This is a genomic window from Bacillus siamensis, from assembly GCF_051628075.1.
Lineage (GTDB): Bacteria > Bacillota > Bacilli > Bacillales > Bacillaceae > Bacillus > Bacillus siamensis.
Genome location: NZ_CP155579.1, coordinates 172,501 through 287,843, shown reverse-complemented (window position 1 = coordinate 287,843; position 115,343 = coordinate 172,501). Strand labels below are relative to the sequence as shown.

At 46.9% G+C, this 115,343-nt stretch carries 111 protein-coding genes, 5 tRNA genes, 1 rRNA gene, 1 pseudogene and 1 other annotated feature (2 of these 119 only partly in view); of the genes and pseudogenes, 38 read left to right on the top strand and 80 right to left on the bottom strand.

The window, feature by feature from the left end; translation table 11 throughout:
- A protein-coding gene (locus ABDB98_RS01585) for a M20 peptidase aminoacylase family protein (protein ID WP_049627850.1) crosses the window boundary here: on the top strand, positions 1-990 show its 3' portion. Its footprint begins 132 nt before the window's first position; the window shows 990 of its 1,122 coding nt (coding positions 133-1,122); its start codon lies beyond the left edge, outside the window; it ends in the stop codon at positions 988-990.
- A 34-nt stretch (positions 991-1,024) separates the two neighbouring features.
- On the opposite strand, the gene ABDB98_RS01580 is transcribed toward ABDB98_RS01585, so the two are convergent.
- The 10 genes from ABDB98_RS01580 to ABDB98_RS01535 form a co-directional block, all read right to left on the bottom strand.
- Entirely contained in the window at positions 1,025-1,906 is an 882-nt protein-coding gene (locus ABDB98_RS01580) for a glycine betaine ABC transporter substrate-binding protein (protein ID WP_099744967.1), read from the bottom strand.
- Entirely contained in the window at positions 1,906-2,754 is an 849-nt protein-coding gene (gene opuAB, locus ABDB98_RS01575) for a glycine/proline betaine ABC transporter permease subunit OpuAB (RefSeq protein WP_003156639.1), read from the bottom strand. Before opuAB ends, ABDB98_RS01580 begins: the two co-directional genes overlap by 1 nt.
- Positions 2,755-4,011, bottom strand: a complete 1,257-nt coding sequence (opuAA, locus tag ABDB98_RS01570; RefSeq protein ID WP_060963659.1) for a glycine/proline betaine ABC transporter ATP-binding protein OpuAA — start codon at positions 4,009-4,011, stop codon at positions 2,755-2,757.
- Between the two features lie 365 nt (positions 4,012-4,376).
- Positions 4,377-5,579, bottom strand: a complete 1,203-nt coding sequence (locus ABDB98_RS01565) for an MFS transporter (protein ID WP_438421155.1) — start codon at positions 5,577-5,579, stop codon at positions 4,377-4,379.
- 114 nt (positions 5,580-5,693) lie between these two features.
- Complete coding sequence (locus tag ABDB98_RS01560; RefSeq protein WP_064777966.1) at positions 5,694-6,782, bottom strand: toxic anion resistance protein; 1,089 nt, start codon at positions 6,780-6,782, stop codon at positions 5,694-5,696.
- Positions 6,783-6,788: 6 nt separating this feature from the next.
- On the bottom strand, positions 6,789-8,411 hold the full coding sequence (locus ABDB98_RS01555; protein WP_438421154.1) for a YceG family protein: 1,623 nt from the start codon (positions 8,409-8,411) through the stop codon (positions 6,789-6,791).
- 73 nt (positions 8,412-8,484) lie between these two features.
- The gene (locus tag ABDB98_RS01550) at positions 8,485-9,258 is read right to left on the bottom strand and encodes a TerC family protein (RefSeq protein ID WP_003156644.1); all 774 of its coding nucleotides are present in this window, start codon (positions 9,256-9,258) and stop codon (positions 8,485-8,487) included.
- A gap of 38 nt (positions 9,259-9,296) precedes the next feature.
- Positions 9,297-9,875 carry a TerD family protein gene (locus ABDB98_RS01545; RefSeq protein WP_038456899.1) on the bottom strand — a complete coding sequence of 193 codons (579 nt, stop codon included), beginning with the start codon at positions 9,873-9,875 and terminating at the stop codon, positions 9,297-9,299.
- 32 nt (positions 9,876-9,907) lie between these two features.
- A complete protein-coding gene (locus ABDB98_RS01540; protein WP_007409047.1) occupies positions 9,908-10,489 on the bottom strand; it encodes a TerD family protein in 582 nt (193 codons plus the stop codon).
- A gap of 23 nt (positions 10,490-10,512) precedes the next feature.
- Entirely contained in the window at positions 10,513-11,109 is a 597-nt protein-coding gene (locus tag ABDB98_RS01535; protein ID WP_011996286.1) for a TerD family protein, read from the bottom strand.
- Positions 11,110-11,384: 275 nt separating this feature from the next.
- Here ABDB98_RS01535 and ABDB98_RS01530 point away from each other — a divergent pair, with 275 nt between their 5' ends.
- The gene (locus tag ABDB98_RS01530; protein WP_438421153.1) at positions 11,385-12,380 is read left to right on the top strand and encodes an LLM class flavin-dependent oxidoreductase; all 996 of its coding nucleotides are present in this window, start codon (positions 11,385-11,387) and stop codon (positions 12,378-12,380) included.
- Positions 12,381-12,424: 44 nt separating this feature from the next.
- Here ABDB98_RS01530 and ABDB98_RS01525 read toward each other — a convergent pair whose 3' ends face one another.
- The 6 genes from ABDB98_RS01525 to ABDB98_RS01500 all read right to left on the bottom strand — a co-directional run bounded on the left by ABDB98_RS01525 (position 12,425) and on the right by ABDB98_RS01500 (position 18,881).
- Positions 12,425-13,264 (bottom strand): metal ABC transporter permease, encoded by an 840-nt coding sequence (locus ABDB98_RS01525; RefSeq protein ID WP_016936837.1) that lies wholly within the window; start codon positions 13,262-13,264, stop codon positions 12,425-12,427.
- Positions 13,222-13,917: a metal ABC transporter ATP-binding protein gene (locus ABDB98_RS01520; RefSeq protein WP_438421152.1), complete on the bottom strand. Its 696-nt coding sequence runs from the start codon at positions 13,915-13,917 to the stop codon at positions 13,222-13,224. The genes ABDB98_RS01525 and ABDB98_RS01520 overlap by 43 nt, the downstream gene beginning before the upstream one ends.
- A gap of 54 nt (positions 13,918-13,971) precedes the next feature.
- Positions 13,972-14,925, bottom strand: a complete 954-nt coding sequence (locus ABDB98_RS01515; protein ID WP_438421151.1) for a metal ABC transporter substrate-binding protein — start codon at positions 14,923-14,925, stop codon at positions 13,972-13,974.
- Between the two features lie 179 nt (positions 14,926-15,104).
- Positions 15,105-16,784 (bottom strand): glycoside hydrolase family 13 protein, encoded by a 1,680-nt coding sequence (locus ABDB98_RS01510; RefSeq protein ID WP_438421150.1) that lies wholly within the window; start codon positions 16,782-16,784, stop codon positions 15,105-15,107.
- Positions 16,785-16,865: 81 nt separating this feature from the next.
- Complete coding sequence (locus tag ABDB98_RS01505) at positions 16,866-17,645, bottom strand: glucose 1-dehydrogenase (RefSeq protein WP_438421149.1); 780 nt, start codon at positions 17,643-17,645, stop codon at positions 16,866-16,868.
- Between the two features lie 114 nt (positions 17,646-17,759).
- Positions 17,760-18,881 carry a tetratricopeptide repeat protein gene (locus tag ABDB98_RS01500; protein WP_438421148.1) on the bottom strand — a complete coding sequence of 374 codons (1,122 nt, stop codon included), beginning with the start codon at positions 18,879-18,881 and terminating at the stop codon, positions 17,760-17,762.
- A 110-nt stretch (positions 18,882-18,991) separates the two neighbouring features.
- Between ABDB98_RS01500 and ABDB98_RS01495 the strand changes: the two genes are divergently transcribed.
- Entirely contained in the window at positions 18,992-19,495 is a 504-nt protein-coding gene (locus ABDB98_RS01495) for a M15 family metallopeptidase (protein ID WP_438421147.1), read from the top strand.
- Here ABDB98_RS01495 and ABDB98_RS01490 read toward each other — a convergent pair.
- Complete coding sequence (locus ABDB98_RS01490) at positions 19,492-20,850, bottom strand: YcdB/YcdC domain-containing protein (RefSeq protein ID WP_438421146.1); 1,359 nt, start codon at positions 20,848-20,850, stop codon at positions 19,492-19,494. The two genes, ABDB98_RS01495 and ABDB98_RS01490, sit on opposite strands and share 4 nt — an antisense overlap.
- 200 nt (positions 20,851-21,050) lie before the next feature.
- The gene (locus ABDB98_RS01485; RefSeq protein ID WP_438421145.1) at positions 21,051-22,454 is read right to left on the bottom strand and encodes a YcdB/YcdC domain-containing protein; all 1,404 of its coding nucleotides are present in this window, start codon (positions 22,452-22,454) and stop codon (positions 21,051-21,053) included.
- Between the two features lie 128 nt (positions 22,455-22,582).
- On the opposite strand from ABDB98_RS01485, the gene ABDB98_RS01480 reads away from it, so the two are divergent.
- A complete protein-coding gene (locus tag ABDB98_RS01480; protein ID WP_438421144.1) occupies positions 22,583-23,578 on the top strand; it encodes a DUF5105 domain-containing protein in 996 nt (331 codons plus the stop codon).
- Positions 23,579-23,621: 43 nt separating this feature from the next.
- On the opposite strand, the gene ABDB98_RS01475 is transcribed toward ABDB98_RS01480, so the two are convergent.
- The 4 genes from ABDB98_RS01475 to ABDB98_RS01460 form a co-directional block, all read right to left on the bottom strand.
- Entirely contained in the window at positions 23,622-24,554 is a 933-nt protein-coding gene (locus ABDB98_RS01475) for an aldo/keto reductase (protein WP_438421143.1), read from the bottom strand.
- A 129-nt stretch (positions 24,555-24,683) separates the two neighbouring features.
- Complete coding sequence (locus ABDB98_RS01470; protein ID WP_016936850.1) at positions 24,684-25,754, bottom strand: helix-turn-helix domain-containing protein; 1,071 nt, start codon at positions 25,752-25,754, stop codon at positions 24,684-24,686.
- A 136-nt stretch (positions 25,755-25,890) separates the two neighbouring features.
- Positions 25,891-26,535 (bottom strand): esterase/lipase family protein, encoded by a 645-nt coding sequence (locus ABDB98_RS01465; RefSeq protein ID WP_007409033.1) that lies wholly within the window; start codon positions 26,533-26,535, stop codon positions 25,891-25,893.
- Positions 26,536-26,730: 195 nt separating this feature from the next.
- A complete protein-coding gene (locus ABDB98_RS01460; protein ID WP_438421142.1) occupies positions 26,731-27,846 on the bottom strand; it encodes a type II asparaginase in 1,116 nt (371 codons plus the stop codon).
- 176 nt (positions 27,847-28,022) lie between these two features.
- Between ABDB98_RS01460 and ABDB98_RS01455 the strand changes: the two genes are divergently transcribed.
- Positions 28,023-28,589, top strand: coding sequence for a TetR/AcrR family transcriptional regulator (locus tag ABDB98_RS01455; RefSeq protein WP_016936853.1), 567 nt, complete (start codon positions 28,023-28,025; stop codon positions 28,587-28,589).
- Positions 28,590-28,626: 37 nt separating this feature from the next.
- On the top strand, positions 28,627-30,066 hold the full coding sequence (lmr(B), locus tag ABDB98_RS01450; RefSeq protein WP_438421141.1) for a lincomycin efflux MFS transporter Lmr(B): 1,440 nt from the start codon (positions 28,627-28,629) through the stop codon (positions 30,064-30,066).
- Between the two features lie 34 nt (positions 30,067-30,100).
- Here lmr(B) and ABDB98_RS01445 read toward each other — a convergent pair whose 3' ends face one another.
- Positions 30,101-31,228: an aminotransferase class V-fold PLP-dependent enzyme gene (locus ABDB98_RS01445; protein WP_438421140.1), complete on the bottom strand. Its 1,128-nt coding sequence runs from the start codon at positions 31,226-31,228 to the stop codon at positions 30,101-30,103.
- A gap of 71 nt (positions 31,229-31,299) precedes the next feature.
- Here ABDB98_RS01445 and pcp point away from each other — a divergent pair, with 71 nt between their 5' ends.
- Positions 31,300-31,947, top strand: coding sequence for a pyroglutamyl-peptidase I (pcp, locus tag ABDB98_RS01440; RefSeq protein ID WP_438421139.1), 648 nt, complete (start codon positions 31,300-31,302; stop codon positions 31,945-31,947).
- Here the strand turns inward: pcp and tatC are convergent.
- The 4 genes from tatC to ABDB98_RS01420 all read right to left on the bottom strand — a co-directional run bounded on the left by tatC (position 31,944) and on the right by ABDB98_RS01420 (position 35,386).
- Positions 31,944-32,672 carry a twin-arginine translocase subunit TatC gene (gene tatC, locus ABDB98_RS01435; RefSeq protein WP_438421138.1) on the bottom strand — a complete coding sequence of 243 codons (729 nt, stop codon included), beginning with the start codon at positions 32,670-32,672 and terminating at the stop codon, positions 31,944-31,946. The two genes, pcp and tatC, sit on opposite strands and share 4 nt — an antisense overlap.
- A gap of 61 nt (positions 32,673-32,733) precedes the next feature.
- Entirely contained in the window at positions 32,734-32,931 is a 198-nt protein-coding gene (locus tag ABDB98_RS01430; protein WP_438421137.1) for a twin-arginine translocase TatA/TatE family subunit, read from the bottom strand.
- A gap of 12 nt (positions 32,932-32,943) precedes the next feature.
- On the bottom strand, positions 32,944-34,695 hold the full coding sequence (locus ABDB98_RS01425; RefSeq protein WP_326352098.1) for an alkaline phosphatase D family protein: 1,752 nt from the start codon (positions 34,693-34,695) through the stop codon (positions 32,944-32,946).
- Positions 34,696-34,957: 262 nt separating this feature from the next.
- Positions 34,958-35,386: a cell wall hydrolase gene (locus ABDB98_RS01420; protein WP_003156683.1), complete on the bottom strand. Its 429-nt coding sequence runs from the start codon at positions 35,384-35,386 to the stop codon at positions 34,958-34,960.
- Positions 35,387-35,537: 151 nt separating this feature from the next.
- On the opposite strand from ABDB98_RS01420, the gene ABDB98_RS01415 reads away from it, so the two are divergent.
- Entirely contained in the window at positions 35,538-35,921 is a 384-nt protein-coding gene (locus tag ABDB98_RS01415; protein ID WP_016936861.1) for a DUF2512 family protein, read from the top strand.
- 63 nt (positions 35,922-35,984) lie between these two features.
- Here ABDB98_RS01415 and ABDB98_RS01410 read toward each other — a convergent pair whose 3' ends face one another.
- The 4 genes from ABDB98_RS01410 to ABDB98_RS01395 form a co-directional block, all read right to left on the bottom strand.
- Positions 35,985-36,323 (bottom strand): thioredoxin family protein, encoded by a 339-nt coding sequence (locus ABDB98_RS01410; protein ID WP_060963680.1) that lies wholly within the window; start codon positions 36,321-36,323, stop codon positions 35,985-35,987.
- Positions 36,324-36,496: 173 nt separating this feature from the next.
- Complete coding sequence (locus ABDB98_RS01405; protein WP_007609195.1) at positions 36,497-36,886, bottom strand: DoxX family protein; 390 nt, start codon at positions 36,884-36,886, stop codon at positions 36,497-36,499.
- A 132-nt stretch (positions 36,887-37,018) separates the two neighbouring features.
- Positions 37,019-37,957, bottom strand: coding sequence for a ring-cleaving dioxygenase (locus ABDB98_RS01400; RefSeq protein WP_438421136.1), 939 nt, complete (start codon positions 37,955-37,957; stop codon positions 37,019-37,021).
- 24 nt (positions 37,958-37,981) lie between these two features.
- On the bottom strand, positions 37,982-38,602 hold the full coding sequence (locus tag ABDB98_RS01395) for a nitroreductase family protein (protein ID WP_060963682.1): 621 nt from the start codon (positions 38,600-38,602) through the stop codon (positions 37,982-37,984).
- Positions 38,603-39,031: 429 nt separating this feature from the next.
- Here ABDB98_RS01395 and ABDB98_RS01390 point away from each other — a divergent pair, with 429 nt between their 5' ends.
- Positions 39,032-39,925, top strand: a complete 894-nt coding sequence (locus tag ABDB98_RS01390; protein ID WP_060963683.1) for a cation diffusion facilitator family transporter — start codon at positions 39,032-39,034, stop codon at positions 39,923-39,925.
- Between the two features lie 313 nt (positions 39,926-40,238).
- Here ABDB98_RS01390 and ABDB98_RS01385 read toward each other — a convergent pair whose 3' ends face one another.
- The 3 genes from ABDB98_RS01385 to ABDB98_RS01375 form a co-directional block, all read right to left on the bottom strand.
- The gene (locus ABDB98_RS01385; RefSeq protein ID WP_045926313.1) at positions 40,239-40,403 is read right to left on the bottom strand and encodes a tryptophan RNA-binding attenuator protein inhibitory protein; all 165 of its coding nucleotides are present in this window, start codon (positions 40,401-40,403) and stop codon (positions 40,239-40,241) included.
- Positions 40,404-40,491: 88 nt separating this feature from the next.
- Positions 40,492-40,741 (bottom strand) — a binding site (T-box leader).
- 125 nt (positions 40,742-40,866) lie between these two features.
- Positions 40,867-41,814 (bottom strand): DNA-binding domain-containing protein, encoded by a 948-nt coding sequence (locus ABDB98_RS01380; RefSeq protein ID WP_438421135.1) that lies wholly within the window; start codon positions 41,812-41,814, stop codon positions 40,867-40,869.
- On the bottom strand, positions 41,814-43,106 hold the full coding sequence (locus ABDB98_RS01375; protein ID WP_438421134.1) for an ATP-binding protein: 1,293 nt from the start codon (positions 43,104-43,106) through the stop codon (positions 41,814-41,816). The genes ABDB98_RS01380 and ABDB98_RS01375 overlap by 1 nt, the downstream gene beginning before the upstream one ends.
- A 244-nt stretch (positions 43,107-43,350) precedes the next feature.
- Between ABDB98_RS01375 and ABDB98_RS01370 the strand changes: the two genes are divergently transcribed.
- From ABDB98_RS01370 to ABDB98_RS01355, 4 genes are all read left to right on the top strand, one after another.
- Positions 43,351-44,334 (top strand): glutaminase, encoded by a 984-nt coding sequence (locus ABDB98_RS01370; RefSeq protein WP_064777987.1) that lies wholly within the window; start codon positions 43,351-43,353, stop codon positions 44,332-44,334.
- A 24-nt stretch (positions 44,335-44,358) separates the two neighbouring features.
- A complete protein-coding gene (locus ABDB98_RS01365) occupies positions 44,359-45,795 on the top strand; it encodes an alanine/glycine:cation symporter family protein (RefSeq protein ID WP_188154713.1) in 1,437 nt (478 codons plus the stop codon).
- A gap of 116 nt (positions 45,796-45,911) precedes the next feature.
- Positions 45,912-46,859, top strand: a complete 948-nt coding sequence (gene mmuM / locus ABDB98_RS01360; protein WP_438421133.1) for a homocysteine S-methyltransferase — start codon at positions 45,912-45,914, stop codon at positions 46,857-46,859.
- A 113-nt stretch (positions 46,860-46,972) separates the two neighbouring features.
- Positions 46,973-48,376, top strand: a complete 1,404-nt coding sequence (locus ABDB98_RS01355; RefSeq protein WP_438421132.1) for an amino acid permease — start codon at positions 46,973-46,975, stop codon at positions 48,374-48,376.
- A gap of 40 nt (positions 48,377-48,416) precedes the next feature.
- Here the strand turns inward: ABDB98_RS01355 and ABDB98_RS01350 are convergent, their stop codons facing one another.
- Positions 48,417-49,484, bottom strand: coding sequence for a branched-chain amino acid aminotransferase (locus tag ABDB98_RS01350; RefSeq protein WP_016936875.1), 1,068 nt, complete (start codon positions 49,482-49,484; stop codon positions 48,417-48,419).
- A 369-nt stretch (positions 49,485-49,853) separates the two neighbouring features.
- Here ABDB98_RS01350 and gltP point away from each other — a divergent pair, with 369 nt between their 5' ends.
- Positions 49,854-51,104 carry a glutamate-aspartate/proton symporter GltP gene (gltP, locus tag ABDB98_RS01345; RefSeq protein ID WP_049627826.1) on the top strand — a complete coding sequence of 417 codons (1,251 nt, stop codon included), beginning with the start codon at positions 49,854-49,856 and terminating at the stop codon, positions 51,102-51,104.
- Positions 51,105-51,140: 36 nt separating this feature from the next.
- On the opposite strand, the gene trhO is transcribed toward gltP, so the two are convergent.
- The 8 genes from trhO to ABDB98_RS01305 form a co-directional block, all read right to left on the bottom strand.
- The gene (trhO, locus tag ABDB98_RS01340; RefSeq protein ID WP_438421131.1) at positions 51,141-52,109 is read right to left on the bottom strand and encodes an oxygen-dependent tRNA uridine(34) hydroxylase TrhO; all 969 of its coding nucleotides are present in this window, start codon (positions 52,107-52,109) and stop codon (positions 51,141-51,143) included.
- Positions 52,110-52,213: 104 nt separating this feature from the next.
- Positions 52,214-52,489: a hypothetical protein gene (locus tag ABDB98_RS01335; protein ID WP_060963691.1), complete on the bottom strand. Its 276-nt coding sequence runs from the start codon at positions 52,487-52,489 to the stop codon at positions 52,214-52,216.
- A 42-nt stretch (positions 52,490-52,531) separates the two neighbouring features.
- On the bottom strand, positions 52,532-53,347 hold the full coding sequence (locus ABDB98_RS01330; protein ID WP_438421130.1) for a phosphatidylserine decarboxylase: 816 nt from the start codon (positions 53,345-53,347) through the stop codon (positions 52,532-52,534).
- Complete coding sequence (locus ABDB98_RS01325) at positions 53,340-53,828, bottom strand: DedA family protein (RefSeq protein WP_060963693.1); 489 nt, start codon at positions 53,826-53,828, stop codon at positions 53,340-53,342. Before ABDB98_RS01325 ends, ABDB98_RS01330 begins: the two co-directional genes overlap by 8 nt.
- The gene (gene pssA, locus ABDB98_RS01320) at positions 53,819-54,352 is read right to left on the bottom strand and encodes a CDP-diacylglycerol--serine O-phosphatidyltransferase (protein ID WP_060963694.1); all 534 of its coding nucleotides are present in this window, start codon (positions 54,350-54,352) and stop codon (positions 53,819-53,821) included. The genes ABDB98_RS01325 and pssA overlap by 10 nt, the downstream gene beginning before the upstream one ends.
- Positions 54,353-54,830: 478 nt before the next feature.
- Positions 54,831-55,985, bottom strand: a complete 1,155-nt coding sequence (gene purT / locus ABDB98_RS01315; RefSeq protein WP_060963695.1) for a phosphoribosylglycinamide formyltransferase 2 — start codon at positions 55,983-55,985, stop codon at positions 54,831-54,833.
- An 82-nt stretch (positions 55,986-56,067) separates the two neighbouring features.
- On the bottom strand, positions 56,068-57,135 hold the full coding sequence (locus ABDB98_RS01310; RefSeq protein ID WP_438421129.1) for an iron-containing alcohol dehydrogenase family protein: 1,068 nt from the start codon (positions 57,133-57,135) through the stop codon (positions 56,068-56,070).
- A 72-nt stretch (positions 57,136-57,207) separates the two neighbouring features.
- Positions 57,208-57,678, bottom strand: a complete 471-nt coding sequence (locus ABDB98_RS01305) for a helix-turn-helix transcriptional regulator (protein WP_016936884.1) — start codon at positions 57,676-57,678, stop codon at positions 57,208-57,210.
- 249 nt (positions 57,679-57,927) lie between these two features.
- On the opposite strand from ABDB98_RS01305, the gene ABDB98_RS01300 reads away from it, so the two are divergent.
- The 4 genes from ABDB98_RS01300 (at position 57,928) to hpaB (ending at position 62,879) form a co-directional block, all read left to right on the top strand.
- The gene (locus ABDB98_RS01300) at positions 57,928-58,278 is read left to right on the top strand and encodes a contact-dependent growth inhibition system immunity protein (protein ID WP_438421128.1); all 351 of its coding nucleotides are present in this window, start codon (positions 57,928-57,930) and stop codon (positions 58,276-58,278) included.
- 333 nt (positions 58,279-58,611) lie between these two features.
- Positions 58,612-60,786 carry a glycoside hydrolase domain-containing protein gene (locus ABDB98_RS01295; protein ID WP_438421127.1) on the top strand — a complete coding sequence of 725 codons (2,175 nt, stop codon included), beginning with the start codon at positions 58,612-58,614 and terminating at the stop codon, positions 60,784-60,786.
- A 72-nt stretch (positions 60,787-60,858) separates the two neighbouring features.
- Complete coding sequence (locus ABDB98_RS01290) at positions 60,859-61,284, top strand: hypothetical protein (protein ID WP_045926326.1); 426 nt, start codon at positions 60,859-60,861, stop codon at positions 61,282-61,284.
- A gap of 149 nt (positions 61,285-61,433) precedes the next feature.
- A complete protein-coding gene (gene hpaB / locus ABDB98_RS01285; RefSeq protein ID WP_326352079.1) occupies positions 61,434-62,879 on the top strand; it encodes a 4-hydroxyphenylacetate 3-monooxygenase, oxygenase component in 1,446 nt (481 codons plus the stop codon).
- Positions 62,880-62,933: 54 nt separating this feature from the next.
- On the opposite strand, the gene ABDB98_RS01280 is transcribed toward hpaB, so the two are convergent.
- Entirely contained in the window at positions 62,934-63,176 is a 243-nt protein-coding gene (locus ABDB98_RS01280; RefSeq protein ID WP_438421125.1) for a DUF2651 family protein, read from the bottom strand.
- A 335-nt stretch (positions 63,177-63,511) separates the two neighbouring features.
- On the opposite strand from ABDB98_RS01280, the gene glpT reads away from it, so the two are divergent.
- Positions 63,512-64,846: a glycerol-3-phosphate transporter gene (gene glpT / locus ABDB98_RS01275; RefSeq protein ID WP_016936892.1), complete on the top strand. Its 1,335-nt coding sequence runs from the start codon at positions 63,512-63,514 to the stop codon at positions 64,844-64,846.
- 96 nt (positions 64,847-64,942) lie between these two features.
- A complete protein-coding gene (locus ABDB98_RS01270; protein WP_438421124.1) occupies positions 64,943-65,830 on the top strand; it encodes a glycerophosphodiester phosphodiesterase in 888 nt (295 codons plus the stop codon).
- Between the two features lie 179 nt (positions 65,831-66,009).
- Here the strand turns inward: ABDB98_RS01270 and ABDB98_RS01265 are convergent, their stop codons facing one another.
- The 4 genes from ABDB98_RS01265 to ABDB98_RS01250 form a co-directional block, all read right to left on the bottom strand.
- Positions 66,010-66,258, bottom strand: a complete 249-nt coding sequence (locus ABDB98_RS01265; RefSeq protein ID WP_438421123.1) for a DUF2651 family protein — start codon at positions 66,256-66,258, stop codon at positions 66,010-66,012.
- A 67-nt stretch (positions 66,259-66,325) separates the two neighbouring features.
- On the bottom strand, positions 66,326-67,528 hold the full coding sequence (locus ABDB98_RS01260; protein WP_438421122.1) for a hypothetical protein: 1,203 nt from the start codon (positions 67,526-67,528) through the stop codon (positions 66,326-66,328).
- A 64-nt stretch (positions 67,529-67,592) separates the two neighbouring features.
- Positions 67,593-68,333 (bottom strand): hypothetical protein, encoded by a 741-nt coding sequence (locus tag ABDB98_RS01255; RefSeq protein WP_438421121.1) that lies wholly within the window; start codon positions 68,331-68,333, stop codon positions 67,593-67,595.
- Between the two features lie 424 nt (positions 68,334-68,757).
- Positions 68,758-70,377 (bottom strand): APC family permease, encoded by a 1,620-nt coding sequence (locus tag ABDB98_RS01250; protein WP_438421120.1) that lies wholly within the window; start codon positions 70,375-70,377, stop codon positions 68,758-68,760.
- 184 nt (positions 70,378-70,561) lie between these two features.
- Here ABDB98_RS01250 and ABDB98_RS01245 point away from each other — a divergent pair, with 184 nt between their 5' ends.
- A complete protein-coding gene (locus ABDB98_RS01245; RefSeq protein ID WP_016936895.1) occupies positions 70,562-70,822 on the top strand; it encodes a hypothetical protein in 261 nt (86 codons plus the stop codon).
- A 43-nt stretch (positions 70,823-70,865) separates the two neighbouring features.
- Here the strand turns inward: ABDB98_RS01245 and ABDB98_RS01240 are convergent, their stop codons facing one another.
- The 12 genes from ABDB98_RS01240 to ABDB98_RS01185 form a co-directional block, all read right to left on the bottom strand.
- Positions 70,866-71,564, bottom strand: coding sequence for a YqeB family protein (locus ABDB98_RS01240; RefSeq protein WP_438421119.1), 699 nt, complete (start codon positions 71,562-71,564; stop codon positions 70,866-70,868).
- Between the two features lie 107 nt (positions 71,565-71,671).
- A complete protein-coding gene (locus tag ABDB98_RS01235; RefSeq protein ID WP_438422091.1) occupies positions 71,672-71,920 on the bottom strand; it encodes a sigma-G-dependent sporulation-specific acid-soluble spore protein CsgA in 249 nt (82 codons plus the stop codon).
- A gap of 75 nt (positions 71,921-71,995) precedes the next feature.
- Complete coding sequence (locus ABDB98_RS01230) at positions 71,996-72,472, bottom strand: DUF4879 domain-containing protein (protein ID WP_438421118.1); 477 nt, start codon at positions 72,470-72,472, stop codon at positions 71,996-71,998.
- Between the two features lie 105 nt (positions 72,473-72,577).
- Entirely contained in the window at positions 72,578-72,757 is a 180-nt protein-coding gene (locus ABDB98_RS01225) for a hypothetical protein (RefSeq protein WP_060963708.1), read from the bottom strand.
- 13 nt (positions 72,758-72,770) lie between these two features.
- Positions 72,771-73,913: an ABC transporter permease gene (locus ABDB98_RS01220; protein ID WP_438421117.1), complete on the bottom strand. Its 1,143-nt coding sequence runs from the start codon at positions 73,911-73,913 to the stop codon at positions 72,771-72,773.
- Positions 73,910-75,097 carry an ABC transporter permease gene (locus ABDB98_RS01215; RefSeq protein ID WP_438421116.1) on the bottom strand — a complete coding sequence of 396 codons (1,188 nt, stop codon included), beginning with the start codon at positions 75,095-75,097 and terminating at the stop codon, positions 73,910-73,912. Before ABDB98_RS01215 ends, ABDB98_RS01220 begins: the two co-directional genes overlap by 4 nt.
- A complete protein-coding gene (locus ABDB98_RS01210) occupies positions 75,094-76,041 on the bottom strand; it encodes an ABC transporter ATP-binding protein (protein ID WP_438421115.1) in 948 nt (315 codons plus the stop codon). Before ABDB98_RS01210 ends, ABDB98_RS01215 begins: the two co-directional genes overlap by 4 nt.
- A gap of 138 nt (positions 76,042-76,179) precedes the next feature.
- The gene (locus ABDB98_RS01205) at positions 76,180-76,824 is read right to left on the bottom strand and encodes a response regulator transcription factor (RefSeq protein WP_438421114.1); all 645 of its coding nucleotides are present in this window, start codon (positions 76,822-76,824) and stop codon (positions 76,180-76,182) included.
- Positions 76,825-76,828: 4 nt separating this feature from the next.
- Entirely contained in the window at positions 76,829-77,959 is a 1,131-nt protein-coding gene (locus ABDB98_RS01200) for a sensor histidine kinase (RefSeq protein WP_438421113.1), read from the bottom strand.
- Between the two features lie 10 nt (positions 77,960-77,969).
- Positions 77,970-78,683, bottom strand: coding sequence for a YjjG family noncanonical pyrimidine nucleotidase (locus ABDB98_RS01195; RefSeq protein ID WP_438421112.1), 714 nt, complete (start codon positions 78,681-78,683; stop codon positions 77,970-77,972).
- A gap of 92 nt (positions 78,684-78,775) precedes the next feature.
- Positions 78,776-80,161, bottom strand: a complete 1,386-nt coding sequence (locus ABDB98_RS01190) for an amino acid permease (protein ID WP_047476089.1) — start codon at positions 80,159-80,161, stop codon at positions 78,776-78,778.
- 423 nt (positions 80,162-80,584) lie between these two features.
- Positions 80,585-81,016 carry a MarR family winged helix-turn-helix transcriptional regulator gene (locus tag ABDB98_RS01185; RefSeq protein WP_016936907.1) on the bottom strand — a complete coding sequence of 144 codons (432 nt, stop codon included), beginning with the start codon at positions 81,014-81,016 and terminating at the stop codon, positions 80,585-80,587.
- Positions 81,017-81,210: 194 nt separating this feature from the next.
- Here ABDB98_RS01185 and ABDB98_RS01180 point away from each other — a divergent pair, with 194 nt between their 5' ends.
- The 3 genes from ABDB98_RS01180 to ABDB98_RS01170 all read left to right on the top strand — a co-directional run bounded on the left by ABDB98_RS01180 (position 81,211) and on the right by ABDB98_RS01170 (position 83,232).
- The gene (locus ABDB98_RS01180; RefSeq protein ID WP_438421111.1) at positions 81,211-81,615 is read left to right on the top strand and encodes a CidA/LrgA family holin-like protein; all 405 of its coding nucleotides are present in this window, start codon (positions 81,211-81,213) and stop codon (positions 81,613-81,615) included.
- Positions 81,585-82,277: an LrgB family protein gene (locus tag ABDB98_RS01175; RefSeq protein ID WP_438421110.1), complete on the top strand. Its 693-nt coding sequence runs from the start codon at positions 81,585-81,587 to the stop codon at positions 82,275-82,277. The genes ABDB98_RS01180 and ABDB98_RS01175 overlap by 31 nt, the downstream gene beginning before the upstream one ends.
- Positions 82,278-82,389: 112 nt before the next feature.
- Positions 82,390-83,232, top strand: a complete 843-nt coding sequence (locus ABDB98_RS01170) for an aldo/keto reductase (RefSeq protein WP_438421109.1) — start codon at positions 82,390-82,392, stop codon at positions 83,230-83,232.
- Between the two features lie 51 nt (positions 83,233-83,283).
- On the opposite strand, the gene ABDB98_RS01165 is transcribed toward ABDB98_RS01170, so the two are convergent.
- Positions 83,284-84,450, bottom strand: a complete 1,167-nt coding sequence (locus ABDB98_RS01165; RefSeq protein WP_438421108.1) for a DUF4885 family protein — start codon at positions 84,448-84,450, stop codon at positions 83,284-83,286.
- A gap of 133 nt (positions 84,451-84,583) precedes the next feature.
- On the opposite strand from ABDB98_RS01165, the gene ABDB98_RS01160 reads away from it, so the two are divergent.
- Positions 84,584-85,450 (top strand): hypothetical protein, encoded by an 867-nt coding sequence (locus ABDB98_RS01160; protein WP_438421107.1) that lies wholly within the window; start codon positions 84,584-84,586, stop codon positions 85,448-85,450.
- Positions 85,451-85,526: 76 nt separating this feature from the next.
- Here ABDB98_RS01160 and ABDB98_RS01155 read toward each other — a convergent pair whose 3' ends face one another.
- From ABDB98_RS01155 to ABDB98_RS01095, 13 genes are all read right to left on the bottom strand, one after another.
- Positions 85,527-86,189 carry an ABC-2 transporter permease gene (locus ABDB98_RS01155; RefSeq protein ID WP_438421106.1) on the bottom strand — a complete coding sequence of 221 codons (663 nt, stop codon included), beginning with the start codon at positions 86,187-86,189 and terminating at the stop codon, positions 85,527-85,529.
- Positions 86,167-87,039, bottom strand: a complete 873-nt coding sequence (locus tag ABDB98_RS01150) for an ABC transporter ATP-binding protein (RefSeq protein ID WP_438421105.1) — start codon at positions 87,037-87,039, stop codon at positions 86,167-86,169. The genes ABDB98_RS01155 and ABDB98_RS01150 overlap by 23 nt, the downstream gene beginning before the upstream one ends.
- Positions 87,040-87,458: 419 nt before the next feature.
- Complete coding sequence (gene glmS / locus ABDB98_RS01145; RefSeq protein WP_438421104.1) at positions 87,459-89,261, bottom strand: glutamine--fructose-6-phosphate transaminase (isomerizing); 1,803 nt, start codon at positions 89,259-89,261, stop codon at positions 87,459-87,461.
- A gap of 431 nt (positions 89,262-89,692) precedes the next feature.
- Positions 89,693-91,039, bottom strand: a complete 1,347-nt coding sequence (glmM, locus tag ABDB98_RS01140; protein ID WP_016936920.1) for a phosphoglucosamine mutase — start codon at positions 91,037-91,039, stop codon at positions 89,693-89,695.
- A gap of 17 nt (positions 91,040-91,056) precedes the next feature.
- Entirely contained in the window at positions 91,057-92,496 is a 1,440-nt protein-coding gene (locus ABDB98_RS01135; RefSeq protein WP_438421103.1) for a CdaR family protein, read from the bottom strand.
- Positions 92,489-93,310: a diadenylate cyclase CdaA gene (gene cdaA, locus ABDB98_RS01130; RefSeq protein WP_003156763.1), complete on the bottom strand. Its 822-nt coding sequence runs from the start codon at positions 93,308-93,310 to the stop codon at positions 92,489-92,491. The genes ABDB98_RS01135 and cdaA overlap by 8 nt, the downstream gene beginning before the upstream one ends.
- A gap of 168 nt (positions 93,311-93,478) precedes the next feature.
- Positions 93,479-94,096, bottom strand: coding sequence for an anti-sigma-W factor RsiW (gene rsiW / locus ABDB98_RS01125; protein WP_016936922.1), 618 nt, complete (start codon positions 94,094-94,096; stop codon positions 93,479-93,481).
- Positions 94,097-94,109: 13 nt separating this feature from the next.
- Positions 94,110-94,673: an RNA polymerase sigma factor SigW gene (gene sigW / locus ABDB98_RS01120; protein WP_003156766.1), complete on the bottom strand. Its 564-nt coding sequence runs from the start codon at positions 94,671-94,673 to the stop codon at positions 94,110-94,112.
- Positions 94,674-94,904: 231 nt separating this feature from the next.
- A tRNA-Gln gene (locus ABDB98_RS01115) sits at positions 94,905-94,976 on the bottom strand.
- Positions 94,977-94,979: 3 nt separating this feature from the next.
- Positions 94,980-95,064, bottom strand: a tRNA-Tyr gene (locus ABDB98_RS01110).
- Positions 95,065-95,082: 18 nt separating this feature from the next.
- Positions 95,083-95,155, bottom strand: a tRNA-Thr gene (locus ABDB98_RS01105).
- Between the two features lie 5 nt (positions 95,156-95,160).
- A tRNA-Val gene (locus ABDB98_RS01100) sits at positions 95,161-95,236 on the bottom strand.
- Between the two features lie 3 nt (positions 95,237-95,239).
- A tRNA-Glu gene (locus ABDB98_RS01095) sits at positions 95,240-95,311 on the bottom strand.
- A 180-nt stretch (positions 95,312-95,491) separates the two neighbouring features.
- On the opposite strand from ABDB98_RS01095, the gene ABDB98_RS01090 reads away from it, so the two are divergent.
- The 12 genes from ABDB98_RS01090 to ABDB98_RS01035 all read left to right on the top strand — a co-directional run bounded on the left by ABDB98_RS01090 (position 95,492) and on the right by ABDB98_RS01035 (position 109,032).
- Positions 95,492-95,944, top strand: coding sequence for a DUF523 domain-containing protein (locus ABDB98_RS01090; protein ID WP_060963723.1), 453 nt, complete (start codon positions 95,492-95,494; stop codon positions 95,942-95,944).
- 17 nt (positions 95,945-95,961) lie between these two features.
- Positions 95,962-96,438 carry a GNAT family N-acetyltransferase gene (locus ABDB98_RS01085; RefSeq protein WP_016936924.1) on the top strand — a complete coding sequence of 159 codons (477 nt, stop codon included), beginning with the start codon at positions 95,962-95,964 and terminating at the stop codon, positions 96,436-96,438.
- Positions 96,439-96,517: 79 nt separating this feature from the next.
- Positions 96,518-97,447 carry an N-acetylmuramic acid 6-phosphate etherase gene (gene murQ / locus ABDB98_RS01080; protein WP_060963724.1) on the top strand — a complete coding sequence of 310 codons (930 nt, stop codon included), beginning with the start codon at positions 96,518-96,520 and terminating at the stop codon, positions 97,445-97,447.
- 130 nt (positions 97,448-97,577) lie between these two features.
- Complete coding sequence (locus ABDB98_RS01075; protein ID WP_438421102.1) at positions 97,578-98,945, top strand: PTS transporter subunit EIIC; 1,368 nt, start codon at positions 97,578-97,580, stop codon at positions 98,943-98,945.
- Positions 98,946-98,963: 18 nt separating this feature from the next.
- Positions 98,964-100,247, top strand: a complete 1,284-nt coding sequence (gene pbp4b, locus ABDB98_RS01070; protein ID WP_438421101.1) for a penicillin binding protein PBP4B — start codon at positions 98,964-98,966, stop codon at positions 100,245-100,247.
- 46 nt (positions 100,248-100,293) lie between these two features.
- Positions 100,294-102,207, top strand: a complete 1,914-nt coding sequence (locus ABDB98_RS01065; protein WP_438421100.1) for a glycoside hydrolase family 3 protein — start codon at positions 100,294-100,296, stop codon at positions 102,205-102,207.
- A 15-nt stretch (positions 102,208-102,222) separates the two neighbouring features.
- Positions 102,223-103,467 (top strand): exo-beta-N-acetylmuramidase NamZ family protein, encoded by a 1,245-nt coding sequence (locus ABDB98_RS01060; RefSeq protein WP_438421099.1) that lies wholly within the window; start codon positions 102,223-102,225, stop codon positions 103,465-103,467.
- A 137-nt stretch (positions 103,468-103,604) separates the two neighbouring features.
- Positions 103,605-105,200: a bacillibactin transport transcriptional regulator Btr gene (gene btr, locus ABDB98_RS01055; RefSeq protein ID WP_438421098.1), complete on the top strand. Its 1,596-nt coding sequence runs from the start codon at positions 103,605-103,607 to the stop codon at positions 105,198-105,200.
- Positions 105,201-105,287: 87 nt separating this feature from the next.
- A complete protein-coding gene (locus tag ABDB98_RS01050; protein ID WP_045926353.1) occupies positions 105,288-106,244 on the top strand; it encodes an iron-hydroxamate ABC transporter substrate-binding protein in 957 nt (318 codons plus the stop codon).
- A gap of 19 nt (positions 106,245-106,263) precedes the next feature.
- The gene (locus ABDB98_RS01045; protein ID WP_438421097.1) at positions 106,264-107,271 is read left to right on the top strand and encodes a FecCD family ABC transporter permease; all 1,008 of its coding nucleotides are present in this window, start codon (positions 106,264-106,266) and stop codon (positions 107,269-107,271) included.
- 1 nt (position 107,272) lies between these two features.
- Positions 107,273-108,283, top strand: coding sequence for an iron ABC transporter permease FeuC (gene feuC, locus ABDB98_RS01040; protein ID WP_438422090.1), 1,011 nt, complete (start codon positions 107,273-107,275; stop codon positions 108,281-108,283).
- The gene (locus ABDB98_RS01035) at positions 108,280-109,032 is read left to right on the top strand and encodes an alpha/beta hydrolase (RefSeq protein ID WP_438421096.1); all 753 of its coding nucleotides are present in this window, start codon (positions 108,280-108,282) and stop codon (positions 109,030-109,032) included. Before feuC ends, ABDB98_RS01035 begins: the two co-directional genes overlap by 4 nt.
- Here the strand turns inward: ABDB98_RS01035 and ABDB98_RS01030 are convergent.
- The 5 genes and pseudogenes from ABDB98_RS01030 to ABDB98_RS01010 form a co-directional block, all read right to left on the bottom strand.
- Positions 109,021-109,962 (bottom strand): bile acid:sodium symporter family protein, encoded by a 942-nt coding sequence (locus ABDB98_RS01030; protein ID WP_101605622.1) that lies wholly within the window; start codon positions 109,960-109,962, stop codon positions 109,021-109,023. The genes ABDB98_RS01035 and ABDB98_RS01030 overlap by 12 nt on opposite strands.
- Before the next feature lie 150 nt (positions 109,963-110,112).
- A pseudogene (locus tag ABDB98_RS01025) lies at positions 110,113-110,349 on the bottom strand (STAS domain-containing protein); the annotation flags it as partial.
- A 110-nt stretch (positions 110,350-110,459) separates the two neighbouring features.
- Positions 110,460-111,506 carry a zinc-dependent alcohol dehydrogenase gene (locus ABDB98_RS01020; protein ID WP_016936937.1) on the bottom strand — a complete coding sequence of 349 codons (1,047 nt, stop codon included), beginning with the start codon at positions 111,504-111,506 and terminating at the stop codon, positions 110,460-110,462.
- The gene (locus ABDB98_RS01015; RefSeq protein WP_438421095.1) at positions 111,481-112,431 is read right to left on the bottom strand and encodes an inositol monophosphatase family protein; all 951 of its coding nucleotides are present in this window, start codon (positions 112,429-112,431) and stop codon (positions 111,481-111,483) included. Before ABDB98_RS01015 ends, ABDB98_RS01020 begins: the two co-directional genes overlap by 26 nt.
- On the bottom strand, positions 112,428-113,696 hold the full coding sequence (locus ABDB98_RS01010; protein ID WP_016936939.1) for an aspartate aminotransferase family protein: 1,269 nt from the start codon (positions 113,694-113,696) through the stop codon (positions 112,428-112,430). Before ABDB98_RS01010 ends, ABDB98_RS01015 begins: the two co-directional genes overlap by 4 nt.
- A gap of 228 nt (positions 113,697-113,924) precedes the next feature.
- On the opposite strand from ABDB98_RS01010, the gene ABDB98_RS01005 reads away from it, so the two are divergent.
- Complete coding sequence (locus ABDB98_RS01005) at positions 113,925-115,136, top strand: MFS transporter (RefSeq protein ID WP_438421094.1); 1,212 nt, start codon at positions 113,925-113,927, stop codon at positions 115,134-115,136.
- A gap of 93 nt (positions 115,137-115,229) precedes the next feature.
- On the opposite strand, the gene rrf is transcribed toward ABDB98_RS01005, so the two are convergent.
- Positions 115,230-115,343: ribosomal RNA gene (gene rrf / locus ABDB98_RS01000) — 5S ribosomal RNA — on the bottom strand; it runs 2 nt beyond the window's last position.

Genomic DNA, 115,343 nt, shown 5'->3' with positions numbered 1-115,343 from the left:
TGCCGGACCCGCACGTTTGATGATTGTACCGGAGTTGTCGGCGAAATCGGAGAAGGCTCCCCCGTTGTGGCTGTCCGGGCGGATATTGACGCGCTGTGGCAGGAAGTGGACGGTGTTTTTCAGGCCAACCATTCATGCGGACATGATTCACATATGACGATGGCGCTCGGCACGATGATGCTTTTAAAGAGTCAGCCGAAGCTTCCGAAGGGAACCATCCGCTTTATTTTTCAGCCGGCAGAAGAAAAAGGCGGCGGGGCGCTGAAAATGATTGAAAAAGGCGTGCTTGATGATGTTGACTACTTATACGGCGTGCACGTACGCCCCGTACAGGAAACGGCAAACGGCCGATGCGCCCCCTCCATTCTGCATGGCTCAAGCCAGCATATTGAAGGCCTGATTATCGGAGAAGAAGCCCACGGCGCGAGACCGCATCTCGGGCTTAACAGTATTGAAATCGCCGCCCTTCTCGTGCAGAAACTCAGCTTCATTCATCTCGATCCCGGCATTCCGCATTCGGTGAAGATGACAAAGCTTCAGGCAGGCGGAGAGAGTTCCAATATCATTCCGGGAAAAGCCTCCTTCAGCCTTGATCTCCGCGCGCAAACCAATGCCGCCATGGAGAAATTAACCGCCGAAACCGAAAGAGCCTGCGAGGCGGCAGCTGCCGCATTCGGCGCAAAGATCGAACTGCAAAAAGAACACAGCCTCCCGGCAGCCGAGCGAAACAAAGAAGCGGAAGCCATCATGGCGTCTGCAATAAGCGGCATTCTCGGAGAAGAACATGTGGATGAGCCTCTCGTGACAACCGGAGGAGAGGATTTTCATTTCTACGGACTGAAGGTGCCGAACTTGAAAACGACGATGCTCGGCCTTGGATGCGGACTTCAGCCGGGGCTCCACCATCCTCATATGACATTTGACCGAAGCGCCATCTTTACAGGTGTTGAGATATTAACAGCCGCCGTCCTCGCATCGTTTGAAGCATAAAAAAAGCAGCCCGTCACAGGGCTGCTTTTCTTCGTTATTTCTTCAAATCTTCAATTGAATTGACGTTTTTCATATACTGAGGAACGACCAGACCCATCTTGACGCCTGTCAGGCTCGTTCCCACATCTTCATATTTGCCTTTATATTTAGACGCATATGCTTTATGAGTGTTCGGAAGCCAAGCAGACAGTGACGCATCCGCGCTGCCTGTCGCAATCGCAGTCCACATCGGGCCTGCCTCCACTTGCGTCAGCTTCACGTCATAGCCGAGGTCTTGAAATACTTTTCCGATCACGTTCGTACTTGCGATTTCACTGTCCCACGCCACATAAGCCAGGTTGATTTTATCACCTTTTACTTTATGAGCGCCTTTTGTCCATTGAGCTACTTGATCTTTATGTTTTTTCACATATTCAGCAGCGGCTTTGGCCGGCTTTTCGCCTTCTTCAACGGCAATCATGACTTCTCCCATATCGTCCTGCGTCCAGTTGAACTGGCTGAGAACCTTGGCCGCGTTAGGCTGTTCCTTACTGAAGCCGGTTCTTGTAATCGTATGAATCTGCTCGGCAGTTCCGTACGTTTTTTTCGGATCATCAAGGAACTTCAGCTTATATCTGGAGAACATCCAGTGCGGCGTCCAGCCCGTTACGATGATCGGCTTTTTCCGGTCATATGATTTTTTTAATGTCGCCGTCATGGCGGCACTTGATGCTGTGACGACATTCCAGTCTTTCAATCCGTAATCCTTCACGGCCTCATCCGTCAGGGCCATGATTCCCGAGCCCGGATCAATACCGATAATGGTTTTGTTCACCTGATCCGCAGCCGTTGCCTGACCATCAGTCTGCGAACCGCAGGCAGCCAAAGAAAGAGCCAGCGCAGCGGTAACGCCGACACCGATGATTTTCTTAAGCATCAGGCATTCCCCCTGCTCTTTTTCTTCACTTTAATGTTCTGCGTGATACGGTCGAGTGTAATCGCTACGATGACGATCGCGATACCCGCTTCCACTCCGACACCGGTTTTCAATTGTGTCACGGCGCTGTATACTTCAGAACCGAGACCCGGCGCTCCGACCATGGCCGCGATAACGACCATTGACAAAGCAAGCATGATGCTTTGGTTAATACCGGCAAGAATGGTTTTTGTGGCAAGCGGAAGCTGAACCTTGAACAGACGCTGAGACGTCGTTGAACCGAACGCTTCAGTGGCTTCAATCAGATCAGCCGGAACTTGTTTAATACCGAGAACCGTCATGCGGATCGTCGGAGGCATCGCGAAAATAACAGATGCCACAACGCCTGGCACAACCCCGATATTAAAGAAGAAAATGGCAGGCAGCAGGTATACGAAAGCCGGCATGGTCTGCATTAAATCCAGAATCGGTGTGACAATGCGGCGGACCGTTTCTTTCTGAGACGCCCATATGCCGATCGGAACCCCGATAATAATGGAAATCAAAACAGATGTGACGACAAGCGCCAGCGTTTGCAGCATCGGCGACCAATAACCCAAATAATCAATAACAAGGAATCCGATTAACGTAAAGAGTGCAATTCCTCTCGTACTGATCCACCAAGCGAGAGCTGCAAAAATAACAGTCAATAAAATAGACGGGATGAAACCCAATCCGCTCACAATCGCGTTTACGAAAGCGGCCAAACCGTTTGAGATTCCGTCAAAGAAACCTCCGAACGTCATGGTAAGCCAGTCAACAAACCGGTCAACGATATCTGCTAACGGAATTCTAGGCAATCTGTCCATTTACTTCACCCCCTGAACAGAAGAATCCTGAGCTTGTTCAGCAGAATCTTCAACATTTATATAATCGTTATTGCCTGAAAGCGCGCCGATTAATGCGCCTTTTACGACAATGCCTTTCATGCGGTTCTTATCGTCCGTGACGGCAATCGGAATATTCGCATCAGACACGACATCGAAAATTTCCGTCAAGTAGGTGCTTTCGTGCACAGTCGTAAATTCAGTATTTAAAATATCCTGAAGCGATAAGTCGGATTCCACCGCTTTTTTCGCATCCGCCGCGTGAATGACGCCGAGAAGCTGTTTCTGTTTATCAACGGCGTAAATAGAAGAAATACCCAAGTTCTTCATCAGCTGCAGCGCTACACGAGGCCCTTTGTCAATCCGCACAGTTTCAGCGCGCTTCATGATATGGCCCGCTGTCAGAACTTTTGATAAATCAACATCTTCAACGAATTTTTCAACGTATTCATTGGACGGGCTCATCAGAATTTCTTCAGGTGTCCCGATCTGAACGATGTTACCGTCTTTCATCAGCACGATTCTGTCGCCGATGCGCAATGCTTCATCAAGGTCATGCGTGATAAAGATGATCGTTTTGCCGACAGAGTCATGAAGGTCTAAAAGCTCATCCTGCATATCTTTACGGATCAGCGGATCAAGCGCACTGAAAGCTTCATCCATCAGAAGAATGTCAGGATCATTCGTTAATGCGCGGGCAAGGCCGACACGCTGCTGCATTCCTCCGCTGAGCTGATCGGGGAATTGGTGTTCAAAGCCTTCAAGACCGACAAGCTTAAGCGAATCAAGCGCTTTTTGCTCACGCTCTTTTTTGTCAACGCCTTGGAGCTCCAAACCGTATTCCGTATTTTCAAGAATCGTTCTGTGCGGAAACAGCGCAAATTTTTGAAAGACCATGCTGATTTTTTTCCGGCGCACTTCCCGGAGCTGGTCTTTTGACATATTTGTTATCATGTCACCATCAATATAGATATTCCCGGCAGTCGGTTCAATAAGCCGGTTTAACAGCCGCACTAAAGTTGATTTACCGCTCCCCGATAGACCCATGATGACAAATATCTCCCCATCATAAACATCAAAGTTTGCTTGATTGACACCAACGGTTGATCCGGTAGCTTTCAGGATCTCTTTTTTGTTTTTTCCGCTGGACAGCATCTGAATGGCTTTTTTTGTCTGTTTTCCGAAAACTTTGGATACATTTTCGACTTTTATCTTAATTGGTTTCTCATCCGAATTCATATTTTCCCTCCATAATAAGCAATCCTTAATACCGTAACACGTTTGTAATAAGTCAAACAAACATCATAATCCCTGTTATTTTGTATCATTACTTTAAAAACATCCATGTGTTTGATTTTCCTCTGGTATGCTTCTAAATACTCTCTAATCCTCCTTAATGAGGATAAATCACAAAGGAAACCGGGCTTTTATCAGGCTTGGGAACGTTTCCATCGAATCTGCTGCAAACTGATTTCCTATCCTTTTTTTACAATTAAAAGAATTTCTTTGCGACATTGTCCTAGTTAAAGGAGTTTCCTCCTCCTAAAAATAAGGAATATTAAGGAAAAATATAGGTCCCAAAAAAAAGCACCCCTAAAGGGTGCTCATTGCGCAAGCTCTGTCTGTTTCGTTTCTTTACCGAGAATAAGAATGGTGATGACGGCAATCAGAATGGCCGCACAAAAGACGGCAAAAATAGCTGTAAACGAAACGTTCCGGGCTGCAAGCGATCCGACGAGAAGCGGGCCGAAAATACCGCCGATTCTGCCGACGGCCGCCGTTGTCCCGGAGCCGGTCGCACGGATCGCCGCAGGATACTGCTCCGGTGTATAGGCGTAAAGCACGCCCCACGCGCCGAGATTGAAGAAGGACAGCAGCATGCCGGCCGCCAATAACATACCCAATGAATCTGCGGCACCGAAGAAATAAGCGCTGCCCGCCGTTCCGAGCAAATAGATGACTAAGATGGTCTTCCGCCCCGCTTTTTCGATCAGCCACGCCGCTGAAAAATATCCGGGAAGCTGGGCAAGTGTCATCAGCAGCACGTATTCAAAGCTCTCAATCATGCTGAAGCCTTTCATCAGCATCACGCTCGGCAGCCACAAAAACATGCCGTAATAGGAAAAGACGACGCAGAACCAAACGACAGACAGCAGAACCGTCGGCCGGATATACGGTTTCACCCAGACACTTCCCGCCTGGCCGCGTATACTTTTTTTCTGCGATAAAGCCTGATGCGCCGGTGATTCCGGAAGGCTTCTCCGCAAATACAGCGCATAAAACGCCGCCAGCGCCGTTAAGAGCAGCGCGGCCTGCCACCCGAATGCCGGTATGACAAAGTAAGAAATAACCGCCGCAAGAAGCCAGCCCGCCGCCCAAAAGCTCTCAAGCAGCACGATGATCCTCCCCCGCTTTTCAGGGGCGGACGCTTCTGACACGAGCGTCGAGGCGACAGGCAGCTCCCCGCCAAGCCCCATTCCGATCAGAAAACGCAATATGAGAAAAACTGTCAATCCCGTTGCGAAAGCGGATATGCCGCTTCCGACAGAAAAGAGCAACAGCGTGATCATAAACACTTTTTTCCGTCCGATCCTGTCAGCCAGCATTCCGAATACAAAGGCGCCCGCTGCCATACCGATGGAATTGACGCTTCCGATCCATTTCATTTGATCAGGCGTTAAATTCCAATCAGCGTGAAGCGCGGCGATAATAAACGATAAAATTCCGACATCCATTGCATCAAACAGCCAGCCCATTCCGGCGATGGCCAGAAGTTTGCGCGGAGTAACGGCAGGTTGTTTGTTCATAAGCAGCACCTCAAATCGAAAATGATTACCGTATAAGTTTACATCTGTCTTTACACATTGTCATTATCTTTTTCACAAAAAAATCCCGCTTGCCGTAAGCAAGCGGGGTGTGAATTAATTCTTTAAGACTGCGTTTTTAATATTATCCTGAAGCTGTTGAATCCGTTTCGCTCCGTCTTCTCTGATACGTCTGTTCTCTTCCTCGATCTGTTTTGTTTCCTGCATACCGCTGACAATCGTATTCCAAGACGTTTCGATCGTCTCAATGTCAATGCTCGGACGGCCTGCCATACGGGCGATCTCCACGCTTTGGTTTGAAATATTTTCAGCGTTGCGCTTCAGCATTTCATTCGTGCGGCGGTCCAGTTCGCTCATTGAATCAGCCACAAGCTTTTGGCGTTTGACGGTGACAGCCTGAATGATGCCGTTTTTGAAAATCGGAATCGTAATGACGAATGCGGAATTGATTTTCCCGATGAGCTTCGTGTTCCCGCGCTGAAGGAGGCGGATCTGCGGTGCCGTTTGCAGCGCCACCATCCGAGCCATATCTAAATCATACACACGTTCCTCAAGCGCTTGAAGCCCGTCGCGCAGCGTATCGAGCTGCATTTGCGCAAGCTGGTTCCCGCCGGCCGCTTTTTCTTCATAAGAAGGGATGAGCGCCTGCATTTCCTCAAGCTTCATCTGCCCGGCAACGACATATTTTTCAAGCTCCATATAGTAGTTAATGTTGTTTTCGTACATCTCTTCAAGTGTATGGTTCGTCTTTGCCATTTCATCTTTGTATTTCGAAATTTCAACATGGATTTTTTCAATTTCTCCGCCCAGGGTGCGGTACTTCTGAAAAATCTTTTCAATCATACTGTTGCCGCGCTTGAACATTTTAGCGAGGAATCCTTTTGGTTCATCGAAATCATTCTTGTCAAAACGGTCCATGATTTTTCCGAGCTGCGTCAGCATTGTGCCTGAATCTGTGACACTTGTTGTTTTCATCATATTTAAGATGCGGTCGGAAAACTTCGAGATCTCAACTGCCGGTTCTTTTCCGTACTCCAGCAGCTCCATTTGGTTTTTCACGTCAATCTGCTGCGCAATGCGCTGCACCTCAGGGTCTTGGCGCAGCTGCACTCTGATGTCATCTGCTTTTTGTTCAGAAATCTCTTCATTTTTATCAAGAACAAGCGGATTTTGATTTTCTGTCATGTTTATTTACTCTCCCTGCTTTTGCGTAATGGTTCTAAACAGCTTTCTTACGAGTGACGGCTCTTTATATTCCTGCCGAAACACCATGTCCTCCAGCCAATGGACATCGAATTGGCTTTCTTCTATATAATGCTCGATGTCTTGATGCCCCGGCGGATTATACAAGATGATATCAACCCCGAATTTATTTAAAAACAAAAGAGCGGCTGCGTCCGAACGTGTGAGTTCGCCATTTTGTTCGGTATGATATAAAACAAGTTTCGGAACGGTTTGGGCGTAATCAAACGTCTGAATCAATTGCAGCAGCGAGGCGGGCAGGTTCGTCGCCTGGCGGAACAAATAAATTGCGGCATCCCTTGCCTGCTCCCCGGGCAAAGCCTTCAGCCCTGGGTTTCTGCACATGTCTGAAATCACATTGGCGATCGCGCTCTGCACGCCTGACGGGAGATGCTTGTACTGCCAGATGTTGCTTCTTTGCAGCCTGTCCGCGTCAATCGCTCCTTCTTCGTTTAAAACCTGACTGTAGTGATACTGGTAGTTGGCTTTCAGCTCTTCCGTAAACGGAAAACTGCGGATCATGTGTGTCTCCTGATAGTCCGCGGCGGTATGGAGTCTGTTCCAATATTCCTTCGTATCTTTGGAAACCCCCATCACTTTCGCAAAAAGGTTCGGAACGGCCACCCGCTCCCTGTCCGCTTTAAATTGCGGCCGGATAAACGCCCGCTCCTTCGCAATGAGAAATAACTCATCATACGTCGTTTTTAAGGTCACGGACTGCGGGGTGTGCTCCCTGAACTGCCAAGGCTTATACATCATGGATTCCTCATGGTTCAGCACATGCTCAATTTCTTTCGTTGACCGGTAGGCCGTCGTGGACGTTCTGTCCGGCTTTTCTTTCGGAAAAGGCTTAAGGCCGCCTGTTGCGGGAAGCTTTATCACAAAGCTGAGCTCCTCATCCGGATCAATCATGCTGAACGGATCTTCCGCTGACGGATGAAACAATAAGACATCACAGCCGATCAGCATGAGATAATAGAGAAAATAAAGCTGGCTTTTGGTCGCGTCTCCATACCACACCACCTTCGGCATCTCACGCTCTATATCGGCTTGTTCGAGCCATGGATTCAGGTGGTTCAGCGAGAACTTTGACACATCTAAGAGCACCCGTCTGAAGTCGGGATGATTCAGCCCGTTTTCATGCCGGCCTGCAAAGGTTTCCAAAAGCGTCATAAACGCGGTTCTCAGCCGGCGGTGCATAAGCGGATCGGCATGTTTGGCAAGCAGCCTGCCCCCGTCGAGAAACGCGACAAATCTGGAAACAGAAAGGCCTTTTTCCTTTTGATTGACCGAATGAATGTGCTGCAGCGCCTGAAACGTTTCCGGCGCGATGGTCTTATCCAGTGTCTCGCTCAACACATGAATGTTTTCATGAGAAGACAGCTCGAAAAGCTTATTGTAGTACTCCGTCTCATCATAAGGAGTGCCCAGAATCCGGACGGCTAGACGGGTAAACGCCAGCCCGCTTTCCCGCTCGTAACCGGGGCGTTCCGGAAGCGGCTGCATCAGAAACGTTTCCCAGTCATCGTTTTCCGGCTCGGCTTTTCGGATCACCAATTCTTCCTGCCTCATGATCTTCCTCCTTTCTCTTCATGATAATCGGTACAAAAAAGGAAGGAAATGAACTCTCCCTCCTTTTTTGGTTTTATTCTTCTTTAGATGCAGCCGTCTGCTCCTGAACCTGCTTTTGTTTGTTGAAATAGTGGATGATAAACGTCACCACAAATGCAGCGATGATGATTCCGAAGAACACCACGTGCGGCATTTCATAATCAAAGGCGCTCGCCGCCATTTTCACGGCGATAATCCCGATCAGCACAAAAGCCGTATTTTCAAGCTCAGGGATTTTATCAATTAAAACAAGGAATACTTTTGCGACTGTACGCATCATGAGAATACCGAGCATACCGCCGATCAAGAGCACCCACACTTTTTCCGATACCGCAAACGCGGCCAGAATGCTGTCAACAGAGAAGGCCAAATCCATTAACTCAACTGAAACGACAGTAGCCCAGAAAATTCCGAACGTACGGACCATCCATGAATTTTTCTTCATGCCTTCCGTATCGTCATCACCTTCTCCGATCCAGAAATGCTTAATGACGAGCCAAGCCAGGTACAGCGCGCCAAGCACTTTGATCCACCAGAACTTAATGAGCAGCATTCCGATTCCGATAAAGATAAAACGGAAAATATATGCCCCGAACAATCCGTACGTTAATGCTTTCTTCCGCTGTTTTTCAGGCAGATGCCTTACCATAACCGCAAGCACTAACGCATTGTCGGCCGACAGCAGCCCCTCCAGCAGAACCAGAGAACCGATCAGCCCCCATGATACAGGGTCAGTCAGCACCTCACCCCACATTTTCCAATCAAAAAAGGAAGCGTAGGTCGACATAATATGATGTAGAAAATCCAAGTTTTTTCCTCCTATTTAGTAAAACGGTAATTTCCTGCTTACACCTGCAAGCCGTAATTCCGGCAAAGTGATGCCAGACCGCCGGAAAATCCGCTGCCGATGGCGTTAAATTTCCACTCAGCCCCATGGCGGTAAAGCTCACAAACGACAACCGCCGTTTCAATCGAGAAGTCTTCCCCTAAATCGAAACGAAGCAGTTCATTCTGGGTGTTTTCATCGACGACGCGCACGAACGCGTTGGAAACTTGTCCGAAATTTTGGCCGCGCGCTTCCGCATCATGAATCGTGACGGTAATACCGATCTTTTCAATATTTGCGGGTATTTTTGAGAAGTCGACGATAATTTGTTCATCGTCTCCCTCACCCTCGCCCGTCCGGTTGTCTCCCGTATGGATGACGCCGCCGCTCGGGTGTTCCAGATTATTGTAGAAAACAAAATCAAGATCATTTACACAGTTGTCATGGGCATCGACCAGAAAAGCCGACGCGTCAAGGTCAAAGTCATGCCCTCCGGAGTACTTGTTCGTATCCCAGCCTAAGCCGATCACCGCTTTTGTAAGGCCGGGGTTCGTTTTTGTCAGATCAACACGCTGTCCTTTCGCTAATTGAATAGCCATGTGCCGTCTCTCCCTTCTGTGTTTGATATGGTTCAGCCGATTTGCAGACCGTAATCTGTCGCAATACGGGCCAGTCCGCCTTGATAGCCTGATCCGATCGCGGAAAATTTCCATTCGCCGTTATGTCTGTAAAGCTCCCCTGCGATAATGGCTGTTTCAATTGAGAAATCTTCAGCCAGATCGTAGCGGATCAGCTCTTCATTTGTTTCTTCATTGACAATGCGCACGAACGCGTTGGAAACTTGTCCGAAGTTTTGGCCGCGCGCTTCCGCTTCATGAATCGTGATGACGAATGAAATTTTGTCAATAGCGGCAGGCACTGCGCTCAGGTTGACTCTTACGCTTTCATCATCGCCCTCGCCCTGGCCTGTCAGGTTGTCGCCTGAATGTGCGACAGAGCCATTTCCACCTTCAAGCTGATTATAGAAAATGAAATCATCGGGCGATGCGCATTTTCCTGCTTCATTTAATAGAAAGACGCTGGAATCTAAATCAAAATCATGTCCGCCGTCGTATTTGTTTGTATCCCAACCAAGGCCGACAACGACTTTAGACAGCCCCGGATTTGTTTTAGTCAAATCTACTTTTTGTCCTTTTGCCAATGAAATTGCCATGTGTGCACTCTCCTTTTTTTCGTTTAGGCGTATCGGTTAACGATATCGCCGATTTTCGTATCGTTTGTGCCTTCACCTATCGCAGCGAATTTCCACTCGCCGTCCTCGCGGTAGATTTCAGCCGCGATCAGGCTCGTTCTGCCTGAATAGTTATCTCTTAAATTGTAAGTCACCAGTTCTTCGCGGTTAGCCTGATCAACAACGCGGATGAACGCGTTTTGAATCATGCCGAAGTCCTGTTTTCGTCTGACGCAGTCGTAAATATTGACGACAAACACAAGTTTATTAATCTGAGCGGGCACTTTCGCCAAATCGATGAGAATTTGTTCATCATCGCCGTCGCCTTCTCCCGTCAGGTTGTCACCCGTGTGTACGACACCGCCGCATCGGCTTTTCAGATTGCCGAAATAGATGACGTTTTTACTGTCTGTCATTTTATCATTTTCAAGCATCAGTACGGAAGCGTCACAGTCGATATTGGCACCGCCTCCGCCGAACAGTTTTCCGAAAAAGCCTCCGGATGATACAGGGTCCCAGCCGAGTCCGACCAGCAGTTTTGACAGGCCGGCTTTTCCTTTTGTTAAATCAATCCGCTGGCCTTTTTGTAAAGAGATCGCCATATGATTCACTCCTATTCTGTAAGGGTGCCGCTAAGCACGCCGCAAGTGCGCATTTTCACAAAAATTCGGGACATGAATCCCGGTATTTATTAAGATATACGTCTTTTATTATATCAAAGTTTCATAAAACATAAGAATTTTTGACGAAAATCGGCGAAAAATCACTTCCTATATTCTCCTTCGTTCCGGAGAGAATAGAAAAAACAAAGAAATTGACGGGGACTGAACATTTTTCCTATCCTTGTATCAATACATGTCAGGAAAGGGGCAGACGAGTGATTGATTTAAGCATACTTGATCAGGCGCCAGTATCCAAAGGAAACGGGCCGCACGAGACGCTCCGCCATTCCGCGGAGCTCGCCCGCCTCAGCGAAGGATGGGGCTATAAGCGGTACTGGTTTGCCGAGCATCACGGCACAAGAGGGCTCGCAAGCGTTTCGCCGGAAATTATGATCGCTCATACCGCCGCAGCCACAACGACTATCCGGGTCGGCTCAGGCGGCGTTCTGCTGCCGCAGTACAGCCCTTATAAAGTCGCGGAAACATTCCGCCAGCTTGAGGCGCTCCATCCGAACCGGATTGATCTGGGGGTCGGACGCTCACCGGGCGGCACGACAAAAATCCGGCTTGCCCTCACAGACGGGGTAAAAAAAAGCATGACCGAGTTCAACAGGCAGCTTCAGGATTTGTCATCCTTTTTGACAGATTCGGTTCCCTCGGACCATGCTTATGCCGGAATAAAAACAGCGCCTTTGATTGAAACAGCCCCGCAGCTTTGGGTGCTCGGCCTCGGGGAGAATAGCGCCAGGCGAGCCGCTCTTCAGGGTGCGGGCTATGTCTTCGGCCATTTCATTAATCCGGAACGCGGGGAAAAAGCTTTTCAGATCTATCGGGACCATTTCCGGGCCTCCGCCCATTTCTCCACTCCCGCCTCGCTCTGTGCCATTTTCGTCATATGCGCGGCTACGGATGAGAAAGCGGAAGAACTCGCGTTAAGCCAGGATTTATGGCTGCTTCGTGTCGGCAAAGGTGCCGACAGCCGCGTGCCGAGTGTGGAAGAAGCGAAGGCTTACCCGTATTCGCCGGAGGACCGTAAGCAGATTGAAGAAAACAGGAAGCGGATGGTGATCGGCTCTCCCGCCGCAGTCAAACGCCGTCTGCTTGAACTTTCCGAACGTTATCAGACAAAAGAAATGATGATGCTGTGCAACGTCTTTGATTTCGAAGCAAAAAAAGAGTCATATGAACGTCTCGCTGATGTATTTCTGTAAAAAAAAGCCGTCAAACGGAGCAGCAGATGAGCCTGCTGCCCCGCTTAACGGCGGTTTTTTCGTTCTTTTCCTTTTTTAAACGCATTCCAAATCCCCTGCAGCGTAAAGCCGAGCAGAAGCAGAATGATTAACAGTAAAGTGATTGACGGCCCCGGAGGCGTTCCGAGCTGGTATGAGGACGTCAGCCCCGTGAACACACTGAACAGAGAAATGGCAATGGCTGCCGTAAACACCCATTTAAATCCTTTGGCGATACGGATCGCAAAAGCCGCAGGCAATACGAGGAGCGCGGAAACGAGCAGCACGCCGATAATCGGAATAATGACCGAAATCGCAAGCCCCGTCACGATGCTGAAAGACATTGACAGAAGATTGGTGTTAATGCCGGATGTCTTCGCCGTCGCTTCATCAAAGGTAAGCAGATAGAGCGGCCTGTTTAAAATAATGAAATAAAGCAGGATCAGCAGGGTAATTCCGCCGATAATATAGACTTGCTGCTGGCTGACCGTCACAAGCGATCCAAATAAATATTGATCGATGCTCATCGACGCGCCGCCTTTTGACAGGCTGATCAGAAACATCGCAAACGACAGCCCGGCCGCCATTAAGATTGCGATGGATACCTCAGAATATGTACGGTATGCCCGCCGCATATATTCGATGCCGATGGCCCCGATCGTGACGACCACGATGCTCGCCGCCGTAATATTGGTACTGAGAAAAAAACCGATGGCGACGCCCGACAATGAAATATGAGACAGCGTATCCGCCATCAGCGCCTGTCTTCTCAGCACGAGATATACGCCCAATATCGGCGCCATAATTCCGATCATGCTTCCCGCTAGAAAAGCTCGTCGCATGAATTCCAAGTCAAACATTTCCATCCGCCTTTTTCCCCCCTCTCAAGCCGTATGACTTTATCCAAGTACTGCTGTACTTCGTTTTGTTCGTGTGTCACCATGACGACGGTGCGGTTGTGATTTTTCACCTGATGGTGCATAAATTCATAGAAACCCTGTCTGCTTTCATAGTCAACCGCTGTTGTCGGCTCATCAAGCATCAGCAGATCCGGATTGCTCGCAAGCATTCTCGCAATGCAGATTTTCTGCTTCTGTCCGCCGGATAAGTCGCCGATTTTCCGGTTGCGGAAATCCCACATTTCTACCATCTTCAGCGCGTTCTCCACTTCGTGGTGATCCGTTTCGTTCAATCGTTTAAACCATTTTCCCTTCGTATAACGGCCGGATTGCACAAGCTCAAGGACCGTGCTCGGGAACCCTGCGTTAAATGAAGAAATCTGCTGCGGAACATAGCCGATTGTCAGGCGTTTTCCGGCTGCGTTTTTTTTACTGATCTCGGCCGTTCCTTCCCAAGGTCTGAGCATGCCGAGCATGACTTTGATGAGCGTCGATTTTGACGCGCCGTTCGGCCCTGTAATGCCGACGAATTCGCCGCTTTTGATTTCCAGCGACACGCCGTCAAGCACCGGTGTATGCGAATAACCAAAAACGATATCTTTTAATGTAACGAGATTCATGCTGACCTTCCTTTCCCGCATAGAAATAGTGTGCACCCTGCGGCGCACACTATGTTATTTAACCAATAGCGAATCTTTCAGTGCATCGAGGTTTTTCTCCATAATGTCGATATATCCGATGCCTTTATCCCGTTCTTTTTGGCTTAAACCTTCCAGTGTATTGAGCACTTCCGTTTTCGCGCCGATTTCACCGGCAAGTGTATCTGCAACTTTAGGCGATGCGACTTCTTCAAAGTAGATGATCTTCACATCATGCTGTTTGGCAAACGTTTTGAGATCTGCCAGTTTGGCCGCACTCGGCTCTTCTTCAGGAGAAAGGCCTGCAATCGCAACCTGTTTCAAGCCGTACTCTTTAGCGAGATAGCTGAACGCCGCATGCTGTGTGATCAATTCTTTTTTCGCCGCTTTATTTAATGTTGTACGGTATAGTTTATCAAGATCCTTCAGTTTTGCAATATATTCTTTACTATTTTTCTCATAGTATGCCTTATTCTTAGGGTCCTGTTTTACGATCTGCTCTGTAATGGTTTTGACCTCTTTTTGCGCAAGAACCGGGCTCAGCCAGACGTGAGGGTCCATGCTGTGGTCATGACCGCCGTGTTCATGCTCCTCTTCCTCTTCATCCGAGCCTTTGAGCAGGTCAATCCCTTTTGACGCCTTTACAAACTTCGCATGATCAGAGCTCATGCTTTTTTCCGCTGACGGAACCCATGTCTCCATATATTCGCTGTTGTATACGAAAAGATCGGCGTTTTGAATGCCGGCGATATCCTTCGGCGTCGGCTCCCAATCATGGGGTTCGATCGAAGACGGGATGAGAATGTCTACATCGCCTTTGTCTTTTACAATTTGTTTTGTGAATTCGTACATAGGATAAAAGGTCGTCACGACGTGCAGTTTGCCGTTTTTCGAAGAACCTGACGAACCTTTTGAAGATGAATTGCCGCAGCCCGCCGCAATTAAAAAGCATGCCGCAATAACGATGATTCCGCTCCATTTTTTAAACAAGCCGTTTCCCCCTGTTCCAAATCAGAATGATGACGATTTCCAAATCGTACTTTCTCGCTCATTTGTTACCTTTACCATAATAAAACGAAGTAATTACGTTTTGCAAGATATTTTTTCTAAATTGATATCCGATTTACCTATAAAGCCCCCGTCAGGTAAGGACAGGGGCGGTCTAACTCTTAGCAGGCCAGCAGATAGACTCTTGTTTCATAAGGGCGGAATGTGATGCGGGATTCCGCGCCGCCATTTTCATAGTTGCTGAGAAGAAGCTCGGCGCTTTCAGGTTTGGAGCCATCAGGCCAATAAAAGACGGCTTCTTCTTTCGATACGTTGCTGATGGAGATGAGCTTTTGTCCGTTTGCCTGTCTTTCATATACAAACAGCTGCGGGTCATCAGGAAGCAGCAGCGTGTAGCTGCCTTTTATGACATCAGCATACTGTTTTCGCAGGCGGATCAGTTTTTTGTAAAAGTTCAATACAGAATCGGGATCATCCTGAGCCTCGGCCGCATTGACGGTTTTGTAATTGGGATTGACCTTCAGCCACGGTTCTCCCTTTGTAAATCCGGCATTCTTGCTGCCGTCCCACTGCATCGGTGTACGGGCATGGTCACGGCTTTTTGCCATAATGGACGCCATGACTTCTTCTCTGTCACGGCCCTTTTCAAATACCCTTTTGTGATACATATTGACGGTCTGAATATCCTGATAGTCCTCAATTCTGTCAAACGGGGCGTTTGTCATGCCGAGTTCTTCTCCCTGATAAATGTATGGCGTGCCTTTCATGAAATAAAGCAGGGCGGCAAGCATTTTGGCTGATGCCTTTCGGTATTTGCCTTCGTCTCCGAAGCGGGATACGATCCGGGGCTGGTCATGATTGCACCAATACAGCGTATTCCAGCCCTGATGTTCAAGTGTTTTCTGCCAGTCTGTGAGCACTTTCTTCAAATCGGCCAGCTCAAGCGGCTTTACATCCCAATGCTCTTGGCCCGGCTTCTGGTCAAGCTCCATATGCTGAAAATGAAAAATCATATTCAGCTCATGCTCATCGGTTCCCGTATAAACGAGCCCCTCCTCAGGCGTCACTGATCCGGCCTCGCCAACCGACATCACGTCATATTTGGAAAATACCTCTTTCGTCATTTCTTTTAAATAATCATGTATCCGTGCTCCGTTTGGCCGGAAAGGCTTCGGATCGGCCCGGCGAGCGATATAATCTTCATACGGCGGCAAGTATTCTTTTTTGGACAGAAAATGGAGCTGGTCTATACGCAAGCCGTCCACGCCTTTATCGAGCCAGAATCTCATCATCTCGTACACGGATTGCCGCATTTCGGGATTTTCCCAATTCAGATCGGCTTGTTTGACGGCGTTCATATGCAGATAATATTCGCCCGTATGTTCTTCGTACTGCCAGACGGATTGTCCGTAAGCCGACACCCAATCGGTCGGCGGGCCGTCCGCGGTGCCCGGCCGCCAAATATAATAATCGCGGTATTTGCTGTCGGGATTCATTTCCGCCTCTTTAAACCAAGGATGTTCTGTGGATGTATGATTTAAGACGAAGTCCATCACAAGCTTTAATCCACGGCTGCGGCATTCCGTAAGCAGATCGCAAAAATCCTCCATCGTTCCGTAAGATTCCATAATCGCTTGGTGATCTGTCACGTCGTAGCCGTTGTCAACGTTTGGCGACGGGTAAATCGGGCAGATCCATATCACATCGGCGCCAAGCTCTTTTATATAATCGAGACGCGCGATAATTCCCCGCAAGTCGCCTATGCCGTCACCGTTCGTGTCTTGAAAGCTCCGCGGGTAGATTTGGTAGACAACGGCGTCTTTCCACCAGTCATTCGCCATCTTGGAGTCCTCCTGTTTTTTAGAGAACCATTTCCTTTATAATCCTTACCTAAACAAAAAAGAGAAGGTTTCCCTCCTCTTTTATCTTTCCAGCTGAGACGGATAAAGCGTCATGCCTCCATCTACGAAAAGTGTCGTTCCGGTCACGTAACTTGCTTCCTCCGACACCATCCAAGCGGCGGCGGCTGCGACTTCTTCCGGTTTTCCGAAGGCGTTCATCGGAATTTTTTTCAGCTGGGCCTGTTTATGTGTTTCATCTTCCAGGTCCTTATTAGACTCCGTGGCGATCGTGCCGGGAGCGATGGCATTGACCCGGATGCCTTTGTCTGCGTAATTGAGCGCCATCGTTTCCGTCATCATTTTGATCCCGCCTTTGGATGCTGAGTACTGCACGTTTTCAGGGCGGGGTATTTGCTGATGGACGCTCGATATGTTTAAGACTGTTCCTTTTTTCCCGCGATCGAGCATATGTTTAAGGGCCGCTTTCGCCCCCAAAAAGGTGCCGGTCACGTTGACGTCGATGACCTTTTGCCAATCCTCCAGACTCATTTCGTGGGGCATCGCTTCGACACCGTTAAAGCCGGAATTGTTGACCATCACGTCCACTCCGCCGAAATGCTCCTGTGCGGCATCAAACAGCGCCTGAATCTCTTTCTCTGAGGATACATCGGCTTTTACGGTGACGGCTCTGCCTCCCGCTTTCTCAATGATGTCCGCCGTTTCATCTGCTCCGGCAGCATCACCGAGGTAGTTTACAACCACATTCATCCGCTCCTTGCCGAAGCGTTCGGCAATGGCTTTTCCGATTCCTTTCGAAGAACCTGTTACAATCGCTGTTTTTCCCTGTAAATTCTGATACATTGTCTCAATTCCTCCCTGATGTTATTACAGGGGATGTACCCGGTTTTGATCGGCTGAAAACAAAAGGGATCATAAAAAGAACGACGAAACCGAAGTTCCCCCGTTCTTTTTTCATTATGCGTAGTTGTTCATCTGCAGCCTTTTTTGCACGCCGACAAGCCGGCTGAAAAAATAAGATGCCGCTTTGTAGTTCCCCCGTTTATGAAAGAAATGGGCCGCATCCTGAAGCAGCTCCTCCGTGTCAGCCAACAGTTCCTTTGATTCCAGAATATCAAAATACTCTTTGAGCGAATCCTGCCCGCCTTCCCCCTGATAAAGCTCTTTAATCAGACGGAATTTTGTCATATAGATCTCATCTTCCCACTCCGCCGCGCTTTTCATGCCCCGCGCGTAGCTGGCGGCGGCTTCACTGTATTTTTCCATTTTAAAGTATATATGCGTGAGTGAAAAAACAGCCTGGATGATCTGTTGGAAGCTGTGCGCTTCAAAGCCGGCAGCCGCACGTTCAAAGTCATCTGCCGCCTTGCAAAAGTCACCCAGACTGTACATACAGTGCCCGATATTATAATAGGCCGCAGCAATCATATATTGATCATCAAGCCGCTCCGCGTGCTCCAAGGCGCATTCGAGGTATTCCAGCGCTTTTTTATGCTGCTGGGCGTCCATCAAATTTCCGGCAATGATAAACTTGCACTGCACCCTTCTCATTCCGTATAATTCATATTTCTTGTAAATATCAAGCGCCTGTCCCGCGTAATTCATCGAAAAAAAAGTCTGCTTGATATGATAGTACACTTCAGAAATTTTATACAAAAACTCGGCTTTCTCTATGTCATCTTCCACATATTCAAGCTTTTCCTCAGCCCGTTTGTAATGAGAAATCGCTGAGATGAAGTTTTTCTGCTTAAATTCATACATTCCTCTGAAATAGTAAAAATAGTATTCCAGTAAACCGGTCAGCTTTTGCTGGTTCATCTCAATCTCAGTGAGCATTTCAGAGAACGGAGGCCGGCCGTCGCAGTCTTTCATGGGTTTTAATTTATCCAGCATGATGCGGTGCCGAAATTCCATCAATGAAAAATACAATAATAAATCCTGGTTCTCTTCCATATCTTCGAGTTCATATTGAATCTCCCGCTTCAGCGCTTCAGCTTTATCGGCTTCAAACGCGCGGATCAGCTTATACCATTCATTCATCTTTACGGCTACTTCTTCAGATGGAATCTTGGATTTCATAGATTTGCCTCCTTCCTCCGGCTACTAATTATGTTATATTTTATCATAGCAAATTTATAACAGTGCGCAAACAAAGATTTTAACCAATTAAAGAAAGAGAGTATTCCGCCATGAGATTACCAGCCAGAATAGCGCTGATTTTCATCCTCTTCTTTTCCGCAGACCTATGTTTTTCCTATGTGCAGAAAGAACTGAGGCCGCAAACGGCATTACAGGAAAGAGACATACCAAGCGATCTTCATCCGCTCGTTAAACAGAATGCGCAATTATTGCAGACGGCCGCACTGAAAAAAGGCATCACCGTCATTATCACAGAGGGTTTCAGATCAATTGAGGAACAAAACGAATTGTATCGTCAAGGACGTTCAAAAAAAGGAAACATCGTCACCTACGCAAAAGGCGGAGAATCATACCACAATTACGGCCTTGCCATCGACTTCGCCCTGCAGAAAAAGGATGGCAGCCTGATTTGGGATATGACGTACGACGGAAACCGAAACGGCACGCCCGATTGGCTTGAGGTCGTATCGATTGCCAAAACGCTCGGTTTTGATTGGGGAGGCGATTGGAGAGGCTTTAAAGATTATCCTCATTTACAAATGATCCCTGGCTAATAAAACCTTTTCTTTTTTCGCTTTTGCGCATCAATATACGGAGGATATACAGGCCTGTACACAAGCTTATACCCTTCACTGCCGGACGGCGTAAAATCGCGCTGCCATTCCAGCTGCAGATGGAAATCAGATAAAAAAGCGGCCTTTGCTTCTTCAAGGGTAACGGCCGGCACCGGATTGATCCGCTCCAGCTGTTCCGGATCAATATCAGGCGCCATGTAAGCTTCCACAAGCCCGGTTACGGGACTGACAATGATCCTCGCAGCGCCGAACCGGAGCGGAATATCCCGATACCATACGGAAAAATGGAAGCGGAACCGGCCCCTGCCGTCCGTTTTCAGCGGATTCATTTTAAAAAACTCGTCCGCTCTCGGATACAGCTTGTATAAAAACTGAAGTGCGGCTTCCTCACACTCTTCTGCTGAATAAACGGCCGGGCCCGCATGCTCAATAAAAGACTTAAAGGCCGTCATTTTCCCTGTCTTTTTGTCCGTTTTCATCTTCATTGTATTTTTGTTGCTGCTTTCAAAATAGCTTTCTATACTCAAATCTTTCCGTTCCGGAACTGACCCTTTCCGCCATGTCGTTCCGATCTCATCTCCGAGGCCGCGGCGGCGCGTCTGAATCATATCCGCGGTAAACCCCATCAATTCATAGATGCTGGCTTCCCCTTTATGTTTAAGCGCGGGAAGCGGCTTTGCCGGTTCGTTTCTGTCTTCGCAAAGCGGCTGATCCGGAACGATTTCATCTTCTCCGGCGGGATAGCTGTAGGCCGGCAGGATCGGTTCATAGACGAGACGCGGCGTTTTCTCAAAATTGACAACGTCATAGACGAGGCTGAATGACAGCCCGCTCATATAATGCGAGATCACTTTCTCCTGATCGACGAATGTTTCCGGGACGGGCGCTTCACCCTTATCCCCATAATAGATAAACTGCACGACGAAGCCGCTCTCGGTTACATCAACGAAAAAACCCGAAGCGGGAAGCGGCCTGCCGAACACTTTTTTTGTATAGTTAAAACGGATGCACCCATTGCGTTCTTCCCTCGCCTGAAAAGTGAAGTTCATAAAAGTAAGCGGGCGGTGTCTGGCCGCAAACTGAAGAGCCGTCAGCTTTAATTCAGCATCTGACAGCTGAATGTCTGAATCCGGACGGTCATTGCGCGAATATGCAAGCAAAGATCCGTCGCCGCCCAGCTCAATCGTCACCGTTTTGTCCGGATGGTTACGATCTTTCCATATATAATAGGCTCTCGTTTTTTGTTTTTCATCAAAATCTTCTATTTCAAGCTCATAGTGCGGCGGTATGTTCCCGATCTCCAGCGCTTTTTTTCTCAGATGTTCTTTCAGCAATGGGGTCATCCTTTCAGAAGAGTGTATAAAAAAGAACTGTTTTTTATTATATAAAAACGGCCTTATCCTTTTAAAGGGAAGAAAGTGCCTTTTATGTGTCTATTTTTAGCAAAGAGGGAAAACAGCCGTATTCAAAGCGGCTGTTTTTCATACAAATGTCACACTTCCCGCAAAAGCCCCGGGACGAACGCCTATGACCTTCAGCCTATTAAACTCATAATCGCTTCTCCCGTATGAGCCTCAATAAACCGCGGGAAAACCGGCTTGTATACGAGCCGGTATACATTTCTGCCGCTGTCGTCATCGTAACAGCGATCCCAAGCAAGCTCGGCTTTGATATTCCGGCGGATCGCGTCCTTCGCCTCTTCCATTGTCAATGAAGGAACGGGATCGATATGATCAAGCTCTTTCGGATCAATTTCCGGCGGCATATATACAGTGACAAGACCCGTCTTTTTGCTGACACAGATTCTCCCCTCTCCGAATCGCAAATCAACGCCGCCCGAACAAGCCTTATATGTAAGTCCCGCGTTTTCTCCTTCATCATCCGGTTCATCATATTGAACCCGGAAATACTGATCCGCTTCCGGAAACATGGCAAATAAAAAGCGGATGGCCGTGTGATGGCATTCTTCCTCGGAAAACGCCGGTTCGCCTTCACTTTGTATAAATGACATCACCCCGGTGAGCCGGCCCGATTCTTTATCATGCATTGTTTTCAATACGTGTTCAATCCGTTCTTTGAACAGACTTTCTAAACTTTTATCTTCCCGTACGGATTTTGTTTTTTCTGGACGCCAGGCAATGCCGATGCGGCCGTCTCCAAGATCAGTTTCCCTCTCTTTATAAAAACCGTCATGCAGCCCGATCATGTCATTGATGCTCAGCTTTTCCGCTTCAGGTGCAGGGCGTGAAATCGGGAAATACGGCCGCGTGTCGTCGTCTTCCAGCTCTTCATACTCTTCTATTTCTTCATTCTCTTCCTTCAGGTCAGCCGATATCGGCCGCGTCGGAGACACGATTTCATAGACGAGATGGGGCTTGTCATCCCCCTGCACATAGACGGACTGATGCAGTACGGCGAACAATAGCTCAGCTTCTATTTGTTTGACAAAGTGATCCAATGCATCCCGCTTGTCCGCAATTGTCCCGGGTCTTAACAGCTCATCCGCCCTCCCATGATAAGAAAAGCCGGTTACTTCCCCTGTCACAGCCAGGTCAACGTAAAACCCGGTCATCGGAAGCGGCAGCCCATCAGCCATCTGAACATAGGAATATCTTACATCACCATCATTTACGGAGCTTTTTTTCTCCAATTCGAACTCAGCCAACGCCCCCGGACGATGGGTTTCTATAAACGCCCGCATCCGTTCTTCTAAGTCCGATTCCGAAAGAGGCGGCAGATCAGTCCGGAAAGCCGGACGGGATAAGGATTTCAGTTTTCCGTCCCAGTCCAATTCGACCATGATGCCGGCTTCCGGATCATTCTTGTCTTCCCACCAAAACAGAACCTCATCTTCCTGGTATTCTTCCACATTACTCTCGTAGCCTGCAGGTACGTTTCCGATTCTGAGAGCCAGCTGTTTCAATTCTTCTTTTTTCATCATAACACTTCCTTTTCTTCCAAAAAGATTCATGATTACCAAGACTCTTTTAAACAAATCTAGTATAATTAACCTGCCTTTCTTCATGACTATTGAATCAACCATTACAACAACAGGGGGTTAACCAGATGTCCATCAAAAAAATGAGCGCCGTGTTTTTCATTTTGCTTCTCACGGCATTTACCGCCGCATGCAGCAGCAAAACGAGCAGCGGCCAGGAAAGCGGCACGGCGAAAGTGAATATAAAAGATACGGCGTGGGCCGCTTCAGACGATGCCGAACATCCGGCCGCGCTTAACGTAACGGTCACCGTCAAAAATACGGGCAAAGACCCGCTTACCGTCAAAAGCAGCGACTTCTCGCTTTACCAGGATGACGCGAAAACAGCGGCGGCCGATAAGGAAGACCAGATGCAGAGCGGCACGCTTCATGCGGGCAAGACAGTGACAGGCAACCTGTACTTCACGGCTGACGAAGGCAAATCATATGAATTGGTATATCAGCCGCAGACAAAAGACGCGAAGCCTTTATCTTATAAACTGAAAGTCAAAGGCACAGCCTCAAAAGCAAAACCTGAACCGGCGGACGCATTATCCGCATACATTGATGTGATGCTGTACGGCAAGCACAATAAAGATTTCACCCGCCTGACCGGTGTAAATGAAAAAATGACGGCCGCCGCATATCAGGAATCAGCGAAAGCCAGCTTTATCGCTTCAGCAGGCATTTCACAGGAACAGGCGGATTCAAAAGCCATTTCCGCTATTATTGACGCCATGTCATCAGCCCTGCGGGATAACACAGAGCTCAAGGTGCATACCAAATCCATGTCAGGCAAAAAAGCCGTCCTTGAAGCCAATGTGACGCCGCTTGATATGTCTCCGCTTGCGGGCCGGCTGCAAGACCGCGTGCAAGACTATGCCGGAAAGCACCCCGATGCTGATGAAAACGAAATTGTCAGCCACCTGCTTTCTGTCTATCCAGAAGAGTTTATGCGCCTGAAACCGGCTTCTTCTTCAGTGACAAAAGAAATTGAAATGAAGAAAAATGCCCGCGGCCAGTGGTATCTGGATACAGATGCCGATCTGGAAGGATTGACGGAAGCGTTTTTGAAAACGTCCTGACAACAAGAAAGGAAATAGCGCAGGCTATTTCCTTTTTTTATTTTCACTTAAAGATGTCACTGATATATTGAACCTCGTCCTCGGTTAACTGCACATCAAGCGCGTCCAGATTGTGTTTCAGCTGGTCGGGGCGTTTGGCTCCGGGAATGATCGCATCCACCGCAGGCTGTGACAGAAGCCACGCGAGTGCGATATGCGCTGTCTGCACGCCTTTTTCTTCGGCAATGGCCCGCATCTTATCCACTCTCTCCAGGTTTTGGTGAAAAGCTTCTCCCTGAAACGGCGGCCTGTTCTTTCGGCTGTCCTCAAAGACTGTGTCTTTTGTAAACTTTCCCGTCAGCAAGCCGGAAGCAAGCGGGAAATAAGGAATAAAGGAAATGCCGTTCTTTTCACAGTAAGGCAGCAGATCGCGCTCCGCCTCACGCTGAATCAGTGAATATTCCGACTGAAAAACCTCTAAATAGCCGTCCGCGTTAAACTCCTGCAGTTGCCCGAAGCTGAGATTGGACGCGCCGATTGCTCTGATTTTCCCTTCGTCCTTCAGTTCTTTTAACGTGCCCGCCACCTCGGACAGCGGTGTTTTTCCGTCAGGGAAGTGAACGTAGTACAGATCAATCACATCTGTTTTCAGCCGCTTCAGGCTTTTTTCCGCCTCACTTCGAAGAAATTCACGGCTGTTGTCCAGTTCGATCTGCCCGCTGACTTCTTTGTGCGCGCCCTTTGAGGCAATGACGAGGCTGTCCCGCACGCCGCGCTCTGCGACAACTTCACCGATTAACTCTTCTGACCGCCCCAAACCGTATATAAACGCCGTATCAATAAAATTGACGCCGCCATCCAATGCTGTGCGGATGAGTTCTTTTCCCGTTTCATCATTGAGATTTGGAAACAGATTATGTCCTCCGACCGCATTTGCGCCAAAACCGATACGCTTTACCCGTAAATCCGTCCTGCCCAGCGTACGTGTTTCCTCCATTGCTCAGGTCCCCTTCCTTTTATACCTCTGTTTAGTATTAGATAGACGGTAAGAATTATCCTGCCTGAGAGCCTATCTACAGAAAAAACCTTGAAAAGCGTTTGCCCTTCAAGGTTTTTTTGCCGTGTATTAAGATGTCAGAGCTGCGGCGAAGCGTTCGGCTTCATCCGTGAGAGCACCCTCGATTTCCTTATAGCGGCTGGAAATCGTTGAGGCGCTGACGCCGTACTTCTTCGCCAGCTTCGCTTGAGAAACGGACGCGCCGTTCAGAGAAATGCTGTTTACATAATATTCGACCGCAGCCGCGAAGGCTTCCGGCTTTCTGATCGTCGGTGCTTTTTTGACACAGAACGTTTTCCACAGATCAATAACGGCCGGAACCAGCTCAGCCGGGTATTCATCCCCGCTCAGGCCTTTTTCAATGGCGTCTGCCGTTTCTTTCTCCATGTCGTTTGCCCACTCTGTCTGTTTTTCTTCAGCAGCCTGCTCAGGCTCTTCCGCAGTTCCTAAAAGAGCGGCCAGCACAGTGTCGAAGTTTTCCTCCATAAAGCGCTCAGGCGATTTTCCTTCCGCAAGGGCCGGGGCCGCCGCCTTTTTCACTTTGCTGATCAAAGCTTCGGTCCGCTTCACAGGGAAGATCGTAAATTGCATGAAGAACTCCGCTTTTTCCGCTTCGTGGATCGGATAGCCGAGAATCAGGCTTCCCTCCGGCGGAAGATCCTGCTGGCTGACGTCCATTTCCACTTTGAATTGTTTTTTCGTCATCACATCTTCAAAGTGAATCATTCCTTCTTTCACATCTTCAAGCACCATAACCGCTGGTGTCATGCTTTTCCATGATTCAACGATTTCCCGTGTTTTCGGACGGTTGATGCCGCCGGCTTTTTTCTGAAGGTATTCTTCAAAAATCGTCTTGCCGCCTGCCAGCGGTCGGAAGAAAATCCCCCAGATGCCGAGGTTGAAGACTCCGATGTCTTTTGTCTGTCTGTCCAGCTCCGCAATGAACTCGTGCTGGTTAATAAATGATGATATGCCGTCTCTATGTGCTGTAAAGGCGTACTCCATTAGGCTTTCCTGAATCTGTTTCGCTTCTTTTGCCGCGATGTCTGCCGGAATGGCTGCTGCTTTACTTCCGCAGCATTTTTTATATTTCTTCCCGCTGCCACATGGGCAAGGGGCATTTCTTTTCACTTTTCCCACAATAAACCCTCCGAATTCTGATATAACTTTATTATTTTAACAAAAATAACTTCAGAGAGCTTGGTTTACGGCTAAAAAAGAATTTGGAAGAAAAAAAGGCCCCGGGAGTTTCTCTTTCTCCGGGGCTTTGAAACAGTTAATTTGTATTTTGTCCGCCGCCGTTCAGACCTTCTTTAATCAGCCCGTTTACTTGGCTGTTCATTAAAAGTCCGATGTGCCCGACACCGTGAATCTGCACGTTTTTCCCGCCGATCAGCCGTGACAGCGGGTTCAGGACGATTAAGTCCGCTGAGCTGTAAATCGATGTATATAAAATCTTTTGGTTCGGATCAGTTCCCGGAAGCGCTCTGTTGGTCACAAGGCCGTTCGCTCCGCCGAGTGTGACGACGTTTGCGATTTTGTCCCCGCCGTCAAGATTTTTAATGTAATAAAGCGTGTTGGCGCCGCCCATGCTGTGCGCGACGATATCGACTTTTTTCGCGCCTGTTTCGCTGAGCACTTTTTTCACGTAATTTGACAGTCTCGGTGCATTGTGTCTGTTGTTTCCGGTTTTGTCCAGAAAATCAATGGCGTACATCTCATTTCTTGACCAGCCTTGGGATGCCAAGTACGTTTTGATTCCCGCGAAGTTAAAGGACGCCCCGCCGATTCCGTGGACCATGACAACCGGGTTATGCTCTGAGGAGGCTTTCGATACGGTCGGCTGGAAGGCAAATACGGAAATGACGGACAGCATGCAGACTGTAAGAATCGCTAGGATTTTGCTTTTGATTTGTTTCATGAACTTTCCCCCTGTTATGTAATTTTTTGCAATTTTCATTCTATTAGAGAAGAAAAGGAAAAAATAGAGTATTTTTTCCTGTTTTCAACAATTGAAAAAGAGGCGGAAAAATGAGAAAGACGCCCCTTTCCCGAAAGCACACTTATGCTTTAATACGGCAAACAAAAAAAGGAGAGAACACATGGTGCTCTTCTCCTAGTACTCATTGAAATAGGTTTGAATCCGCTTAGGGTCATGCGTTTTTGTCAGCGCGAGCATCAGCAGAATCCGCGCTTTTTGAGGGTTGAGAGAGTTTGAAGCTGTCAGATGGTCTTTCTCATACTCTCGATTAGGTGTTACCGCCCCGTTTCCCGTCCTTGTGGAGCGGACGACCGCCAGCCCGCTTTTGACCGACTTTACGGCGCCTTTTAGCGCCGCATCAGACATTGAGCCGTTTCCCGGACCTGCAAAAATAATGCCTTGCGCTCCTGATTTTGCGGCGGCTTCAAAGAGATAGCTTCCGTCATTTTGATAGCCGTATATAATATCGACCTGCGGCAGTTTATCAAGTTTATCGATCTGGAAATCTGTATCTTTCGTATGCTTTCGGGTCATGATGTTATTAAAATAGACGTCATCAGCAATCGTACCGATATAACCCATTTCTTCCGATTTGAATGTGTCGGCCGCGGTTGTATTGGTTTTTGTCACATATCGCGCCGAAGCGATTCTGTCATTTAATACGACAAGCGTCCCCTTGCCTTTCGCATCAGGCGCAGCCGCGGTTTTTACCGCGTTATATAAGTTGGACGGCCCGTCAGCTCCGATCGCCGTGGACGGCCTCATTGACCCGGCGACAACGACGGGTTTGTCACTTTTGACCGTCAGATTGAGAAAATAGGCGGTTTCCTCAAGTGTGTCTGTTCCATGTGTAATAACAATGCCGTCTGTATCATCAGACTTGAGCAGCTTATTTACCCGTTTTGAAAGTTTCAGCAGGGTCTCGTTATTCATATTCTGGCTGCCGATATTCACAATCTGTTCTCCGCTGACATGCGCGATTTCCTTCATCTCCGGAACGGCCTGAATCAGGGCATCAACTCCGATTGCCCCTGCGGTGTACTCCGTGGCGGACGTCTTTGAAGGAGCAGCCCCTGCAATTGTGCCGCCGGTGGCAAGAATTTTAATCTTCGGCAGTCTGTCTTTTTTTGCTGAGGTTGCGGCTGCCATCTGGTGCGGTGTTTCTTTCGCCTGAGGAGATTGGGAGCAGCCGGCCGCTATGAAGAATAGAGCCGTGATAAATGTAATGAATGGCATGAATTGTTTTTTCATTCTTTTCTCTCCTTTTCTTTATTTATGAAGATTTCCCTCTCATCGGTCAACGCGCTTGTCAGGCAATCTTCCGAAGAAAATAACTGTAAAAATCCTTGACACCGTCATGGGAAATCAAGATAATAGACCAGTCACTATATTTTAAATTTGTCATCAATCAGTAAGGTGGGAACATTATGAGTTATGGAGATTCTCGTGAAAAAATCCTCGCTGCGGCAACCAGGCTGTTTCAGCTTCAGGGGTATTACGGCACGGGACTGAATCAGATTATTAAAGAAAGCGGCGCGCCGAAAGGTTCTCTTTACTATCATTTTCCGGACGGCAAAGAGCAGCTCGCCATTGAGGCTGTCAAAGAAATGAGCCATTATATCCGTATGAAAATAAAAGAAAGCCTTGATGCCTATCCCGACCCTGCGGAAAGCATTCAAGCGTTTTTACAGGACTTATCAAGCCAATTCACATGTCCGGAGAATTTCGAAGGGTTTCCTGTCGGTTTACTGGCTGCCGAGACGGCTTTAACGAGCGAAAAGCTCCAGCAGGCCTGTCAATGTGCTTATCAGGAATGGGAGAATCTGTTCGCCGGCAAATTGAGATCAGCCGGTTTTTCCGATGAGAAAGCGGCGGAAATCAGCACTGTTTTAAATGCCATGATAGAAGGCGGCATCATTTTGTCTTTAGCAAAAAAAGACAAAATGCCGATCATCCATATTTCCAAACAAATCCCCAACCTGCTGAAGACATAAAATACAAGAGACATGTTACGTAAAGAAAGAGAGGAGAATGATTTTGGAAAACGCTCAGCCTTCCAAACAATATAAAGTTATGCCGATCATGATTTCTTTGCTGATGGCAGGATTTATCGGCATGTTCAGTGAAACGGCGCTGAATATTGCCCTGACCGACCTGATGAAGGAGCTGCATATCACTCCCGCGACCGTCCAGTGGCTGACGACGGGCTATCTGCTCGTTCTCGGTATTCTTGTCCCGGTTTCAGGTCTGCTTTTGCAATGGTTTACGACGAGACAGCTGTTTATCGTTTCACTCGCTTTTTCCATTATCGGCACGCTGATTGCAGCGCTTGCGCCGAGCTTTCCGTTTCTTTTGGCGGCAAGAATCGTGCAGGCTTTAGGAACCGGACTGCTGCTGCCGCTGATGTTTAATACGATCCTCGTCATCTTCCCGCCGCATAAGCGCGGAGCGGCGATGGGGACGATCGGGCTTGTCATCATGTTCGCTCCTGCGATCGGTCCGACATTTTCAGGGCTTGTGTTAGAGCATTTGAACTGGCATTGGATTTTCTGGATTTCCCTGCCGTTTCTCGTCTTGGCTCTTTTATTCGGCATCGCCTACATGCAGAATGTATCCGACATTACAAAGCCGAAAATTGACGTGCTTTCCATTATTCTGTCCACGATCGGATTCGGCGGCATCGTCTTCGGTTTCAGCAATGCGGGCGAAGGATCAGGCGGCTGGTCAAGCCCGACGGTTATCGGTTCGCTTACTGTCGGTGCGATCGCGCTCATTTTATTCTCCATCAGGCAGCTGAAAATGAAGCAGCCGATGATGAATCTGCGCGCTTTCCGCTATCCGATGTTTATTCTCGGTGTCGTGATTGTATTTATCTGTATGATGGTTATCTTATCAACAATGCTTCTCTTGCCTATGTATTTACAAAGCGGATTGCTGCTGACGGCGTTTACGTCCGGGCTCATCCTGCTTCCGGGCGGTATTTTAAACGGCTTTATGTCTCCGGTGACGGGACGTCTGTTTGATAAATACGGGCCGAAGTGGCTTGTCATTCCCGGGTTTGTCATCACAGCCACCGTGCTTTGTTTTTTCTCAAACATTAACGGCGCTTCAACGGCGCTTCTGATTGTCGCGCTTCATACATGCCTGATGATCGGAATTTCCATGATCATGATGCCGGCGCAAACGAACGGCTTAAATCAGCTGCCGCCGGAATTTTATCCGGACGGAACAGCCATTATGAATACGCTCCAGCAGATGGCCGGCGCAATCGGCACTGCGGTGGCGGTCAGCATCATGGCTGCCGGCCAGAAGAATTATATGAGCACCGCGAAAAACCCGAATGATCCTTCCGCATACTCTCACGCGCTGATTGCGGGCGTCCAGCACGCCTTTATCTTCGCGATGATTGTCGCCGTTATCGGTCTGATCAGCGCTTTCTTTATGAAACGGGTCAAAGTGAATCACTCATAAGAAAACAGCAGACTCCCCGCGGGTCTGCTGTTTTTTATATCATGAGCGCTTCAGCCAGTTCATCAATCGCACAGATAAGGTCATCTGCTGTGTTATAGAAATGAGGCGCCAGCCGGATGATTTGTCCGCTGGGTGCGCATACAATGTTTTTCCGCTTCAAAAGCGCAGCGGTCTCCGCCGCTTTTTCATCCCGTATAGAAATCATGCCGGGTCTGTCATCGGCAGACGGCGGGCCTGTGAGAGTCAGTCCTTTTTCAGAAGCGTATTCATACGCAAATGCGCTGAGTTTTTTTACTTCCCGATGAATGCGGTCTGTGCCGACATCGTTTAAAAGGGATAAAGCCGCCTGTGCCGCATATATGCTGATAAATGCCGGGGTTCCGGTCTCAAAGCGTTTGGCTCCGTCCGCATAAGAAAAACCGGTCAAATCCAGCATTGACTCCCGCTGCTGTCCGAACCACCCGGTGACTTTCGGCTTCATCCGTTCGGCAAGTTCCTTTCTGACATAAAGAAACGCTGTTCCCGGTATGCCGAGCATATACTTTCTCGCGCCCGCGGCGAGCATATCAACTCCCCATTCTTTTACATCAATCGGGATGTGCCCCGCCGATTGATAAGCATCGACAAAAAGAAGCGATCCCTTCTTTGCGGATATCTCGGCAATGCGCTTCATATCCTGGACAAAACCGGATGTATAGGACACATGCGGAACACAGGCGATACGCGTCTGCTCCGTGATATACGTTTCATAACGCTCTAACGGGATCATTCCTTCTTCAGACGGGATGACTGAAAGCTCCATCTCAGTCTGCGCCTTCAGAATGTGGGCGATTGCCGGAAAATCCAATTCCGTATACACCGCCTGCTTCTTTCGGCAATCCGGTAAAGCTGAGACGACGGCAGAGGCGGCAGCCGTTACTGAAGATAAAATGGCGATTTCTTCAGGCTGAGCGCCGATTAATTTCGCAAATTCACACCTTGCCTGCTCCGTGCGGCCCATGGCTTCATCCCAGTTTCCGCCGTTCTGAAGCAGGCTTTCCTGGTAGTCATTGATCGCTTTTGAAACCGGCCGGGCAAGAGCGCTTTGGGAGCAGCTGGCGAGCATCGTATGTGTGCGGAGCGCCGGAAATAAAGATCGGTATGGCACCAGAGACGAATTCAAGACATGTTTCCCCCTTCGGCAGGAATATATGTCCATTATAGAGTATGGTAAAAAGAAAAGGAGGGTTTATGATGGAGAAAAAAGTATTGCTGACAGGCTTCGACCCCTTCGGCGGAGAAACGGTCAATCCTTCATGGGAAGCGGTCAAACGGCTGGACGGTATCGCTGAAGGCCCCGCTGCTATCGTATCTGAACAAGTGCCGACCGTTTTTCATAAGTCCCTTGCCGTGCTGCGGGAGGCAATCAAGAAACATCAGCCCGACATTATCATCTGTGCCGGACAGGCAGGCGGCAGAATGCAGGTCACGCCGGAACGGGTCGCGATCAACCTGAATGAGGCGCGCATACCGGATAACGAAGGGAATCAGCCTGTCGGGGAAGACATTTCTCAAGGCGGTCCCGCGGCCTACTGGACCGGCCTTCCGATCAAACGGATCGTTGAAGAAATAAAAAAGGAAGGCATTCCCGCGGCTGTATCCTACACGGCGGGGACGTTTGTATGCAATCATCTCTTTTACGGACTGATGGATGAAATCAGCCGCCATCATCCGCACATCCGCGGCGGATTTATTCACATCCCGTACATTCCGGAACAAACCTTGCAGAAGTCCGCGCCGAGCCTCAGCCTGGATCACATCACAAAAGCGCTCAAAATCGCCGCGGTGACCGCCGCGGCGCATGAGGACGATATTGAAACCGGCGGAGGCGAGCTCCACTAAGCGGCTGACGCCGTCTCGGCCCATTTCTTCTTTCGGTAAACGATGCGGGACAGCGTCACACTGATTTCATAGAGGACGAGCAGCGGAATCATGACGAGAAAGTCAGACATAAAATCCGGCGGCGTAATCAGCACCGAGACGACGATCAGCACGAAATACGAAAGCTTCCTCGCCTTTGCCAGCCGGGATGGGTTCACGATCCCGAGCCGCGTCAGAAACATGACAGTCAGAGGCATTTCAAACAAAAACCCGAACGGCAATGTCATGTTAAGCATAAAAGTAAAATACTTGTCCGCCGTAAATACCATGTCAAAATGGCCGGCGGATAATTGTGTTAAAAATCCGAGCACAATCGGAAACAGCACAAAATACCCGAAGGAAATTCCAATAATAAACAAAAACGAAAGCCCCGGAATGTAAAGCAAAGCGGCGCGGCGCTCAAACGGGGTCAAAGCCGGCGCCGTAAAACGCCAGAGCTGAAAGGCCGCAACCGGAATCGTTGCCGTAATGGCGCATATTCCCGCAATCATCATATACACCCATAAAATCTCGCTCGGCCCTAAAACGGCCAGCCTTCCATGCAAATCCTTGATCAGCCAGTCATAAATATCCTGCACAAACCAGCATGCGCCGATAAAAAACACGAGAAAGGCGATAACGGTTTTAATGAGACGCTGCCGGACTTCCTCTAAATGCCCGATCAAGTGAGTTTCTTTTTTATCCAATCGTACATCCTCCTTATATCAAAGAAGGGGCAGAAGCGGATCTCTGCCCCCGTGTCAGGATTCAGCCTGCCGTTTTGTCTTTCTCAGCCGGCTGCTTGTCCGGCTCTTCATTTGAGACCAGTGTTTTTGCGGCACTTTTAAATTCAAGCAGCGTGCGGCCGGCGGCACGGCCGATTTCCGGAAGCTTTGAAGGCCCGAAAATGATCAGAGCGATGACAAAAATCAAGATTAACCCGGGAATGCCGATATTTGAAAACATAAGTATGCCCCCTTATTGTGAAATTTTGGCCCGTTTCTTTCTCATTTGCTTTTCATGCGCACTGTTATGGGCGAAGAAACGATCCTCTTCCACCTCATTTGACTGCTTTAAGCCGCCTGCAACCGCCGCTTGAGAGACCTTCCGAATCCCCGTCTGGTCTTTTTGATAAATGAATGAAGCCCGCGTGGATACCTCAGCCCCCGGCTCCGTAACATACGGCACCACTCTGTAATCCGCTCTCCATTGGGCAGGCGTCACCGTACAGCGGACATAGCCGCGGTAATCGTTGAAAAACTTAATATGCGGGTTTTGTTTTAAGATTTGATCCGTATCAGCCCGTTTATCCGCCCCGTTTCCTCCCGATGTGATGGAAGTCCCGACGAATTCGGCTCCGAAGATCTTTGAATTCGTTTGATTAAAATCGGTATGCAGGTTTGACGCCCAGCTTGCATGAACATCACCCGTCAGCACGATGACATTGTTCAGATTTTTGCTTTTTATAAAATTGATGACCCGCTCCCGCTGCGCCGGGTAGCCGTCCCATGAATCCATGCTGAATATCGGCTTGTCGGTTGTTCCGAAATTCCATTGCGCGAAAAAGATTTGCTGGGCCAGCACATTCCACTTCGCTTTTGAAGCGGCTAAGTTGTCGAAGAGCCATTGCTCCTGCTCTGTCCCCATCAATGTGCGCTTCGGATCTCTCCATTCATCAGAAGGCGGTTTATTCCCGTCGCCGTTGGCCTGATCATCTCTGTACTGTCTTGTATCAAGCACATTGAACGACGCTAAATTGCCATAAGAAAATTGCCTGTACAGCCGCATATCAGGGCCGTTCGGGAGCGACATGCGTCTGAGCGGCATGTGTTCATAATAAGCCTGATAAGCCGCAGCCCTTCTGAGCACAAATGCTTCAACCGATTGGCCTTTTTCGGGAATGACATTGGCATAATTGTTCTCCACCTCATGATCGTCCCAAGTTACGACCCACGGAAAAGCGGCGTGGGCGGCTTTCAGATTGGCATCAGAGCGGTATTGGGCGTGACGGTTGCGGTAATCTGACAGCGTGTATACTTCGGCGCTGCTGTGCGTCCTGACATTCCCCGTCTTTGCCACATATTCGTTCGGCCCGTATTCATAAATGTAATCTCCGAGATGGAATACGAGATCAAGCTTTTCCTTCGCCATATGTTTATACGCCGTATAATAGCCGTGTTCATACTGCTGGCAAGAGGCAAACGCAAACGTCATGGCGGATACGTCAGCACCGGGAGCGGGCAGCGTTTTCGTCCGGCCGACGGGGCTGAGCTCATGCCCGCTTTTAAATCGGTAATAGTACACTTTATTGGGCTTAAGCCCGTCCGCTTCAACATGGACGGAATGTCCGAGATTCGGTTTAGCCATTTCCGTTCCGCGTTTAACGACATGGCGGAAATGTTCATCAGTGGCGATTTCCCATTTAACCGGAACGGCCTGATTCGGCATTCCTCCCCCATTCAGCGGGTCCGGGGCAAGACGTGTCCAGAGAATGACGCTGTCAGACAGCGGATCACCGGAGGCCACGCCGAGGGTGAACGGATAGTTTGAAAATGTCGGAGCGGCATTCACTTCAAACGCGCCGATGGATTGCGCGATCGCCAGCCCGAGGGAAAGGCCTGCGATTTTCCCGGCGCCCTGTATAAATGCGCGGCGGTCAAACGTATTGTTTTGAAAGCTTTTGTTCTCCAATTCCTTGATCCATTCATCTAAACGGCCGTCATGTGTCATGTCAGTTCCCCTTTCGTCTCATTGATCGCCCCCATTATAGAAAAGAAATGTTAAACCGTTATGAAGAAGTGTGAAGGATTTGTAAGGGCGGAAAGTGAACGGCGGGAGACATTTTTCACATTGTTTCGACAAATCTTTCCCGTCCGGGAGAAATCCCCCTCTGTTTCTGTTTGGCTTTTCATCCGTCAAGCGCACTTTGTTCCTATTTTTCTTCACAAGAAATTAAAAAAACACCGTTCATTCTGAGAACGGTGCCCCGGGATTAAAATGTATTGTACACGTTTTCGCACGTTTCCCCTGTCGGCTGATAGAAGCAGTGGGATCTGAATCTGGCGACAAACGGCTGACCATACCAAGTCTGCGGGCAGTTTCCCGGCGGCTTAAAATACCACAGGCTGAATTTAGCCGGCCAAAACCGTTCTCCGTTAATATTACGGCGGGCAAGCCTCCGCTCTGATTCGCGCGGCCTTTGGTAAAAATATCCGTGAGTCACCGCTTCAAACGCGTGCGGCTGAAACACCATCTGTCTGATGGTGCGCAGGCCTTTAAAATCAGAACAATTCGCCCGCACCCTATTGATGCCCACATTGCCGACCAAAAGCATTCCCTGCTTTCCTTCGCCTTCCGCTTCCGCCCTGAGCAGCCTTGCCATTAGATCGACATCGGCGCTCGACGCTTTTACGACTGCCATCATGACACCTCCCGTTTTTCTCCCTTCATCATATTCAGCCGCGGCCCAGTGATGACAGCCAAAAGCCAGAAAACAAATGTTCACAAAAAAAGGTTTATATTTCACGTGATGAGGAAACATACTAACATGATTTCCATAAGGAGGAATTCGCATGGAACATATTAAAGCGCTTGCCATTAAAGGCATCATGACCATTATTATTCTGTATCTCGTACTCGGCTTAGGTTTTCGCTTTACATTCGGCGACGTGCTGCTGATGACCATTGTGTTGGGAGCTGTTTCCTACTTTACGGGCGACCTGTACGTGCTTCCGAGATGGAATAATATCACGGCGGCGTCCGCTGATTTCGGAATCGCGTTTCTTGTTGTCTGGCTGATGGGAATGCCGCTGTCCATGGGCATTTCAGGAGGAAGACTGGCGTTTGCCGCTCTTATTTCCGCCATCATCATCGCGGTCGGAGAATATTTTTTCCATATTTATCTGATGAGAAAAGACTTGGGCGGGTCCCGTTTTTTAGAGCCCCGGTCCGAATAACGCAAAAAAGGCCGGATAAAAGCCCCCTTAAAGGGGGCTTTTTATTGGTAAAGTATAAACACTTTATACATCTTGATATAACTGATAAACCCTTTTCAGCCTTTCCTCGAGCTGTTCAAAATGAACAAAGCGGGCTTCTCTCAGAAACTCAGTCCCATCAATGAACAAAAGAAGCACGGGAACAGTGAAGACTGAAAATCTGCCGGCCACCTCTTCTGCCTCGTCAGCATTGATATGCCCCAATTTGATATTCGGAAACTGATCCAATACTTTTCTGAGCTGCGGCAGAACAGCGTGACATACTGTACAGGCGGGTCTTGAAATGTAAATAAAACTGAATTGATGCTGCTTAATAAAATTCTCGATAGAATCTAATGAATGTAATTCTGCCATCTCTTTCATCAAATTCCTCCTTCAATTGACTCGTCTTTCATGACTTTCAATATGCATATCATTCACTATACACATTTATATTGAACATATCCGCTTTTTTGCTATTCAGAGCACCTGAACGTTGTGCTTGAAACATAAAAGAACAGTTACCGTTTTTCAGTAACTGTTCTTAGATCCTTATATTAAAAATGCAAAGCGTAAGCTCCTGAACCGATGAGTGCAACTCCGATGGAGACTGCAATCAGCACCAAGTTATATTCAAAACCGCCGGCACCGTTCGCAAACCCTTTCGCTCCATGAACTTTTACGATAGCACCTAACATAATAATCGTTATGATAGCAGCTCCGAGCGGGAGGAATACACCTAAAATAAATAAAATTCCGCTTGCGAGTTCCCCAAGACCTGATAAAGCGGCCGCGGCATTGCCTGGTTTAACTCCAATTGACTCGAACCATTGTCCGGTTCCTTTAATTCCGTATCCGCCAAACCAGCCGAATAATTTTTGTGATCCGTAAAACAGAAACACCACACCAATCATGATTCGAATAAGTAATAGTCCTGCATCTTCCATTTTTATCTCTCCTTATTTTTCATATTATAGGATGTGCTGCAAGGCAGCTTGTTTACCAACAGCCGCTTCCAGCAAACATCTGTTAAATGTATGTCTTTTTATTTTTTTTCATGCTTCACGTTCATCTATAAATCAATCTAATTCTCTCACTTCAAACGGCAGCAGCCCTTGTTCAATTTGTGCCCGGTGCGGTTCATACTGCTCAGGGAGCATCAGTTTTCCGCCCATTGTTTCTTGGGACTCATCATGGGCAAAGCCCGGCGGATCAGTTGCGATCTCAAATAAGATTTCCCCATGTTCTCTGAAGTAAACCGCATTAAAATAGTTTCTATCCTGAACAGGAGTCACACCATATCCGTGCGCAGCAATGAATCTTTGCCAATCTAATTGATCTTCGTCATCCTGAGCCCGCCAAGCGATGTGATGGACCGTGCCGACACCCATTTGTCCGCGGCCGATAGGCGTTAACTTAAGGTCAATCACATTTCCGATATCACCGGCAGAACGATAACGAACGAAGTCTCCTTCTTTACCGACTCGCTCAAGCCCCATGATGTTTTCTAGCAATTCACCTGTTTTTTCAGGCTGTGCTGATAACAGGGTCGCACCGCCAAAGCCTTTAATGGCAACATCCGGGGTTACATCTCCGAAAGTCCACATATTGGCCTCCCCTGCTTCTCTTTCCACGATTTCTAAATGCAGGCCATGCGGGTCATCAAATTCTATATATTGTTCTCCAAAACGCTCGATTTTGGTGTATGGAATGTTGAACTTTTCAAGTCTCTTTTCCCAAAACGCCATGGCACCCTTCGGCACGACGTAAGATGTCACGCCGACCTGTCCGTCTCCAATGATGCCTTGGCGGGCGCCCGCCCACGGAAAGAATGTGATGATTGTTCCCGGCTTCCCGCCTTCATCCCCAAAATAAAGGTGATACGTACCCGGATCATCAAAATTGACCGTTTGCTTGACCAATCGCAGCCCCAGCACTCCAGCGTAGAAATCAGCATTCTCTTGAGGGTGACCGACAATTGCTGTAATATGATGGATTCCCATCGTTTTTTTAGCCATTTTTATCCGCTCCTTTACAAATAGTTAAATATACTCCACAAACTCATTCACAGGCTTTCGGTAGCCGCGCGGCCTTCTGCTTTCTGTTTTTTCTTTCCCGATTGTAATCATCATGACGACCTCAAATTGATCATCTATATTCAAAATCTGTTTCACGGCTTCAGCATCAAACCCTATCATCGGACAGGTGTCCCAGCCTTTTTCCTTAGCACTCAGCATAAACATCATCGCAGAAAGTGAAGCATTTCTTATCGCCTCATCTCTCTTAAATGGTTCTCCCCTGTTTTCATAAAACGAAACGGTGTCTTGAACCATATGATCATACTCTTGTTTATTTAATACCCCCAGCATCTTCAATCCTTCATAGATGTCAGCCGCTTGCTGATATGCCTGCTTATCCCCTAAAACCAAAAGAACCGCTGATGAGCTAAACACTTTATATTGTCCGTTTGCGGCCTGCTTCAGCTTTTCTTTTACATCCGGGTCAAGAACCGTCACATATTTTGTGTGCTGCAAATTAAAAGCTGATGGAGTCAACGCAACCAATTCAAACATTTCATTGAGTTCATCTCTTGTGATTGGATGATCCGGAAGAAAGTTGCTTGCAGATCTTCTTTCATTCACTAGCTGTACAAATTCAGCCATTTCTCTCGCACTCCCTTTTATCTCGAATTCGAGATATTATCGTATAAAAAATCAAATAGCATATAATCAAAAAATGAAACGTTCTCTTCACTAATCTTTTCGTGATTCAAGCGATCGGCAGGTTCTTATCCTGCACTCTAATTAAATTATCTCGAATTAAAATATCTTGAATTCAAGATAATAATAAAGGATAAATACTTAAATGTCAACAGTTCATTTTTAAATTCAGCGCCATTTTGTCTGCGTACTGTTTAGCCCTGCTCCAACTTTTTTTCTGTCACCTTATTTATTAGTAAACAGGAAAAAACCTTGCTATAGACCCACTCGAAACTGAATTGGTATGATAAGCAAAGTGATTACACAAGAAAGGATACGGAGAGCGAATCAAAAGCGCTCCTCTTTTTTTGCGCAGTTTTATAGGAGGACAAAATGACAAGTGAAAGAGAACAAATAAGCAAAAAAGTTGCTTTGATTGCATTGATAGCCAATCTGATCTTAATGGCAGGAAAGATCTTTTTTGGACTGATAGGCGATAGTGAAGCCGTTTTTGCCGACGGTATACACTCTGCAGCAGATGTCGTGGCCTCGATTGCTGTCCTGGCCGTCATCGGCATTTCTAATAAGCCGCCCGATCAAGACCATCCTTTCGGGCATGGCAAAGCTGAGGTCATCAGCGAAGCGATTGTAGGAATAATATTAGTGCTCGTTTCCGTGTATATTCTAATAGAAGCGATTTCGTCCTTTGTTGAAGGTCCAAGCATCCCGCAATACAGCGCATTGTTTGCGGCTCTGATATCCTATGCGGCTAAGCAGATCTTATATCGTTATTCGATCAAACAAGGAGAAAAATGGAACAGTAAAGCGATTATAGCGATTGCATACGATCATAAAGGCGATATCGTTGCCTCTCTTGCCGCTTTTATCGGCGTCCTATTGGCGATTATCGGGAACGCCCGCGGGTGGTCCTATCTGTTGTACGCCGATGCAATTGCCAGTGTCATCGTGGCGTACCTCATTTTTAAGATTTCAATGGAATTAATCAGGCCGTCTGTTGACGTTCTCATGGAAAAAAGTGTTGATCCCGAACTGATAGAGGAATATAAAGCGGTTATTTTGCATTGTCCTCAAGTCAAACGGCTCGATAAAATCCGAGCGAGAGAACACGGCCACTATAAATTGCTTGATGTCCGGTTATCTTTAGATCATGATTTGACGATTAAGCAGGGACACGATATTGCCCGCGAAATCCGAAATGACATCAAAAGACACTTTTCAGATGTTGAAGAAGTGCTCATCCATGTGAATCCTTATTTTGAAGAATGAAAAAGCAGCTTGTAGAGAAAATGATGTTTCTCTACAAGCTTTTTTGTTTTGTGCTGTTTCTTAATATATTCATTTGATTTCAGGTGAAGAAAAAGCACTCCCGCATGCCTAGCCTTGCTTAGCTGGGTATGGCAACTTTTCAATGATGAAAGAGAAGTCTATGTATTTATCAATTTTTCAAAGCAGGTGATCCTCTTTGATGAGTTGGTCAAGCAGACGAATTCGGGGAAATTGATATTTTAAGGGGAAAATAAAGGCTGTCGAGATTTTCTCGACAGCCTGAAGGCCCGATAACGGCCTTTTTCGTTTGATTTCACTGATCAAGATGCTTTTTTATAAAATGCAGCAGCGTGTTTCCCTGAGCCGTCAAAATGACCCCCTTCGCGCCGCACTTCGGGCAGGGCGCGCCTTCCTTCTCCGCCCCGGTTCCTTCACAATGCGGACAGGTGAGTTCAAGATCGTCGGTGGCGATCACCATGAATATCCCTCCTTTTTTGATTGTTTGTCCGTCTCCAGTCACTTTCCATGGCCATCACCTCCTTAACGATACAAAAAAACCCCGTCCATCAAAGGACGAGGTTTTCGCGGTGCCACCTTTATTAACGGCTGTAAAGCCTTCACTCAAAAAGTACGGAAACACACGGTTTCAATACTCCTTTCTTGATAACGGGGAAAGAATCCCGGCACCGCCTACTGTCATTTCAGCGCAGCAATTCAGAAGCCCATTCGGCACCGGACGGGGATCGGTTCACAGCGGCCACCGACTCTCTGAACCCCGTGCGCTGATGCGTACTTACTCTTCCTCAGCATTGTTCATCCGTTCGTTGATTTTAACATGTATCATACGCTGTCTTCCAGCCGAAGTCAATAACCTTTCGAATCGGATAAGCCGAGCATTTCCCGCGCCATTTGCATATGCTCCTCTTACCCTGTCTGAAGCCTTACCTGCTCCCTCCGCTGACAAACTTCGATCCTTCGCGTAAATCTTTCGCCTCCAAATAGAAGACGTGAATAAATTTTTTCATATTCACTTTAACCGGAGAAAGCGGCACGGTTTCTTTCGCATGCATTTCTTTCATTCTCTTGCTGACGGCAGGGAAATCAAAGAATTTCGAGGCGTAATATTCAAATTTGGGGTTTGAAAAATCAGTTGTGCCCAATGAGGCGAAATGGTTTAACGAATGAATGATCGCTCTTCTGATCCGCTGTTCGGAGGCTTTTGTCTCCCTGCTGACGTCTGCTTCCGACGCCGCGGGTCCCAGTTTCCGCAGCGCGACGTTTGTAAACACACGCTTCAGCGACGGGACGCTTTTTTGCGCCTGCTCATCCTCAAATAAAAAATGCAGCACGGCCATCAGGTCGTGCGCGCCGCTTTCTCCCACAATCCCTAGTTCTGATAACAGAAATTTCCCGGTCTCTTTCACGGATTTTTCGCAGGATTTAAAAGAGCGGCTTTGCTGCGGTTCATTGCGCTGAACAAGCCGTCTAAGCGAATTTTGGATGTCGCCGATCGAGGTTTCCAGTTCGATCCGCTCTTTCACTTTTCGGAGCACAGTGATGATTTCAATTTTGTTGATCGGTTTGTGGATAAAATATTCAATACCGAGAGAATAGGCTTCTCCCACCATTTCCTTCGCTTCTACCTGGGATATCATCACCGTTTTTCCGGTGTACGAATCCTGAAGATGCCGTATCGTCTCAATCCCGTCCCGACCCGGCATCAGCAGGTCAATTAATAAAATATCGACTTGTTTAAAATGGAGATAATGCCCTTCAATCTGGCTTCCGTCCTCCGCCTCGCCGACGACTTCGCCTAAGTCCTCATCTTCAATGATCTGTCTCAAAATGGAACGGATCGCCCGGTCATCATCAGCTATAAAAAAGCGCATTATGAACTCACCCTTTCTGCAATTAAATGCCTCACCGGCAGCTGAATCGTAAATATGACGCCTTTTGGCTTGTTGTGAAAGGAGATGCCGCCTTCAAGTTCGGTTACGATTTCCTTCACGTATGAAAGCCCGATGCCCGTTGAAGGGGTGCCGAATTCATCGTATTTGGACGTAAATCCGGGATCATAGATTACCTCTCCGATTTTTTCCGAAATGCCGGGACCGTCATCTTCCGCCTGAAATTCGGCCATCTCCCCCTCCGCCCTGCGCAGCGTGAGGCGGATCTCACCTCTGTCCCCCATGGCCTCTACGGCATTGGCGGTCAGGTTATTCAAGATCGACAGGACGGTAAAGACGTGATAATCGGGATGATCTCCTTCAATCACGCTCCGGAACTGAATATCCTTGCCTAAAGATTCGGCGTATTTTTCATTGATTCGGATGACGATTCCGATCAGAGCGGCGGCATCCATGTAATCCCGGAATCTCTCATTTGAAATCAGCTTCGACAGGCCGGCGAATATCCGCTGATTGTCTTTTTTCACTTCATGGATTTCTCCCGCAAGGCGCAGCATTCGGCTGCCGAGCTCCCGGTCGTTCCCGCTCATTTCCCGATACAGCTGATAGGATTCTTTCGTCACATGCTCCGTCGTTTTCAGCGTTTTTTTCAAATGAATCGTTTCTTCGTATAAGTTAGACACAATCATCAGCATGTGTTCATGCTGCTTTCTCGTTTGCTTTTCCCTGACCTGGGATTCGTGCAGCTTCATCACGTTGAAAAAGCTCAGCACAATAAATGTGTGAGAAACGGCGATGACCGCAATATCCGCCAGTTTGCCCGGCATCATAATCAGCCGGCCTCCTGAAAACTGAACCGCCATTTCAACGGTGTCGGAAGCGATTTCAATGAGAAAACCGAGGAATCCGATCATGAGCGGCCGATCCCGAAAGAACCTGACCCTCAGCACATAAAACAAGCAGGCATATGTAAAGTAAAAAAAGAAACTGGGATATTGGCTGAAAAAAGCCTCCGTAAAGCCGTCATGCTCTCCTCCCCAGCACGCCAGGCCGATCCGGAATGCCACAACGGCTGCACCTGTCAACAGCCCTGACAATACTGCCGGCACATGCCGCAGCAGCAGCAGAAAAAAGAAAAAAGCCGGGGCGCCGAAGCTGATCCGGTACACCTCATTCAGGGGGTAAAATTTCAGTTCCCCCGCCAGCGGCACGGTGATCAGCATAAGAGCGAAAAGATAACCGTCTTTTTTTAGTAAATAGTCGAGCCTGATCACAATCACTTCCTTCTTCTATCTATTTTGAATAAGACCGAGTGAGTCCGCAAATTTCTTTAGACCCGTATGGCGGGACGCTCCTGCAGATTTATAAATCTATCGGCTTATTTTAAGAATGATTTTGTCGTATTTTATATGATTCTGTAGATGTCATTATACATTAACATGGAACACGCTATATTTGAAAACGTTTTCCAAGACCGGGTTCCGCTTGCGGACAGGCTTGTAATAGAGGAGGAATGTTATGAAAGATATGGTCAGAGAGCGCCTTGAAAAAGAGGAACTGGCTTCACTTTTACAAGATTGGGTCGAACATTACCGACCGTTTTCCGTCAATGGAAAAAGCGCAAATTATATCCCCGCCCTCGGAGAAATCAATGACTCTCAGCTGGGCATTTGCATATTAGAGCCGGATGGCTCAATGATTCATGCCGGTGAATGGAATGTGCCGTTCACATTGCAGAGCATCTCAAAAGTCATCAGCTTTATTGCCGCCTGCATGTCCAGGGGCATTCCTTATGTACTCGATCGTGTGGACGTGGAGCCGACAGGTGATGCGTTTAATTCTATCATCCGGCTTGAAATCCATAAACCCGGGAAGCCCTTCAATCCGATGATCAATGCCGGCGCCATTACCGTCGCCTCGCTTCTTCCCGGTGAAACGGCGCATGAGAAATTGGAATATCTCTTTTCCGTTTTTGAAAAATTGATAGGAAAACGGCCTCACATACACGAGGAGGTCTTCCGCTCTGAATGGCAGACCGCACACCGGAACAGAGCGCTCGCCTACTATTTAAAAGAAACGAACTTTCTCGAGGCGGATGTGGAAGAAACGCTTGAAGTGTATTTAAAGCAATGCGCCATGGAGGGGACAACCGAGGACATCGCTTTAATCGGATTGATTCTTGCGCATGACGGCTACCATCCCATCCGCAGGGAACAGGTCATTCCGAAAGATGTCGCAAAACTCGCCAAAGCCCTGATGCTGACGTGCGGGATGTACAATGCGTCAGGAAAATATGCGGCTTTCGTCGGCGTCCCGGCCAAAAGCGGGGTATCCGGCGGCATTATGGCATTGGTTCCCCCAAGCGCCAGAAGAGAACAGCCTTTTCATAACGGCTGCGGCATCGGCATTTACGGTCCGGCCATTGATGAATACGGCAACAGCCTGACCGGCGGCATGCTGCTGAAACATATCGCACAGGAGTGGGAGCTCAGTATTTTTTAATCAAACGAACCAAGAGGTGATTGGATGCAGGAATTCCTTGAAAATGTAATCGGCTCGGCAAATGATTTTTTATGGTCAAAACTGTTAATCGTACTGCTTCTTTCTCTGGGACTGTTTTTTACGTTCAGATCAAAGGGTCTGCAAGTCCGCATGCTGAGGGAAATGATCCGGGTTTTGAAAGAAGGCGCGGCCGCCCGGTCAAAAAACAGCATTTCCCCGTTTCAGGCATTTTGCATCAGCATGGCGGCGCGTGTCGGAACCGGGAATATTACCGGAATCGCCATTGCGATCGCACTCGGCGGCCCGGGCGCTATTTTCTGGATGTGGATTATCGCTGTCATCGGTTCGGCTTCAAGCTTTGTTGAAAGCACGCTGGCCCAAATTTATAAAGTAAAAGATCAAAACGGATTCCGCGGCGGCCCGGCCTATTACATGGAAAAAGGCTTGAAGAAACGCTGGATGGGCGCGCTGTTCGCCGTATTAATCACGCTGTCATTCGGAGTCGTCTTTAATTCCGTTCAGTCCAATACGATCAGCGTCGCTTTTCAAAACGCATTCGGCACCAGCCGGCTTACATTGGGCATTATTTTAATCTTGGTTTTCGGCGGCGTGATTTTCGGCGGCGTCAAACGAATTGCGAAAATGGCGGAATACATCGTAGTCGTCTTAGCCGTTTTATATATCGGTGTCGCTTTCTTTGTCATTTTGACGAACATCACCCAATTGCCCGGCGTTCTGTCGCTTATCGTAAAAAATGCGTTCGGTATTGATCAGGCAGCGGGCGGCGCTTTAGGTGCGGCTTTGATGCAAGGTGTGAGACGCGGCATTTTCTCAAATGAAGCGGGAATGGGAAGCGCTCCGAACGCGGCGGCGACAGCTACGACGAGCCATCCGGTGAAACAGGGGCTCATTCAGGCCTTCGGCGTCCTGACGGATACGCTCGTCATTTGTACAAGCACGGCACTTATCATTTTATTTTCAGACGCTTATCACCAGCCGGGACTGAGCGGCATCGCGCTTTCTCAGGCTGCCTTGAGCGACCATGTCGGCGCGTGGGCATCAGGTTTCCTTGCCGTCTTAATGCTTTTGTTCGGCTTCAGCGCTCTGATGGGCAACTATTATTACGGAGAAACCAATATCGGATTTTTAAGCCAGAACAAAAAATGGCTGTTCATTTACCGCATCTGTGTACTCGGAATGGTTCTGTTCGGATGCATTTCCAAAGTCCAGCTTGTGTGGGATATGGCTGACTTGTTCATGGGCTTAATGGTGGTCGTGAATTTAATTGCGATTTTCCTTCTGTCGAAAAAAGCGTTTGCCGCTTTGAGCGATTATGCCCGGCAAAAGAAAGCCGGAAAGGACCCCGTCTTTTACAGAGATGTGCTCCCTGATGATGACGGGATCGACTGCTGGGAGTATTCAGACATCGCGAAAAGTGCGAAAGGCAAACATATTTCCTAAACAAAAGGTGTTCGGGCAGCGTCCTGAACATCTTTTTTTCTGCCGGTTCATTGACAAAGAGGAAAGCGTCTATTACCCTTTTCATATATTTTCAAGAAAGTCAGAAAGGAGCGCCTATGAACCCCATTACACACATATTAGATGAATACCCGGTTATGATCATAGACGGAGCAATGGCAACCGAGCTTGAACGGATGGGCTGTGATTTACATGACGATTTGTGGTCGGCCAAAATTCTTTTGGAGAAACCCGAACTGATCAAACAGGTGCATGCCGAATATTTTGCCGCCGGCGCTGATTGCGCGATCACTGCCAGCTATCAATCGACGATTGAAGGATTTGCGGCACGCGGCATCTCAGAAACCGATGCGATCCGCCTGATACAGACATCAGTTGAGCTCGCCGTCCAAGCTCGCGATGAATTTTGGGCGCATGAAGAAAACCGTTCAGACCGTCCCAAACCTTTGATCGCCGCTTCTATCGGACCTTACGGCGCGAGCCTTGCCGACGGCTCTGAATATCGCGGGCATTACGGACTGACGGAGGATGAGCTGATCAGCTTTCACCGCCCCCGGATGAAAGCCCTTATAGAATCCGGCGCCGATCTTTTGGCATGCGAGACCATTCCGTGCCTGTCAGAGGCAAAAGCGATCGTAAGGCTGCTGGAGGAATTCCCAGACACTTATGCGTGGATGAGCTTCAGCGCCAAAGACGGACGGCATATCAGCGAAGGCACGCCTATTTCCGAATGCGCGGCCCTGCTCGGCTCCTGCAATCAAATCGCGGCGATCGGCATCAACTGCACACCGATCGAACATATTCCGCCGCTGATAGAAGAAATCAAACGGGCAGCGTCCAAGCCGATTATCGTCTATCCGAACTCAGGCGAACAATATGACCCGGAAACAAAAACCTGGAAAGGCGAAGCGTGCGCAAAACATTTCGGAAAGAGCGCGCAAAGCTGGTACGAAAACGGCGCAAGCCTGATCGGAGGCTGCTGCCGGACGAAGCCCGCGGATATTCAGGCCATTGCGGCTTGGGCCAAAACCTTAAAAACAACTTGACTAATCGGAATAGTTTGTATATTCTATTCAAAAAGCCGGTTCGCCGGAATCTCGTGCCGTTCGCCGGCATGAGATTTTTTATTAGAACGGCTCTCGCAGAAAGTTGGAAAACAATGAACAACAAGAACGAGACGAATTTTCAGAGAAGTATGAAAAGCAGGCACCTCTTTATGCTCTCACTCGGAGGTGTAATCGGAACGGGGCTGTTTTTAAGCTCGGGGTATACCATTCATCAGGCGGGTCCGGCGGGTACCATTTTTGCATACCTTTTGGGCGCGGGCATCGTCTATCTTGTCATGCTTTGCCTCGGTGAACTGTCAGTGGCCATGCCGGTCACGGGTTCCTTCCACACCTATGCGAAAACCTATATCGGGCCGGCGACGGGTTTTACGGTCGCATGGCTGTACTGGCTGACGTGGGCGGTGGCGCTGGGCTCTGAATTCACGGCGGCCGGGCTCTTCATGCAGCGCTGGTTCCCGCATACTTCGGTTTGGATGTGGAGTGCCGTATTCGCTCTTTTCATCTTTTTATTAAACGCCTTCTCCGTGAAATTTTTTGCTGAATCGGAGTTTTGGTTCTCAAGCATTAAAGTCTTAGCCATCCTGCTGTTTATTTTATTGGGCGGAGCGGCGATGTTCGGCATCGTCCCGATGAAAAGCGGTGAAGCCGCACCTATGCTGTCGAACTTTACGGATGGCGGCAGTCTTTTTCCAAATGGTTTTTTTCCGATACTGATGACGATGCTGTCAGTAAACTTCGCCTTTTCAGGGACGGAATTGATCGGAATTGCCGCCGGGGAAAGCGCTGATCCGGAAAAAACCGTTCCGCGCGCCATTAAGACTACAGTCTGGCGGCTGGCGCTTTTCTTTATCGGAACGATTTTTGTGCTGTCGGGCATGATCTCCATCCAAGAAGCGGGTGTGATTGAAAGCCCGTTCGTTACGGTATTCGACAGAATCGGCGTGCCGTATGCGGCCGATCTGATGAATTTCGTCATTTTGACGGCGCTTCTGTCTGCGGCGAATTCAGGGCTGTACGCATCATCACGAATGCTGTGGTCCCTGTCTAAAGAAGGTGAGCTTCACCCCGCCTTTGCCAGGCTGACGTCTAAAGGCATTCCTTTTAACGCCCTGATTTTCAGTATGATCGGCGGCATTCTGTCACTGCTGTCAAGCGTGTTTGCAGCGGATACAGTGTATCTTGTTCTCGTCTCTGTCTCAGGATTTGCGGTAGTGGCGGTGTGGATGAGCATTGCCGCATCGCAATTTTTGTTCAGAAGGCGGTTTCTTAAAGAAGGCCATCAGCTTTCAGACTTGAAATACAGGACACCGGGATATCCGGCCGTGCCGATAGCGGCCTTTATCCTGTGCCTTGCCTCCTGTATCGGCATTGCTTTTGATCCGAACCAGGCCATCGCCCTTTATTGCGGAATTGCCTTTATGGCCGTCTGTTACAGCGTTTATTACTTAAAAAACCGGAACAGCCGCACCCGTGTTCAAGCCGCAAAATCTCAATAAACAAAAAAAGAACCCTGCCGCGCAAGGGTTCTTTTTTTGTTTATACTTCAACCACCCATCTGAACGAATCCGGCACCTTCCCGACCTGGATGCCGGTAATCGTTTCATAGAGCCTTTCTGACACTTCACCGATCAAGCCGTTATTCAGCTCAATTGTTTCTCCGTGAATGTGCAGCTCGCCGACCGGTGAGATGACCGCTGCGGTTCCCGTACCGAATACTTCTGACACCTCGCCTCTCATCGCGGCATGATAGATGTCATCAATGGCAACCCGTTCTTCCCTGACACGGATGCCCCAGCTTTTTAAGAGCTCTATCACAGATGCGCGGGTGATGCCCCCGAGAATGCTTCCGTTTAGCGCCGGCGTTACAGCCTCTCCGTTTATAATGAAAAAGATATTCATACTGCCTACCTCTTCGGCATATTTCTTTTCCACTCCGTCGAGCCAAAGCACCTGATCATAACCCAGCTCTTCGGCTTTCCGCTGAGCCTGTAAGCTGGCCGCATAGTTTCCGGACGTTTTAACATCGCCCACTCCGCCGGTGACGGCGCGCACATACTCATCCTCGACATAAATACGGATCGGTTTCAGCTGATCGCCGTAATACGAACCGACCGGCGTCAGGACAACCATGAATTTATAACGCTTGGAAGGCCGGACGCCTAAAGAAGGCTCGGTCGCGATTACAAACGGACGGATATATAAAGAGGTTCCTTTTTCTTTCGGAATCCATTCCTGCTCCAGCTCCACCAATTGTACCAATGCTTCCAGCGCAAGCTTCTCATCGAGAGGCGGCATGCTCATCCGCCGCAGCGATTTATTCAGCCGCTTTATATTTTGGTCAGGACGGAACATCAATGCCCGTCCGTCTTCTGATCTGTAAGCCTTCAGCCCTTCAAATACGGCCTGCCCGTAATGGAAAACGGATGCGGACGGATCAAGATGAACCGGTTCATATGGTGTGATTCTCGGATCATGCCAGCCTCTTTCTTCTTCGTAATCCAAGACAAACATGTAATCAGTGAAGTACTTGCCAAATCCCAATGAAGCGGAATCCGGTTTTTCTTTTCTAGCTGTGACCTTACGCCTTTCAATCAGTTGATTCAACAAAAGCACACCTTTCTTGTAATTGTTTAAATTTTCAGTCTTTTATAAGCTGCCTGTTTTCTCTGCCTGAATCGTGTATGCACAGATATATGAGGATGCAGTTGACCGTATCATATTAAATATACCACTTATAAGAGGATAATTATCACAATTTTTGATATTTTCAAGCGAAAATCTAACTTTATTTTATTCTCCTTCATTTTTTTCAATGAGGACTTTCTGTCATATTAAATGATTGCGCTTACATAATGTAAAGAAATCCTCTCTTTCGCAAAGTCAATTTTGTGACAAATTTATGGCGGAGAGGAAGGTGGTTGCCGCCTGCTTCACGAATTACGTAAGAAATGCGCAAGTAAAAGGGGGATTCGCTTGAAAAAATTTATCGCATTTCAGATTTTGATCGCCTTAGCCATCGGAGCACTGATCGGCCATTTCTTCCCGGATTTCGGGATGGCGCTGCGGCCCGTGGGAGACGGATTTATCCGCCTGATTAAAATGATTGTCGTGCCGATCGTGTTCTCGACCATTGTCATCGGAGCCGCCGGCAGCGGCAGTATGAAGAAGATGGGCAGTCTCGGCATCAAAACGATTATTTGGTTTGAAGTCATTACGACACTTGTTCTGGGGCTCGGCCTCCTATTGGCAAACGTCCTGAAGCCGGGAGTCGGCCTTAACCTCTCTCACCTTGCTAAAAAAGACATTCACGAGCTTTCCGGCTATACGGAAAAAGTAGTCGACCTGAAACAAATGCTTCTTGATATTATCCCCGTTAATATCATTGACGTTATGGCGAAAAACGATCTTCTCGCCGTCATCTTTTTCGCGATCCTATTCGGTGTTGCCGCAGCCGGCATCGGCAAAGCCTCCGCACCTGTCATGAATTTCTTTGAATCAACGGCAAATATTATGTTCAAGCTGACGCAGATGGTGATGGTCACCGCTCCGATCGGCGTTCTTGCCCTTATGGCCGCCTCAGTCGGACAATTCGGAATCGCGCTTTTGCTCCCGATGCTGAAGCTGATCGGCACTGTGTTTCTTGGGCTGTTTTTGATACTCTTCGTTCTGTTTCCGATTGTCGGGCTTATCTTTAAAATCAAGTACTTTGAAGTGCTGAAAATGATTTGGGATCTGTTTTTGATTGCTTTTTCCACGACAAGCACAGAAACCATTCTGCCTCAGCTGATGGATCGGATGGAGAAATACGGCTGCCCAAAGCGGGTCGTCTCCTTTGTGGTTCCGTCAGGCTTATCGCTGAATTGTGACGGCTCCAGCCTCTATTTATCGGTGTCATGTATTTTTCTGGCGCAGGCTTTTCATGTGGAGATGCCGCTTTCTCAGCAGCTTCTGATGATGCTTGTGCTCGTCATGACAAGCAAAGGCATTGCCGCCGTCCCGTCAGGCTCACTCGTCGTGCTCCTGGCGACAGCGAATGCCGTCGGTCTCCCCGCGGAAGGCGTCGCCATCATTGCCGGTGTCGACCGCGTCATGGACATGGCGAGAACCGGCGTCAACGTGCCCGGCCATGCGGTCGCCTGCATCGTCGTATCCAAATGGGAAAAAGCCTTCACATATAAAGGGCCCGTCACGGCGGATCAGACCGCCCGGACAGAAAGTATGTAAACACAAAAAAGACCACCTTATTGGTGGTCTTTTCTATTAATCAATCGCCGCATGATCTTCTTTTTCAATCAAAGCAAGGCGTTCATTGATTTCTTCCTGAGTCATTTCGTGCTCTTTCACATACATGTTGCGTGCGTTCGTACGGCATTCGTGACTGCAGCTGCGCATGTATTTGTATTCATTCTCAGGTGTGCAGATCATTTTTTTATTACATGCCGGATTTGCGCAGTTCACATAACGCTCGCACGGCTCGCCCGTGAAATAATCTTTTCCGATAATGACATGCTCTACGCGGTTGACCGGTACGCTGATTCTTTCGTCAAATACGTAGCACTGTCCGTCCCACAGTTTGCCTTGGACTTCAGGATCTTTACCATAAGTGACGATACCGCCGTCAAGCTGGGACACGTCTTCAAAGCCCTGCTTCAGCAGCCAGCCGGAAAATTTCTCACAGCGTACGCCGCCTGTGCAGTACGTGAGGATTTTTTTGCCTTCGAGCATGTCTTTGTGCTCTTCAATCCAGTCCGGCAGCTCACGGAACGCCTCAATATCAGGTCTGACCGCTCCGCGGAAATGACCGAGGTCATACTCATAGTCGTTTCTGGCGTCAATCACGATCGTGTCAGGATTCTGCATTTGCTCATAAAAGTCTTTCGGTTTCAAGTGTTTGCCCGTCGTGGTATTCGGATCAACATCATCTTCGAGACGAAGCGTCACCAGCTCTTTTTTATGGCGGACAAACATTTTGCGGAACGCATGTCCGTCAGTCTCATCAATTTTGATCGGCATGTCGGCAAAACGCGGATCAGCTTTCAGCGCATTCATGTATTGATCCGTCTGTTCAACCGTTCCGGACACCGTACCGTTAATGCCTTCCTCAGAAATCAAAATACGGCCTAACAGACCGAGCTCCTTACAAAACTTCAAATGCTGAGCCGTGAATTCCTCAGGCTCATCAATCTTTACATATTTATAATAAAGTAAAACTCTATATTGTTTTTCCATGATTTATACACCCTGTTCAATTATATTAATGATCACACACTCTACTATATCATACAGGAAAACGGGCGAAAGATGAACATTTCCGTCCGGACTCTTTCTTCCAGTCACGCTTCTCCTTTTATTATCTGCTGAAAATAAAACCGATACGTATTGCGCAAAAAGGTTTCAAGCGAAAGGCCGGCGGCAGTCTGATACTTGCCGATGATAAACGGAAAACGGTCACGGCCTTTTTCCCGCAGGACATCGGCGCTGTCTTCACCCAGTTCCGAGATGAGCGACTCGATGACAGGCCAGCAGGCACCCCGCACGGCTTCCAGAGCTTGCTGACTGCCTGTAAGCCGGTATTGCTCTATCAGCTTTGCCAAATCCTTTTCTTCCATATTGTTCACTTCCTTACACCATATAAAAAAGAGGAGCAGCTTTTATAAAGCGGACGCCTCCTCCTGTGACTCCGCATAACCGATGATCTGGCCGACCTGTAATTCCCGGCCTTCAATGAGGTTATCCGAAGGGGTAAACATATCCTTCTCGAATACTAAAATAACGGTCGATCCAAATGAAAAATAGCCCAGCTCTTCACCCGTTTCAAGCCTGTTTCCGGTGTTTGTCTGAACGATGGAATTAATATTCATCGCACCTACCGGAATCATGAGCATCTGCCGGTCACCACGGGTGAGCTCGTACACATAACGGTAATTTTTTGAGAGCACGTCTTTCCCGTACTTCAATCCCATCGTATTGACAGGATAGGAGCGTTTCCCCAGCTCGGCCAGCTTCTGATACGTGCAGCTGATGGGGGAATGGAAGCGGTGGTAATGTCTCGGGCTCAGATAAAGCACGGCAAAACTGCCGCCGTTATATTTGTGATCGGCGTTTTTAAACCCCGTCAGTTCAGCGAACGAATAATCCTTCCCTTTTACCATGAAGGTTTGATTCGGATTAATCATGCCTACCGTCTGAACGACGCCGTCCACAGGACTGACGATGGCGTTCTTCTCTTTTGCCACGGGGCGGAGATTCAAATTAATATCACGAATGAAAAATGACGCCAGTGAATCAAAGTCAGAGGCTGTCCGTTCCGTTTCATTCCAGTTGATGCGATAGTGTTTGGAAAACAGCGGAATCATCGGCTTGCTCAGTTTCGATTCACAGAAGTTTTTAATGAGATGGGACGTCAATGGATTATTAGTCAGTTCAATCAATGAACGATAAAGAACTTTAGCAGCAGTATTAAACATTGATTACTCCTATGAATTTTCCTATAGTAATAAAAATAAAACACCATAAAAACGCTCCGATGGCGGCGAAGCATAAGTAGGTTTTGAATTCCATTCTGCCGATTCCGGAAAAGTAGCAGGTCACGTGTCTGATGCCTGGGATGAAATAACCTAAAATAATGGTGTACGGCCCGTACTTTTTCATCCACCTGTCTACTTTCTCCATCCTCTTTTCCTTCAGGCCGACCCATTTCCCGAACTTATTGATAAACGGCCGGCCGGCTTTTCTTCCGATGAAGTAGCTGATAATCATCCCCACGAGAGCTCCGATAAAGCTGATCAGAATGGAGAGCTCGTAATTCAGCACTTTTATATGGGCAAAGTAGCCCACAAACGTCATCATGACTTCATCCGGAATAGGCAATCCGATAATACCGAGTGTCAGCATGAGAAAAATCGCGATATATCCGTAATCGGAAATTAATTGCTGAACTAATTCCATCTTCTGCTCTCCAGGTTTTCAGGCGCCTGTTTTTTAAAGTGGGGAAATTTAAGATTGCTGACCATTAAATAACTGAGCGCAATCGTTCCCGCCCCCAGAAGAAAGGCGTTATTGATGAAGCTCAAAATGACAAGACACATCCCCGCAAATGGAATCGGCATGCCGATAAACGTCGGCAGCTTGCTTTGTCCGATATTAAATCTCGAGAGCCGGATCATCCCGCAGATGCTGTAGGAAAGCGCGATTAAAATTCCGACGAACGGAATCGTATATAGTGAAACACTGTAAGCGAGCATGGACGGCGCTACGCCGAACGTCACGAGATCAGCAAAAGAGTCAAGCTCCCTTCCCATCTCCGATACTGCGTTCAGCTTACGGGCGGCCAAACCGTCAAAAAAATCAAGAAACATCCCGGTGAAAATAAAGATCACCGCGGAGTGAATATTATGATACAAAAGGGAATGAATCGATAGAAGCCCGCAAATAAAATTTCCAATTGTAATCATACTAGGTATATAATTCACAGTTTACACAAACCTCCAATTAAAACCATATCAAATCGGACTGCGTATGCATAAAGACTCCATTTTACGGAAACATAAAATGAAATTCTTTCAATGCTATCATTCAAATTCTTTTATTATACAGCATTTGGTGTTATTTGAACAATCTAATCTGGTGATTTTTGTTTTTTCGCCGTTCATATTAAGGTAAGCAATCGGGGTTATCTCTATTCCGGATGACCCTGTTTAAATATTACATGCTGATGATACGGTCTGTCCGCGCTTCACGAATGAAAAGCCGTATGATGTATAGTTATTTCCTTCTCCGTTAAATGAGAACATGACATATAACGATTGCGGACATAAAAAGTTTCATGAATTGAAAAGCCGGCACAAAACGGCCTCATACATTATCTCACAACCCCGTTTTCCAGTATATAGTCTGCCCACACAAAAAAGGCGCCTTACCATTACGGTAAAAACGCCTCTTAAGATAGGTTTATGTAACAGATAAATAACTGAGTGCTTCGGCCGCTCTTTCTCTCGCCTCTTCAGCCGTCTCGGCTGCAGAAAGCGCAACCGCCATACGGCGTCCGGCTTTCGTGACGGGTTTTCCGAATATGCGGACCTGAGTGCTTTTTACCGCCAACGCCTTCTCCACACCTTCAACCGCGTAATCAGCAAGCTCTTTGGGCGCCTTCAGCGGACGGCTTGCCCCCGGCGACAGCTGTGTGATTTCCGGAATCGGGAACCCCATTATCGCACGGACATGCAGCGCGAACTCTGACAAATTTTGCGTCACAAGTGTGACGAGCCCCGTATCATGCGGACGGGGAGACACTTCGCTGAAATATACCTTATCTTCAGTAAGGAAAAGCTCAACTCCGAACAAACCGTATCCGCCGAGCTCGTCCGTTATGCTTTTCGCAATGTGTTTCGCCTCTTCGATCTGCTGTTCTGTCATATGATGAGGCTGCCATGATTCAATATAGTCACCGTCTTTTTGTTCATGTCCGATCGGTGCGCAAAAGGATGTACCGTTCGCCGCGCGCACTGTCAAAAGAGTGATTTCGGATTCAAACGGAATGAATTCCTCAACGATGACCCGGCCGTTTTTCACCCGGCCGCCTTCCATCGCCATATTCCAGCAGCTTTCCAGCCCGGAAGCCGAGCGGCACACGCTTTGCCCTTTTCCGGAAGAGCTCATCAGCGGCTTCACCACGCACGGAAAGCCGATTGTTTCTGCCGCTTCTTTAAATTCTTCATATGTATTCGCGAATTCATAGCCGGCAGTCGGAAGGTGCAGCTTCTCCGCCGCAAGCCGTCTGATGCCTTCACGGTCCATCGTCAGCTTCGCCGCACGCGCATTCGGGATGACGTGAAAGCCTTCTTCCTCAAGCTTCAGAAGCTCATCCGTCGCAATGGCTTCCACTTCCGGTACGATCAAGTCCGGTTTTTCTTTTTCAATGACTTCTCTGACCTGCGCTTTATCGAGCATATCGATGACATAGCTTTTGTGCGCGGTCTGCATGGCAGGGGCATGCTCATAGCTGTCAACGGCTACAGTGACAACCCCGAGCCGCTGCGCTTCAATGACGACTTCTTTCCCCAGCTCGCCTGATCCCAATAACAACATCTTTTTCGCCTGATACATGTCCTTTGGCCCCTCCCTTTCTATACCTCCCTCATTATAACGGAAATATTCAAAAAATAAAGACAAGACAGATAACCAAGCTCTATCCTGTCTTTTGCGCTGATTCGAGCGATTCAATCGCCGCTGACACGTCCTTCTCGCCATATTGCCCCATTAAGCATAACGATTCTTCCGCCCGGCAGGCGTGAGAAGAGATGCGGCGCTTGGCTTCCTCATGCATGTCACCGATGCCGAGATCTTGGAGACTGACGGGAAATCCGAGCCGGCGGTAAAACGGAAGCAGCTCTTCAATCTCATGTCTCCGATTCTCAAGCGCAAGCTGCACCAATATGCCGTAAGCAACCTTCTGGCCGTGCAGCACCTGATGTGTCTCCTGAATAAAGCTGAGTCCGTTGTGCACCGCATGCGCCCCTGCCATCCTGCACAAACGGCCCCCATAGCCGCCGACCGTTCCCGCGAGCATAATAATCGTTTCCGCCGTCTGGATGAACGGTACTGACAGCTCGCCTTTCTCCATGCTTCCGACGGCTGCTTCACTGTTACGCAATAACAGATCACGGATATATTCCGCCTGTCTCAGCCCCGCCTGAGCCATCAGCGGCGCCATCCCCGTATTTCTGATGACCGCTTCGGCCTCATACCATTTCGCCAGCGTATCACCGATCCCGCTTTTCATATATTCAATGGGAGAGGAAAGCAAAAACAGCGGATCAACAATCGTCAAGTAGCTTGAACGCTTATGATAATCCACTCTGATAAAATTGCCGCTCTCATCATATATGACACTTAACGGCGTACTTGCCGCACACGTTCCCGCGATGGAAGGAACCATCACAGCCTCAATATCAAGCCGGTCTGCCGCCGCTTTTGCCAAATCCAACATCGTGCCGCCTCCGATACCGATGATCACATCCGCATCTTCCGCCTGCTCACAGACCTTACGCACCGCCTCAGGTGAACAGTATCCTTTATGCTGAATCACATCCCAGGAAGAACCGCCGCTGTAATCGGAGAACGCCTGATAGGATTTGATTCCGGTCACAATCACGGGTTTTCTGAATGTCTCCAGCAGCCCCGGAAGCTCTTTTGCGATTCCTTCCTTACATATATATTGATTCGGGCCGCTTCGCACGATATCTTCAGGCTTCATTCGAATCCCTCCTCTGGCTGGAATTTATATATATTTTCTCACTTGTCAGAAAATACATCAACCGGAGGTGCGTCAGCGCTTCGCTTCCTCCGCCTCCAAAAACAGCTCATCAAGCCGCTCCAAAGCCTCTGCCTTTTCAAAACTGCTGAACCACAGATCATCATAAGAATCCAGGATGCGGTAATGGTGGGAAATCAAATGCTGCTGCAAGCGGAACTCACCTTTTTTCTCGATGGTTTTCCACCACACCTTGCCGCCCATCGTCTTCCCCTTCGGCCTGTCAATTGTGCGATGGGCAACCGCTTCAATGACCTCCAGCGGATCATCTCCTAATACGGATTGCAGTGTTTCACTTGATCTGAAAAGCGCGCAAACCGCCACAACATGCGGCCATTCCGCAAGCGCCCGCCCTTTCTCAATCTGCACCAGCGCCTTTTTGGAAAGACCGATCACATCCGCCATTTTCTCTTGCGTATAGCCTCTCTCCGACCGGATTTTCTTCAGCTGGACCGAGACAAGCTCAGTCATATAATCTTGATCCATCTCAACCTCCATATTTATCAATATAGCCATTTTACACCGCGTGACGCCATTTTTATATCGGAACATTTTTAAATGAATCAAAAGAATCGGTAAAAAAGTACCCTTTTCCTCTTTTTCTCAATTCACGAACAGAAATTGGCATCTTCATGGTAAAATACGGTCGGAGAAAATCAGGCGAAAGGACACTGTAAGGGTCAACTCGTATAATAGAAATGACAAACGCTAAAATTGTATTAAAAAGAAAAACAGATGGCAGTTTTATCTAACTGGCTATCCGATCAAATAGAGGTGAGTAAAATGGAAAAGGTAAAGAATGAGAGTTTAGAGGAAGTAAGCAATTTTTTATCTGGTTACTTTCACCAGGATTATGATTCAATGGAATCCGTATACGAAGAATTGCTGAATGAAGAATCAAGACAATACTTAATATCTCTGGTTCCTCTTCTGAGAAACTTTATCAATAGTGATTGGACAATTGAAGAAAAAAATACTCTCATAGATGAATGTGCCGATGGAGTTTACTTTCCATACTACGAAATATCACCTTTGGAATGGTTAAAACAAGTAACAAAAAAAATTGAACTATACTTAAATCGATAAGCAGTGTGAAATTGAATTCAGATGAGAGCAGAATGGCGCATGATAATCTCCATCTATGATATTCCTTCAAGAAAAATGACTTGGATCGCCACTTGCTGAGGCACTCATTTTATGCGGACTTAATAGGTCAGAAATGAAACCAAATCCAAAGCAGAATACTGAAAACGTGTAAATAAAGCAAGCGATTCCGATTGATGCGGGATCGCTTACTGCCTTTTTTGAAAATGTCTCCTATGCCCGCCCTGACGTTCCGAAGTTTCAGAGGCGCAGACAAGCTGTCATACGTTTGCCATCTATAAATGAACGCACACTACACGTAATGGAGGGATTGCAATGGACGAAATGGTCCTGGAAACACAGCAATGGCTGAATGAGACGTACAAAGGCAGACACGGGTACAGCAAAGTGCCGGAAAACGGAAAAACGGGCTGGGATACCATTTACGGTCTGACACGGGCGCTTCAAATCGAGCTTGGTATTTCTGAACCTGCCGATAACTTCGGACCGACGACACAAAGATTGTTTAAACCGTTGAAAAAGCAGGCTCCCGATTCTAAGCCGACAAACATGAATTACATTCTGCAAGGGGCGCTTTGGTGTAAAGGATTTAACCCGGGCGGATTTTCTGGCGTTTTCTATGAAAATACCGAAAGTGCTGTAAAAGAGTTTCAAAAAGCGGCCGGGCTCACTAACCAAGACGGCATCGTCACGGCACTCATTATGAAAGCCTTGCTGGATATGAGCGCTTTTCGGTTAGTAGCGGGAGGCGACAAAAGAATTCGCCAAATCCAGCAGAACCTGAACCGGGATTACAATGACTACATCGGATTGATGCCTTGTGACGGCTTATATGCCCGCGATACAAACAAGGCTCTCATTTATGCCCTCCAAAAAGAAGAAGGCATGAGCACAAGCGTCGCCAATGGATTTTTCGGGAACGGAACGACCAGCTTATGTCCTACCTTGACTCCCGGCGATTCACGGACAGGCTTTGTTTTGATTGTTCAATACGCGCTTTACTGTAATGGGAAATCATTTGACCCCGGTGAATTCGACGGAAAATACGGCGTCAGCGTTGTATCGGCAGTGAAAGCTTTCCAAGAGTTTATGTGCCTGCCGCAAACAGGTTATGCGGACATGCCGACGATTAAAGCTTTATTATCAAGCTCAGGCGACACAACGCGGGCTGCTTCGGCTTGTGACACTGCTGCAATTATAACGGCAGATACGGCTAAAACTTTGCGTGAGAATGGTTATAAAATCGTGGGAAGATATTTGACCGGGAATGTGCGGACAAGCAGCGGACTGACATCGAAGGCCTTGACGTCAAAAGAGCTTTCCACTATTTTCGATGCCGGCTTAAGCGTTTTTCCGATTTATCAGGACGGCGGCTATGAATCTTCTTATTTTGTAAAAGATCAAGGAACGAGAGATGCGTACAGCGCTGCATCAGCCGCCCGAAGATTAGGTTTTCCGTCAGGCACGACCATCTACTTTGCCGTCGATTTCGATGCGTATGATTATGAAGTCACAGATAAAATCATCCCTTACTTTCAAGAAATCAAGTCAGCTTTTATGAAAATGCAGGCGTTTTCAACTGCGCCGAAATATGAAATCGGGGTATACGGACCGAGAAACATTTGTATCCGTACGGCAGAAGCAGGTCTGACCAAATATAGCTTTACAGCTAACATGTCGACCGGATTCAGCGGCAACCTCGGATACCCGATGCCGAAAAACTGGGCTTTTGATCAATTTTATGAAGGAACGATCGGAAGCGGAGCGGGAAAAGTCGCCATTGACAAAGACGGTTACTCCGGAAAAGACTCAGGTGTAAGCAGCGTCCATCCGCCTTCTGATCCTGTGTATGACGCAAGACTGCGTACACTGACGGACATTTTAACAACCATTCCCGCTTTAGAAAATGTACCGAATCTTGCGAATGCCATGTTTGAATTCGACAAGACTGAAACCATTTATGCATCACCTGAAATGGATATTCTATTATCAACTTCTCTTTTGGCAACAGTGCCGAGTGAAGGTTCTCCCAACACAGTTACCATTACAAATGGCAAACCGGGAGCTTATATTACCGGTCTGATGGGAGATTCACAAGTCTCTTTTACAGCATCACAAATTGATTCCTATCAAAACCTGCTTAACAGTCTAAGCTTGTCAGTCCGCAACGGTTATTTAGAAGTATACGTCAATCCGGCTGCGGGATCGCTGAATATCCAATTTAAAATCTATACACCTGATATTCCGGTCGGTGACAGTGCTACAACTGGACTAACAACGACCATTACATTTAAAATAAAACAAAAGAGCTTCAGGCTGCCGGATTCCGAAGAGGTTTACTCTCCGGATTGGGATTCTGTCGTGAATACCATGGCCATTGCAGGCGCAGGAATTATTGTTATTGTAGGTATCGGTGCTTTAGTCGTTTTAGCGCCTGAATTAGGGGGAGCTGCAGCCTTGTTCAGCACGGTTTTATCACTATTTCTATAATTGAACAGGCAGCTCCTTGCTCCGGGAATGCTCAATGAGTATTCTTGGAGTTATTTTTTAAGGAGGATTCGTATGAAGATTGACATGCAGACATACAAGGAAACCGTTCAAAAAATAGAAAGCGATTTGCTTCCGCGAAGTCAAAATGACAAAGAACTGCTTACATATTTAACGACACAAGATTCGCTCACACTCAATCAAATGAAGATGTGTTTCACTGAACCGCAGCTCACCTTCAACCATACTGTCAAGATTGTATGCACCGTCACATTCATCACGTTATATATCTTTTTTTTCAGCACTCATTTTAATGATTTGATTGAAATGGCGCTGCAAATGGTTTTTGGTCTGGCCGGCCTTGTTTGGATTTTTGCCGTATTTCCGTTTTCAAGGAAAATCCAAGTGTCTGACCGTTTCAGACAAAAATCTGAAAACACCCGTATTACCGGAATGATAGACTTTGTCCTTGAACAAAGATACAAAGACATGATCAGTTAAAAAACCCCTCCGCTTAAGGGGTTTTTATTATGCAATCCTTTCCTCCCCCTTGCCAAAAAAGGCTCTTCCCCACTGGAAATAACCGGAACACCCAATTTCATTCTCAATATAATGTGGTAGTGGATCTGTAAAGAAAGAAGGGCTACATGATGGGTATCATTAATGGCAAAATGTATATTGACCGATTGAACCGGCTTAAAAATGAGATTTGGCTTGACGGTGAAAAGATCGAGGGACTTATTTCTGAACATCCCGCATTTAAGGGCCTTCTGGAAACGAAGCGCTCTCTTTATGATTTACAAACGAAACCGGGCATGAAAGACGAGATGACATACAGTCTCCCCGGTAAAAAAGAGCGGGCCGGGCTTTCATACCTGCAGCCGAAAACGAAAGAAGACGTCAAAAGAAGAAGAAAGATGTTCGAGCATTGGGCCAGGCACACGCACGGCATGATGGGACGAAGCCCGGATTACATGAATACCGTGCTGATGAGCTTCGCCTCCTCTGCCGCGCTTTTGAAAGACCGGGAGCATTGTTTTCCGGAGCATGTTCAGGCGCTGTACGAACGCGCTGTCACACAGGATCTTTCTTTTACACACACGTTTATCACCCCTCAGGTGAATCGTTCACAAATGAGCGTAAACGTATCACCAACACCGATCTCCGCAAAAGTCGTCGAAAAAAATGAAAAAGGCCTCGTCATTCACGGCGCCCGGATTTTGGCCACACAAGGCGGCCTGACGGATGAAGTGCTCGTGGTTTCCCTGCCTAAGATGTATTTTGAATCAGATGAAGCGTTCGCTTTTTCCATTCCTTCCAATACAAAGGGCGTAAAATTCATCTGCAGGGAATCTTTCGTACTGGGAAAATCATCATTTGATTATCCGCTCAGCTCAAGATATGAAGAAATGGATTCCATCGTTGTATTCGATAACGTTTTAGTCCCTTGGGAACGCGTATTTTTTTATGATAATTACGAGGCGGCTTATGACTTCAATATGAAAAGCTCTTTTAACGCCTTCGCATTTCATCAAGTCATCACGAGACAAATTGTAAAGACGGAGTTTCTCCTGGGTCTTGCCCAAACGCTTGTCGATGCGATAGATGTCAGCGAGTTTCAGCATATTCAGGCTAAGATGGCTGAAATCATCACCGGTCTGGAAACGATGAAAGCCCTTTTGGAAAAGTCGGAGAATGATGCCGAAACAGATGAATGGGGATATATGCGGCCGAGTGTGACTCCGCTTCGTGTGGTCAGCGCGATCTTCCCTGACATCTACCCGCGCTTCACAGAGATCATTCAGCTGATCGGGGCAAGCGGAATGGTGACTTTGCCGACTGAAAAAGCGTTTCATTCAGACATCAGAGGAGACCTTGACCAATATTTACAGGCAACCGAATTGAATGCTGAGGATCGGGTGAAAGTGTTCCGTCTGGCATGGGATTTGACCATGAGCCCCTTCGGAACAAGACAGACACAATATGAGCGGTACTTCTTCGGTGACCCCGTCCGCTTGGCCAGCCATCTGTACAATAGCTATCCGAAAGAAGAACAGACCGCTGTCATCAAGGACTTCCTGAACATTCATAAATAAAACAAAGCAGAGCCTCATCTCTGCTTATCATAGCTGGATCGGCTGCCGCCGATCCTATTTTTTATTTTGACTGATCACCACCATCGTAATATGCGATAACGCGAAAGAGACAAGCGTGTACACAACGGCCCATCCGATAAACGAGAAATTCAATACGGTAAAAGTGCATATAAGGCAAACGGCCAAAGCGGCAGCCGGCATAATAAACACGTTTTTAAACAGATATGTTCCGGCGACTGACAAGATAATGATACAAAGCGGCAGAACACCGAACGCAAAATCCAATTCATCAATCAACAGATGCACTCCTTTCCCTTTTCTTAATTCGGCCTACCACATCTTATGCCTGAGTACAAAAACAAGTACTTCAAATCCTTTCGCGCTCACGCTGATATTCCCTTCGGTTATTTATTCAAAAAAATGAAAACTTTTCTTAAAGCGTTTACATTTATGGCAGACTGTGATAATTTAAGAAAGCGCTATCATATACAAGTTAATGATTTTTGGATGGAGATGAGGAGAACCAGGAAACCCCGCCCTTTCACGAGGGTGATTTCTGGTTCTTTTTGTTATTTTTAAGGAAAGGAGTCATACATACATCATGATAGACGTTCAGCAAAGGGGAGGATATGATGTTTCAGTTGTTCAAGCCGGCTCCGCATATTGAGAGATTGGATGATTCAAAGACGGATGCGGCCTATAAACGGCTCAGGCTGCAAGTATTTTTGGGGATTTTCATCGGGTATGCCGGGTATTATTTGCTCCGCAAAAACTTTGCCTTCGCTATTCCTTACTTTCAGGAGCAAGGGTTTTCAAAAGGGGAACTTGGCTTGGTGCTTGCGGCCGTATCAATCGCTTACGGCTTCAGCAAATTTATTATGGGGATGGTGTCTGACCGCTGCAACCCGAGATATTTCCTTGCAACGGGTCTGTTTTTGTCAGGTGTCGTAAACATTTTATTTGTTTCCATGCCATGGGTCACATCAAGCGTGACGATTATGTTTATTTTTATGTTTATTAACGGGTGGTTTCAAGGGATGGGCTGGCCGCCTTGCGGACGGACGATGGCTCATTGGTTTTCCATCAGTGAACGCGGCACGAAAATGTCGATATGGAATGTCGCCCATAACATCGGCGGAGGTATTCTCGCCCCGCTCGTGACTCTCGGCATCGCCATGTTTGTTACTTGGAAAAGCGTGTTTTTCTTTCCGGCTATTATCGCCATTGTCATTTCATTTGTCATCGTTCTTCTCGTTCGTGACACGCCGCAATCCTGCGGGCTGCCGCCGATTGAAGAATACCGGAATGACTATCCGAAACATGCGTTTAAAGACCAGGAAAAAGAAATGACGACCAAAGAAATTCTTTTTAAATACGTGCTGAATAATAAATTTCTGTGGTATATCGCATTTGCCAATGTGTTTGTTTATTTCGTGCGGTACGGAGTCGTTGACTGGGCGCCGACTTATTTGACGGAAGCGAAAGGATTCTCTCCTGAAGACTCCAGATGGTCTTATTTCCTTTACGAATATGCGGGAATTCCGGGCACGATTTTGTGCGGCTGGATCAGCGACCGGTTTTTCAAAAGCCGCCGTGCGCCAGCTGGCGTACTGTTCATGGCCGGCGTATTTATCGCTGTATTGGTCTACTGGCTTAACCCTGCCGGTCATCCGCTCATCGACAATATCGCGCTCATCAGCATCGGGTTCTTAATCTATGGACCTGTCATGCTTATCGGGCTTCAGGCCATTGACCTTGCGCCTAAAAAAGCGGCGGGAACGGCAGCCGGTTTAACCGGGTTTTTCGGCTACATCGGAGGCTCGGCTTTCGCCAACGCCATCATGGGTTATGTTGTAGACCGCTTTGACTGGAACGGAGGCTTTATCATGCTTGTCACCTCATGCGCGCTGTCCATCGTCTTCTTGGCTATGACGTGGAATACCGGCAAGCGGGCGGAGCATGTGTAAGAAAACAACATAAAAGATTAATATTTTTGCAGTACAGAATTTACAACGATTTTCTACGCTAGAGACAGATATTGATTTTTTAAGGGGGAAGAAAACATGCGGAAACATAAGTTGTTTGCTTTAGTGTTGCTTTCATTCGGTTTATTATCATTCATCGTCACGCCTGTATCGGCGGCGGGAAAAGGAAACCTTTTGTCTCCTGACAGAATGTTAACCATTGCCCATCGCGGTGCTTCGGGGTATGTCCCGGAGCACACGATCCTTTCTTATGAAACTGCGCAAAAAATGAAGGCAGACTATATTGAATTGGATTTACAAATGACAAAAGACGGCAAGCTGATCGTCATGCATGATGAAAAACTGGACCGCACCACAAACGGACACGGCTGGGTGAAGGACCATACATCAGCCGAGATTCAAAAGCTCGATGCCGGCTCTTGGTTCAATAAAGCCTATCCGGAAAAAGCTAAACCGCAATACGCCGGACTTCACGTTCCCACACTTGATGACGTGTTAAAACGATTCGGCAGACACGCAAATTATTATATTGAAACGAAAGCGCCTGAAACGTATCCGGGTATGGAAGAAAAACTGATCGCTTCACTGAAAAAATACAAATTGGCAGGTAAGCATGCGAAACTTGGACAAGTTATCATTCAGTCTTTCAGCAGGGACAGCCTTCTGAAAATCAAAAAGCTCGATCCAAAACTTCCCGCCGTCCAATTGCTTGAAGCGGATCAGATGACGTCAATGACTGACGCTGATTTAGCGGACATCAAAACCTATGCCGTCGGAATCGGACCGGATTACAAAGCGCTGAACGCTCAAAACGTCCGGAGCATACGCAGCCACGGCCTTCTGCTCCACCCTTATACCGTAAACACGGAAGCGGACATGCGCCGCCTGCTGGATTGGGGCGTAACCGGTGTGTTCACCAACTATGCGGATATATTCCAAAAGGTCAAAAAAGAATACAAATCATAAAGCCAGCATGGGTTCGGAGATGATGCCGAATCCATGTTTTTCCCGATAATGCAAACGCCATCATGAGTTATGTAGCGGGCGGAGCATATTATTAAAAGGCTGAGACTCACCTTAATTGTAAAAAGGTATCACTGTAATGATGAATTACTTGTGATACCTTTTTAAACAAAGGAATATAATTATTTATTTCTATTATCTATTTTCTTTCTTATACTATTAGTAATAGACGATAATACAAGTGATACTAAACCATAGACAACCACCCATCCCCAGAAGGATAGATTAAAAACAGTGAACATTAATATGACTGAAACAACTATACTGACAATCGGCATTATATACACTTTTTTGAAAATATAAGTGAATATAATCGATAAAACGATAATGCAAAGTGGTAAGATACCAAAAGCAAGATCTAGCTCATCCATTATTATTCTCCTTTGTGAATTTAATTTCCCCTTAAGTATACTCACTCAGCTGTCTAGCCATTTATATCTAATCACCCCATACTTCTTTGTTTTTCTTAATCATAAAAAAGTCATATTCAGAAACATGGGTATTGTTAATAATTTTTTCAAGTCCTCTGATAGGAGTAGATTTTAATTTTTTTCCGTTTTTATAAGAGTAAGAATTAATCACATATTTCCCACCCTTGCTTATTTCTAACAAGAAAATTTCAGACTCATCAAAATAAGTGAATTTTGCTTGGTTTTCAAATTTTGTCGATCTATGTAATGGGAGTTTTTTCTTCGGCTTCATACTTTTCAGATCAAAAGTATAAAGTATTGAATTAGCTGCCAAATGATATAAAGTGTCATTTTTCACAAAAAAGTTATTAGTGGAAAGAGGAATTGCCAGTTGAGAAATTTCATCAGGGATATGATAACTGCCTAAAGGATATGCCCCTTTAAACTTATTATGCTTTAAATCAATTTCTGCTACTTTGAATTGTACTTTGTTTGATTTATCCGTTTGGTTATATAGTATAAAAAAGGCTGAGCTTTTTTTAACTATTATTTGTGAATAAACACTCCAATTTTCTTCATTTAATATAGGAATTGTTGTTCCTTTCCCTACTGTAACTTTATCTTTATCTATTTTAACATCCTGGAAAGTCGGTGTTTTGATTGAAGAATCTTCATTTATCACGTAAATATATTCACCGTCATTACCGGTACTTGTATAGAAACCCGGAATAATTTTTTCATGAAATCCATTGCTGTTACCCCATCTGATTAAGCTATTATAATGGTTTTTACCAACTTCTTGATTATTCAAAAAATAAAAGATATTTCCTTTTGTTAAATGACCCGATGACTGCCCATAACTTGTATGTACTTGATGTTGCATCGGGAATTTCTTAAAGCTATCGCCTATCATATATACTTCTTTTTTGTCCTGTCTAACTATGTTTTTTTCATCTTGTGCAATGGTTCCAACCTCAATAGCATCTCCTTTTACAGCTGTTGCTGCTCCTTTTTCATCAATATATACAGTGTAACTCCCATCTTTAGGGTAATCTATTGTTGCTGAATAATATATAGCTGCAATTTTATCATTCAAGAAATTCTTTTCTTTTTCTGTTTCAGTTTGTTTAACATCAGAAATTGAATTAGTATATTTAAATGTTCCGATACATATAAATATACCTATTAATACTATGACCGCAATTATAATAAGCAACTTAATCTTGTTCAAATATTATCTCACTCCTTAAAATAATATGACTCCCTAAATAAACTTAGGGAGTGAAAATAATTCATCAAAATGTTTTAATAGTTTTTGTATAATTGGAATCTCTGATATCTCTTGGATAGACACCCAGACCTTTATCTTTATCCATATCTATACCAGCCTTTAGCTTAAAAGCTGACCATAATAGTTTTGAACAGTTTTTATCACCATAATGACTCGATTTTCTATTTGTTGCAAAATTATATGAATAACCATCCTTCCCAACCCTGCTGTAACCCCAATTTACTGAATTATTTTTTTTAGAACTAGAAACTTTGACATTTTGAATTACAGCGTTTTTTTCGACCTTACGTTTCGAGGAAGCTATTGCACGTACACCTTTTTTAGGGATCGATTCGACAATTTGATTTCCCTTATAATACATACCGACATGTCCATGTGGAAGCCCAAAAGTAGAGGCAGGTGTATAGTAAACATTACCTTTAGAGCTGGATCCTATAATTTTTGGCCCGCTATTCTTGCCCTTTGTGCTCATTTTATTGCTTTTATCTTCTTCTTTATCTAGCTTTTCTTGCTTCTTTAATTCAGTTTTAATTTCCTCTAAGATCTCATTAGATGTTTTATTATCTTGTTTAACTAGATCATTAACAGATTCAATTAATTCTTTTTTCGACAGATTCGGATTCATTTTCAATATGTAGTTTACTGTTTCTGAATTATACGAGTCTACAGCCTTAACACTCGTAAAACCTCCAAACACTAAGGGAGTAACGATGCATAATGTCGCAAAAAATTTTCGCATTTTCATACTTATTACCTCCAACTATTTGTTTATTCTCCTATATTTTAATTTATTATACAATTATTGTAAACACAACTTACGTACTGTATTTTCTCTGCGGTTAATTATTTGCCATGTCTCAAAAACTTTGACTTGGAGTAAAGGAAAACGGAGAAAGTTACGGAGAAGAAAGAAATATAAAAGATTAATAGTTGATAGTTGCCCAACACATCTTTGCATTCATTGTTTAGTATGGAAGACAGTTATTGATAAGACGGAGAAATTATGAGAAAAAAAGAATACTGGCCTTGCTTGTTCTGTCGTTAGGCTTGCTCATTCATCGTCACGTCTGTATCGAGTCAGCATGGGTTCGGAGATGATGCCGAACCCATATTTTTTTGCCCGATCAAAAAACCCTTGCGGGAAATGTCCGCAAGGGTTGTATCAATCATTATTCTTTTCCGGCAGCGGCTTCGGCCTGTCCGCCTTTTAGTTGATCGTTGATTGCTTTGGCGTCTTTCAAATACTCAGTCTTGAATCCGCTCTTCAGCGCCCACGTATAGAAGACAAGGGCAACGATTGCGATCAGCCCCATATCCCAGCCGTACGGAATGATGTTCAGACCGCCGAATTTTTCACTTCCGAGCCATGAAATGGTCATCATGCTGAGCAGATAGACAACCATCCAGACGCCGCCTTTAAAGTTTCTGCGGAATCCTTTCCACTTCGCTTTCGCTTGGTAGTAGAAGTAAATCGGCAGGCCGATCAAAATGATAAACAGCACCTGCCCCGTTAGCGGCCAGCGCGCCCAATACAGCACGAGAGACGCGAACACGAAGCCGAGCGGAGCAACCACGCTGAGGCCTTTCAGACGGAGAGGCCTGTACAAATCCGCCGCCGTCCGCCGCAGCGTCATCACCGTCACAGGACCTGTGATATAAGAAATCAATGTCGCAACGGAAATGATTTCAGCAAGCACGCCCCATCCTCTGAATAAAAACAGAAAGATAAACGATACGATCAGGTTAAAAATCATCGCTTGGCGCGGCACGCCGTACAGCGGATGAAGCTTTCCGAAAATGCTCGGCATATATTTATTTTTTTCCATGCCGTAAATCATGCGGGACGTCGTAGCGGTATAAGTGATACCGGTTCCTGACGGAGATACGAACGCATCTGCATAAAGAATAATGACAAGCCAGTTGATATTCAAGGCGATCGCCAAATCGGCAAATGGAGAGTTAAAGTTCAGGTGACTCCAGCCGTGAACGATCATAGAAGGTTCAACCGCACCGATAAACGCGATTTGCAGCAGGACGTAAATGACGGTTGCGACCAACAGCGAACCGACAACCGCAATCGGAATCGATTTACCGGGATTTTTTGCTTCTCCGGCCATGTTAATCGGGCTTTGAAACCCGTTAAACGCAAAGACGATACCTGATGTGGCCACTGCTGTCAGCACGCTCGCCCAGCCATTCGGCGCAATGCTTGACCCGGATGTGAAATTTCCGCCGTGAAAACCGGTAAACAGCAGCGCTCCGATTGTCAGCCCCGGAATAATGATTTTAAAGATAGTAATCAATGAATTCGCTTTTGAAAATAAGTTAACTGTCCAATAATTCAGTAAAAAGTAAATAATCAGCAATACGGAAGCAAAGCCGAGACCCTCTCCCGTAAGTGTGCCGTTGTGAACGAGATTGCCTGTCCATTTCGCCCACTCCCACGGCCATGAGCTCATATATTGAACGGACGCGACCGCTTCCACCGGAATAACGGAAACAATCGCTATCCAGTTTGCCCATCCTGCGATAAATCCAATAAATGATCCGTGAGAATATTGAGTATATTTTACCATTCCCCCGGCTTCCGGGAACATTGAACCTAATTCACTGTAAGAAAGTGCGATAAACAAAATAACGATCATACCGATAATCCAAGAAATAATTGCGGCAGGTCCCGCAATCTGAGCCGCCCGCCATGCCCCGAATAACCAGCCAGAGCCAATCATTGACCCAAGTCCGACCATCATGAGTGCAAACGTTCCCATTCTGCGATGTAATTGATTCATAAAGTTAACACCTTTCAATTAAAATATGACTCCAGCGCTATCATATATTTATAATATTATTCTGAAAATAGTTTTGTCAATCTTTATCGCATTAAAGCAGGAATCCAAAATTACCCTTTGATGTTTAAACAGCCGTCAAGCGGGAATAACTACTGCAAGCCAGAAATAGAAAGGAGTTTTTATCATGAAACAAAAACTGCTCATTTCAGGACTTGCCGTGTCGACTGTCGGAGTGACTTCCTACCTTCTCAAAGATAAATCAAACCGCCAAAAGGTGAAGGACTTTATCCGCAATATGAAAACATCGCTTTCAGGGAAGCACGATATTGAATCATTTCCCGTCCACAAAGCAGGCAACCCGCATCCCGAAGATATTGAAGATAACAAAATGGTATCCGAAGGCTCCATGTATCCGGTTCAATACTACGATGACAAGAAGAAATAATCTGTTCCCATGCTGCCCGGCCGTATAAACGGCGGCAGCTTTTTTATGCAGACGGCTTCTTATAGATCCGCCAATATTGGCGCGGCCCTTGATCCCGCACGGTAATGCCCAGTTTGGATATTTCCGCTTTCAGTTCTTTCGCATCTGCGGTTTCATCCTGCTTCAGCGCCTTTTCCCTCGCTTTTAAGAGAGCGTTTGCCCCAGGCTCCAAATCCGGCATGTCCGGCACCCACCGTTTGTACTCTTCTTTAAAAGGATCTTCCGTCCCCAGCCAGACATACCCATGCCCGCGAAACGCATCAGCCGCTTTTTCAACCGCCGGCTCAAGCTTTTCCCGAAAAAGCTCCTGCCCTTCAGTCCCCAATAAGACAAGATACTTCCCATCCGTAAACACACCGGAAATGCTGTCTTTCGAAAACACGCTTTCTTCATTATATATGGTTAAGGACACCTCGCTGTCCGTCACGACTGCCACAAGACTTTCTTTAAAAGCTGCCCGCGTCAGCCACACTCCCCCAATTAAGCCGATAACGGCGGTTGCAGCCGCAGCCTTCCATCCGTGAAAAGATGCGATGATTTCCAGCACCCCGTGAAAAGGCAGCCAATCCAATGTAACGGCCCATTTCGCAATGACCGGCAGAAACCAGCCGATGACCAGACCCAATAATGGCGGCACAAGGAAAATCAAAGCTTTCTCAACCGATGACAACTCAAGAACCGTCTGTTTTTTTATTTCGTTCATTTTTCTCCTCCATCTGTATTTGTTACAGCAATCCATTATACAAAGGGTTGGATGATACTGTAAAATGTTTCCGGCACAAAAAAAAGCCTCCGTCAGCGGGAGGCTTTTTAAAACAGCAGTTCATACACTTCATTCAATTCCATCGTACGCTTCTCATCCTGCTCGTTCTCAGCATATTTGATCTCCTTCTCAAGCACCTGATTCAGCGCATCCATTTCCAGATCATTAAGATCCTTCACGAACTCGCCCTCATTTGCATAAGGCTTCACCTGCAGCTTTTTATAAATCCCGCGGCAAACATCATGCTCCAAGTGGTTCGAAAGCGACTCGCGCAAATACCCGAGTGTCGTGTCCATCATGTAAGCCCTCCCTTTTCTTTAGGAATAGCTTCCCGGAAAGAGAGAAAAACTATACATGAAAGCGCGGCTGTTTTAACTCTGTACCTGAATGGAGAAAAATCCGCTGCTTAACGGTGTGTACGGCCCATTCAGCCCCGTTGCGGAGAAAGAGAACGTTCCTGAACTGACATAAGAAAGAGGAACGCTGTAATATTTAATGTAGCCTGTAACGATATTGCCGTTTTTCGTATATTCATCTTCCAGCGCTTTTGCCGTGAGATTTGTAATATTCGTTCCGTTGTTAAACGCCTGAATCGTGTTATTGTTCGGATACCCTTGGAAATATACAGCTAAATACCCCGTTGTGCCCTTCATCGGTTTTGATGCGCTGATTTGGTTCGGGCCGATATTCTCCCATTGATAATTCTGTCCGTCAGACGTCACACCGATAATACGGATTTGTGTTAAAGCAGGAGCAGGCGCCGCAGACGCTGACGGCATCCACAACCCGCTCACAAGCAACAAAACAGCGGCGGCCGCGGCGAATAACATCAAGATTCTCTTTTTCATGTTTCTTCCTCCTCTTGTCATATTTTCATAGAACTCTATTCTATTTTACATGATTCCAAAGGAAAAAGATTACATTCCAAAAAAGAGTCTGGAAAACTTTGTGAACTAGATATGAAACGCTCTGGAAACACCATTGATGATCAGAAAGATGCCGCAGATTCTTAACACGACTCTTGAACTTCTGTCATCTTTACCGAAAAAGGTTTTTCCGAGCCAGCCGATCCATACGTTCATTGCGGCTCCAGCGAGTAATTCTATCATTCCGATGATTTCTGCCATATACAAAGCAGCCATCCTCCTAACTGTGTTTTTTCATATTGCGGTTTATCAAATAGAGTGATAAGGCCAGTGCCGCTGCGCCGGCGGCAAGAAACAGGCTCAAGGGGGCAATCTGCGGGCTGTCTCCGCCATTGTTTTGAAATGCGCCGATCACCCATTTTTCAGGGGTAAGCAACGACAGCGTCCGCATATACTCCGGAGCCGCATCTAAAGTGAAGAAAGCCCCTCCCAATAAACCCGTGACAGCGATAAAAACAGAAGCAAGCGATGTGAATTGCTTTTGGCTCTTCATAAACGGGATCACCGCCATCGTTGCAGCAGTTAGCGCAAATACACAGGCCGCAAGTATCGCTCCCGCAGCAAGAACATGATCGGCAAAACGGATACGCAGCATGAATGTTCCGGCACCGAGAATCACGATAATATGGAGAAGTCCGAAAAGATACGCCGCCGCAAACTTAGAGATTGCATATGCCGTATATGAAACAGGCGCGCTCAGCAATCTGGCATATGTATGATTTTCTTTTTCGTCTATAAATGATCGCAAGCTTTGAACCGCAACGAACCAGATAAACATCACTAAAAATCCGATAAGCCTGTCAGCCGCTTGTCCGCCTGCATAAACGTGCTGGCGGTCAACGCTTACGGCAGAATGGCTTTGGGTATCCTTCAACAGGTCAGCCGCCGCCTGCTTAGCGTCAGTGTGCAGCGTGCGGGACATCACTGCCGCATCGCGGACGATCTTTTTCAGCGTGCCCGCCTGCTGCGCAATCAGCCGCTCTGTCAAAACAGCATCACCCTTTTCTTCATTCTGAATGAATGAAACGTTCAATTCATCTCCGGAAAATAATGTCTCTTCAAAATGAGTTCCGATCAGCAATCCGAAGGAAATATCCTGATGATTAACCTTTGTTTTTAAAACATCCTCCGTGACCTTCGTGACTTTTACATGGCCGGCCGTCTGAATCATGTTCATCAATTGTCCTGAAAAGACGCTCTGATCCTTATCAGCCACATAGACTTCCTTCTGCTGACTGCCATCCGCAGAAAGGGAAAAGAAATATGTGAGAAGGAGCGGGACGGAAATGGTCGTAAAGATCGCAATCCGATTCTGTAACATCAGTTTCAGCTGATGTCTGATCATGAATAACAGCTGCGTCATGAAACAGCCTCCTTCCGCTTAAACACCCAGATGGTCAGACATAAAAACACGGCGCCGATGACGGAGAGCTCTGCCAAATCCGCCGAAATACCGCTCAGGCCGGCATGCTGCGTGACACTTACGTAGCTGTTGATCGCTTTGCCGTTCGGTATCAGCTCCTGCACGATTTTCAAACCGGCAGGCATGCTGTCTTTCGCGATAAAACTTCCGCCTAAAAAACTGAAGCCATACAGAATAGGAGCCGCCATGCTTGAGACGGTCTCGTGGTTTTTTGCAGTAACCCCCCAAAGAAGCACGATACTGCCGATCGCAAATGAATAAACGATCGTAACCAGCAATATTTCAAACAAATTGCCCCATTTCACATGGTACAAGATGCTGCTTGCGATGATGACGGCAGCCATTTGTATAAGGATGGCAAACATGATCCCCAAAAGCTTTCCAGCCACGTACTGGATATGTAATACAGGCATTGATTTGATTCTGAAGAATGTGTGCTGCTGCCTTTCTTCCACTATGCCGTGAATGAGCGCAAAAGCGGTCATGATAGAGAACATGACGACCATCGCGATTGAATAATACTGCATCGCATCAATCGGAGCCGCGTGATGGCCGGCCGACTGTTTCGGAATGGCCACAGCCTGTCCGCGCTCAGCGGAAAGTCCGCTCATTATGCTACCGACTTCCTCCTTTGACAGATGTCCCGACTGTTTCAGCACCGTTTTTTCTTCGCTGCTTTCCATCTTTACTCTGGTGACAAATGAATCGGCCATCATTTCAACAATGTCTCCGTTTACAGAGCCTTGTTGGTCTGAGATGACGTTGATACTTGTTTTTTCATTGTGTTCCGCCGCTCTTGCAAAGCCTTTCGGCACGTATACAAAAACCGAGACTTTGCCGCTTTCGACAAGCTGTTTCCCTGCTTGATAACCGCTTATGTCTTTTACACGGATGAGATCATTTTGTTTCAGAACGTCATTCTTTAATGTGTCTCCCAAAGCACTCTCCGCGTGATCCGCATTATAAAACGCGATTTTAAATGACTTCGCTTTCGAATCGCCGTGAAAAACCGTTCCTAAAATAAAAATCATCAGCGCCGGAAATAGAATCAGTTTTATATAGAAGGACTTTTCTCCGGCCATTAAACGAAAATCTAATAAAATCAGCCTGAGCAATGTTTTCATGACGCCCCCTGTGAATCCCGCAGCGTTTTGCCGGTAAGCCGGAGGAAAATGCTTTCCAGATTGGCTTCCTCGAAATGAATGCCCTTAATGGTGATACCGGTTCTTCTGATATCATCCGCAATATCAAGGATATTCCGCTCTGCCGCGGAAACGAGCATCGAAATGGTCTGATGGCTGACGGCGGCTTCGGAAACACCGGGAATGCGGCGGATTTTTTGTACGGCATCATCATTCAGACCCTCTGCATTCACGATCAGGGTATCAGAGGCTTCCGCTGACTGTTTCAATTCGTCTTTCGTTCCGCAGGCAATGATTGAGCCGCGGGCCATGATCGCCGCTCTTTCACATAGATATTCGACCTCTTCCATGTAATGGCTCGTGTAGATGACGGTCATTCCTTTTTCTTGATTTAACGTCTTAACGGTTTCAAGAATATGGTGTCTGGATTGCGGATCAATTCCGACGGTCGGTTCATCTAAAATGAATAGTTTCGGTTCGTTCATCAGGGCAGCACCGATATTCACCCGTCTTTTCATACCGCCTGAAAATTCAGACACCCTTTGATTTCGCTGTTCCATTAATTCGATGATGTCCAGCACTTCATCGACCCGCTTATCGAGCTCCTTACCGGAAAGTCCGTACAGGCTCCCGAAAAAAGCCAAATTATCCTTTGCGCTTAGCGCTTGATACAAGGCTATTTCCTGCGGGACGATACCCATCACTTTTTTTATGGCCGCAGGCTGTTTTTGTAATGACATTCCATTAATGCAAATTGTTCCGTCCGTCGGTGAGAGCACGGTGCTGATCATTGACACCGTTGTTGATTTACCGGCGCCGTTTGGTCCCAGCAGACCGAATATCTCTCCTTTTTCGACGTGCAGCGATATATGATTGACAGCGGTAAAATCGCCGTACTTCTTTGTCAAATCGGTTAATTCAAGCATTCGTGCAGCACTCCTTGTGTCATGTCTGCACTTATTCTACTCTTGGCGATCCTTGTTTTCTATTCACTTTTGTACTCGATATGAGTATTACTTTCGTCATATGTTTGGTGATGAAAAGAGAGAGGGGGTGAAGCGGGGTTATATCATGTTTTGCAAATATAATGTAAGCTCAGTTCTGTTTGTCACTTCGAGTTTATCGAGGATTCTGGATACATAGTTTTTCACAGTGCCTTCAGTCAGGAATAAGTCTGCAGCAATGCGTTTATTGCTTTTGCCTTCCATAATGTGTTTTGCGACATCAAGCTCTCTCGGCGTGAGAATCTCCGTCAGCTTTGGCTGCGGCTCCTCCTGAACGGCCGGGATGCCGATATGATTCAGCGCTTTTACGACTTGAACCGTAACCTTGGGATTCAGCATCATATTCCCTTCATAAACGGCCTGAAGAGAGGCAATGATTTCTTCTGAATCAGCATCTTTCAAGATATAGCCGTCAGCCCCGCTTTTCAGCCCGGCAAAAATATAGTGATCATCCTCAAACGTTGTCAGAATGATGACTTTTACGGACGGATAGCTGGCTTTTACCGCTTTTGTCGCTTCGATTCCGTCCATGCCGGGCATTCTGATATCCATCAAAATCACATCGGTTTCGGTTTGCGGAAGCAGCTGCAGAACTTCTTCGCCGGAAGAAGCTTCTCCCGATACTTGAATTCCTTCGTGAAGGCTCAGAATCATTTTGAGCCCCTCCCTGACAATGGATTGGTCGTCTGCGATCATGACATTCACTAGATCATTCCTCCTTGCACGGTATCCTTATTTTCACGTCAAAACCCGTTTCATTTCCGGAAGAGAAAACAGCTTCTCCGCCAAGCGCGGCCGCTCTTTTTTCAATTCCTTTCAGACCATTTGATTTTATGATCGTTCCGCACGCTGAGCCGTTATTATGAATATGCGCCAATATCATGTTCAGGTCCTTTTTCATCCGGACAGAAACATATGACGCATGTCCGTGCTTCACCGCGTTCGTAATCGTTTCCTGGACGGTTTGATAAAGACAGTGCTTCACATCAGGCTGCGCCGCTTCTATGGCCTCGTCCATCTCTAGCTCGAAGTGTATCCCTCCCGCCTCTTGAAAATGGCTGAAAATGTCACGGAGCGCTTGTTCAAATCCCCGCCCCGGCAAAGAACCCTGCAACAGCATCACGGCCTGGCGAAGCTTTAAAATCGATTCTTTCGTAAGATCATGCGCCTTATGAATGATCTGCTTTACTTTTTCCGGCTGATGCCCGGCTGTCTTCCCGGCAAACTCTAAATTCATTTTCAGAGCAGCGAGATAATGACCTAAAGAATCATGCAACTCCTGCGCAATTCTTGTTCTTTCTTTCGTAACCGCCAGTTCTTCAATGCGTTCTGAGTATTCCTTCAGTGTGGCGTTGGCCGTCTTCAGCTCTCGATTCAGCGATTCAACCTTTGACTTCTCCTTCAGATTCTTCCGGTATAAATAAATCACCGTAAACATGATGAAGTAAGGGAGCACGATATCACTGACACCCGCTCCGGAGGCGTATAAAGCGGCGGCAAATGCGGCGGCGTTCATCGTTAACAAAACAGCCGAAATCTGCTTATCAGTAATAAGCACCTCCACCAATAAAAGCACCATTATTGCCTGTGTCCCCGTACAATAGACATTGTACAGCAGAACTCCCGCCATGACGCTGCTCAGGAGAAAAGATCCGTGATAGATGGCGGACCGTCTCTTCATATATATCGGCCGCAGACAGTCATTCGCCGCAAGCAGCATCACGAGTACAGACAAAAAAACCTTCAGCTCCCCCCGGCCGGGAGGAAGCTGAAGAATCGCATGAAAAATTGATAGTAACGCAAAGCCCCTGATCAGTAACTTCGTATGTGCAATCTTCATCGTATTCTCCTTACAGATGGGCGGCGGCTTTTCGCTCCACGTTCAGCAGATCATACAGCTCATCAAGCGAATGAATTTCATGCGTCGGAATGACCCCGGAATCATTTATTTTCTTTCCGGGATTAAACCAGCATGTATCAATTCCCGCCATCTGACCGCCTTTTATGTCCGCGCTCAGTGAATCGCCGATAATAAGCCCGCGCTCGGCAGCAAAACCGGGAATTCTCGCAAATACATAATCAAAGTATTCCTTCATCGGCTTTTGAAAACCCGTATCCTCAGATACAAACACATCTTTAAAAAACGGATAAAGACCGGAATCACCCAGCCGCTTATATTGTGATCTTGATACACCGTTCGTCACGATGTATAAATCAAATAAAGGACTCAGCTTTTCAATCAGCTCATAAGCCCCGTCTATCATCTGGTGTCCTTCTTCTAAGTATCGGCGGTACGCCTCATTCATCAGCACGCCGTCCGCCTCGAGGCCGTATTCTTTAAACAAAAGGGCAAACCGTGTATTCACCACTTCATCGCGGGTCATGTCCCCCTCTTCAAACGCCTTCCACAACCCTTGATTTAACGCTTTATAACGGGCTTCCACCTCTGCCGTCAGTTCCAGCTTTGAACCTTGAAACAATTTTTGAAGAGCATCGGTTTCTGAAGCGGTAAAATCCAGCAGCGTATTGTCTATATCAAATAATAACGTACGGTAGTGACTCATCGATGTTTCCCCCGGTTCTGCTTTTTTTAACCAGTATACCACTCGCGGACAAGCCGAAAAAGACACCCCTTTAAGAGAGGTGTCTTTTTGAATTATACAGCGTCTTCTATTTTCGAGTCTTCATCAGACATGCGCTTGCCGATGCCGAACGCATAATAGCTGATCGTCACAATCGCCATAAAAATCACCCCGACGACCAAAGATATCCGCGTCTCTTTGTTAAACCACATGCCGGCCAATACCATGATTAAGAAAGCAATCGTCAAATAGTTGGTAAACGGCGCAAAAGGCATTTTAAACGGGTGCTGATCAAGCTCAGCGCCCTTCGCTCGTCTGAAACCGAGATGGCTGATTAAGATAACAAACCACGGAATCATTCCCGGCAGCACACTCGCGCTGTAGACATAGACAAATATTTTCGGAGGCGCGATGTAGTTCAGCACGACACCGATCACAAGGCCGATTAATACCGCAAGCGTACCGAATATCGGCACACCGCTCGATGAAACTTTCTTAAAGAATTTCGGCGCCTGTCCGTTCACGCCCAATGTATAAAGCATGCGTCCCGCACTGAAAATCCCGCTGTTGCAGCCGGACATCGCAGCGGTAATCACAACAAAGTTAATCAAACCGGCCGCCGCCGTAATCCCGACTTTCGCAAATGTCGAAACAAACGGACTGCCGAGTGAGTGAAGCTCATTCCACGGATATACGGTAACGATTACGAAAATCGCACCGATGTAGAAAATCAAAATCCGCCAGATAATGCTCTGAATCGCGCTTCGCAGCGTTTTTTGCGGATCTTTCGCTTCTCCTGCCGTAATCCCGATCAGCTCAACCCCTTGATAGGCCGCAACAACCAAAGACAAAGCAAAGAAAAACCCGGTAAAACCATTTGTAAAGAAACCGCCGTGCGACCATAAATTAGATAATCCGATCGCATGACCCCCGTTGCCGAAACCGAAGAAAATAATGCCGATACCCGCAACAATCATCAGAATAATGGTGACGATTTTGATCATGGCAAACCAAAATTCAAACTCACCGAAAGATTTTACCGAAATCAAATTCGCCGCACCGAGTATGGCCATGGCGATAAGGCCGGGAATCCATGCCGGCAGATCAGGAAACCAATATTTCATATACGAACCGACGGCAATAATTTCAGACATCCCGACGATCACCCATTGAAACCAGTTGCTCCACGCCGTCATATAGCCGGCTAACGGATGTATATACTTATGGCCGAATGTCGCAAACGACCCTGTACTCGGCTCTACATAAAGCATTTCGCCCATCGCACGCATGATAAAAAAGATAAAGATACCCGAGATCGCATAAGCCAGCAGAACAGACGGCCCTGTCCATCCAATCGTGCTGGATGACCCCATGAATAAACCGACACCGATCGTGCCGCCCAGCGCAATCATCTGTATATGACGCGCGCCTAAGCCTCTCTTTAATTCCTTGTTTGCCACTTCGCTTCCTCCTCTTAACAGCTCTGATATATGTGAAATAATGAAGCAGAAGGCGCATCTGTTGAACCTAACTCAATCTTCATTTCCCGCAATATTAGAAATATTCTATCTTCCTATTGTTATATAGTCTCCAATTTCCTTATTCCATCATAATAAATTTTCGTGGAAAACACAATTGTTTTTTTCAGGTAAACACCCTGCACCCTAGACCGAGAGACTCAAAATAAAGCGCTTTCATTTTTACTAAATTAAGAATATTAAGATAATAAATACCGCAGCTTCCGAGAAACAGTATTTCCCGGGAGAAAAGGTTCCACCCCCCTATTCTATAAATATTGCTAAGCAGAATGGCGTAAAGCCTTACTCTCTATCATTCTCCCTCTCATACGCCATCATCCTGCTTACCCCGGCAAAAATCATTCACTAATCGATAAATGCCTCATTCAGCCGCAGCAAAAGCCTGCCGAACATTTCTTTCTCCTCGCCGGACCAATCATCAAGCATGCGATGATACCGCTCAAGACGCATCTTTTTATCAGCTTTTAGCCTCTGTTTGCCAAGCTTCGTAATCGCAAACAGACTGACCCGCCCGTCAGAAGGATCGGAGAAGCGCTGGATCAGCTCCTTCGTTTCCAAGGCCGCGGCCTGTCGAGACAACGTAGATATATCCAGTTTAAAGGATTCGGCCAATTCCTTCACACGCGCCGGCCCAAATTCATCAAGCTGCCGTAATAACAAATACGCAGCTCTTTCCAGATGTCCGATTTTGCGGTCGGAGTTATCGAGATAAACAGCCCTCCTGATAAAAGTGGTGAGCTCATATTCAATTAATTCAATCGGATCTTGTTTTGACAAACGCCTCACTCCTTACATTGACAACAGCAACATTAGTTGTATAATACAAACATATGCACATTTACTCAGAAAACATATAGAAAGATTTTGCATACATATATTTGTATAGTACAAATATATGTGCCGAAAGTAAAGAAACTTATCGAAGCAACAAGAAAGGGGGAAGCTGCTCTTCTCCAAAGAACAGCATCGTTGTGAAAATCATACGCATCATACTGCAAATCATTATTTTATTCGCATTTTCCTTTATCGGGGGAGCCGTTCAGCAGCTCTTCCACCTGCCCATTCCCGGCAGTATCATCGGTTTAATCCTGCTCATCATATGTTTATCGGTTAAGATCATTCCCGCCAAAATGATTGAAGACGGAGCCGGATTTTTGCTGTCTTTTCTTCCGCTGCTATTCATTCCGGCCATGACGGGCGTCATCAATTATCCGTCACTGTTTTCCACAAGCGGGGCGGCCCTGTTTTTAATCGTCGTGCTGAGCACCATCGTCACAATGATCGCCGCAGGGTACGCGAGCCAGCTGTTAGAGCATAAAGCCAATCAGAGAAAGGAGAAAAAGAAGTGCAGCAAGCATGTATCGCAATCCTTATAATTTTGTTCACGGCCGCCGCCTATCTGGCCATGGTGAAATTATATGTGCGCTTTCCATATCCCTTTCTCATACCCGTGTTGACGACTACGATTTTCATTATTGCCGTGCTGCTTGTTTTTCATATTCCGTATAAAGAGTATATGGTCGGCGGACAATGGATCAATTCACTGCTCGGCCCCGCCGTGGTAGCTTTGGCATACCCGCTTTATAAGCAGCGCCGGGTATTAATCAAGTATATGTTTCCGATTATCGGCGGCGTATTGGCCGGTTTATTCTCCGGAATGGTCAGCGGCCTGTTATTTGCAGAGCTGTTCGGCATCAGCCGGAGTTTGATTTTGTCTATCATCCCAAAATCAATCACGACTCCCGTCGCCATTCAGATCGCGTCCGGCATCGGCGGTGTTCCTTCCATGACAGTCGTGTTCGTCATGATCGCAGGGTTTTCCGGCGTCATCTTAGGGCCGCTGCTTCTCAAGTGGATCCGCATCCGCAGCTCACTCGGGAAAGGAATTGCATTTGGGAGCGCCTCCCATGCGCTCGGCACCTCAAAAGCAATGGAATACGGAGAATTAACGGTCTCCATGAGTTCTGTCTCCATGACGCTCTGCGCCGTGTTAGGGTCGGTCTTCGGCCCTGTCGTAGCATGGATGTTTCAAATTTAAAGCTGGCGGTTCTCCGCCAGCTTTTTTATATGCAGATTATCTCATTTTCTTCCAATATAGATGTTTCATTTGTAAGAAGAATGGTAAAGTAGAAAACAAGGAGGGATTTAAGATGACTGCAGCAATTCCGCAAAAGAAACTGCTGGATGGGACAAGCATTCCCGCGATCGGCTTCGGTACATACGCTCTTCATGGAAACAACGGCGTTCATGCCGTTACCAGCGCCATTGATATCGGCTATCGTCTGATTGACACCGCTTATAACTATGAAAATGAAGGGGCGGTCGGAGAAGCTATCAAGAGAAGCTCTGTTCCGAGAGAGCAGCTATACGTGACGTCCAAGCTTCCGGGACGCTACCATGAATATGACAAAGCTGTACAAACCATTCAAGAATCTTTATACCGCGCCGGTCTGGATTACTATGACCTGTATCTCGTCCATTGGCCGAATCCGAAACAAGACCGCTACACAGAAGCATGGCAGGCACTGATTGATGCGAAAAAATGGGGCCTGATCCGCTCCATCGGCGTCTGCAATTTCCTGCCTGAGCATATCGAACGGCTCGAACGTGAAACCGGCGTAAAGCCAGGCATCAACCAAATTGAACTGCATCCCGCTTTTAATCAGCAGCAGCAGCGGCAATGGCATGAAGAACAGGGCATCGTGACTGAATCATGGAGTCCGTTAGCCCGCGCCGGTGAAGTATTGAACGATCAAAAACTCGGACAGATTGCGGACAAATACGGCAAAACCATTTCTCAAGTCATTTTACGCTGGCATATCCAGCTGGGCGCCATCCCGATTCCAAAATCAGCCTCCCCAGAGCGCCAGCTTGAAAACATCTCTGTTTTTGATTTCTCCCTTGATGAAAACGACATGAAACTTATCGATTCGCTTACCCGCCCGGACGGACGCATAAACGGCCAAGACCCGGCGGAGTATGAGGAGTTTTAAGCAAGCACATAAAGAAAGCTGACGGCATCATTCGTCAGCTTTTTTCTCATTTTATATACGCACACCCAGCTCCCGTTTCCATTCAGAAAGCCAATCCGTATCCCCAGATCCGTATTGCCTGCTTTGGCCGGCATCACGCAGAGATCCGTCTTTGTAATCAATGGACAGCACCAAATCAGGAATGGCATCATAACCCGTTCTCGCCAGCTTCGTAAGCGCCTGTCCGTAATGGGCAGCCGCTTCTGCCGCCGTATGTTTCAGTAAAGGATCTTGCTGCAGCGCTTCCTTATAAACCTCTAAAAGGTCGCGGCCGTCTTCTGTGACGAACTTCCCACCCACAGTCTGCAAGTCTTTCAGATGATAGCCGGTCACCTCATACATTTCCCGAACGACTTGATATTTCTCATACGCTTCCGGCGTAAACTGCGAGGAGTCATCACTCCGGCTGCGAATGATGTGCGCAAACAGCTCTTTGCTGTTTTCCCCGGAGTTTAAGACAGCTTCGATCTGCTGAGTGAGCTCTTTATCGTCAGTCCCGCTCACTTTTAACAGATAATCAATCGGTGATATCGTAAATGTAAGATTCGCGCCCTCCGGAATCTGAATATGATTCCGATGAAAAAGCACACCGATTTGCTGATTGACCTGCCCTCTCTGAAACACCTTTTCGTTTTCTCCTTGAATTTCTCCATTGAGTGTTTCACCCCGAAACGCAGCATCACGGAAATCATAGCTTTGGGCTTTCCCCTTAAACAGCCATTCCGTTTCATTATGATAAGCGGCCTGACGCTCTGTTTCTGTTAAATCACTCCTGAAATAAGGTGAATCGGGACGCTGGTATTTGTCCTTAATAAAACGTAAAGGATCTGATTTTCGTTTATTGATTTCATTGATACGGCTGTATTTCTCATCAAGAATCCTGCTTGCAATATCACTCTCAGACTCATACGGATTATCAGCGGCTATTACTGTCTCATTCCCATTATCCGTAATCGTTTTCTGATTTGCGGATTGATATAAACGGGACAGGCTGCTCCCTTTCTCAGTGACACCGCTCCTTGAATAATTCACCTGGCTCAGATCGCGGGTCCCGCCTGATTGGATCAATAAGCGGTCCGGCCTTTTTGCCGCATCTTTCACATTTGTTTTAGAAGAATTTTGCTGAAGCACTTGCTGAGCCATTATTTGATTTTTTATATAACGAGCGTTTAGGCGCATGTTTTTAACCTCCGCTTGAGATGATGTTCTAGTGTTTTTATCGGCTGTTTCCCAGTTGATTTTAACCTTAAATAACAAATGTTTACATAATAGTCGTTTTTATATATGATGAAGTAAAAAGGGGGATTTTTCCATGAAAAAGTATATATCTATTCTATTTGTCACTGCAATCGTATTATCAGGCGTATTGTTTGCACCTTCAGCTTCAGCCTCTGCGTTTCAAGTAAGCACTATTACAGGAAATCACTCATTTGAAACTGCCAATCCAGTAGGCTACTGGAAATATAAAAATATTGATACAGCCGTATTGCCGGAAGGGGAAAAAGAATCGTACTTCACTTTCACTGCCAATAAGGGAGAAAGACTCTATGTCAGGAGCTCAACAAGAAGTGAATACAAGGGAATGAGCATTGAAATTTACAATAAAAATAAAGTGCTGGTCAGTAAAGGCACAGAAGTGATAAACCCTGATACGCTGCTTCCTTTTATCTATGCCATTACAGATGCGAAAGAAAATAACGAGACGTTCTACGTGAAAGTGTCCCGCGGCTCATACACTGACGATATATACTTTACACTCTCCATTTACGATCGAATCAAAGCCGGAAGCGAGACCTTCGCATTCAGCGGCACAGCTGAAAATAAAGGAAATACAAGCCTCAGTCCGAACGGATCGGATTCAACCGTTCTCAGGCTCGACTTAACCAAACAGATAAGCATTCCAAAAGACGCCATAGTGAAAAGAATCAGCACCACCGCGACTCAAATACCAAGTCAAGGAAACACAAAACACAACATAATGTCTGAAGAAAATAAAGTGTGGCACCGCGCACTCGCAAACAGCTCCACTCAAGGAAATTACGGTATCACACAGGATGATAACCTCTCAGTCTCAAGCATCTGGAATTTTAAATTCAACACACTTGCAACAGCAAAATCGACTATGAAAAATGTGAAATTGAAGATAGATTATGAGTACGATGTGACATCACAATATTAATGAGAAGAAAAGCCGCCCATTATGCGGGCGGCTTTCTGCTTGGAGTTTAAGTAAATTTATGAGCCTGTGCCATGCCTTATCCTGTTGTGAATTCTTTTTTATGATAGATAGCTGCGGCAATGAAAAATGAAACGAGATATAAGATAACGCCGATCATGAGATATATAATCGGGACATATAAAGAAGGATCTATGTGCAAAAATGACGGCGATAATTGTTCTGCTACGTAACCAACGACACTTTGCAATCCAAAGGTAGCAAAAAGTCCCCCCATTGCACCTCCAATTACAATAGCATCAGACTTTTCCGGGCCTATCATGTAGAGAAGAGGATAAACGATTGCACCGGCAAAGAGCACGATGAACGTTCCAAAAGAGACAATATTCAATATGCCGTCAATTTGTTCATCAGAACCCAGACTGTATACAAAGAAGATACCATAAGATATTACAGCTCCGATCACAACAACCAAAAGATAGAAGACATAGTGGCTTTGAACAATATTTGTTCTGCTGACCGGTAAAGTCAGCACATACTTGTCATAGCCAGACTTACTCTCATACTTTATAACCTCAAGTGCGGGCATGACGACAAACAAAATAATCAGCATAGCAACAAAACGATGCATTGAAGCCTCTCCAAAATAAAAGATGACTGCTGATACCAATATGGCCAACCCCGTGTATGCAAAGAAACTTCGATAAACTAAGTAATAGTTAGTCAATAACAGACCTCTCATGTTTTTCACTCCTCGTTAAAAAGACACTGATTTCTTCTATTGAAATGGTTTTGGCCGTTACGCCATTCGGCAATTTCTGTCGATCCGATACAAGCACACTCCAATAAGATCCATGGCTCCTTTTTGCAAGAATGATATCTTCGTTGAGCTCAGCCAATTGACCTTCATCAACATCTATAACAGTATAGCTTTCAAGAACCTTATCTTTCTCTTCATTTAATAAAATCTCGCCATCTTTCATAATAATGATATGGCTTGCTATCTTCTCAACATCAGACATAATATGTGATGAAAGTAAAATACCGCCGTTGCATTTACTCACAAAGCTTTTTAATTCATTTAACAGATCATCTCTTGAAGAGGGATCAAGCCCTCCCGTTGCTTCATCCAGGATTAATAATTTCGCGTTATGCGACAAAGCAACAGCTACGGATAACTTCATTGACATGCCGCGCGAGAATGCATTTACTTTTTTATCCATAGGTAAAGAGAAAGATTGAACCAACCGATAAAAATTGTCTTGGTCCCAAGCACCGAATAGTTTTTTAAATACATGATTCAGCTGCTTTATCGTAAGATGCGCGGGCAGATTCATCGCATCAAATGCGACCCCTATATCTTCTTTGAACTTTATATGTTTATCCAGATTCTCCTCACCAAAGATTTTCACTTTTCCTCTATCTTGAGAGATTAACCCTAATATCGTTTTAAATGTTGTTGATTTGCCTGCGCCGTTATCACCGATAAAACCGACAATGGACCCGGCAGGCACATTGAATGTAACATCCTTTAAAACAGCTTTATGACCAAAAGATTTGCTGAGGTTTCTGACTTCTAAAAGATTTGACATCATTCCACTCCTATCACTGTTGTCAGGACTTTTTTAAGAATTGAACCGGATTATTGAAAAAATATTGTGATTTTTATATCTGGTCGAAGAATTCATAATGAAGCAAGAGTCGGCAAATACAAAAGAGATTTTAAAGTCTTAAGCATAATGTGGAAGTGCAATCGATTGATTACGTTTATATAATGGAAATTCATGATGAAAAATTGCTGGAGGTGATGACTTTCCGATGAGGCATACACAAAAACGATTTACTAATGATTACATTTATGGATGTTAACTGAAATGCATCTCGTATTATAAAGCAGGTGTTATTCCTTTTCAATATTAAACGGGGATTTCTTTAAAATCGCAAAGAGTAGGGTTTTCTCATTTCCACATTAAAAAACCCCTCTGGCTAATAACCAAAGGGGTTAAATATATTATTCCACAGTCACACTCTTCGCAAGGTTGCGCGGTTTATCAACATCACAGCCGCGGTGCAGTGCCGCGTAGTAAGCGATCAGCTGCAATGGCACAACAGAAACCAGCGGAGCAAGCGCAGGGTTGACTTCCGGCAGGATGAATCTGTCGTCTGCGTCTTCTAAGCCTTTCAGCGAGATGATGCAAGTGTTGGCGCCGCGGGCTGCGACTTCCTTCACGTTTCCGCGGATGCTCAGGTTGACGTGTTCTTGTGTCGCCAGTGCGAAGACCGGTGTTCCTTCTTCGATCAGGGCGATTGTTCCGTGCTTCAGCTCGCCTCCGGCGAAGCCTTCCGCCTGAATGTAAGAAATCTCTTTCAGCTTCAGGGCGCCTTCGACACATACGAAGTAGTCGAGGCCGCGGCCGATGAAGAAAGCGTTTCTTGAAACAGTCAGGTACTCACGCGCGATCATTTCCATTTCGTCCTTCTGGTCGCAGAGGGCTTCCATGGCATTTGCCGCGATACCTAATTCTTTGACTAAATCAAAGCCGATATCAACGCCGTTGCGTTCTGCCGCAACTGATGCAAGGATCGCAAGCACGGCGATCTGAGCCGTATACGCTTTTGTTGATGCAACCGCGATCTCAGGGCCGGCATGCAGAAGCAATGTGTAATCCGCTTCACGGGAAAGCGTGGATCCCGGAACGTTTGTAATTGTCAGCGCTTTGTGGCCCAGCGCTTTGACTTGAACAAGCACGGCACGGCTGTCCGCTGTTTCTCCGCTTTGAGAAAGGAAGATAAAGAGCGGTTTCTTAGACAGAAGCGGCATGTTGTAAGAGAATTCACTCGCTACATGCACTTCAACCGGGACGTTTGCCCACATTTCAATATATTGTTTCCCGACAAGACCGGCATGGTAGCTCGTTCCGCAAGCCACGATATAAATGCGGTCCGCTTCCGCCACGGCGTCAGCGACATCGCCGGCCACAGCCAGTCTGCCATTTTCGTCCTGATACATTTGGATGATTTTGCGCATAACAAGCGGCTGCTCATCCGTTTCTTTTAACATGTAGTGAGGGTATGTGCCTTTTTCGATATCACTGGCGTCAAGCTCAGCGATATAAGACGCACGTGTCATGACTTCACCGTCAAGGTTTTTAATCACGGTTTCGTCTTTTGTCACGATCACCATTTCTTTATCCAAAAGCTCAACGTATTCATTCGTTACTTGAAGCATAGCCATCGCGTCAGATGCCACGACGTTAAACGTATCTCCAAGACCGATTAACAGAGGGCTTTTGTTTTTTGCAACGAAAATGGTGTCTGTGTTTTCGCCGTCAAATAATGCAATCGCGTAAGAGCCTTTTAACAGAGTGAGTGTTTTTCGGAACGCTTCTTCTGTATTAAGACCTCCCGCCACAAATTGCTCGATCATTTGAACGATGACTTCAGTGTCCGTGTCGCTTTTCAGTTCAACGTTTTCAAGATATTCGCGCTTCAGCTGAACATAGTTCTCGATCACACCGTTGTGAACAAGTGTAAAGCGGCCGAGTGCGCTTTGATGCGGGTGAGCGTTCAGGAAGCTTGGTTCGCCGTGAGTCGCCCAGCGTGTATGGCCGATTCCCGCTTGAGATTCAACCGCAGGATCCACCACTTCACGAAGGTCGGCAATGCGGCCTTTCTCTTTATACACATGCACGCCCTGCTCGTTCGCCACAGCGATACCGGCAGAGTCATAGCCGCGGTACTCAAGCTTCTCTAATCCTTTTAACAAAATCTCTTTCGCATCAAGCTGACCGATATAACCTACAATTCCACACATTTTTTCTTCCTCCTAAAGGTGTAAAAGGAGACGAAGAAAGCCGAATTACAAGGGGACTTTCAATCGTCCCCTCCCACATGTTTTTTTGGAAGATCATGTGATTTCCCTTTGTTCGGAGAGTCGCCCCTCCGGTTTGAAGAAATCCTTACGGCTGTGATCTAAATGAATCAGCCGGGAGGCATCCGCCGAAAATTCGATAACCTCCATCCTCGTCAACTAAGCCGTTTTTCGGGCGCTTAGTTCGGGCGCTGTAATTATAAAAGATGCAAACAATTCCGCCTTCCCTGTAAGTGAAAAACAAAGGCCGGACAAGCTTGATTTTACAGCATGTGCCAAGGACGGTCAATTATTTTTTGCCGCCCCGGCATCATGTTTACTATCATATTATGCTGGTCGCACTTGTCTTGTTCGCTCTCTGTTTATAAACTTCGTTACTCCGCTCCCATTTCTGTCCGCACGACATCCACGATTTTTGTGACATATTCGTCACAAAGCTCTTTTGTTCTCGCTTCCGCCATCACGCGGACGAGCGGCTCGGTGCCTGACGGACGCACTAATATCCGGCCGTCTCCGTTCATTTCTTTTTCCACTTCAGAAATAACGGCCTTCACCTTAGCGTTTTCTTCCACCTTATATTTATCCGTCACTTTCACATTTACTAAAAGCTGCGGGAATTTTTTCATTTCAGCCGCAAGCTCTGAAAGGGTTTTGCCGGACGCCTTCAGCGTATTCACAAGCATGATCGCGGACAAAAGACCGTCACCGGTAGTGTTGTAATCAAGGAAAATAAGGTGCCCTGACTGCTCGCCGCCGACATTATAGCCGTCTTTTTTCATCGCTTCTACGACATAGCGGTCTCCGACTGCCGTTTGAACGCTTTTGATTTCTTCTTTTTCAAGCGCTTTGTAGAAACCGAGGTTGCTCATCACGGTTGATACGACGGTATCATCTTTGAGACGGCCCTCTGATTTCAAATACTTCGCGCATATGTACATGATCTGATCGCCGTCGACAATGTTTCCTTTTTCATCAACGGCAATGAGGCGGTCGCCGTCGCCGTCAAATGCAAGACCGATGTCGGCGTTTTTTTCTTTGACGAAAGCACTCAGCGCTTCCGGATGTGTAGAACCGACGCCGTCATTAATATTTAATCCGTTCGGAGACGTTCCCATTGTAGACACGTCAGCATCAAGATCGGCAAAAAGGTGAGTCGCAATGGAAGATGTCGCACCATGGGCGCAGTCAAGCGCTACATGAATACCCGTGAAATCTTCGTCTGCCGTCTGCTTTAAAAATTGCAGATATTTTTGAACACCTTCGAAATAATCGTTCACAAGCCCGAGATCCGCGCCTGTCGGTCTCGGCAGCTTATCTTCCGGTTCATCCATGAGACGTTCAATCTCGGCCTCCTGCTCATCAGAAAGCTTAAAGCCGTCTCCTCCGAAAAATTTAATTCCGTTATCCTGTACGGGATTGTGAGAAGCGGAAATCATGACGCCCGCCTCAGCATCCATGGCTTTCGTTAAATAGGATACCCCCGGTGTAGAAATGACGCCGAGGCGCATCACTTCAGCTCCGATCGATAAAAGTCCGGCGACAAGGGCTCCCTCCAGCATATGTCCGGAGATGCGTGTATCACGGCCGATCAGCACTTTCGGGCGCTGTTTATCTTTGGTCAGGACATAACCGCCAAAACGCCCCACTTTAAAGGCCAGCTCTGGCGTAAGCTCGCTGTTGGCAACACCTCTTACACCATCTGTTCCAAAATACTTGCCCATTTTGTATCGCTCCTTTTTCATTCTGTTGAAGATGAATCAGCGCTTGATCCGCCTTCATCCTGGTCTTGATTTTGATCCTGGTTTTGACTTTTATTCTGATCGCTGTCAGTGTCGTCTTCCCGGTTCTTGTTCTTGTCTTTGTCTGCGTCTCCGCTTGTGCCGTCATTATTGCCGGAATCGGCGGAGCCGCCGTTATTTTTATTTGAACTTGTGTTTTTCTTAGAAGTCAGCTTGATTTTAGCCGTGTCTTTGGACAGGGACCATGTGATGTTTTGCGGTCCGTTTACTGCAAGCTTTACAGAATGCTCTCCGTCATCTAAGTCTGAGACATTGGCGTACAGTTCAATATCCGACTTTTTCAGCGCCTTAATGTTGGCCGGAGAGCCTTTGGCCGTAATATTTATCGCCCGCGATTCTGGGTCGAGAAACTCAATCTGCTGCGAGCCTCCCAATCCGACCGTCTTGATTGCGACATTGTCAAAATCCTTTTTGTCTTCACTGTCCACCTTAACATGAAGCGTAATTTTCCCCGGTGATACCTTTGTCACACCCTTAGGAAGCGGGATGTCGGCATCTATATCCGTATCTTTATCAATTTTGCCTAAATCAAGAGATACGCCGTCGATAAACTCAAGTGAATCCAGTACGTCCTGCGGGCCGTAAACCGTCACCTCACTCGGATTCGAGTCAATGCTTGCAATGCTCACCCCGTCAGGAAGACTTCCCTTCCTTTCGATTTTGAAAGGGAGCTTTTTGCTCGGACTGGCCACGGGAACCGTCACTTTGATGACTGACGGTTCAACATCAACAGGAAGTGCGTTGCCGTCTTTGTCATAGACGGTCACCTTCACTTCCTTATCAATGGTTTCATTTGCATTTTCTAGGTTCACGGATGCTTTGACAAGCGAAATGTTGTCAATCACATTTTTCGAACCCGTAATCTGTACGTTTTTCGGGCTGATGATCGGCTGCTGGGGCGTATACCCCTTTTTCATTTTGCTTTTATTGTAGTATTCAACTTCAACCGGAAAACTCTCAGCCGTTTTTTCCTGAATCGTAACCGTCGTGACTGACGGGTTAATGGATATCGTCAGTCCGTCCGATACATTTTTCGCCTTCAATTCGACCTTATGAGTCCCGGTCTTCAGCTTGTTCATATCGGCATATATCTCAAAATTCTTCGTCTGTCTCGCCTTTTTCACCGCGCTTGTCGATCCTTTAATTGTGACATTTACGGTCTGAGGCACGCCGGTGACCACGTAATTCGCTTCATCATAATATGCTTTTACAGGAATATCAGTAAGCGTAGCCTCGTCAGTCGTTGATGTCGGAAAAAAGGATTCCCCCGGCTTTTTCGGAGTCGGCGCCTGGTTGTTGTTAACCGCAACATAAAGCAGGAGCGCAAAGAGCAATGCAATGATCTTTACAGCCCAGCGGTTGTTTAAGAATTTATCCATTTTTCTTGCCCCTCCAGTACCAGCGGTTAGAAGAAGTATCTCTGGCGTTTTTCTTAAACTCAGCTTCAAGCATTTCTTTCAGTGCTTCTTCCGTCAATTCTCTGTGAAGGTCTCCGTTTTTGGCCACGCTGATGGCGCCCGTCTCTTCAGATACGATAATGGTTAAGCTGTCCGTCACTTCACTGATGCCGACAGCCGCTCTGTGCCGCGTCCCCAGCTCCTTTGAAATAAACGGGCTTTCAGAAAGCGGCAGATAACAGGCAGCCGCCGCGATCTCGTTATTTTTCATAATGACCGCTCCATCGTGCAGCGGCGTATTCGGAATGAAGATATTAATCAAAAGCTCCGAGCTGACCTGCGCATTAAGCGGGATGCCCGTCTCAATATAATCGCCCATTCCCGTGTCGCGCTCAATGGCGATAAGGGCGCCGATGCGGCGTTTCGCCATGTAGCTGATTGATTTTGTAATCGCTTCAATTGTCTTATGCTGCGCTTCCTCCACGGGGGTGCCGCTCCTTGAAAAGAACCGGCCCCGTCCGAGCTGTTCAAGCGCCCGTCTCAGCTCAGGCTGGAATATAATAATGATCGCTAAAAATCCCCATGTTATCGCTTGGTCCATCAGCCACTGAAGCGTACTGAGTCCCAAATATGAACTGGCCATCCGGACCAACACGATGACGACGATCCCTTTTAAAAGCTGAACCGCCTTCGTTCCGCGTATGACCATGATTAATTTATATATCACATACCAAACAAGGAGAATATCAACGGCATTGCCGAGGTATTGCAAAAATGGGATGTCCTCAAAAGCCATTTCCTCGTCCTCCAAGAATTCAGTCATTTCGTTTTTTGTTATGAATTGTGCTGCATGAGCAATATGTACATCATATAGCGTGCTCATTATACCACATTTTGATTTATCAAGTGAAATCAGCCAGCGCGGCGTAAAAAAGAGTAAAGCGATTATACGCTTTACTCATCTTTAATCGGAGTCTAAAGCACTCACGACGCCCTGACCCGCTGTTTTCAGTTCGTACCAGACCCAGTCAAACAATTCGTTAATTTCTTCAATCTGCCCGGTGACTTGTCCGGCTGAGGCCATGTATTTTTCTCCGTTAACCACGGTCACGTTGCCGTCGACTTTCCCTTTAATGACCAGCTTGCCGTTTTTTACTGTGACATCGCCCTTTACGGTCTCGCCTTCAGGGACGGTGACCGTGTGATTCTGCACGACAAGGTTCGGCTGCTTTGACACACTGAAATTGTGGTCGTTATGCCAGCTGTTGAAAAAACCGCCGCCCATTAAAATCACAAAAACCGCCGCGGCTGCAATTATCGGATGAGTTTTGATCCATCGTTTTACAGAAGCGCGTTTTTTCTCTTTTGGAAGATTCGCCATAACTTTGGCAGTAAAATCAGCAGGGGCTGTGACATGCGATGTGCTCCGGACGAGCGCTACGGATTTCTCCATTTCATGAAAATGCCGTTTGCAATTCCCGCATGACCGCAAATGTTGTTTTAATACGTCTTCATCTTCAGGAAGGATATCTCCATCAAGATGCTTATGCATAAGCTGCACGATCTGTTCAGGACAGCTCATTTCATCACCCCACTTAAAGATCCCTTAATTGTTTTCTAAGAGCCTCTCTGCCTCTGTGTATCCTTGTCTTGACGGTGCCGACAGGGATATTCAGAATCTCCCCGATTTCAATTAAAGAGAGTTCATCAATATACTTTAATACAATAACCGTTCTGTACTTGTCAGGCAGCTTTAAAATCTTTTTCTGAATTGTGTCCGACAGCTCCAATGACAACACGGCGTCTTCAGGGAGAACCCCGTCCGCAGCGATCTGCGAATACATCGTCAGCCCCTCTGCACCCGCCACTTCTGCGTCCAGATAATAATCAGGCTTTTTCTTGCGGATACGGTCAATGGTCAGGTTGGTCGCAATTCTGTAAAGCCACGTTGAAAACTTTCTGTTGATGTCGAAACTGTCGATATTGACATACGCTCTGATGAAAGCTTCCTGCGCAATATCTTCCGCTTCGTGGACATTGCCGAGCATGCGGTAGCAAAGCTGGTAAATCTTATCTTTATAAAGGTCAACGATTTCCGCAAACGCATTTTGATCGCCTTTTTTGACTTGCTTGATTCTTTTTTTAATCAGGTTTTCCATGTTTTATCTTACCTCTGCCCTTCACCGGTCTGTATCTATACGTTGATTGTTTTAAAAGGTTTCATTTTTTTTATTACATTTATTTTACCAAATTTCAGGCAGGGTGTAGATGGAAAATACAGAATATACTGCCTTAACAGCAGCTTAAAAATAGTATATCTGATGAACAATCAGAATTCGAGAAAAAATACCGATAAAAAAAAGACACCCTTATACAAAAGGTGTCTGAGACTGGGCTAGCTGGATTCGAACCAACGCATGACGGAGTCAAAGTCCGTTGCCTTACCGCTTGGCTATAGCCCAAAATGGTGGAGGGGGGCAGATTCGAACTGCCGAACCCTGAGGGAGCGGATTTACAGTCCGCCGCGTTTAGCCACTTCGCTACCCCTCCGTATTCTTTGGAAAACAGTGCCGGCCAGAGGACTTGAACCCCCAACCTACTGATTACAAGTCAGTTGCTCTACCAATTGAGCTAGGCCGGCAAATATGGTGGAGGATGACGGGCTCGAACCGCCGACCCTCTGCTTGTAAGGCAGATGCTCTCCCAGCTGAGCTAATCCTCCATATGACCCGTACGGGATTCGAACCCGTGTTACCGCCGTGAAAGGGCGGTGTCTTAACCGCTTGACCAACGGGCCGTTGTGTCCGCGTCGAGCTGACAAAAGTTATTATATACAGGTTATACCCCTTTTGTAAAGAGAAAATTTATTTTTTTTATTTTCAAACTTTTTTACCCGTTTTTTAACTGAAAAACTCGTCCCTTCTCTCTTATTTCATTTAAGATGAAAGTATCAAAATATTGAAGGGAATGGACACAGATGATCTTAGTCAGCTCTTGTCTCGGCGGTATCGAATGCAGGTATAACGGCTCCCACGCCGCCTCGGAAAAAATCCGCAGACTCGTAGAGGAAAAGAAAGCTGTTATGGTCTGCCCCGAACTTTTGGGCGGCTTCACCACTCCCCGCGAACCGGCGGAAATCATCGGCGGCACGGGCGAAGACGTGCTGAACGGAACAGCAAGAATCGTAACGGCATCAGGTGAAGACGTTACATCTTTATATATAGACGGAGCGGAAAAAACGTTAGCATACGCAAAAGAAATAGGCGCCGCAGCGGTCATCCTTAAAGAAAACAGTCCGTCCTGCGGCAGCAGCTTCATCTATGACGGCACTTTCTCCGGGAAAAAGATAATCGGGGACGGCATCACTTCCGCTCTATTAAAACGGGCAGGCTGCCGCGTGTTATCAGAAAATGAACTGGATCAACTATAAAAAGGAGAGTAGATATCATGGTTGCAGCCCTATCCTTTTATAAACCGGAGCATGCAGACGGCCTGAACGGGTTTGTACTCAGTGAAGAAGATAAAATGTTCACAGCTCTCCCGAAGGATGTACTGCCGCAGGCTCTTGTCATCCGGGAGCGCTATCCTACAGTCGTTTTAAAAGAAGACACCCCCGTCGGTTTTTTCATTTTACATACCTCAAAGGAAACCATAGCCCCATATTCGAACAGCGTGTCTGCCATTTTACTGAGCGCACTGTCCATAGATGCGCGGCAGCAAGGAAAAGGTTATGCCAAACAAGCGATGCTGCAGCTCCCCGCTTTTGCCGCAAATTATTTTCCTTGGTGTGACGAGATCGTGCTTGCAGTGAACCATCGCAATCATCGCGCAAAGAACCTGTACCAGTCTTCCGGTTTTATTGATAAAGGGCGTCGCAGGATCGGCCCCATCGGCGAACAGCACATTCTGCATCTTTTTTTGTGAAAGCGTTTGATTTTTTTCTTGAAACATATATTCAGAAGCCCATATACTTCAAGTAATAACGACTTGGGAGGGTACATTCATGACAGACCGGCTTAACATTCACAGATTGACCACAGAAACAAGAAATCCGCAGACCGCTTCAATCCATCAAGCAGACACGATGGAAATCCTCCGCATCATTAACCAAGAGGACTTCAAAGTGGCGGACGCCGTTCAGCAGGTGCTGCCTGACATTGAAATTGCCGTTCAATTTGCCCATCAGTCTTTGCGGCGAAACGGCAGGCTGATTTATGCGGGAGCGGGCACAAGCGGCAGGCTTGGTGTACTTGATGCGGTTGAATGCCCGCCTACATACAGCGTAAGTCCCGGCACCGTCATCGGTCTGATGGCCGGAGGGGCAGACGCCTTTTTGCAAGCGGCTGAAGGCATAGAAGACAGCGAGGAAACCGGCGCTCTCGATCTCAAAACGATCGGCCTTACCGCTGAAGACACCGTGATTGCCATCGCTGCAAGCGGGCGCACACCGTATGCGGCCGGTGCGCTGAAATACGCAAAAACAATCGGCGCCAAAACCGTCGCGCTCACATGCAATAAGCACTCATTGATCAGCACCTTTGCCGATCACAGCATTGAAGTCGTCGTCGGCCCCGAAGTGATTACAGGGTCAACACGAATGAAAGCCGCGACGGCACATAAAATGATTCTGAACATGATTTCCACGGCCGTGATGATCAAAAGCGGCAAAGTGTACGAAAATCTAATGGTGGACGTTCATGTCAGCAACGAAAAATTGAAAGAACGGGCAATCGGCATTATCCAAAGCATTACGGGCGTTCCGTACGATAAAGCAAAAGAAACCCTTGAGGCCGCAGGCAGCCATGTCAAAACGGCAATCGTCATGCTGAAGACGAATTCGGACGCAACACACGCGAAAGCACTGCTCGAAGAATCGGAAGGCTTCATTGACAAAGCCATAGAACAGCATGTTTCAAGCGAAAAAAATCGCTGATCATTCTTTTGGCTCCGCATAATGTGCCTTTTACCAGCCCGCGCCGTTTTCATGATCGGCGCAGGCGCTTTCAGGACGCGTTTCGGGCACAGCTCCGCGGGAAAAATCGTACAGAAAGAGGAGGGTCTTCATGAGCAAAGAGGCATTTTATCAGTCGCTGGCCAAAGATATTCTGGACAACTGCGGCGGTTCAACGAATATTTCGGGCTTTACCCACTGTATGACACGCCTGAGAATTACGCCTTTAGATCAGGACAAAACGGATATTGAAGCGCTGAAACGTCTTGACGGGGTAATAGGCGTCGTCGAAGCCGAAACACTGCAGATCATTCTCGGCACGGGTGTCGTCAATCATGTCGCCGACGCTTTCGCAAAACTGGTGTCACCCGGAAAAAACATTGATTTAAAAGAAGCCGCCTCACGGAAAAAAGCCGATCTTAACAGAAAAAATACAACACCCATCACACTGCTTCTGAGAAAAATATCAAGCATCTTCATTCCTCTAATTCCCGCACTCATTGCATCAGGTTTAATCACCGGCATGACGAAAGCCGTCATTCAGGCCGGCTGGCTCCCGAAAGAATCTCAAATCGCACTTATTTTAACGGTTATCGGTTCAGGCTTATTCGCTTACCTCGGCGTCCTTGTCGGTATCAATGCGGCGAAGGAATTCGGCGGAACACCCGCAATGGGCGGCCTTGCAGGCATATTGATCTTAAACCCCGAGATCGCCAATATCAGTTTGTTCGGAGAGAATCTGCTCCCTGGCAGGGGAGGTTTAATCGGCGTTCTTTTCGCTGCGATTTTTATCGCTTATACCGAACGGTTTATCAGAAAGTACGTCCATCAATCCATCGACATTATCGTCACGCCAACTTTGTCTTTGCTCATCGCCGGACTGGTGACATATGTCATCTTCATCCCTGCAGGCGGTTTTATTTCTGATTTGATTACATCAGGTTTATTGTCGCTGCTGAATGTCGGGGGAGTGCTGTCGGGATTTGTATTAGGAGCCGCCTTCCTGCCGCTTGTCATCACCGGCCTGCATCAAGGCTTGACTCCCGTGCATTTGGAACTCATCCGATCCATCGGGGATGACCCGCTTCTGCCGATTCTCGCAATGGGAGGAGCAGGTCAAGTAGGCGCGGCCTTCGCCATCTTTATGAAAACAAAAAAAGCCTCATTAAAAAGAGCGATTGGAGGCGGACTTCCATCCGGTCTGCTCGGAATCGGGGAGCCGCTCATCTTCGGCGTCACACTCCCGCTCGGCCGGCCGTTTTTAACAGCGTGTTTAGGGGCGGGTATCGGAGGCGCCTTTCAAGCTCATTTTCAAGTAGCGACTTTTTCAATCGGTGTCTCCGGCCTTCCGCTCTCTTTTCTCGTACAGCCGGCTCAAATCGTTTTGTATATCATCGGTCTCTTCATCTCTTATGCGGCGGGCTTTGTCTTCACCTATGCTTTCGGGTTTAAGGATGACATGGCTGCTGAATTTGAATAAGGCGGGAGGGAACAGAATATGAAAACACTGGCAGCCGCCGTACTCACCATGGTCATCAGCCTCTCTTTTCTGCCGCAGCACAAAGCCGGAGCCCAATCTAAATTATACGACACAGCAAAGCTCAGAAAGGTTGATCAAATGATTGAAAAAGACATCGCAGCAGGATTCCCGGGAGCCGTCCTCGTCGTCGTAAAGGACGGACGGGTGATCAAAAAGAAAGCATACGGCTACAGCAAAAAATATGACGGGAACAGCCTTTTATCCCGTCCGAAAAAAATGAAAACATCAACCATGTTTGATTTAGCTTCCAACACAAAAATGTTTGCGGCGAATTTTGCATTACAGCGCCTCGTCAGCCAGGGAAAGCTGGATGTGTATCAAAAAATCTCGGCTTACCTTCCCGATTTCAAAGACAGGAAAAGCGATCCGATACAAGGAAAAGACCGCATACGCGTCATTGATGTGCTGCAGCATCAATCCGGTCTGCCGGCAAGCTTTTATTTTTATAAGCCGGACACCGCAGGCCCTTTTTATTCACAAGAACGGGACAAAACCATTAGTTTTCTCACCCGGATCCCGCTTGAATACAAACCGGGAACAAAACACGTATACAGCGATATCGGTTACATGCTGCTCGGCTGCATCATTGAAAACATAACCGGAAAAACCCTTGATGCCTATGCGGAACAAGAACTGTACAGACCGCTGAAACTGACGCACACACTGTTTAACCCGCTGCAAAAAGGCTTCAAAGAAAAAACATTCGCAGCTACTGAACGTTTAGGCAACACACGTGACGGAGTTATCCATTTTCCTCATATCAGGACGTATACGCTGCAAGGGGAGGTTCATGACGAAAAAGCATTTTACTCAATGGGAGGGGTGTCCGGCCATGCAGGACTGTTTTCAAGCGCTGATGACATGGCCGTCCTACTGCAAGTCATGCTGAACCGCGGCAGTTACAAACACGTTTCTCTCTTCACTCGGCAAACGGCCGATCTGTTCACAACAGCGGCATCCTCTGACCCGACTTTCGCTCTCGGCTGGCGGAAAAACGGCAGCCCTGATATGGAGTGGATGTTCGGCCCTTATGCAAGCAGGCAGGCTTACGGCCATACCGGATGGACCGGCACCGTCACGATCATTGACCCCGCTTATCATCTCGGGATCGCGCTTTTGACCAACAAAAAGCATTCCCCCGTCGTCAGCCCCGGTGAAAATCCGAATGTTTTTGAAGGGGACCTTTTCCCGACCGGAAGCTACGGCAGCGTCGTAAAAGCGATTTACGAAGCCATTGAATGACAACCTATGTCTTTTGTCCAAACTATGACGGCAGGAGGGCACCATTATGAAACTTGTCATCTCAGCTGTATTACTGTTGTTTATTGTTTTCGGCATGCATCATGCATCGACAAAACCGGACATTCCGTCACAAGCGGAACAAACGGTATCCCGCATGACATTAGATGAGAAATTAGGGCAGATGCTCATGCCTGACTTTCGCAATTGGAAAAAAAAGGGGCAGTCATCACCTGAGGCTCTTACTCAAATGAATGACGAAGTCACAGGGCTTATTCAAAAGTACCGGTTCGGCGGCGTTATCTTATTTGCAGAAAATGTAAAAAACACTGAACAAACGGTCCGCCTGACAGATGCCTTTCAAAAAGCAAGCCCTGACATTCCGCTATTATTAAGCATTGATCAAGAAGGCGGCATCGTAACAAGACTTGGTGAGGGCACTCATTTCCCAGGCAATATGGCACTCGGGGCCGCAAGAAAAACAGCCTACGCGTCCCAAACCGGCGCCATTATCGGGAAAGAATTGAAAGCACTCGGCATTAATACGAATTTCGCTCCCGTTCTCGATATCAATAATAATCCCGGAAATCCGGTCATCGGTGTCAGGTCATTCAGTTCAGACCTTGATCTGACAGCGTCACTCGGCCTTGCCTCAATGAAGGCTCAGCAAAAACAGGATGTCGCTTCCGCCATCAAACATTTCCCGGGACACGGCGACACGGATGTCGACAGCCACTACGGCCTTCCTCTTGTCACCCACGGTCAAGAAAGGCTGCGGCAGATCGAACTGTATCCGTTCCGTCAGGCCATTCAGGCCGGGGCCGATATGATCATGACAGCCCATGTGCAATTTCCCGCTTTTGACGATACAACCTATAAAAGCAAGCTGGACGGTTCAGACATTCTTGTACCCGCCACACTCTCGAAAAAAGTGATGACTCATCTTCTCCGTGAGGAAATGGGGTTTAACGGCGTCATCGTGACGGATGCATTAAACATGAAAGCCATTGCCGATCATTTCGGCCAGGAAGAGGCGGTCGTCATGGCAATAAAAGCAGGAGTCGACATCGCCCTGATGCCGGCCCAAGTGACATCGCTGCAAACAGAAAACCGCTTTGCCCAAGTTCATTCCGCTTTAAAAAAGGCGGTTCAAAAAGGGGATATTCCTCTTCAGCAAATCAATAAATCGGTGGAGCGCATCATTTCCCTGAAAATAAAACGAGGGATATATCCCGCTCCGAAAGAAACAAGTCTGAAAAAGAAGATTGCTCAAGCGCATAAAACCGTTGGCAGCAAAAACCATCTGAAGGCTGAAAAACAAATCGCGGAAAAATCCGTCACCGTCTTACAAAACAAAAACCGCACGCTCCCATTCAAACCGAAAAAGAACAGCCGCGTTCTCCTTGCCGCTCCTTATGAAGATCAAACAGCGTCAATGGAACAAACCATTCGGCAGCTCATCAAGAAGAAAAAAATCCGGCCGGTAACCATCAGTAAAATGAACTTCGCCGAGCGCACTTTTCATGATGAGCACAAAAAGCTGGTATCAGACGCTGATTACGTCATTACAGGCTCATATGTCGTAAAAAATGATCCTGTCGTAAACGACGGCGTCATTGACGATTCCGTCACAGATCCCGGCAAATGGACGACCGCGTTTCCGCGGGCCGTCATGAAGGCTGCGCAGTCGAACCAAAAACCCTTTGTGCTGATGAGTCTTCGGAATCCTTACGACGCCGCGAATTTTGAAGAAGCTGACGCCCTTATCGCAGTCTACGGGTTTAAAGGATATGCAGACGGACAATTTCTCCAGCCAAACATTCCGGCAGGCATTGAAGCGATATTCGGGCAGACAAAACCGAAAGGCAGGCTGCCCGCTGCTATTCCTTCCGTCACCCATCCGGGAACGACACTGTATCCTTATGGTTTCGGTATCAACCTGAAGACCGGAAAACCGCTTTAAACAGGAGGGCTGATCATGAAAACACATACGGCTGCACTTCTCGCCGGACTGGTCGTCATCAGTGCTATGACGGCAGTCTCGGCGGCTTCTGACAGAAACACACACACTGCCAAAAAACCAAGCATCCAAACAGGCATTGACCGCCTGCTGAAAGATTATAAACAAGAACTGAAGGGAAAAAGAATCGGACTGATCACTAATCCGACCGGTGTGAACTCAACATTAAAAAGCAGCGTTGACGTGCTTTATGAGGCACAAGACATGCATTTGACGGCATTATTCGGACCCGAGCACGGTGTTCGCGGCGACGCTCAGGCCGGAGACAAAGTCACATCCTATATAGATGAAAAAACAGGGCTTCCCGTCTACAGCCTGTACGGAGAAACGAGGAAACCGACGCCTGACATGCTGAAAGATACCGATGTGCTGATTTTCGATATTCAGGATGTCGGAATGCGATACTACACCTACATTTATACAATGGCCTATGCCATGGAGGCGGCCAAAGAAAAAGGCATTCCTTTTTATGTCTTGGACCGGCCGAATCCGCAAGGCGGACGACATCCGGACGGCCCGGTTCTTGAACCTGACTACGCTTCATTTGTCGGACTGTATCCAATCCCGCTGAAACACGGCATGACCATCGGCGAGCTTGCTCTTTTATTCAATAAAGAGTTTCATATTGGCGCCGACCTCACCGTCGTAAAGATGAAGCGCTGGAAGCGGACGATGACCATTGAAGATACCGGCCTGCCGTTCGTCCTCCCTTCGCCTAACATCCCGACCCCGGACAGCATATTCGCTTATTCGGCGACAGGATTAATCGAAGGCACGAACGTATCTGAAGGAAGGGGCACGACAAAGCCGTTTGAACTTATCGGCGCACCTTATATGAAAAGCACCGAGCTCGAAGAACGCCTTAACAGTCTCAAGCTTCCGGGCGTCACCTTCAGAGCCGCTTCATTTATCCCCAGCTTCTCCAAGCACCAGGGCAAGCTATGTCACGGCGTACAAGTCTACGTAACGAACAGAAACACCTTTGAAGCGGCAAAAACAGGGCTCTCCATTCTGAAAACCATGCATGACTTATATCCGAATGACTTCTCATTTCTGCCGACAGGAGCTTTTGACAAGCTGATTGGCAACGGCTGGGTACGCAAAAAAATAGAACAAGGCGCTTCCATTCAAGACATCACCACCACCTATCAACGCCGGCTTGATCAATTCAAGCTTGTAAGAAAGCAATACCTCATATACTGACAACATTCGTGTTACACGTGTAACATTTTGACGTATTTCACATTTCCGCTTTTTATAGGAAAACATTCATTTATTTGGTACAATTCAAATGATAACAGTTATCATTTAAATGAATGTTTCCTAAAAGGTGGTTTCTCATGAAAAACACATTATTCTTTCACCCAATTGATATCATCTCCGTAAAAAAAACAGCAGACCTTTTGTCAGAGCATCAGCTCACTGATTCCCCGGTACTGATCTTTCATGTGACAGGCGAGGGACAAATTGATATCGGAACAGACAGCTTCCCGCTGCAGAAGGAGACGCTCTACATCTGTCCTTGTGATGAGACATTCAATATTGACCCTGCATCGTCAGACGGCATCCATTTATATATCGTCAGACTCCGTATTTTCTCATATTCATCAGATGATAAAGCGATGCTTCCGGATAACGGGGGAGACATCTTCCGCGGACTTCAGCAAATGAATTTGCAAACGGTTGAACACCTGACAAGCCGGCTTCAGTCACTTTCCGAAAACGCGCGATCGGCGGATGAATTGCAGAAAATGAAATCAACAGCCGACTTTCAGCAGCTGATGTACGACCTTTATGCCGCAAAAGTGTGCCATCAAAACAATACAAAAGCGGCGATCGAACAGACTAAACAATTCATACATGCACAATCCGACACAAAAATCACACTTACCCAGCTTGCTCAAATGGCGGGAATCAGTCCTAAGCATTACAGTGAAACCTTTAAAAAACTATATGGACAAAGCGTAACAGAATATATCACAGACATCCGCATAACCAATGCGAAAAAACTGATGGCCAAGGCCAGCTGCAAACTGCGGGAAATCGCTCATCAAATCGGCTACCAAGACGAATTTTATTTCAGCCGCATCTTTAAAAAACATACGGGCAGCTCACCTACAAGCTATATGAAAAAAAGGCGCACAAAAATGGCCGCGTACGGGAAAGAAATGATGGGACATCTGATTCCTCTGCATCACGTACCTTACGCTGCAACGCTTCATCCGAAATGGACGGCCTATTACTATAAACAATTCTCTTCAGACATTCCCGTGCACCTCAGCGCTTACCGCTATAACGCAAATTGGGAAGAGAACCTGCATACGCTGTCTCAAGCTGCGCCGGACATCATTTTCAGTCTGGATTCTGTCAGTGAAGAAGAAAAACAGCGTCTGAATGACATCACCGAAGTTTTCTACATTCCGACTCAAGACAATTGGAAAGACCAGTTTCTTCACACAGCTGCATACTTGAATGAAGAACAGGAAGCACGGCACTGGCTTGAAGCCTATCAAAATCTCATACACTCAGCAAAAGACGCTCTTGAACACGTGCGGCATCAGCGTTTCTTATTTGTCCGTATATATAAAGAAAATATGTATATCGCCCATAACAACAGCATTGAGGATGTCTTCTTCGGTGATCTGGGCTTTACCTCCGCAAAACCGGAATCTTTTGCTCCTGACGAAAAGATTTCATTGGAAATGCTGGCGGATTGCCAAGCTGATTGCATCATGCTTTTCACTTGCAAAGAACCGGAAACGCTTCGCTATTTTCAGCGCATTCAGCAGTCTGAAATATGGCAGAACCTTAGAGCCGTCAGCAATAAACGTGTGTTTCCCGTTTCATCTGACCCGTGGATTGAATATTCTCCAAGCGGGCATCAGCGGATGATTGAACAAAGCATTTCCTTTTTTTCCGAAGATCGTCCATGGTAATACCGGAAATTGTCCATGGTCTTATCTTTGTTCATTCTCTATAATTCCAATTGATAATAGTTATCAATTGAACAGGAGGAACAATAGATGAAGAAATTGGCATTCGCTTTCATGATTTTGCTTTTGGCTTTCACGGCCGCGGCTTGCGGAAGCTCAGAAACATCTGATACAGCAAGTAAAGGTAAGGACGCTTCTTCAAATAAAAAGAAAATCGAATATCTCGGAAAAACATATGAAGTCAAAGCGCCGACTGACAAAATCGCCATTACGGGCAGCGTAGAATCAATGGAAGACGCCAAGTTGCTCGACGTCCATCCGGCAGGAGCGATATCATTCTCCGGCAAATTCCCGGAACTGTTTAAAGATATTACAGATAAATCCGTATCAACAGGTGAAAAAATGCAGCCGAATATGGAAAAGATTCTTGAACTGCAGCCGGACGTCATTCTGGCATCAACCAAATTCCCTGAAAAAACGATAAAGAAATTGAGCGGCACGGCTGAGACCATTCCTGTCTCTCATATCTCATCAAACTGGAAAGAGAACATGATGCTGCTTGCCCAGCTTACAGGCAAAGAGGAAAAAGCGAAAAAAATCATTGCTGATTACGACCAGGATCTGAAAAAGACGAAAACAAAGATGAACAGCAAAGCAAAACAGGCAAACGCGCTGGTCATCAGAATCAGACAAGGCAATATTTACATTTATCCTGAACAAGTTTATTTCAACTCTACGCTTTACGGTGATTTAGGCCTGAAGGCGCCGGACGAAGTGAAAGCGGCGAAAGCGCAGGAGCTGATTTCTCTTGAAAAATTAAGCGAAATGAACCCCGACCATATATTCGTACAATTTTCTGATGATGAAAACGCAGATAAGCCGGACGCTTTGAAAGACTTAGAGAAAAATCCGATTTGGAAGAGCCTGACGGCAGTCAAAAAAGACCATGTATACGTCAATACGATCGATCCATTAGCCCAAGGCGGAACGGCTTGGAGTAAAATCCGCTTCTTACAGGTTGCGGCTGACAAATTGACTCAAGACTAATAAAGAGTAGGTTTTTCACATGTATGCAAAACGGCGGACACACATGATTATCATCGCTTCACCGATTGCCATTGTTCTGTCACTGCTGCTTTCCGTTTTATACGGCGCGAAGCAGCTTGACTTCCATACCGTGTTCTCCGCATTGCTGCACTTTAATCCGGAGAATACCAACCATCAGATCATATGGCATTCAAGAATCCCGAGGGCGGTTGGCGCTATGTTTATCGGCGCCGCCCTTGCTGTTTCCGGGGCGCTCATGCAGGGAATCACACGGAACTATCTGGCCTCGCCTTCGATCATGGGTGTGTCGGACGGCTCCGCTTTTATCATTACCCTTTGCATGGTATTGCTCCCTCAATCAACATCCATTGAAATGATCATATACTCGTTTATCGGTTCCGCATTCGGCGCTGCCCTTGTTTTCGGGCTGGCCTCCATTCTTCCCGGCGGTTTTACCCCGGTGCAGCTTGCCATTATCGGAACGGTGACCAGTATGCTTCTCAGCAGTCTGTCGGCTGCGCTTTCGATTTATTTTCAAATCTCGCAGGATCTCAGTTTTTGGTACAGTGCGAGACTGCATCAAATGAACCCTGATTTTTTGAAACTGGCCGTCCCGTTTTTTGCACTCGGAATCATCACAGCCATAATTCTCAGCAAAAAGGTCACAGCCGTATCATTAGGAGACGACATTTCAAAAAGTCTGGGACAGCAGAAAAGAACCATCAAACTCATGGCAATGGCGGCCGTTGTCATATTGACCGGAAGCTCGGTGGCGCTCGCCGGAAAAATTGCCTTTGTCGGTTTGGTCGTTCCGCACATCACCCGTTTTCTCGTCGGATCGGATTACAGCCGGCTGATTCCCTGCGCGTGCATCATCGGCGGCGTCTTCCTGACCCTTTGCGACCTCGCCAGCCGATTGATCAATTATCCGTTTGAGACGCCTATTGAAGTTGTCACTTCTATCATCGGTGTTCCTTTCTTTCTTTATTTAATTAAAAGAAAAGGAGGGGATCAGCGTGGTGCGTAAAATGGCCGGAATCTATATCATTCTGATTGCTCTCATCCTGCTCGTAAGTTATTTCAGCATGACCAGCGGGTCTTTTTCAGCAAAGCCGGGTGAACTGCTCAGTGCGCTTTTCCGCATCCATCCGAATCCTCAATATGACATTTTGCTGTTTCAGCTGAGGCTGCCGCGTATTGTCATGGCGGCTGCCGTCGGACTCGGATTAGGGATAGCCGGAGCCGTTATTCAGGCCGTTACCAAAAACGGGCTTGCCGATCCCGGCATTTTGGGCATCAATGCCGGAGCCGGTGCGGGAATCGTCATGTTTATGCTTCTGTTTCAGGGTCAATCTGAAGCGACGGCGCTTGCCTCCGCAATGGGCATGCCTGTCTTTGGGCTCATCGGCGGATTGATGGCGGCCGTGCTGATTTATATTTTCGCCTGGCACCGGGGGCATTTAGAATCCGGAAGAATTATTCTTGTGGGAATCGCCATGAATTCCGGATTCAGCGCGCTGTCTTTATTTCTTTCATTAAAAATGGACCCGCAGGATTATGAGATGGCGATGGTCTGGAAGAACGGCAGCATCTGGTCGGCAAACTGGATGACCATTACCGCAATACTGCCGTGGCTGATCGTGTTCATTCCTCTGCTGATGGCGAAAACGTCATTGCTGGATACAATTCGTTTCGATGAGGACACGGTGAAAAGCCTCGGAGTCTCAACCAATAAAGAAAAAACCATTTTACTCGTTGCCTGCATCGCTTTGATCAGCGCATGTGTAACTGCAGCGGGCAGCATGGCATTTGTCGGACTGATCGCGCCTCATATTTCCCGCAGGCTTGCCGGCATTGAACACAGATATTCATTACCTGTCAGCGGACTGGTCGGTATGCTGCTCGTCATATCCGCTGATTTTGCGGGCAAATTATTCTTTCAGCCTTCAGAGGTTCCGGCGGGCATTATTCTTGCGATTCTCGGTGTTCCTTATTTCTTTTTTCTTCTGTTTAAGCAAAAAAAGGAGTTGGATGCTTGAGAGGCACACTTACAAAACACCGGATAAACGGAAAGGAATGCACGGTGTACCTTCCTCCCTCCGCTCCGGTTCAAACAAAGGCTTTACCCTGTGCCTACGTGCTTGATGGGGGCGATTTGTTTTTAGAGCAGATGGAGAAGCTTGAACTCCGATTCACAAACGGAAAACTCCCTGAATTGATTCTCGCCGGCATCAAACCGGATAACAGGCTCGATGAGTACACGCCATGGCCTGTGCCTTCCCTGAGTCCTGCGTTTCCTGATTTCGGCGGCAAAGGGAGCCTCTTTCTTGAGGAGCTGACAAACGTCATCATTCCAACGGTTGAAAGTATGCATCCCATGTCTGCCGATCCGGATACAAGAGGACTGATCGGCGCATCATTAGGAGGACTGTTTTCGATATATGCGATGTTACTGAAGCCTGAGACATTCGGCAGAATCGGCTGTATTTCCGGGTCCTTTTGGTATGAAAAATCGGCTGACTTTGTCCGCTCCGCGTCTTTGCAGCAGGCACGGCAGCGTATCTACATGTCTGTCGGGAGCCGTGAAGCAGAGCATAAAAACAACATTCAAAACACCATGATCCAAAAAAATCGAGACGTGCATGAAAGCCTGAGGCAAAAAGGCTTTTCTCAAACGCAGCTCTCTTTCACGGTCGAAGAGGGCGCCGTGCACCATCAAGAAGCGTTCAAAAGACAATTCAATTCAGCTCTAAGCTGGCTATACGGAAAAAACCGCTCACGTGGCTGAGCGGTTTTTTTCATACTTCATCACGACCGGTTTAAGTTCAAAACGTCTCAGCAAATAGCCGAACAAAGCGGCAAGGATTTGCTGAAAAAGCATCCCGATGACGACCGGAACCGCCACTTGGGACGGAAAAAAAGAAACGGCAAGAACGGCTCCCGCACTGATATTACGCATGCCTCCCGTATAAATCAGAGACACAATTTCATCCCGGCTCCGCTTCATCAGCCTTCCGATCAGCCAAGCCACGGCATAACCCGTCATGGCAATAAAAAATACCATAGCCGCGATGCCCGCAAACTTGATATCCACGTGCGTGATATACGGCGCGATTTCCGAACTGTTAATGGCAATGACAATCATCAGACAGATTTTTGAAAATGGAGACAGCGTCCGGCTTATCGCCTGAGTCCTTAGTGGCGGAGAAAACTGGTTGACCATCATCCCTGCAATAGACGGGATCACCACCATTTCCGCCAGCCCTTTCATCATTCCCCATACATCCATCTGAACATTTGCCCCGGCCAGGACAGAAAGGCTTAACGGTACGATAAAAGGAGACAGCACGGTATCAACAAGGATAATAGACAGCGTCAATCCGACATTTCCCTTATACATCGCAGCCCAAATCAAACTCGTAATTCCGGTCGGGATTACCACACCCATAATCAGCCCCGTCACGGTTAAAGGGTCACCGCTGAATATCAGGTGGCCGCTTCCCCATGCAAAAACAGGCATAAAAATATGCAGAACAAACAATGCCATAATCATCGGAAGCGGCTGCTCAATACTGCGCTTCAGCGATTGAAAATTGGCACTCAGACTGCCCGTAAATGTAATAAATGCAAAAATCCACGGCACAGCCCCGGCCATCCAGCTGATATGCTGAGATAACAGCACACCCGCCGCCACACTTGACGGAGTCAACAGCGGCATGATTCTCCCTAACACTTGGTTCAACTTCTGAAGCCACATCATATGCAAGTCCCCTATATACGGTTTTCAAGTCTCATTCATTATAACAATGCACAGCGGCGAATTTAACCGAAAAAAAGCCCGGATATATTCATCCGGACTTCACAAATTCTATGCCATTTGTTTCATTAAATCTCGGCTTTTCTGATTTAATCCCTTTAATTCAGCTTCAATCCCATATTCTTTACATTTGCCGACAATTTTCTCAAGAGCCGCCGCTCCAGAATCATCCCACACGTGAGCATCAGTCAAATCAATGACAATCCGCTTCACGCCTTCATCATAAACGATGGCATTCATCAGCTCAGACACGGAAGCAAAAAAGATCTGTCCCGTTATCTTATATGTCGTTGAGGAAAGGAATTGTTAACAAAGAGTATCATATTAAATTTTAAGAGAATGCACAAGACCGGGTAAATCAGAAAAGAAAACGGCTCTCACTGGAGCCGCTTCCGCTTTTATAAAAGTTCCGGATCAGACACAAGAATGGTTTTTATTGCACTGATATCCTTTCTTTCTTTTGTCACCGGGTCGATGCCCATGAGATGATCAATGGCTTCTTCATAATTCTTCAGTTCTGTCTTTTCAGTAATGAAGTCATAGAGCTGGGGGAGATCGGAGGCGCATGCTAACGCGGCTTCCATGATCTGCCGGGCTTCACCTGTACCCACAATCGTCACGCCGTTTGACAGCAGCTGGTACGGCCTGACCGTCATCTCATACGTATCATCAAAGCCCATCGGCACAATTCTGCCTCCCTTTTCAATAAAAGGATAAGCCCAATCAAGCTGGTTGCCGATCGCGTCAAATATCACATCAAATTTTCTTCCTTGATTAATCCGTTTCACTTCATCTACAGTCAATGCTTCAGGATGGTAGACATAATCCGATATCCGGCTTGCCGCCTCGCTCCGGAAACTGCCTATTTCAGTCGCAACCGTCAATCGCGCCAGTTTTTTTACCATCATTTGCACAAGCAGTCCGATCGGTCCGGACCCCAAAACCAAAACCGAGTCCTCCGGCTGAATCGAAGCCTTATCCACAACATTCAGCACACAGGAGAGAGGTTCAACCAATGTGGCCCGCTCCCATTCCATTGAATCCGGAATTTTGTACATGAACCTGTCTTCCCCCACGTAATATTCCGCAAACGTCCCGTGCGCCCCGATTCCGAGCTGCCACTCCTCAAAAGTTTCGCAATAACACGTCAGCCCTCTCCGGCAATAATGGCATTTCCCGCAAAATTGCGTAGGATCTATCACGACGCGGTCTCCGACTTTTACATTTGTCACGTCCGGTCCGACTTCCGTGACCGCTCCCACCGATTCATGCCCCATAATCATATGATGGGTCGCATTCATTTTTCCCTTCAGCACATTTAAGTCCGTGCCGCAGATTCCGGTGCCGAAAATTTTCACCTTCACATCATTGGATTTTCGAATTTGAGGCTCGTCCACCTCTTGATATTCAAGCTTATCATTAGGAGTCCAGACCAACGCTTTCATATCTCTCTTCCTTTCTGCCCCAGCGGATTTGGTCTAATAATGTTTGATGAAGCTCCTTCGTTGATGCCGCAATACACGATTGCTGATTCTGATAACTTAAATCTGTCAGAAGTGTTTCGTCCAAAGACCGGCCGTACGCATCTGTAATGACCACTCCCGCTTTCTTTGCCAAAAAGACGCTTGCGGCAATATCATAAGGAAATAAGTGCAGCACCTGTCCGTTCCCGACCTGCTGAAAATCTGAAAGCAGTTCCGGATCATCTTTCAGCAGACGATTGCCGATATCCACATAAGCATCCATCTGCCCCGTAATAATTCGTGAAATCGAATAAGAAGCGCTGTTGAAAACAAAGACTCCGCCGTTATTGGCTGACCGGTCAATCAAATGACCGTATGCGTCCGTCATCAGCTGCGCCGGATGCCCGTTAAACTCAAGGCTCCAAAACATATTCTTAATATCCTGCACTCCGCTCAAATTCGGCAATTCTCCCTGATACCCCTCAAACTGAATAGCATCGCTGTAAATATCACCGTACATATAAGCGCCCGATTTCAATTCAAGCAAAAAAGCAAATTCGATATCCTTAATCTTTGCGTTTGGCTTATATGAAGCAAGCGCAATCGAAATACATGACATTTCAAGCCCCGCGGCGGCCGGACGTGTTCCGTCTATCGGATCTACAATTAAAATATATTGCGGATCTTCTCCAATCAGCTTCAGACCGCCATCCTCCGTGTAAAAAGCAACCGGATGGCCCTTTTCTTGGATATAATCCAGCACCGCCTCCTCAGCAGCGGCGTCTATATTAAATTGCGCGTCGCCACCAGGTGAATATCCGTTAACAAGCCGGTTTTTCAGTGTGCCTTTTTGATTTTTCACCTTTTGATAAACAAATTGTCCAAGCTCAATGATATAGTCTCTCACTTGATTTCCTCCAATAGCTTGCGAAGTCTGTAGCAGAGCACCTCAGCTTCACTAAGTGTAATGGTTAAAGGCGGACGGATTTTAAATACATTTCCGAATCCGTAACGGGATGTCCGGAGAATCAGCCCGTAATCCATCGCCCGTTTGGCAATATAATTGGTCAATTCCACATCCGGTTCATTGTTTTCTTTGACAATTTCCACACCGATCATCAGACCGACGCCTCTTACCTCAGAAATAAAAGCAAAATCCTCTTTCATCGTTTCTAAGCAATCCATAATATAATGACCGACTGTCGTTACGTTCTCCAAAAATCCCGGACGCTGCATGATATCTATGGTTTTACAAGCGGCAGCGGCGGCCATCACATTTGACCCGTACGTGAAGGAGTGCGTATACCCCGGAAGCCCGGTGTACTTGTCCTCCGTCAGAGTGGCGGCGACTTGGAAGCCTGTGCCTCCGAGACCTTTTGCTACCGTCATCATATTAGGTTTCACATCGAAATGGTCCGCGGCAAACATTTTGCCCGTCCGTCCGAACCCGGTCTGAATTTCATCAAAGATCAGGGCGATTTCATGTTCATCACAAAGCTTTCTCAGCTGTTTAAAATACTCTTTAGGCGGGACGACGTTTCCGCCATTTCCGGATATCGGCTCAATAATCATGGCGGCAATTTTTCCATTGCTCGCATACTCAATAAAATCGTTAATTCTTTCTACGCACAGCATACCGCATGAATCCGGTTTCTGATTATAAAAACAGCGGCTGCAATAGGGATCTGGAACTTGTAAGCCAAAAGAAATTTGCGGCGGGAAAGGTTCTTTTCTGAATGAGTTGCCGGACAAAGCGGAAGTCATATACGTTTGTCCGAGGTGGCTTCGAAATAAGGAGATGACATCGGTTTTTCCGGAGTAATACTGAGCCATTTTAATAGCTCCTTCATTTGCTCCGGAACCGCTGCTGACTTTAGGGTGTACTTTTGTGAGATTATCGGGGGCGATTTCTACTAGTTTTTCTGCTAGTTTATTTACGGCATCTGTTTGAAAGGACGATGTCACATGGATCAGCTTGTCGGCTTGATCTTTAACCGTATCAATGACCTCTTTGTTACCGTATCCTAAATTCAAGTTAAACGTGGCAGAGGCGCAATCAATATACTCATTTCCCTCTTGGTCGTACAGGTAAATCCCTTCTCCGCGCTCCATGACTACATCGTCAACACTGTAATACAAGCTGTCTGGATTCGTGATTTCCTTCGTTCCCACAAATACCACCCCTATGAAATTATTAGAAACTCGCTTTTTATCGTATTAATTATTGAAAATAATGTCAACGATCTTTCTTGTAAAAAATGTTAACAATTTGTTAACGTTACCATAAGGGATGTACGTGAAAAGGTTATGTGATATAGTAACAATACTTGGATTTTTTGTAAAAACAACATGTCATACATGTAGAGAGAAAAATTATTTTACCAATAAGGAGATAAAATGATGAAAACTCGTCTGCTGTGGATAAGCTGTTTCTCTTATGGATCGATTGCTTTTACACTTGTCATTCTTGGAGCCGTACTGCCTGAGTTACTCACACATTATTCACAAAGCTACAGTAATGGCGGAGTATTAGTATTTTCTCAGTTCATGGGCTTCCTCATAGGTGTTATCGGAATGCCTTACATGGTGAAAAAACTCGGACGCAAAAACGCCGTTATCTTTGGGCTGGCGCTCATCAGCTGTGAAATTTTCATCACCTTCCTGCCACCTTGGCCGCTGCTCTTTCTTCTCGTCAGCCTCGCAGGACTTGGCGCGGGATTGGTGGAATCCTGCGTAGGCACAATCATCCTCACGGCTATAAAAGAAAGACAAGCCGTGGCCATGAGCAAGATGGAAGTGGCTTACGGATTAGGGGCACTGTTCATGCCTCTGCTCTCAGGCTTTCTTATCAACAATCACATGTGGACAATTGCTTTCTTAGTATTAGGGTTATCCAGTTTTGCACTTTTAATCGCATGGAAGCAAATGAGTTTCGGCAGCATTGATGAGCTTCTCATACGCAAAGAGGTCTCTTCTGATGATACTAAAAAGAAAAGCCCCGGGTATCGGTCACACGGACTGCTGTTTATTGCGCTGGCGGCTGCTTATTTCTTCTTTTACGGCGGCAGTGAAGTTTCAATTGTGCATTTTATCCCCTCCATCTTCGCTGAAAAATGGGATATCCCCAGCTCCTTGGCAACGATAACAGTAACAGTGTATTGGAGCGGCATGATTATCGGCAGGTTATTAACAGGCCCGGTATCTGAAAAGCTGACCTATCACCGTTATCTCCGGATCATAAGTATTGGCGGTCTGGCTGCACTTGCTGTACTAGCTTTAAGTAAAAACGTATGGTTTGGTTTTGCCCTTTGTTTCTTCTTAGGATTGTTCATGGCCGGCATGTTTGCAATTGCCCTGATCATCACCAATCATTTTTACCCCGGAAAGACAGAAACGACCACCAGTATTCTGCTCGCCTCAAATGGACTAGGAGGTTCACTCCTTCCGATCGCCGTCGGCTGGAGCTTAGATGAATATCCTGCCCAAACCGCATTCTGGCTGTTTACCGCACTGATGCTTCTTATGCTGCTGATTGTGTTCAGTTTAAGAATGCTCGAGACAATAAAATCAAACAGTCTTCAAAATCACACCTGCAAAACAAAATCAATATAAACAAAAAAGCTAATGCCTTGGAAAGGCATTAGCTTTATATATATACATCTTTCATATAAAAAAAACCAGTTCATGATGAACTGGGTCAAGATAGCTTGGCGGCGTCCTACTCTCACAGGGGGAAACCCCCGACTACCATCGGCGCTGAAGAGCTTAACTTCCGTGTTCGGCATGGGAACGGGTGTGACCTCTTCGCTATCGCCACCA

Coding starts and splice junctions, on each gene's coding strand:
- ABDB98_RS01020 (WP_016936937.1), bottom strand. CDS start 111,506: ATGAAAGCGTTGGTCTGGACTCCTAATGATAAGCTTGAATATCAAGAG.
- ABDB98_RS01235 (WP_438422091.1), bottom strand. CDS start 71,920: ATGGACACGACACTCGGGTATTTGCGCGAGTCGCTTTCGAACCACTTG.
- murQ (WP_060963724.1), top strand. CDS start 96,518: ATGACAGACCGGCTTAACATTCACAGATTGACCACAGAAACAAGAAAT.
- rsiW (WP_016936922.1), bottom strand. CDS start 94,096: ATGAGCTGTCCTGAACAGATCGTGCAGCTTATGCATAAGCATCTTGAT.
- ABDB98_RS01545 (WP_038456899.1), bottom strand. CDS start 9,875: ATGGCTATTCAATTAGCGAAAGGACAGCGTGTTGATCTGACAAAAACG.
- trhO (WP_438421131.1), bottom strand. CDS start 52,109: ATGGAAAAACAATATAGAGTTTTACTTTATTATAAATATGTAAAGATT.
- ABDB98_RS01425 (WP_326352098.1), bottom strand. CDS start 34,695: ATGACACATGACGGCCGTTTAGATGAATGGATCAAGGAATTGGAGAAC.
- ABDB98_RS01505 (WP_438421149.1), bottom strand. CDS start 17,645: ATGTATCAGAATTTACAGGGAAAAACAGCGATTGTAACAGGTTCTTCG.
- ABDB98_RS01325 (WP_060963693.1), bottom strand. CDS start 53,828: ATGGAATTAGTTCAGCAATTAATTTCCGATTACGGATATATCGCGATT.
- ABDB98_RS01255 (WP_438421121.1), bottom strand. CDS start 68,333: ATGAAAATGCGAAAATTTTTTGCGACATTATGCATCGTTACTCCCTTA.
- ABDB98_RS01090 (WP_060963723.1), top strand. CDS start 95,492: ATGATCTTAGTCAGCTCTTGTCTCGGCGGTATCGAATGCAGGTATAAC.
- ABDB98_RS01495 (WP_438421147.1), top strand. CDS start 18,992: ATGAGATTACCAGCCAGAATAGCGCTGATTTTCATCCTCTTCTTTTCC.
- pbp4b (WP_438421101.1), top strand. CDS start 98,964: ATGAAAACACTGGCAGCCGCCGTACTCACCATGGTCATCAGCCTCTCT.
- ABDB98_RS01240 (WP_438421119.1), bottom strand. CDS start 71,564: ATGAACGAAATAAAAAAACAGACGGTTCTTGAGTTGTCATCGGTTGAG.
- ABDB98_RS01355 (WP_438421132.1), top strand. CDS start 46,973: ATGAACAACAAGAACGAGACGAATTTTCAGAGAAGTATGAAAAGCAGG.
- ABDB98_RS01420 (WP_003156683.1), bottom strand. CDS start 35,386: ATGGCAGTCGTAAAAGCGTCGAGCGCCGATGTCGATCTAATGGCAAGG.
- ABDB98_RS01230 (WP_438421118.1), bottom strand. CDS start 72,472: ATGAAAAAGAGAATCTTGATGTTATTCGCCGCGGCCGCCGCTGTTTTG.
- ABDB98_RS01475 (WP_438421143.1), bottom strand. CDS start 24,554: ATGGAGGAAACACGTACGCTGGGCAGGACGGATTTACGGGTAAAGCGT.
- ABDB98_RS01200 (WP_438421113.1), bottom strand. CDS start 77,959: ATGAAGATTGCACATACGAAGTTACTGATCAGGGGCTTTGCGTTACTA.
- ABDB98_RS01265 (WP_438421123.1), bottom strand. CDS start 66,258: ATGGATGAGCTAGATCTTGCTTTTGGTATCTTACCACTTTGCATTATC.
- ABDB98_RS01135 (WP_438421103.1), bottom strand. CDS start 92,496: ATGGATAAATTCTTAAACAACCGCTGGGCTGTAAAGATCATTGCATTG.
- ABDB98_RS01415 (WP_016936861.1), top strand. CDS start 35,538: ATGGAACATATTAAAGCGCTTGCCATTAAAGGCATCATGACCATTATT.
- ABDB98_RS01005 (WP_438421094.1), top strand. CDS start 113,925: ATGAAAACTCGTCTGCTGTGGATAAGCTGTTTCTCTTATGGATCGATT.
- ABDB98_RS01485 (WP_438421145.1), bottom strand. CDS start 22,454: ATGAAAAAAGAAGAATTGAAACAGCTGGCTCTCAGAATCGGAAACGTA.
- ABDB98_RS01085 (WP_016936924.1), top strand. CDS start 95,962: ATGGTTGCAGCCCTATCCTTTTATAAACCGGAGCATGCAGACGGCCTG.
- ABDB98_RS01060 (WP_438421099.1), top strand. CDS start 102,223: ATGAAAACACATACGGCTGCACTTCTCGCCGGACTGGTCGTCATCAGT.
- ABDB98_RS01050 (WP_045926353.1), top strand. CDS start 105,288: ATGAAGAAATTGGCATTCGCTTTCATGATTTTGCTTTTGGCTTTCACG.
- ABDB98_RS01195 (WP_438421112.1), bottom strand. CDS start 78,683: ATGAGTCACTACCGTACGTTATTATTTGATATAGACAATACGCTGCTG.
- ABDB98_RS01245 (WP_016936895.1), top strand. CDS start 70,562: ATGAAACAAAAACTGCTCATTTCAGGACTTGCCGTGTCGACTGTCGGA.
- ABDB98_RS01330 (WP_438421130.1), bottom strand. CDS start 53,347: ATGTTTAATACTGCTGCTAAAGTTCTTTATCGTTCATTGATTGAACTG.
- ABDB98_RS01030 (WP_101605622.1), bottom strand. CDS start 109,962: ATGCCGCTGTTGACTCCGTCAAGTGTGGCGGCGGGTGTGCTGTTATCT.
- ABDB98_RS01480 (WP_438421144.1), top strand. CDS start 22,583: ATGTCCATCAAAAAAATGAGCGCCGTGTTTTTCATTTTGCTTCTCACG.
- ABDB98_RS01305 (WP_016936884.1), bottom strand. CDS start 57,678: ATGGATCAAGATTATATGACTGAGCTTGTCTCGGTCCAGCTGAAGAAA.
- mmuM (WP_438421133.1), top strand. CDS start 45,912: ATGAACCCCATTACACACATATTAGATGAATACCCGGTTATGATCATA.
- ABDB98_RS01525 (WP_016936837.1), bottom strand. CDS start 13,264: ATGGAAATGTTTGACTTGGAATTCATGCGACGAGCTTTTCTAGCGGGA.
- ABDB98_RS01045 (WP_438421097.1), top strand. CDS start 106,264: ATGTATGCAAAACGGCGGACACACATGATTATCATCGCTTCACCGATT.
- ABDB98_RS01310 (WP_438421129.1), bottom strand. CDS start 57,135: ATGAAGCCTGAAGATATCGTGCGAAGCGGCCCGAATCAATATATATGT.
- ABDB98_RS01390 (WP_060963683.1), top strand. CDS start 39,032: ATGACAAGTGAAAGAGAACAAATAAGCAAAAAAGTTGCTTTGATTGCA.
- ABDB98_RS01295 (WP_438421127.1), top strand. CDS start 58,612: ATGGACGAAATGGTCCTGGAAACACAGCAATGGCTGAATGAGACGTAC.
- ABDB98_RS01215 (WP_438421116.1), bottom strand. CDS start 75,097: ATGAAAACATTGCTCAGGCTGATTTTATTAGATTTTCGTTTAATGGCC.
- ABDB98_RS01065 (WP_438421100.1), top strand. CDS start 100,294: ATGAAACTTGTCATCTCAGCTGTATTACTGTTGTTTATTGTTTTCGGC.
- pcp (WP_438421139.1), top strand. CDS start 31,300: ATGGAGAAAAAAGTATTGCTGACAGGCTTCGACCCCTTCGGCGGAGAA.
- ABDB98_RS01380 (WP_438421135.1), bottom strand. CDS start 41,814: ATGCGCTTTTTTATAGCTGATGATGACCGGGCGATCCGTTCCATTTTG.
- ABDB98_RS01160 (WP_438421107.1), top strand. CDS start 84,584: ATGAAAAAGTATATATCTATTCTATTTGTCACTGCAATCGTATTATCA.
- ABDB98_RS01500 (WP_438421148.1), bottom strand. CDS start 18,881: ATGAAATCCAAGATTCCATCTGAAGAAGTAGCCGTAAAGATGAATGAA.
- ABDB98_RS01395 (WP_060963682.1), bottom strand. CDS start 38,602: ATGGCTGAATTTGTACAGCTAGTGAATGAAAGAAGATCTGCAAGCAAC.
- opuAB (WP_003156639.1), bottom strand. CDS start 2,754: ATGGACAGATTGCCTAGAATTCCGTTAGCAGATATCGTTGACCGGTTT.
- ABDB98_RS01165 (WP_438421108.1), bottom strand. CDS start 84,450: ATGCGCCTAAACGCTCGTTATATAAAAAATCAAATAATGGCTCAGCAA.
- ABDB98_RS01335 (WP_060963691.1), bottom strand. CDS start 52,489: ATGGAAGAAAAGGATTTGGCAAAGCTGATAGAGCAATACCGGCTTACA.
- ABDB98_RS01220 (WP_438421117.1), bottom strand. CDS start 73,913: ATGACGCAGCTGTTATTCATGATCAGACATCAGCTGAAACTGATGTTA.
- ABDB98_RS01400 (WP_438421136.1), bottom strand. CDS start 37,957: ATGGCTAAAAAAACGATGGGAATCCATCATATTACAGCAATTGTCGGT.
- ABDB98_RS01510 (WP_438421150.1), bottom strand. CDS start 16,784: ATGGCGAATGACTGGTGGAAAGACGCCGTTGTCTACCAAATCTACCCG.
- ABDB98_RS01460 (WP_438421142.1), bottom strand. CDS start 27,846: ATGAAAAAACAATTCATGCCATTCATTACATTTATCACGGCTCTATTC.
- purT (WP_060963695.1), bottom strand. CDS start 55,985: ATGTATCAGGCGAAAAAGATGTTGTTATTGGGATCAGGCGAGCTGGGG.
- ABDB98_RS01155 (WP_438421106.1), bottom strand. CDS start 86,189: ATGAGAGGTCTGTTATTGACTAACTATTACTTAGTTTATCGAAGTTTC.
- glmS (WP_438421104.1), bottom strand. CDS start 89,261: ATGTGTGGAATTGTAGGTTATATCGGTCAGCTTGATGCGAAAGAGATT.
- glmM (WP_016936920.1), bottom strand. CDS start 91,039: ATGGGCAAGTATTTTGGAACAGATGGTGTAAGAGGTGTTGCCAACAGC.
- ABDB98_RS01465 (WP_007409033.1), bottom strand. CDS start 26,535: ATGAAACAAATCAAAAGCAAAATCCTAGCGATTCTTACAGTCTGCATG.
- feuC (WP_438422090.1), top strand. CDS start 107,273: ATGGCCGGAATCTATATCATTCTGATTGCTCTCATCCTGCTCGTAAGT.
- cdaA (WP_003156763.1), bottom strand. CDS start 93,310: ATGGCTTTTGAGGACATCCCATTTTTGCAATACCTCGGCAATGCCGTT.
- ABDB98_RS01520 (WP_438421152.1), bottom strand. CDS start 13,917: ATGAATCTCGTTACATTAAAAGATATCGTTTTTGGTTATTCGCATACA.
- hpaB (WP_326352079.1), top strand. CDS start 61,434: ATGGGTATCATTAATGGCAAAATGTATATTGACCGATTGAACCGGCTT.
- ABDB98_RS01565 (WP_438421155.1), bottom strand. CDS start 5,579: ATGAACAAACAACCTGCCGTTACTCCGCGCAAACTTCTGGCCATCGCC.
- btr (WP_438421098.1), top strand. CDS start 103,605: ATGAAAAACACATTATTCTTTCACCCAATTGATATCATCTCCGTAAAA.
- ABDB98_RS01075 (WP_438421102.1), top strand. CDS start 97,578: ATGAGCAAAGAGGCATTTTATCAGTCGCTGGCCAAAGATATTCTGGAC.
- ABDB98_RS01560 (WP_064777966.1), bottom strand. CDS start 6,782: ATGACAGAAAATCAAAATCCGCTTGTTCTTGATAAAAATGAAGAGATT.
- ABDB98_RS01580 (WP_099744967.1), bottom strand. CDS start 1,906: ATGCTTAAGAAAATCATCGGTGTCGGCGTTACCGCTGCGCTGGCTCTT.
- ABDB98_RS01150 (WP_438421105.1), bottom strand. CDS start 87,039: ATGTCAAATCTTTTAGAAGTCAGAAACCTCAGCAAATCTTTTGGTCAT.
- ABDB98_RS01250 (WP_438421120.1), bottom strand. CDS start 70,377: ATGAATCAATTACATCGCAGAATGGGAACGTTTGCACTCATGATGGTC.
- glpT (WP_016936892.1), top strand. CDS start 63,512: ATGTTTCAGTTGTTCAAGCCGGCTCCGCATATTGAGAGATTGGATGAT.
- ABDB98_RS01290 (WP_045926326.1), top strand. CDS start 60,859: ATGAAGATTGACATGCAGACATACAAGGAAACCGTTCAAAAAATAGAA.
- ABDB98_RS01365 (WP_188154713.1), top strand. CDS start 44,359: ATGCAGGAATTCCTTGAAAATGTAATCGGCTCGGCAAATGATTTTTTA.
- ABDB98_RS01405 (WP_007609195.1), bottom strand. CDS start 36,886: ATGGAAGATGCAGGACTATTACTTATTCGAATCATGATTGGTGTGGTG.
- ABDB98_RS01270 (WP_438421124.1), top strand. CDS start 64,943: ATGCGGAAACATAAGTTGTTTGCTTTAGTGTTGCTTTCATTCGGTTTA.
- ABDB98_RS01410 (WP_060963680.1), bottom strand. CDS start 36,323: ATGAAAGAGATGGCAGAATTACATTCATTAGATTCTATCGAGAATTTT.
- ABDB98_RS01455 (WP_016936853.1), top strand. CDS start 28,023: ATGAGTTATGGAGATTCTCGTGAAAAAATCCTCGCTGCGGCAACCAGG.
- ABDB98_RS01210 (WP_438421115.1), bottom strand. CDS start 76,041: ATGCTTGAATTAACCGATTTGACAAAGAAGTACGGCGATTTTACCGCT.
- ABDB98_RS01535 (WP_011996286.1), bottom strand. CDS start 11,109: ATGGCGATCTCTTTACAAAAAGGCCAGCGGATTGATTTAACAAAAGGA.
- ABDB98_RS01370 (WP_064777987.1), top strand. CDS start 43,351: ATGAAAGATATGGTCAGAGAGCGCCTTGAAAAAGAGGAACTGGCTTCA.
- ABDB98_RS01300 (WP_438421128.1), top strand. CDS start 57,928: ATGGCAGTTTTATCTAACTGGCTATCCGATCAAATAGAGGTGAGTAAA.
- ABDB98_RS01385 (WP_045926313.1), bottom strand. CDS start 40,403: ATGGTGATCGCCACCGACGATCTTGAACTCACCTGTCCGCATTGTGAA.
- ABDB98_RS01555 (WP_438421154.1), bottom strand. CDS start 8,411: ATGAGGCAGGAAGAATTGGTGATCCGAAAAGCCGAGCCGGAAAACGAT.
- sigW (WP_003156766.1), bottom strand. CDS start 94,673: ATGGAAAACCTGATTAAAAAAAGAATCAAGCAAGTCAAAAAAGGCGAT.
- ABDB98_RS01170 (WP_438421109.1), top strand. CDS start 82,390: ATGACTGCAGCAATTCCGCAAAAGAAACTGCTGGATGGGACAAGCATT.
- opuAA (WP_060963659.1), bottom strand. CDS start 4,011: ATGAATTCGGATGAGAAACCAATTAAGATAAAAGTCGAAAATGTATCC.
- ABDB98_RS01540 (WP_007409047.1), bottom strand. CDS start 10,489: ATGGCAATTTCATTGGCAAAAGGACAAAAAGTAGATTTGACTAAAACA.
- ABDB98_RS01430 (WP_438421137.1), bottom strand. CDS start 32,931: ATGTTTTCAAATATCGGCATTCCCGGGTTAATCTTGATTTTTGTCATC.